Annotated in this window: 107 protein-coding genes (1 of these 107 only partly in view); 32 read left to right on the top strand and 75 right to left on the bottom strand. The window is 53.0% G+C overall.

Translation table 11 applies throughout. The features are described from left to right. Positions 1-77: 77 nt before the first annotated feature. The 3 genes from codY to ACFOUO_RS12705 all read right to left on the bottom strand — a co-directional run bounded on the left by codY (position 78) and on the right by ACFOUO_RS12705 (position 2,180). Positions 78-857 carry a GTP-sensing pleiotropic transcriptional regulator CodY gene (gene codY / locus ACFOUO_RS12715; protein ID WP_380705486.1) on the bottom strand — a complete coding sequence of 260 codons (780 nt, stop codon included), beginning with the start codon at positions 855-857 and terminating at the stop codon, positions 78-80. Between the two features lie 241 nt (positions 858-1,098). Continuing rightward, positions 1,099-1,593, bottom strand: a complete 495-nt coding sequence (lepB, locus tag ACFOUO_RS12710; RefSeq protein WP_380705485.1) for a signal peptidase I — start codon at positions 1,591-1,593, stop codon at positions 1,099-1,101. A gap of 44 nt (positions 1,594-1,637) precedes the next feature. After that, complete coding sequence (locus tag ACFOUO_RS12705) at positions 1,638-2,180, bottom strand: DUF402 domain-containing protein (RefSeq protein WP_380705484.1); 543 nt, start codon at positions 2,178-2,180, stop codon at positions 1,638-1,640. A 521-nt stretch (positions 2,181-2,701) separates the two neighbouring features. On the opposite strand from ACFOUO_RS12705, the gene proC reads away from it, so the two are divergent. Further along, complete coding sequence (gene proC / locus ACFOUO_RS12700; RefSeq protein WP_380705483.1) at positions 2,702-3,541, top strand: pyrroline-5-carboxylate reductase; 840 nt, start codon at positions 2,702-2,704, stop codon at positions 3,539-3,541. A 176-nt stretch (positions 3,542-3,717) separates the two neighbouring features. On the opposite strand, the gene ACFOUO_RS12695 is transcribed toward proC, so the two are convergent. The 3 genes from ACFOUO_RS12695 to ACFOUO_RS12685 form a co-directional block, all read right to left on the bottom strand. Next, on the bottom strand, positions 3,718-5,025 hold the full coding sequence (locus tag ACFOUO_RS12695; protein WP_380705482.1) for a S8 family peptidase: 1,308 nt from the start codon (positions 5,023-5,025) through the stop codon (positions 3,718-3,720). A gap of 179 nt (positions 5,026-5,204) precedes the next feature. Next, the gene (locus ACFOUO_RS12690; protein WP_380705481.1) at positions 5,205-5,651 is read right to left on the bottom strand and encodes a GNAT family N-acetyltransferase; all 447 of its coding nucleotides are present in this window, start codon (positions 5,649-5,651) and stop codon (positions 5,205-5,207) included. 229 nt (positions 5,652-5,880) lie between these two features. After that, positions 5,881-6,573 (bottom strand): hypothetical protein, encoded by a 693-nt coding sequence (locus ACFOUO_RS12685; protein ID WP_380705480.1) that lies wholly within the window; start codon positions 6,571-6,573, stop codon positions 5,881-5,883. A gap of 198 nt (positions 6,574-6,771) precedes the next feature. Between ACFOUO_RS12685 and ACFOUO_RS12680 the strand changes: the two genes are divergently transcribed. The 4 genes from ACFOUO_RS12680 (at position 6,772) to ACFOUO_RS12665 (ending at position 11,748) form a co-directional block, all read left to right on the top strand. After that, positions 6,772-7,005: a hypothetical protein gene (locus tag ACFOUO_RS12680; RefSeq protein ID WP_380705479.1), complete on the top strand. Its 234-nt coding sequence runs from the start codon at positions 6,772-6,774 to the stop codon at positions 7,003-7,005. 220 nt (positions 7,006-7,225) lie between these two features. Further along, positions 7,226-8,494, top strand: a complete 1,269-nt coding sequence (locus ACFOUO_RS12675) for a hemolysin family protein (protein ID WP_380705578.1) — start codon at positions 7,226-7,228, stop codon at positions 8,492-8,494. 163 nt (positions 8,495-8,657) lie between these two features. Further along, positions 8,658-9,608, top strand: coding sequence for a sporulation protein (locus ACFOUO_RS12670; protein WP_380705478.1), 951 nt, complete (start codon positions 8,658-8,660; stop codon positions 9,606-9,608). 64 nt (positions 9,609-9,672) lie between these two features. Beyond that, entirely contained in the window at positions 9,673-11,748 is a 2,076-nt protein-coding gene (locus ACFOUO_RS12665) for a molybdopterin-containing oxidoreductase family protein (protein ID WP_380705477.1), read from the top strand. A gap of 58 nt (positions 11,749-11,806) precedes the next feature. On the opposite strand, the gene ACFOUO_RS12660 is transcribed toward ACFOUO_RS12665, so the two are convergent. From ACFOUO_RS12660 to ACFOUO_RS12650, 3 genes are all read right to left on the bottom strand, one after another. Next, a complete protein-coding gene (locus tag ACFOUO_RS12660; protein WP_380705476.1) occupies positions 11,807-13,054 on the bottom strand; it encodes a VanW family protein in 1,248 nt (415 codons plus the stop codon). A gap of 87 nt (positions 13,055-13,141) precedes the next feature. Beyond that, a complete protein-coding gene (gene mutY / locus ACFOUO_RS12655; RefSeq protein ID WP_380705475.1) occupies positions 13,142-14,281 on the bottom strand; it encodes an A/G-specific adenine glycosylase in 1,140 nt (379 codons plus the stop codon). A gap of 21 nt (positions 14,282-14,302) precedes the next feature. Continuing rightward, complete coding sequence (locus ACFOUO_RS12650; protein ID WP_380705474.1) at positions 14,303-15,697, bottom strand: TolB family protein; 1,395 nt, start codon at positions 15,695-15,697, stop codon at positions 14,303-14,305. Between the two features lie 444 nt (positions 15,698-16,141). Between ACFOUO_RS12650 and ACFOUO_RS12645 the strand changes: the two genes are divergently transcribed. Then, positions 16,142-17,173, top strand: a complete 1,032-nt coding sequence (locus ACFOUO_RS12645; protein ID WP_380705473.1) for a mechanosensitive ion channel family protein — start codon at positions 16,142-16,144, stop codon at positions 17,171-17,173. Between the two features lie 66 nt (positions 17,174-17,239). On the opposite strand, the gene ACFOUO_RS12640 is transcribed toward ACFOUO_RS12645, so the two are convergent. After that, positions 17,240-17,386, bottom strand: coding sequence for a hypothetical protein (locus tag ACFOUO_RS12640; RefSeq protein ID WP_380705472.1), 147 nt, complete (start codon positions 17,384-17,386; stop codon positions 17,240-17,242). A 180-nt stretch (positions 17,387-17,566) separates the two neighbouring features. Between ACFOUO_RS12640 and ACFOUO_RS12635 the strand changes: the two genes are divergently transcribed. Continuing rightward, positions 17,567-17,788 (top strand): hypothetical protein, encoded by a 222-nt coding sequence (locus tag ACFOUO_RS12635; RefSeq protein WP_380705471.1) that lies wholly within the window; start codon positions 17,567-17,569, stop codon positions 17,786-17,788. A 14-nt stretch (positions 17,789-17,802) separates the two neighbouring features. On the opposite strand, the gene ACFOUO_RS12630 is transcribed toward ACFOUO_RS12635, so the two are convergent. After that, positions 17,803-18,699, bottom strand: a complete 897-nt coding sequence (locus ACFOUO_RS12630; RefSeq protein WP_380705470.1) for a DNA-3-methyladenine glycosylase family protein — start codon at positions 18,697-18,699, stop codon at positions 17,803-17,805. Positions 18,700-18,864: 165 nt separating this feature from the next. Beyond that, complete coding sequence (locus tag ACFOUO_RS12625; RefSeq protein ID WP_380705469.1) at positions 18,865-19,506, bottom strand: 3D domain-containing protein; 642 nt, start codon at positions 19,504-19,506, stop codon at positions 18,865-18,867. 303 nt (positions 19,507-19,809) lie between these two features. Here ACFOUO_RS12625 and sph point away from each other — a divergent pair, with 303 nt between their 5' ends. Then, on the top strand, positions 19,810-20,775 hold the full coding sequence (sph, locus tag ACFOUO_RS12620) for a sphingomyelin phosphodiesterase (protein ID WP_380705468.1): 966 nt from the start codon (positions 19,810-19,812) through the stop codon (positions 20,773-20,775). A gap of 60 nt (positions 20,776-20,835) precedes the next feature. On the opposite strand, the gene ACFOUO_RS12615 is transcribed toward sph, so the two are convergent. From ACFOUO_RS12615 to ACFOUO_RS12590, 6 genes are all read right to left on the bottom strand, one after another. Next, entirely contained in the window at positions 20,836-22,491 is a 1,656-nt protein-coding gene (locus ACFOUO_RS12615) for a hypothetical protein (RefSeq protein ID WP_380705467.1), read from the bottom strand. Then, positions 22,488-23,225, bottom strand: coding sequence for an ABC transporter ATP-binding protein (locus ACFOUO_RS12610; RefSeq protein WP_380705466.1), 738 nt, complete (start codon positions 23,223-23,225; stop codon positions 22,488-22,490). Before ACFOUO_RS12610 ends, ACFOUO_RS12615 begins: the two co-directional genes overlap by 4 nt. A gap of 307 nt (positions 23,226-23,532) precedes the next feature. Then, a complete protein-coding gene (yfbR, locus tag ACFOUO_RS12605) occupies positions 23,533-24,117 on the bottom strand; it encodes a 5'-deoxynucleotidase (RefSeq protein WP_380705465.1) in 585 nt (194 codons plus the stop codon). A 7-nt stretch (positions 24,118-24,124) separates the two neighbouring features. Continuing rightward, positions 24,125-25,393 (bottom strand): O-antigen ligase family protein, encoded by a 1,269-nt coding sequence (locus tag ACFOUO_RS12600; protein ID WP_380705577.1) that lies wholly within the window; start codon positions 25,391-25,393, stop codon positions 24,125-24,127. 118 nt (positions 25,394-25,511) lie between these two features. Beyond that, positions 25,512-26,708 carry an MGDG synthase family glycosyltransferase gene (locus ACFOUO_RS12595; RefSeq protein ID WP_380705464.1) on the bottom strand — a complete coding sequence of 399 codons (1,197 nt, stop codon included), beginning with the start codon at positions 26,706-26,708 and terminating at the stop codon, positions 25,512-25,514. 280 nt (positions 26,709-26,988) lie between these two features. Continuing rightward, entirely contained in the window at positions 26,989-27,951 is a 963-nt protein-coding gene (locus ACFOUO_RS12590; RefSeq protein ID WP_380705463.1) for an ABC transporter substrate-binding protein, read from the bottom strand. Between the two features lie 196 nt (positions 27,952-28,147). On the opposite strand from ACFOUO_RS12590, the gene ACFOUO_RS12585 reads away from it, so the two are divergent. Genes ACFOUO_RS12585 through ACFOUO_RS12570 form a run of 4 tightly spaced genes read left to right on the top strand, consistent with a single transcriptional unit; the run spans position 28,148 to position 31,876 of the window. Then, positions 28,148-29,197, top strand: a complete 1,050-nt coding sequence (locus ACFOUO_RS12585) for a FecCD family ABC transporter permease (RefSeq protein ID WP_380705462.1) — start codon at positions 28,148-28,150, stop codon at positions 29,195-29,197. Then, on the top strand, positions 29,194-30,234 hold the full coding sequence (locus ACFOUO_RS12580; RefSeq protein ID WP_380705461.1) for a FecCD family ABC transporter permease: 1,041 nt from the start codon (positions 29,194-29,196) through the stop codon (positions 30,232-30,234). Before ACFOUO_RS12585 ends, ACFOUO_RS12580 begins: the two co-directional genes overlap by 4 nt. A gap of 36 nt (positions 30,235-30,270) precedes the next feature. Further along, positions 30,271-31,095, top strand: a complete 825-nt coding sequence (locus ACFOUO_RS12575) for an ABC transporter ATP-binding protein (protein ID WP_380705460.1) — start codon at positions 30,271-30,273, stop codon at positions 31,093-31,095. A 7-nt stretch (positions 31,096-31,102) separates the two neighbouring features. After that, positions 31,103-31,876, top strand: a complete 774-nt coding sequence (locus ACFOUO_RS12570; protein WP_380705459.1) for a (2Fe-2S)-binding protein — start codon at positions 31,103-31,105, stop codon at positions 31,874-31,876. Positions 31,877-31,994: 118 nt separating this feature from the next. Here the strand turns inward: ACFOUO_RS12570 and ACFOUO_RS12565 are convergent, their stop codons facing one another. The 3 genes from ACFOUO_RS12565 to ACFOUO_RS12555 all read right to left on the bottom strand — a co-directional run bounded on the left by ACFOUO_RS12565 (position 31,995) and on the right by ACFOUO_RS12555 (position 34,073). Next, complete coding sequence (locus tag ACFOUO_RS12565) at positions 31,995-32,999, bottom strand: HPr family phosphocarrier protein (RefSeq protein ID WP_380705458.1); 1,005 nt, start codon at positions 32,997-32,999, stop codon at positions 31,995-31,997. A 107-nt stretch (positions 33,000-33,106) separates the two neighbouring features. After that, positions 33,107-33,514, bottom strand: a complete 408-nt coding sequence (locus ACFOUO_RS12560; RefSeq protein WP_380705457.1) for a DUF6114 domain-containing protein — start codon at positions 33,512-33,514, stop codon at positions 33,107-33,109. 16 nt (positions 33,515-33,530) lie between these two features. Further along, positions 33,531-34,073, bottom strand: coding sequence for a DUF6230 family protein (locus ACFOUO_RS12555; RefSeq protein WP_380705456.1), 543 nt, complete (start codon positions 34,071-34,073; stop codon positions 33,531-33,533). 388 nt (positions 34,074-34,461) lie between these two features. On the opposite strand from ACFOUO_RS12555, the gene tnpB reads away from it, so the two are divergent. The 3 genes from tnpB (at position 34,462) to ACFOUO_RS12540 (ending at position 37,557) form a co-directional block, all read left to right on the top strand. Then, on the top strand, positions 34,462-35,592 hold the full coding sequence (tnpB, locus tag ACFOUO_RS12550) for an IS200/IS605 family element RNA-guided endonuclease TnpB (RefSeq protein ID WP_380705455.1): 1,131 nt from the start codon (positions 34,462-34,464) through the stop codon (positions 35,590-35,592). A gap of 149 nt (positions 35,593-35,741) precedes the next feature. Further along, complete coding sequence (locus ACFOUO_RS12545; RefSeq protein WP_380705454.1) at positions 35,742-36,935, top strand: helix-turn-helix transcriptional regulator; 1,194 nt, start codon at positions 35,742-35,744, stop codon at positions 36,933-36,935. 253 nt (positions 36,936-37,188) lie between these two features. After that, positions 37,189-37,557, top strand: coding sequence for an IDEAL domain-containing protein (locus ACFOUO_RS12540; protein ID WP_380705453.1), 369 nt, complete (start codon positions 37,189-37,191; stop codon positions 37,555-37,557). Between the two features lie 67 nt (positions 37,558-37,624). Here ACFOUO_RS12540 and ACFOUO_RS12535 read toward each other — a convergent pair whose 3' ends face one another. The 13 genes from ACFOUO_RS12535 to bla form a co-directional block, all read right to left on the bottom strand. After that, entirely contained in the window at positions 37,625-38,656 is a 1,032-nt protein-coding gene (locus tag ACFOUO_RS12535) for an acyltransferase family protein (protein ID WP_380705452.1), read from the bottom strand. 108 nt (positions 38,657-38,764) lie between these two features. Continuing rightward, on the bottom strand, positions 38,765-38,962 hold the full coding sequence (locus ACFOUO_RS12530) for a YwbE family protein (protein WP_380705576.1): 198 nt from the start codon (positions 38,960-38,962) through the stop codon (positions 38,765-38,767). A 79-nt stretch (positions 38,963-39,041) separates the two neighbouring features. Beyond that, the gene (locus tag ACFOUO_RS12525; protein ID WP_380705451.1) at positions 39,042-40,658 is read right to left on the bottom strand and encodes an ABC-F family ATP-binding cassette domain-containing protein; all 1,617 of its coding nucleotides are present in this window, start codon (positions 40,656-40,658) and stop codon (positions 39,042-39,044) included. Between the two features lie 680 nt (positions 40,659-41,338). After that, positions 41,339-42,712 carry an ethanolamine permease gene (gene eat / locus ACFOUO_RS12520; RefSeq protein WP_380705450.1) on the bottom strand — a complete coding sequence of 458 codons (1,374 nt, stop codon included), beginning with the start codon at positions 42,710-42,712 and terminating at the stop codon, positions 41,339-41,341. Between the two features lie 21 nt (positions 42,713-42,733). After that, positions 42,734-43,501, bottom strand: a complete 768-nt coding sequence (locus ACFOUO_RS12515; RefSeq protein ID WP_380705449.1) for an SDR family NAD(P)-dependent oxidoreductase — start codon at positions 43,499-43,501, stop codon at positions 42,734-42,736. Positions 43,502-43,524: 23 nt separating this feature from the next. Next, complete coding sequence (locus ACFOUO_RS12510; RefSeq protein WP_380705448.1) at positions 43,525-44,925, bottom strand: glutamine synthetase family protein; 1,401 nt, start codon at positions 44,923-44,925, stop codon at positions 43,525-43,527. A gap of 32 nt (positions 44,926-44,957) precedes the next feature. Further along, a complete protein-coding gene (locus ACFOUO_RS12505) occupies positions 44,958-46,412 on the bottom strand; it encodes an NAD-dependent succinate-semialdehyde dehydrogenase (protein ID WP_380705447.1) in 1,455 nt (484 codons plus the stop codon). Between the two features lie 4 nt (positions 46,413-46,416). Next, positions 46,417-47,172: a gamma-glutamyl-gamma-aminobutyrate hydrolase family protein gene (locus tag ACFOUO_RS12500; protein ID WP_380705446.1), complete on the bottom strand. Its 756-nt coding sequence runs from the start codon at positions 47,170-47,172 to the stop codon at positions 46,417-46,419. 96 nt (positions 47,173-47,268) lie between these two features. Then, positions 47,269-47,853, bottom strand: coding sequence for an ANTAR domain-containing response regulator (locus tag ACFOUO_RS12495; RefSeq protein ID WP_380705445.1), 585 nt, complete (start codon positions 47,851-47,853; stop codon positions 47,269-47,271). Next, positions 47,819-49,267, bottom strand: coding sequence for a sensor histidine kinase (locus ACFOUO_RS12490; RefSeq protein WP_380705444.1), 1,449 nt, complete (start codon positions 49,265-49,267; stop codon positions 47,819-47,821). The genes ACFOUO_RS12495 and ACFOUO_RS12490 overlap by 35 nt, the downstream gene beginning before the upstream one ends. 181 nt (positions 49,268-49,448) lie before the next feature. Continuing rightward, positions 49,449-49,868 carry a DUF4395 domain-containing protein gene (locus ACFOUO_RS12485; protein WP_380705443.1) on the bottom strand — a complete coding sequence of 140 codons (420 nt, stop codon included), beginning with the start codon at positions 49,866-49,868 and terminating at the stop codon, positions 49,449-49,451. 29 nt (positions 49,869-49,897) lie between these two features. Next, positions 49,898-51,274 (bottom strand): 23S rRNA (uracil(1939)-C(5))-methyltransferase RlmD, encoded by a 1,377-nt coding sequence (gene rlmD, locus ACFOUO_RS12480; protein WP_380705442.1) that lies wholly within the window; start codon positions 51,272-51,274, stop codon positions 49,898-49,900. A gap of 338 nt (positions 51,275-51,612) precedes the next feature. Then, positions 51,613-52,407 carry a subclass B1 metallo-beta-lactamase gene (bla, locus tag ACFOUO_RS12475; RefSeq protein ID WP_380705441.1) on the bottom strand — a complete coding sequence of 265 codons (795 nt, stop codon included), beginning with the start codon at positions 52,405-52,407 and terminating at the stop codon, positions 51,613-51,615. A gap of 161 nt (positions 52,408-52,568) precedes the next feature. Between bla and ACFOUO_RS12470 the strand changes: the two genes are divergently transcribed. Further along, positions 52,569-53,252 carry an FHA domain-containing protein gene (locus ACFOUO_RS12470; protein WP_380705440.1) on the top strand — a complete coding sequence of 228 codons (684 nt, stop codon included), beginning with the start codon at positions 52,569-52,571 and terminating at the stop codon, positions 53,250-53,252. A 209-nt stretch (positions 53,253-53,461) separates the two neighbouring features. Here ACFOUO_RS12470 and ACFOUO_RS12465 read toward each other — a convergent pair whose 3' ends face one another. Then, positions 53,462-54,325, bottom strand: a complete 864-nt coding sequence (locus ACFOUO_RS12465) for a DUF6612 family protein (RefSeq protein ID WP_380705439.1) — start codon at positions 54,323-54,325, stop codon at positions 53,462-53,464. Between the two features lie 88 nt (positions 54,326-54,413). Further along, the gene (locus tag ACFOUO_RS12460) at positions 54,414-55,310 is read right to left on the bottom strand and encodes a YegS/Rv2252/BmrU family lipid kinase (RefSeq protein ID WP_380705438.1); all 897 of its coding nucleotides are present in this window, start codon (positions 55,308-55,310) and stop codon (positions 54,414-54,416) included. Between the two features lie 89 nt (positions 55,311-55,399). Between ACFOUO_RS12460 and ACFOUO_RS12455 the strand changes: the two genes are divergently transcribed. Beyond that, positions 55,400-55,912: a hypothetical protein gene (locus ACFOUO_RS12455; protein ID WP_380705437.1), complete on the top strand. Its 513-nt coding sequence runs from the start codon at positions 55,400-55,402 to the stop codon at positions 55,910-55,912. 312 nt (positions 55,913-56,224) lie between these two features. Here ACFOUO_RS12455 and ACFOUO_RS12450 read toward each other — a convergent pair whose 3' ends face one another. From ACFOUO_RS12450 to ACFOUO_RS12425, 6 genes are all read right to left on the bottom strand, one after another. Then, positions 56,225-56,500 (bottom strand): hypothetical protein, encoded by a 276-nt coding sequence (locus tag ACFOUO_RS12450; protein WP_380705436.1) that lies wholly within the window; start codon positions 56,498-56,500, stop codon positions 56,225-56,227. A gap of 122 nt (positions 56,501-56,622) precedes the next feature. Continuing rightward, a complete protein-coding gene (locus tag ACFOUO_RS12445) occupies positions 56,623-56,919 on the bottom strand; it encodes a hypothetical protein (RefSeq protein WP_380705435.1) in 297 nt (98 codons plus the stop codon). A gap of 43 nt (positions 56,920-56,962) precedes the next feature. Beyond that, positions 56,963-58,396 (bottom strand): Asp-tRNA(Asn)/Glu-tRNA(Gln) amidotransferase subunit GatB, encoded by a 1,434-nt coding sequence (gene gatB, locus ACFOUO_RS12440; RefSeq protein ID WP_380705434.1) that lies wholly within the window; start codon positions 58,394-58,396, stop codon positions 56,963-56,965. Continuing rightward, positions 58,393-59,850, bottom strand: coding sequence for an Asp-tRNA(Asn)/Glu-tRNA(Gln) amidotransferase subunit GatA (gatA, locus tag ACFOUO_RS12435; RefSeq protein ID WP_380705433.1), 1,458 nt, complete (start codon positions 59,848-59,850; stop codon positions 58,393-58,395). The genes gatB and gatA overlap by 4 nt, the downstream gene beginning before the upstream one ends. A gap of 12 nt (positions 59,851-59,862) precedes the next feature. After that, on the bottom strand, positions 59,863-60,153 hold the full coding sequence (gatC, locus tag ACFOUO_RS12430; protein WP_380705432.1) for an Asp-tRNA(Asn)/Glu-tRNA(Gln) amidotransferase subunit GatC: 291 nt from the start codon (positions 60,151-60,153) through the stop codon (positions 59,863-59,865). A 226-nt stretch (positions 60,154-60,379) separates the two neighbouring features. Continuing rightward, positions 60,380-61,609: an SGNH/GDSL hydrolase family protein gene (locus ACFOUO_RS12425; RefSeq protein ID WP_380705431.1), complete on the bottom strand. Its 1,230-nt coding sequence runs from the start codon at positions 61,607-61,609 to the stop codon at positions 60,380-60,382. A gap of 235 nt (positions 61,610-61,844) precedes the next feature. Between ACFOUO_RS12425 and ACFOUO_RS12420 the strand changes: the two genes are divergently transcribed. From ACFOUO_RS12420 to ACFOUO_RS12405, 4 genes are all read left to right on the top strand, one after another. Continuing rightward, positions 61,845-62,501 carry a DUF5819 family protein gene (locus tag ACFOUO_RS12420; RefSeq protein WP_380705430.1) on the top strand — a complete coding sequence of 219 codons (657 nt, stop codon included), beginning with the start codon at positions 61,845-61,847 and terminating at the stop codon, positions 62,499-62,501. Beyond that, positions 62,498-63,856 (top strand): DCC1-like thiol-disulfide oxidoreductase family protein, encoded by a 1,359-nt coding sequence (locus tag ACFOUO_RS12415; protein ID WP_380705429.1) that lies wholly within the window; start codon positions 62,498-62,500, stop codon positions 63,854-63,856. The genes ACFOUO_RS12420 and ACFOUO_RS12415 overlap by 4 nt, the downstream gene beginning before the upstream one ends. Before the next feature lie 290 nt (positions 63,857-64,146). Next, positions 64,147-65,067 (top strand): proline dehydrogenase family protein, encoded by a 921-nt coding sequence (locus tag ACFOUO_RS12410; protein ID WP_380705428.1) that lies wholly within the window; start codon positions 64,147-64,149, stop codon positions 65,065-65,067. 237 nt (positions 65,068-65,304) lie between these two features. Further along, complete coding sequence (locus ACFOUO_RS12405; protein WP_380705427.1) at positions 65,305-66,057, top strand: SDR family NAD(P)-dependent oxidoreductase; 753 nt, start codon at positions 65,305-65,307, stop codon at positions 66,055-66,057. Between the two features lie 69 nt (positions 66,058-66,126). On the opposite strand, the gene ACFOUO_RS12400 is transcribed toward ACFOUO_RS12405, so the two are convergent. From ACFOUO_RS12400 to ACFOUO_RS12355, 10 genes are all read right to left on the bottom strand, one after another. Next, on the bottom strand, positions 66,127-67,239 hold the full coding sequence (locus tag ACFOUO_RS12400; protein ID WP_380705426.1) for a hypothetical protein: 1,113 nt from the start codon (positions 67,237-67,239) through the stop codon (positions 66,127-66,129). Between the two features lie 247 nt (positions 67,240-67,486). Next, positions 67,487-67,804 (bottom strand): TM2 domain-containing protein, encoded by a 318-nt coding sequence (locus tag ACFOUO_RS12395; protein ID WP_380705425.1) that lies wholly within the window; start codon positions 67,802-67,804, stop codon positions 67,487-67,489. Between the two features lie 171 nt (positions 67,805-67,975). Beyond that, a complete protein-coding gene (locus tag ACFOUO_RS12390; protein WP_380705424.1) occupies positions 67,976-69,751 on the bottom strand; it encodes an acyl-CoA dehydrogenase family protein in 1,776 nt (591 codons plus the stop codon). Between the two features lie 39 nt (positions 69,752-69,790). Continuing rightward, positions 69,791-70,972: an acetyl-CoA C-acyltransferase gene (locus ACFOUO_RS12385; protein WP_380705423.1), complete on the bottom strand. Its 1,182-nt coding sequence runs from the start codon at positions 70,970-70,972 to the stop codon at positions 69,791-69,793. A 30-nt stretch (positions 70,973-71,002) separates the two neighbouring features. Then, on the bottom strand, positions 71,003-73,456 hold the full coding sequence (locus ACFOUO_RS12380) for a 3-hydroxyacyl-CoA dehydrogenase/enoyl-CoA hydratase family protein (protein ID WP_380705575.1): 2,454 nt from the start codon (positions 73,454-73,456) through the stop codon (positions 71,003-71,005). Between the two features lie 260 nt (positions 73,457-73,716). Beyond that, a complete protein-coding gene (locus tag ACFOUO_RS12375; protein WP_380705422.1) occupies positions 73,717-73,950 on the bottom strand; it encodes an indolepyruvate ferredoxin oxidoreductase subunit alpha in 234 nt (77 codons plus the stop codon). Between the two features lie 45 nt (positions 73,951-73,995). After that, complete coding sequence (locus tag ACFOUO_RS12370) at positions 73,996-74,229, bottom strand: hypothetical protein (RefSeq protein ID WP_380705420.1); 234 nt, start codon at positions 74,227-74,229, stop codon at positions 73,996-73,998. An 86-nt stretch (positions 74,230-74,315) separates the two neighbouring features. After that, positions 74,316-75,068 carry a class II aldolase/adducin family protein gene (locus ACFOUO_RS12365; RefSeq protein WP_380705419.1) on the bottom strand — a complete coding sequence of 251 codons (753 nt, stop codon included), beginning with the start codon at positions 75,066-75,068 and terminating at the stop codon, positions 74,316-74,318. Between the two features lie 129 nt (positions 75,069-75,197). Further along, positions 75,198-75,443: a hypothetical protein gene (locus ACFOUO_RS12360; protein WP_380705418.1), complete on the bottom strand. Its 246-nt coding sequence runs from the start codon at positions 75,441-75,443 to the stop codon at positions 75,198-75,200. Further along, positions 75,430-76,764: a tetratricopeptide repeat protein gene (locus ACFOUO_RS12355; RefSeq protein WP_380705416.1), complete on the bottom strand. Its 1,335-nt coding sequence runs from the start codon at positions 76,762-76,764 to the stop codon at positions 75,430-75,432. The genes ACFOUO_RS12360 and ACFOUO_RS12355 overlap by 14 nt, the downstream gene beginning before the upstream one ends. 448 nt (positions 76,765-77,212) lie before the next feature. Between ACFOUO_RS12355 and ACFOUO_RS12350 the strand changes: the two genes are divergently transcribed. Continuing rightward, complete coding sequence (locus tag ACFOUO_RS12350; protein ID WP_380705415.1) at positions 77,213-78,013, top strand: VLRF1 family aeRF1-type release factor; 801 nt, start codon at positions 77,213-77,215, stop codon at positions 78,011-78,013. A gap of 60 nt (positions 78,014-78,073) precedes the next feature. On the opposite strand, the gene rnz is transcribed toward ACFOUO_RS12350, so the two are convergent. The 9 genes from rnz to ACFOUO_RS12305 form a co-directional block, all read right to left on the bottom strand. Further along, entirely contained in the window at positions 78,074-78,997 is a 924-nt protein-coding gene (gene rnz, locus ACFOUO_RS12345) for a ribonuclease Z (protein WP_380705414.1), read from the bottom strand. Between the two features lie 113 nt (positions 78,998-79,110). Further along, positions 79,111-79,944 carry a methyltransferase domain-containing protein gene (locus tag ACFOUO_RS12340; RefSeq protein ID WP_380705413.1) on the bottom strand — a complete coding sequence of 278 codons (834 nt, stop codon included), beginning with the start codon at positions 79,942-79,944 and terminating at the stop codon, positions 79,111-79,113. Between the two features lie 62 nt (positions 79,945-80,006). Continuing rightward, positions 80,007-81,011 carry a biotin synthase BioB gene (bioB, locus tag ACFOUO_RS12335; protein ID WP_380705412.1) on the bottom strand — a complete coding sequence of 335 codons (1,005 nt, stop codon included), beginning with the start codon at positions 81,009-81,011 and terminating at the stop codon, positions 80,007-80,009. A 208-nt stretch (positions 81,012-81,219) separates the two neighbouring features. After that, positions 81,220-82,848 carry a helix-turn-helix domain-containing protein gene (locus tag ACFOUO_RS12330; protein ID WP_380705411.1) on the bottom strand — a complete coding sequence of 543 codons (1,629 nt, stop codon included), beginning with the start codon at positions 82,846-82,848 and terminating at the stop codon, positions 81,220-81,222. 541 nt (positions 82,849-83,389) lie between these two features. Next, positions 83,390-84,055 carry a molybdate ABC transporter permease subunit gene (modB, locus tag ACFOUO_RS12325; RefSeq protein WP_380705410.1) on the bottom strand — a complete coding sequence of 222 codons (666 nt, stop codon included), beginning with the start codon at positions 84,053-84,055 and terminating at the stop codon, positions 83,390-83,392. Beyond that, positions 84,052-84,843 (bottom strand): molybdate ABC transporter substrate-binding protein, encoded by a 792-nt coding sequence (gene modA / locus ACFOUO_RS12320; RefSeq protein WP_380705409.1) that lies wholly within the window; start codon positions 84,841-84,843, stop codon positions 84,052-84,054. Before modA ends, modB begins: the two co-directional genes overlap by 4 nt. 195 nt (positions 84,844-85,038) lie before the next feature. Then, positions 85,039-85,782: a YheC/YheD family protein gene (locus ACFOUO_RS12315; RefSeq protein WP_380705574.1), complete on the bottom strand. Its 744-nt coding sequence runs from the start codon at positions 85,780-85,782 to the stop codon at positions 85,039-85,041. Beyond that, positions 85,782-86,168 carry an aspartate 1-decarboxylase gene (locus tag ACFOUO_RS12310; RefSeq protein WP_380705408.1) on the bottom strand — a complete coding sequence of 129 codons (387 nt, stop codon included), beginning with the start codon at positions 86,166-86,168 and terminating at the stop codon, positions 85,782-85,784. The genes ACFOUO_RS12315 and ACFOUO_RS12310 overlap by 1 nt, the downstream gene beginning before the upstream one ends. Positions 86,169-86,343: 175 nt before the next feature. Further along, a complete protein-coding gene (locus ACFOUO_RS12305; RefSeq protein WP_380705407.1) occupies positions 86,344-87,168 on the bottom strand; it encodes a C40 family peptidase in 825 nt (274 codons plus the stop codon). A gap of 317 nt (positions 87,169-87,485) precedes the next feature. On the opposite strand from ACFOUO_RS12305, the gene ACFOUO_RS12300 reads away from it, so the two are divergent. From ACFOUO_RS12300 to ptsP, 4 genes are all read left to right on the top strand, one after another. Continuing rightward, positions 87,486-90,182, top strand: coding sequence for a sigma 54-interacting transcriptional regulator (locus ACFOUO_RS12300; protein ID WP_380705406.1), 2,697 nt, complete (start codon positions 87,486-87,488; stop codon positions 90,180-90,182). 222 nt (positions 90,183-90,404) lie between these two features. Beyond that, entirely contained in the window at positions 90,405-90,722 is a 318-nt protein-coding gene (locus ACFOUO_RS12295; protein ID WP_380705405.1) for a PTS sugar transporter subunit IIB, read from the top strand. Positions 90,723-90,985: 263 nt separating this feature from the next. Beyond that, a complete protein-coding gene (locus ACFOUO_RS12290; RefSeq protein WP_380705404.1) occupies positions 90,986-91,252 on the top strand; it encodes an HPr family phosphocarrier protein in 267 nt (88 codons plus the stop codon). A 26-nt stretch (positions 91,253-91,278) separates the two neighbouring features. After that, positions 91,279-93,000, top strand: a complete 1,722-nt coding sequence (gene ptsP / locus ACFOUO_RS12285; RefSeq protein WP_380705403.1) for a phosphoenolpyruvate--protein phosphotransferase — start codon at positions 91,279-91,281, stop codon at positions 92,998-93,000. Between the two features lie 58 nt (positions 93,001-93,058). Here the strand turns inward: ptsP and bioC are convergent, their stop codons facing one another. The 8 genes from bioC to ACFOUO_RS12245 all read right to left on the bottom strand — a co-directional run bounded on the left by bioC (position 93,059) and on the right by ACFOUO_RS12245 (position 99,450). Beyond that, positions 93,059-93,865, bottom strand: coding sequence for a malonyl-ACP O-methyltransferase BioC (gene bioC / locus ACFOUO_RS12280; protein ID WP_380705402.1), 807 nt, complete (start codon positions 93,863-93,865; stop codon positions 93,059-93,061). Continuing rightward, positions 93,858-94,592 carry an alpha/beta fold hydrolase gene (locus ACFOUO_RS12275; RefSeq protein ID WP_380705401.1) on the bottom strand — a complete coding sequence of 245 codons (735 nt, stop codon included), beginning with the start codon at positions 94,590-94,592 and terminating at the stop codon, positions 93,858-93,860. Before ACFOUO_RS12275 ends, bioC begins: the two co-directional genes overlap by 8 nt. Further along, complete coding sequence (bioF, locus tag ACFOUO_RS12270) at positions 94,589-95,773, bottom strand: 8-amino-7-oxononanoate synthase (RefSeq protein ID WP_380705400.1); 1,185 nt, start codon at positions 95,771-95,773, stop codon at positions 94,589-94,591. Before bioF ends, ACFOUO_RS12275 begins: the two co-directional genes overlap by 4 nt. Continuing rightward, positions 95,770-96,495 (bottom strand): dethiobiotin synthase, encoded by a 726-nt coding sequence (gene bioD / locus ACFOUO_RS12265; RefSeq protein ID WP_380705399.1) that lies wholly within the window; start codon positions 96,493-96,495, stop codon positions 95,770-95,772. The genes bioF and bioD overlap by 4 nt, the downstream gene beginning before the upstream one ends. After that, entirely contained in the window at positions 96,492-97,841 is a 1,350-nt protein-coding gene (gene bioA / locus ACFOUO_RS12260; protein WP_380705398.1) for an adenosylmethionine--8-amino-7-oxononanoate transaminase, read from the bottom strand. Before bioA ends, bioD begins: the two co-directional genes overlap by 4 nt. Before the next feature lie 210 nt (positions 97,842-98,051). Beyond that, a complete protein-coding gene (locus ACFOUO_RS12255; protein ID WP_380705397.1) occupies positions 98,052-98,306 on the bottom strand; it encodes a hypothetical protein in 255 nt (84 codons plus the stop codon). A gap of 117 nt (positions 98,307-98,423) precedes the next feature. Then, entirely contained in the window at positions 98,424-98,834 is a 411-nt protein-coding gene (gene speD / locus ACFOUO_RS12250) for an adenosylmethionine decarboxylase (protein WP_380705396.1), read from the bottom strand. 277 nt (positions 98,835-99,111) lie between these two features. Next, positions 99,112-99,450: a DUF2512 family protein gene (locus ACFOUO_RS12245; RefSeq protein ID WP_380705395.1), complete on the bottom strand. Its 339-nt coding sequence runs from the start codon at positions 99,448-99,450 to the stop codon at positions 99,112-99,114. Positions 99,451-99,572: 122 nt separating this feature from the next. Between ACFOUO_RS12245 and ACFOUO_RS12240 the strand changes: the two genes are divergently transcribed. Next, on the top strand, positions 99,573-99,917 hold the full coding sequence (locus tag ACFOUO_RS12240) for a L,D-transpeptidase (RefSeq protein ID WP_380705573.1): 345 nt from the start codon (positions 99,573-99,575) through the stop codon (positions 99,915-99,917). A 70-nt stretch (positions 99,918-99,987) separates the two neighbouring features. On the opposite strand, the gene ACFOUO_RS12235 is transcribed toward ACFOUO_RS12240, so the two are convergent. Continuing rightward, a complete protein-coding gene (locus ACFOUO_RS12235) occupies positions 99,988-100,374 on the bottom strand; it encodes a hypothetical protein (RefSeq protein WP_380705394.1) in 387 nt (128 codons plus the stop codon). Between the two features lies 1 nt (position 100,375). Continuing rightward, the gene (locus tag ACFOUO_RS12230) at positions 100,376-101,308 is read right to left on the bottom strand and encodes a hypothetical protein (protein ID WP_380705393.1); all 933 of its coding nucleotides are present in this window, start codon (positions 101,306-101,308) and stop codon (positions 100,376-100,378) included. Positions 101,309-101,447: 139 nt separating this feature from the next. Between ACFOUO_RS12230 and ACFOUO_RS12225 the strand changes: the two genes are divergently transcribed. Together ACFOUO_RS12225 and ACFOUO_RS12220 are read left to right on the top strand one after the other, a co-directional pair. Further along, positions 101,448-101,780 carry a DUF1811 family protein gene (locus ACFOUO_RS12225; RefSeq protein WP_380705392.1) on the top strand — a complete coding sequence of 111 codons (333 nt, stop codon included), beginning with the start codon at positions 101,448-101,450 and terminating at the stop codon, positions 101,778-101,780. After that, positions 101,777-102,499 (top strand): 5-formyltetrahydrofolate cyclo-ligase, encoded by a 723-nt coding sequence (locus tag ACFOUO_RS12220; protein ID WP_380705391.1) that lies wholly within the window; start codon positions 101,777-101,779, stop codon positions 102,497-102,499. The genes ACFOUO_RS12225 and ACFOUO_RS12220 overlap by 4 nt, the downstream gene beginning before the upstream one ends. Before the next feature lie 23 nt (positions 102,500-102,522). On the opposite strand, the gene ACFOUO_RS12215 is transcribed toward ACFOUO_RS12220, so the two are convergent. From ACFOUO_RS12215 to ACFOUO_RS12205, 3 genes are all read right to left on the bottom strand, one after another. Next, complete coding sequence (locus ACFOUO_RS12215; protein WP_380705572.1) at positions 102,523-103,047, bottom strand: GNAT family N-acetyltransferase; 525 nt, start codon at positions 103,045-103,047, stop codon at positions 102,523-102,525. 148 nt (positions 103,048-103,195) lie between these two features. Continuing rightward, positions 103,196-103,393, bottom strand: a complete 198-nt coding sequence (locus tag ACFOUO_RS12210) for a hypothetical protein (RefSeq protein WP_380705390.1) — start codon at positions 103,391-103,393, stop codon at positions 103,196-103,198. 103 nt (positions 103,394-103,496) lie between these two features. Then, positions 103,497-103,883, bottom strand: a complete 387-nt coding sequence (locus tag ACFOUO_RS12205) for a DoxX family protein (RefSeq protein WP_380705389.1) — start codon at positions 103,881-103,883, stop codon at positions 103,497-103,499. A 140-nt stretch (positions 103,884-104,023) separates the two neighbouring features. On the opposite strand from ACFOUO_RS12205, the gene ACFOUO_RS12200 reads away from it, so the two are divergent. The 3 genes from ACFOUO_RS12200 (at position 104,024) to ACFOUO_RS12190 (ending at position 105,454) form a co-directional block, all read left to right on the top strand. Beyond that, positions 104,024-104,359 (top strand): winged helix-turn-helix transcriptional regulator, encoded by a 336-nt coding sequence (locus ACFOUO_RS12200; RefSeq protein ID WP_380705388.1) that lies wholly within the window; start codon positions 104,024-104,026, stop codon positions 104,357-104,359. Between the two features lie 68 nt (positions 104,360-104,427). Next, the gene (locus ACFOUO_RS12195; RefSeq protein WP_380705387.1) at positions 104,428-105,114 is read left to right on the top strand and encodes a tetratricopeptide repeat protein; all 687 of its coding nucleotides are present in this window, start codon (positions 104,428-104,430) and stop codon (positions 105,112-105,114) included. Between the two features lie 166 nt (positions 105,115-105,280). Beyond that, the gene (locus tag ACFOUO_RS12190; RefSeq protein ID WP_380705386.1) at positions 105,281-105,454 is read left to right on the top strand and encodes a hypothetical protein; all 174 of its coding nucleotides are present in this window, start codon (positions 105,281-105,283) and stop codon (positions 105,452-105,454) included. A gap of 64 nt (positions 105,455-105,518) precedes the next feature. Here ACFOUO_RS12190 and ACFOUO_RS12185 read toward each other — a convergent pair whose 3' ends face one another. Beyond that, positions 105,519-106,051, bottom strand: the 3' portion of a protein-coding gene (locus ACFOUO_RS12185) for a 4-hydroxy-3-methylbut-2-enyl diphosphate reductase (protein ID WP_380705385.1). The gene runs 433 nt beyond the window's last position; only the last 533 of its 966 coding nucleotides appear in the window; its start codon lies off the right edge, out of view; the stop codon is at positions 105,519-105,521.

The following is a 106,051-nucleotide window of genomic DNA, read 5'->3' as shown; positions in this document are numbered from 1 at the left end:
TTTCCCAGTCTGTCCCTGAAAGCCCACACGACAAAAAAAGCGGCCGCCGGATGATCCGGCGGCCGCCTTCTTCCCCTTTAGCTACGGGCTTTTTCTAGAGCTGGCAAGAGCTTGTTGTTCAGGATTTTGATGTAGGTTCCTTTCATCCCGAGAGAGCGAGATTCTACGACCCCGGCACTTTCCAATTTCCGCAGGGCATTGACGATTACAGAACGGGTGATACCGACCCGGTCGGCAATTTTACTCGCTACCAGCAAGCCTTCATTCCCTTCCAATTCATTGAAAATATGCTCAGCAGCTTCCAACTCACTGTAGGAAAGGGAATTGATAGCCAGTTGGACAACAGCACGGCTGCGGGCTTCATCTTCAATCTTGCCCGCCCGTTCCCGAAGAATCTCCATGCCGACGACCGTGGCCCCATATTCAGCCAGTACCATATCGTCATCCACGAACTCCTCATTGATTCGGGAGAGAACCAGGGTTCCCAGGTGATCCCCGCCACCGACGACCGGCACTAGAGTGGTGTACCCATGTTTGAACATATCTTTCATCTCTACGGGGTAAGCCGTGTAGGGGCTGTCCACACTAACGTTGAATGTGGTCTTCTCCACTTCCATCAGAAGGGTGGCATACTCCTCTGGAAATTGGCGCTCTTTCAGATATTTTTGCATCCGCTCGTTTTCAATGTCATGGTTGGTTGCCAAACCGAGAATTTCCCCTTCCGGGCTCACCACGTAGATATTGGCTCCAATGACATCACTTAAAGCTTCAGCCACTTGGTCGAAATCAACCAGGTGATGACCGACATTTTTCTGTAAGATCCGTGAAATGCGGCGTGTTTTGTTTAAAAGATCCATATGGACAGGTCCTCCCTGAAAACTGTTTTTAAGATTCACTCGTTTCTTTATTCACAGTCAGCGCGGACGCCCCGTCCAAGCCAAGCACCGACGGAACCGCGTCCTTGCGCGAAACATTTATCGATTGGCGATGTGAAAGAATCGATCAGCCCCAACCTCTTCACTATTATGCGCTCGTATAAAAATCAGCGCAAAAGGTTTTTGTGAACAGTTTTTGACTTTTTTTATAATTTGGTTTCCATCAGAGAAAGGCAGCCAATGACGGTCTCCAGAGGATCAATTCCACTTTTCCTTCGAGAAGCCTATCGGGTACAAGACCGACGCTTTGGTAACGGCTGTCACGGCTGGCATACCGGTGGCGGTTATCTCCCATCACAAAAATGCGATTGGGTTTAACATCCACAGGCCCATAATTACCATCTTCAATTTCGGTGTCGATATAGGGCTCGTATACTACTTTACCGTTCCGGTAAAGTTCACCTTTCTTGATTTCGATCCGGTCTCCTGGCACCCCTACGACACGTTTCACTAAGTAACGCCCTTTATGAGAAGGATCCTTGAACGTAACCACATCCCCGCGTTCGGGTTCGTTCAATAAGAAATGAAATTTGTTAATCAACAATCGATCTCCGTTTTCAAGTGTCGGCTGCATAGATGTGCCGTTGACGACCGACAGCGCCATCCCGAACTGGTTGATCACCAATGCGAAGGAAACGGCCAACAAAAAGGTCCTCAACCAGGAAATAAACCTTGGTCTAGATTTGCTCATGTGTCATCACTTCACCCCATCAATTGTTTTTCATAAGAAAGATATCGATGATATCCTGCTTGGACAAATGCCGGAGTGAAAGGTTCCCTTCCAGCTCGGAAACGATCGTCCAACTCAGCGGCTGCTCTCTTCACTTCACGGATAACGTGCTGGGGGTAAGCCATACGCCGCCGATTTTCTTCGAATTCATTCCGGTCCAGCCACCGCGCCTTCCCTGTCTCGTCAACCGACAGATCTAGGTCATAGTCCGTATAAATGAGACGTTCTGCTTCCAGACGGCATGGAGAGGCGATGTTACAATACCAGCGGTACTTCTTCCTGAAATTGAACAATACTATCGTATTGAACCACTTGGTTCTATGAAACTGACAAATCGCCAAATTCCTAGAAATCCATTGCCGCCCGTCTGCTTCCGTCACACGGACATTCCGGTTGGCCAAGAGAAGAGGATCACCGCCCTCCAGAACAATGGACCTCTCCCAAGTGCGATGAAGCTTGCCATTGTGTTTATAACTCTCTATGCGGAGGATATCCCCTGTTTTGCACTCTTTCATTCGACCACCCGCCTTACACATTCTCATGTATTTCCAAATAAGGGAGTTTATAAAACATATTTTCAGAATTGATTCAGTGAATGGACTATTTTTTTCAATTAGGCTTTCACCGGATACATTCCCTACTTACCCGCCTCATGCCGAAGCAAACGGTGGAAAAATGTTCCCACCCTTGACATCCTTTTGCCATGGATTGCATAATAGTAAGAACTACAGACCGGATATGGACGGATGAAAACGCGATGACGGGGCTAGTAAGGCGGGCTTAACGGTCAGAGAGCGGCACCCGAGGGCTGGAAGGTGCCGTCCGGGATGTCCCCCCAACCCACCCCTGATGCGGACGGTGATAAATCGGACGGGAGTCTCCCCTTATCGAGAGCGAACGGTGGTTCCTCGCCGTTCCGCAAGCCGGGCACACTTTTGTGCCAAAAAAGGTGGTACCGCGGAAGAGACCCTCTTTCGTCCTTGTGACGAAAGAGGGTCTCTTTGCATGTAGTCGACCATTCAAAGGAGGATGCCTCATGAAACAGAGAAAACACTATTGCTTTATCGGGGCCGGCTCCATGGCCGAAGCGATCCTCGGCGGGCTGACCAAAAGCCGGCGAGCCGACGCTAATGGCATCCACGTCATCAACCGATGCGACCGGGATCGCCTGACCCAACTGAAAAATCATTACAGCATCCAATGCCCTGAAGAAAAAGAAAAGGCTGTGACGCGTGCCGAAACGATCATCCTGGCCGTCAAACCGAAGGACATGGCTGATGCCCTCGATCAATGGGGGGGCTTAATCCGTCCTGGCCAACGGGTGATCTCTGTAGCTGCCGGTATCTCCACCGCCTTTATTGAAGAGCGTATCGCTTCCGGAGTAGCCGTCATCCGAGCTATGCCCAATACTTCCAGCATGATCGGGCGGTCCGCAACCGCCATTTGCGGCGGCCGCCACGCCGCTAAATCCGACCTAGAAGAGGCTGTAGCCGATTTCTCCAGCATAGGTTCCACAGTGATCGTGGACGAAAAAGATATGGATACGGTGACCGGTCTCTCCGGCAGTGGACCCGCCTACATCTACTATTTTGTAGAAGCCTTGGAACAAGCCGGGGTAAGGGAAGGGCTATCCCACCAGGTTGCCCGCCAGCTCACCCTGCAGACCCTGGTCGGGGCTGCTCATATGCTACTGGAAACCGGAGAAGACCCGGCAGAGCTGCGCCGCAAAGTTACCTCTCCGGGGGGGACCACCATGGCCGCGATTGAAACCCTGGCCGACCACCATTTCCACCAGGCTCTTCAAAGCGCTGTCCACCGCGCTCGAAAACGTTCCGAAGAACTTGGACAAGTGTTTACCCCATCGGCGGCAAAGTAAAAAAACCTATGGGAAATAACCTACCGGCACCGGTATTCTACCGGTGCCGTATTGTTTCATGGGGTTTTTCCAAAAATCGTTCTTCGCCACAAAAATACCCCTTAAAAGTAGTCCCGTTCAGGGAATTTCCCTGTGTCTACTCAAAGGGGTGCTGTTATTTTTACGCCTGTTTTTGGTTAATTGCCTGGGGAACCGGCGGTAACCCCCTGAAAGGCGGCATACTCCTTCGCCAGGGCAACAGCAGCACGTACGTCGATATAGCCTGCCTGATCGCCGCGTAAGACCTGACTGGTATCCATTAGGATCGCTTTGACATCATTGGGGCTTAAAGCTGGGTTGGCCTCCAGCATGAGGGCGGCCACTCCAGCGCAGATCGGGGTGGCCATCGAGGTTCCGGACAAACTGATATAATGATCACCGACACGGTTCTCCGGCAATTGCTTCTCCAAAGGCGAACCGGGAACCGACAGGGAGACGATATTGGTCCCGGGGGCGTATATATCCGGCTTTACAAGAAAATCGAAGGTAGGGCCCCGGCTGGAATAAGGGGCTTTTTGATCGTCCTGCCGATCTTCCGTATTCTTATCGTCAGCGGAACCCACCGTGATGATCAGCGGATCGATCCCCGGCGTTCCAATCGTCATCGGATAAGGCCCCTCATTACCCGCTGCCGCACAGACAACGATCCCGCTGTGCCAAGCTTTTTCAACGGCCTGGCAGAGGGGATCATCCCGGTAAGATTCAAAGGCGGGGGCTCCCAAGGAGAGGGACAAGACACGAATCCCCAGTTCCTTGCGATGCCTGACACACCACTCCACACCCTGAATCACTGTAGACAGGCGGCCACTCCCTTCGGCATCGAGCACCTTCACTCCGACCAAATCCGCTTCCGGTGCGGGACTCGTGTAAAGTCCCTCGGAAAGGCCACCGTTCCCAGCGGCGTTCCCTGCACAATGAGACCCGTGTCCCTGGTCATCATAGGAGTCTTTCTCTTTGGCCACTAAATCGACGAATGCCTTGATTCGCATCGTTGGTTTCATCAGGTCGTCATGGGGATGGATCCCTGTGTCGACGACGGCGATCGTGACACCTTTCCCCGTTAGACCGTCTTTTACCTGGACATCCAAAGCACCGATGGATTTGGATGCCATATCCAAGAGGGCCTTCACTTCCCGGTCGTAATATATTTTGGCCACACCTTCATGCTTAACAAGGTTCTTGATCGTTGCCGGGCTGAGGGAGCCGTAAATCCCTCCCAGGAAAGCCAACTCCCCTTCCACCCGATCACAGGAGCCGTCTTGGCAGAACCGGATCGCCTCTTCTCGTCGTTCCTTTTCCGCCTGGTGGTTGAAGCGGACGATTACCGGCAGTGCGGCATTCTCCTCATCCGAGGTTTTTTTGCGAAGCATTCTTAATTCCTGAACCAGACCGGGATCCAAGAATCCTTCTGCCTGCTCAAACCAAACCCGCTCTTTCTTTCCCACAGGAAACCACCTCCTACTCTAGGTATTGGATGCCATTTCCGAATTTCCTCCCTTTTCTCAAAATTAAAAAATAAATAAAAAACCTCCGTACCCGGTCGGTGCGGAGCTGAGGATTATCGCCTCTGGATGGTATAGGGATAGGACCAGCTTGCTATCAGAATGAACGATTAGGCCAAGAATCAGCGGGCAACCTGTCCTATCAAATTCTTTAAGTTGAAAATCCAGTTTTCCCCCAGAACAGAAGAACGGATTCCCTGATACCCAAGATGGGTGTAAAAAGGGTACAACTTCTCCGTCCCTTCATCGATGACGGCTTGGGTACGGTTCACTCCTTTGTCGCGAAGCCGATTCTCCAACAGCTGGGTCAGGCCGCGCGCCACCCCTTTCCCCTGGTAAGCGGGGTGAACAGCTAGGCAATACAGGAATCCTGTATCCTTATCGATCGTTCCCATAATCGCTCCTACCACCCGGCCCTCATCCTCCGCCACCAAGACCAGGTCTCGGTCACAGACCAACTGCCGGGATAGAACTTGAAGCGTCTCTTCCTCCTTTTCCCGGGATGCGGTCATTTTCCAAATCGATGTGACGGCATGTACGTCGGATAATTGAAAAGAACGCAGATGCATCGATGAATCCTCCCAGCGACGGATGATTTCTTAAGTGTACAAGATGCTTTTCCTTCTTGGCAATTGTGATGAAACTGTGAAGAAAACGCTTACTACCGGTGGAAAAATCACCGTCCGCCTTTATTTGGCTCTATTCGTCATATCCTGCGAAGAGGGAATAACCCCTCTTTTTCCGGCTATTACTTTATATTGGAAAATCGCACACCAACATGATGGCCAACCTAGGCAGTTAGGATGGGGCGGGACGGGGGAGCCATTGACCTAAACGCCAGAACCAGGGAACCAGCATTAATAGGGCGAAAGCGGTTAGCCAGGGCATCATTCCCTCCAACCAGCGAACAGAAACGGCCGTCAACAAAACAAAACACCAGACAACAAAGGAATACCGCGCCATCCCACTGGGAATATGGTCACTCCGAAACATAATGGCCGTATAGATCAGCCCGCTGATTGCATAACAAGTACAGCTGAAAACTCCCCCCAGACGAAACAGGAGCCTTTCCCACATCAGGATGTAATCAGCCAATCCTGCTGTGGGTACAGCCAAGAACATCCGGGACAGCGTCGGCATCACCCACATTTGCATCAAGTCTTGCAAGATCCATCCAGCAGCACCGATAATCCAGATCATAAGAGCCATCTGTAGGATCGATCGATACTGAGCCTCCAGCATCCACACTAATACAAGAAAAACCCCTGTCATCATCACAGCCGACAGGATTTTAACTCCCCACGACCAATGAAAGACCGCCTCATTAGCCAAAATGGAACGCATCCGAACTCCAATGGGCCCGTACTCCGAACGGACCATAAAATACACCAGCGTCATCACCGCCATCAGGTTTGTGATAGCAGCAGCCCGTCCAAGCCAGGGAACCCAATGAAAAAGCCCACTTAAAGCCCCCCTTCCCCTCTCCTTCATAACCCCTCACTCCCTGTCTCTGCCTGAAACCCCGTTTTAGTGGAAAATATGCCGTTAGTCTATAGCCCTATGAATACCGCGAAAAAAGGCACCAGCGTTCCAACCAATCAGATTATTCCTCTTAGACCGTAATAACCAGCTTTGCCATAGCACCGGGTTTTAAACTTGCCCTATCGCCTTGAAATGGAGTCTTTTCGCATGGATGCTACGTGGAGAGCCCATACTGAGAGAGAGGTGATCCTAGTGTACAAAGGACGGAACCTGGAAGAACTGACTGCTGTCCCTCTCTCTGACTGGGAAATGGACGAACTAGCCTACCACCATGACGCCATGGCGCAAATGTCCCCCCTAATGAACGCGCAGGGTATCAGCCTGCACCACCAGCTGATCGAAGAAATCGAGCGCCGTGGAGGTCTACACGGCAAAGTTTGAACATGGGTCACTCCCCTCTGCCGTTGGCAGAGGGGAGTGGCAGTTTTTTATAACGGAAAGCACTACTTTTTTTTTCTGTGATTCTATACAATAGAGATTAAAACAGGTTCCCGGGAGGACGATCAAAACCATGTGAAAGTCCACGAACAGGCTTTCCCGGTCGACAACCCCGAAATGATTTTGACTTTTCTGAAAATTAGGAGGTCATGATGCATTGGACGTGGAGGACGTTCTAAGCTTACTCTTTCTAACGGGTTTGATGGTGATGCTGATTCTGTTAAACGGGTTTTGTGCGGCTTTGGATTCCTCCCTCACACGGACCAGATCCAACAAAATCCCCAAGCGAACAGCGGCTTTGCATAACCGATCATCCAATCGCGAAACCATTCGGTCGACCCTTCGACTGGGAGTCGTCCTCTCCTCCCTCTTCATCGGATGGATAGCCCAACCAGCAGTGGAAGGAGGGCTTTTCCCCTTCGTCTCCCCAGTCATTCCGAAGTGGGTACTCCATCCACTCGGTTTCGCTTTACTCTTTGGCATTCTCGCCTGGCCTCATCTGACGGCTCGTCATTCGGCGGCCGGATCAGGAGTTTTTGCCCGGTTTGAGGCTTCAATCTCCGGGGCCATAAGCCGGCTGTACAAGGAACCTCCGGAGAACTCCGGGCACCACAAAGAGGAAACCCACCAGTTGGAAGCCCACAACCAACGGAGTAACCATGTAGGTGTAGCTCCCTACTCTACCGAACACGTCTACCCCTTCGTCGACAGGCTGGGTAGAGAAATCATGGTTCCCCGAGTGGACATGGTTTGTCTATATACGGACAACACTTTTGAGGAAAACCAGGCCATCATCCGGCAACACCGTCACACCCGTTATCCACTCTGCGAAAAAGATAAGGATCGCATCCTCGGTGTTGTTCATATCCACGATATCTATGAGTACACCCAGACAGTGAGCCACCCTTCCTTTGTAACCATCGCCAGACCCGAAGTTTCGGTACCTGAGACGATGGAACTAACTCAGATCCTGCGAACGCTACAGGAAAAACGGGCCGGTATGGCGATCGTGGTAGACGAATACGGCGGCACTGCCGGTCTTGTTACGAAGGAGGATATCATGGAGGAAGTCTTCGGCGAAATCCAGGATGAATTTGATCAATCTCCTCCATTATTTTTACCGAAAGGAGAGGCTACCTCTATCCACCCCCGGGCCCTAATTGAGGAAGTCAATGATCATTTTGGGGTTAGCATCGACGACCCCGACAACGATACGATCGGAGGTTGGCTTTTCTCCTGCCTGGAGAAAGTACCGGAAAAGGGAGATCGCATTATCTTCGGAGGGCTGGAATTCATGGTGGTAAAAGCCCGTGACCGCTGGATCGACCGCGTTCTCGTCCGCCGGATCGATACCCTAGCTGACTCCCCCGTGGTAAAAGAAAAACGGGCTTCATCCTCTGCCGAAGAATGTATCCCTTCTTCCGTTTCCTAGGACGACTTTCGGAGGAATGCATCAGGGAGCACTCTCGCTTTTTTGTTCCTAGGCACAAGTGTGGATTTTTATCAACAAGTATGAAAGCTTGTCGACAAAACGTGTTTCCCTGGGGTAGATTCGGTAGTAGATTTGATAAAACATGACAAATGGAGGCTGGTCTGTGTTTAAAAACCTGATGGCCAAGTTGGGCAAAGGCGCAGCAAAAGTAGATCTCGTCCTGGAGCGGCAGAATTACCTGCCGGGAGATGAAGTGCGGGGGGAATTGGTGATCGAGGGCGGAACCATCGAACAAAAAATCAACCAGGTCGATGTGGATCTGACCATGATTGTTCAGGTAAAAGAACAAGAGATCAACCATACCATCGAGCGCTTCCCTTTCCACGAATCTTTTACCGTCCAGCCAGAAGCCCGAAAAACCCTTCCTTTTTCCTATGTATTACCCAAAGATCTCCCCCTCTCCGGCAACAAAGTGGCTTACTTCTTTACCACCCATCTGGACATCGCCTCCGGAGTGGATCACTCCGACCATGATTTCCTAAAAATACACCCTCCCCTGCGCTTACAAAAAGTCCTGGCTGCTCTTAGTGAGTTAGGGCTTCGTGAGAAACACGATTCCCGCTCGTTCAACGGGTACGCTCAGGAATTTGCACTCTTCCCCACCGCTTTCCTCCAAGGCCGGGCAGAGGAAGTGGAATTTGTCGCCGCTGTAGAAGAAGCGGGCATTCGACTGCTGCTGGAACTGGATCTCTTCTCCTGGGCAGGGGAACAGGAAGTCCGCCGGGAAATCTGGCTGGAAAATAAACAGCTCGACAATCCTGATGAGCTGACACAACTCCTAAAAGACGCCCTGTCTGAGATGGCAGAAAACCCCTCCTCTTTCCTTCAGCCCCGCCATTTTCAACATGGCGGCCATAAACACAGCGGCCTCTCCAAGGGGGGCGGGACGATTGGAGGCTTTGCCGCTGGTGCAATCGGTGGCCTGGTCTTGGCACAAATGATGGATGGAGTCGGCGAAGAAATCGCGGAAGCCGCTGACATCGACCTCCCGGAGATTGAAGATACCGGTGAATTCTTCGATGATGTCGGTGACTTTTTTGGCGGGGACGAATGATTTCCAATGAAAAAAGCCTCCTTATGAGGTTTTTTTCATTGGAATCAGAAAGGAGGGACCCTAGATGACCGTTGAAAAAACTATCGCCCGCTCGGTCTGCCCCTTGGATTGTCCGGACACCTGCGGCCTCCACGTTACTTTGGAAGGGGAACGGATCACCCGAGTGACTGGAGATCCGGACCACCCGGTCACCCGAGGGACCATCTGCCACAAGGTTCGTCATTTTCCTGCCAGAGTCCATCACCCTGATCGACTACTCTACCCCATGAAAAGAATCGGTCCCAAGGGAGAAGGACAATTCAAACGGATTACCTGGGAAGAGGCCCTCGAAGAGATCACCAGACGTTTCCAGGGAGCCGCACGCTCCCACGGGCCGGAATCCATCCTTCCGTACAGTTATTACGGCAACATGGGGATCGTCAACAACGGGAGTATGGATCGCCGTTTTTTTCATCGACTCGGTGCCACGCGCCTAAAGCGGACCATCTGCAATGTCGCAGGGAATGCCGGGTTTGAAATGACAATGGGCCTCAAAGGGGCCCTCGATCCCGAAGACACCATCCACAGCCGTTACGTTATTTTGTGGGGCGGTGATTTTGTCAGTACGAACATGCACCAGATGATGTTTCTCTCAGAAGCGCGCAAGCGGGGGGCACGGATCATTGCCGTCGATGTCCGGCGCAACCGTACAGCCCGCTGGGCAGATGAATTCATCCAGCTCTATCCTGGAACAGATGCTGCCCTCGCACTCGGCATGATGCATGTCATGGTCGAAGAGGGTCTGACTGACGATCCATTCATCCGTGAAAATACCATCGGATGGGAATCTTTCCGGGAACGGGTGCGGGAATATCCGCCTGAAGCCGTACAACGGGTAACCGGTGTATCGGCGGATACGATTCGCCGCCTCGCCCGGGAATACGCAGCCGCCGAGCCTTCCCTGATCCGGATTGGCAACGGCCTTCAGCATCATGATAACGGGGGTATGACCGTTCGAACCTTGGCCTGTTTACCGGCCCTTACCGGTCAATGGAAATATCGGGGAGGAGGTGCATTAAAGGAGAACGGGCTCTCTGCTGTCAACAAAGAGCGTCTAGAGAGGCCTGACCTGCTTCCGGATCCTTCGGTTCGATCCGTCAACATGATCCATCTCGGTGACGTACTCCTCGATGCGACTCCTCCAGTCACATGCCTGTTCGTCTATACAACCAATCCGGCGGCAGTCGCTCCCTCACAAGAGAAAGTGATCCGTGGGCTGTTGCGAGAGGATCTATTCACAGTCGTCCACGAGCTCTTTCTGACGGATACGGCCCGTTACGCAGACTTGGTACTACCAGCCACTAGCCACTTTGAAAACTTGGACCTCTACAAGTCCTACTGGCATCTCTACGTTCAGGTAGCCCGCCCTATCATCCAGCCCCCAGGAGAAGCCTGGTCCAACTACCGACTCTTCCGCACCCTGGCAGAACGGATGGGGTTTACTGATCCATGCTTTTCTGATGAGCCGGAGGAAATCATCCGTCAAGCCTTGACCCATCCGGATAATCCCTGTCTACAGGGGATAGATGTCGATGATCTGATGGAGAAGGGAATCGCCAAAGTAGATCTGTCCAGCTCCCCCCTCTTCCCGGAACGGCTTGCTCATCCTGGTGAAAAAATCGCTCTTTACAGCGAACGGATGAAGCGGGCGGGACTGGATCCGCTCCCCTCCTATCAGCCTCTGCCGGAAGGGAAAGATGCCACTGATCCCCTTGATGCTGCCCACCCGTTCATGCTGATCTCCCCTCCCAACCATCAATTCCTCAACACCAGTATGGGCAATCTCCCTCCATTGCGCCGGATGGAAGGTCAACCGCTCCTGGAAATTCATCCCTATGATGCCGCTGCTCTCGGGATCGAGGATGAAAACCCAGTCCGTGTCAAAAACGAACGGGGAAGTTGCCTCCTTACCGCCCGGGTGACAGAAGATGTCCTGCCAGGGGTGGTTGTCTCCACCGGCCTCTGGTGGCGGGACAACCACCTCGACGGTCATGGAGGGATTAACCGCCTCACACCGGATCGGGAAGCCGATCTCGGCGGAGGGGCCGTCTTCTTCTCCACAGCAGTCTCGGTGGAGAAAGAAGAAAAAGCGGACTGTTGAGGGAATCATAGCTATCTCCTACTACACAAAAAAGACCGCCATGAAAGGCGGCTTTTTCTCATTGAGGTAACACCATGTCCTCTACCTTCCTGGGTGCAGCCTGCACTGCGCGAGGATGATGGTACGTCCCCGGAACGGTGTAAAGATCGACACTAAGAGTTCCTCCGCCGATAGAGGTTCGGATCAGAACTGGTTTCCTCAGGTTGTTGCGGAAGCGGAAGTCCGGCCCATGCCAGGCTACGGTGGCGTCCCGTCTTTTCGGAACATAGGTGACTTCTTTACTGTGGGAGAAACGGGCGGTAATGGCCAGCCCCGCATTATCCACGCTGTTGAATAATGTGGAGGAGGTCTGGCAGATCCCGCCTCCTAACCCTTCACTGTATTCTCCTTTGACAATAATGATGGCTGACTTGTACCCCCGGGCGGCGGTTCGTTCCCCAACGGTTTTGTTAAAGGAGAACACTTCACCGGGATTGACCACTCGGTTATGAATCGCTTGGCTTGACAGCCGGAGATTCGTCGTACGGTTCGTGTTGCCCGGATTAAAATAAGTCGTGTAATGGCCGATGTGTTGACCATTTACCCGCTTCAAATCCTCTGTTGTGACTGTCGGGGCGTCGGAAACGAGAGGAATATAATGAATTCGGTTCACTTTTTTATCAATCCTGTCCGCCCACTTCTCCATTTCTTTCTCATCCAGCAGCCACCCCATCCGTTCTGGGCGTATCTTTCCGCCGAACCGGGCTGTACGGGCGTTTTGCGCTGGATCGTCCACCTCTTTCTTCACTTGTTTCACCCACGCTTTCCACTTTGCACGATCGAGAGTGGAAGGGTCTTTCCCGTTGTAACCCATCTTTCGCAAATCCGTCTTCCATTCATGCTCCCCGTGAACCAGGGTGATCTCCTGTGGCGCTGGTTTCGTGTCGACGGATTTAACCGCTTTCTGTTCCAGCTTTGATGCAGCATCGATCTCCTCGGACAATGCATACGCCACCCATAAGGTGAGAATGGTTGTAAGGCCCGCCAGGGTTACCAACGTTCCAACAGCTATCCGCTTTGCCCCTACACGGTCGAAAGGAATCCGGTTGACCAGGGGAATTCGTTGGAAGAATGGAATCAGCTTATCTCCCGCCTGCCCGAGCTTCCCTGAACTGATTCCTTCCTTCAGAAGGTTATCCTGTTTACCGCTGTCCGGCTCTGCTTCCATCTCCGCCTGTTTTGGCTCTTCCTCCCGGCTAAATTCCTCCCCGGAACGATGTGTTTGTTCCTTTTCTTCTTCGGAGGATGGATGTTTCTTCTCTTCCACGGGTTCTTCTCTCCCTCCGGCCTTGCCGGACAGATTGTCCGGTAAGGGTTCCCCTTATCTTCCTTCCTACTCCAAACCCGATTCTCCTCAAAAAAGACGACCCTGAATACCCTGGGAATCATTCTTCCGTTCCCGTACCATCGCGAAGGCTTTCCGATAGACATTGGGAAAAGCCAGGGCTTCTTGTTCCTCTTCACTGGCCCAGTACCAGCCCTCTGGGAGATTCCCGTCAGCCTGCTCCTTGATCTTACCTTCCACCAACGTCACCTGCCAGCGGCGATGGCTGAACACATGCTCCAGCTCTCCCAACACAGAACCCAGCTCAATGGAAATCCCCTTCCTGCACAGTTCCTCCCGCAGGAACTCACCGGGCGCGACCTCCCCTTTGCCGGCTTCTACGGTGGGTAACCCCCACATTCCTGCCAGAAGCCCTTCATTCGGACGACGTTGGAGCAAGACCTTGTCTCCCTGGCGAATCCATCCAAAAATCACCTGCAACGGGACGGGGGGTTTCGCTTTTTTCTTTACCGGAAGTTCTGCCTGGACACCCCATTCCCGTGCACGACATTCTTCCCGAACGGGACAGGTGTCACAGGAAGGGCTTGTCGGTGTACAAATGAGCGCTCCCAACTCCATCAGCGCCTGGTTGAAATCCCCCGCCCGTCCCTCCGGAATTACATGGAGGGCTAATTCCTCAAATTTCTTCCGGGTGGAAAGCTTGGCCACATCATCCTGCATGGCAAACCAGCGGGAAAAAACGCGCATGACATTGCCGTCCACGGCGGGCACTCGCCTATCAAAAGCGATGGAGAGAATAGCACCAGCAGTGTACGCACCCACCCCCTTTAACTGGGAGACCGCCTCTGGGTCAGAAGGCACCTTTCCTCCATAGGAAGCGGCCACTTCCTTGACTGCGGTATGTAGATTGCGGGCGCGGGAATAGTAACCAAGGCCTTCCCACGCTTTGATCACCTGTTCCTCTTCCGCTTCTGCCAACGCCTTCAGGGTGGGGAAGGCGTCCATGAATCGTTCGTAATACGGGATAACCGTATCCACACGGGTCTGCTGAAGCATGATCTCCGAGACCCAAATCCGGTAGGGGTCTTTATTTTTCCGCCAAGGGAGGTCTCGGCGATTCTCATCATACCAGGCCAACAGCTTATCCCGCACAGAAGCAACCCATTTCTGGTTAGGCACTGGAACGGGATCCTGTCTCTTACGGCTCAACACTCCGCCTCCTTTGTGGTTTCAATCTGGTTGGATTCGGGCGGTTTTTTTATCTCTAGGAAGGGCCACTAACCGTAGCTTTAGGCCTTTCTCCGTCTCTTCCATCACCAGCAACTTATCTCGCTGGGAAGAAAGGTAGAATCCCAACACCTCTGCCGATGTGTGGTATATTTCTTTCTCTTCCATCCCCTCCCCCACATATAAGATTTCATGGGTCTGCCCTAACCAAACTCCGCCGGGATCGTACCGGACGTATTCGCTTCGGTTCTTCTTCTCCTGGGGATACACGTCATATGAACGGGATTCCTGGGTCTGAAGATTGATTAACTTCAGTATTCCATTCACGGCATAAGAAAGATAGTTTCCATCTTCACTTAGTCTAAGGTTCTCGAGCCGCGTGGGCAACAGGTTTTGTTCCCCCTCGATATAATGAAACATCTTCCCGTCCATCACGTGGACCTGTTCATAATAAATCTTTTCGTTTTCCTGCCTGCCGGTTGGGAATGTCAGATAACGCCCGTTGGGATCCCAGACCGCCCGCTGTAGAATCCATTCTTTATCTCCCGCTCGGTAAAGGGTGCGCCCCCGGCTGGTTTCCACATTCCAAAGGCGCATTTCTTTGCCCTGGAGAACAGGCCCTTTGGCTCCTTTTTTCAAAGGGACAGACTGGCTCTGAGAGATGTAAGCGAGAACTTTCCCTTTTGGAGACCACACAGCGGAACCGCCCGATAGCCGGCGTATCATTCTTCCGTCTGATACCCGATAGATCCTGCAACCATCTGCGAGTAGGTAACGACCGTTCGGGGACCAGTCAATCTGAATATTCTGAGCCTCTTTATCCGCAATCCCCTTTTCCAAAAGCAAAGAACGTCCTTTATCCAGTTGATACAACTGAAGATTGAGAGCATTTTTCCCGCTATCGACATAGACAAAGGCATCTCCCTGGGGGGAGATGGAGAGAGGTTGCTGTACCAAGGGAAGAGAAACAAGGAGGGGACGCCTTCCCGATCCGGAATCAAGAAAGATGGATGGGGAATTACCTGTGTTATTCACAAACAGCCGTCTGTTTTTCCCTAAATGATAACTATGATGATTATCACCATAATGACGGGTCCAATCTTCCTTCTGCAGACGCCCTTTCTTCAAATCGAAGACAAAGTTCCCTCGCCTTCCTCCTGTCTTTCCCCTGAAATAAAACCGGTCATTTTCATAAAGATAAGGTACAACTTCGGAAAAGACCGCCTCCTGAAGCACTTCCGGTGTTTCGTCCCCTTCCCAGCTCCAAACGACCCAGAACAATCCGGCACATAAAAGGAGAAAAATTGTGCCGACCGTAAGCCATCGCTCAAAGCGTAAGCGAAGGAAAGAGAACTTTCGGAACGGATTATTTGATTGCTCTGCCTGTTTCTCCTGCATTCTGTGGATCCGCTCCTCACCTGAATCCCAGTGTGCCAAGAGGGATCGTTTCCTGTTCGCTAATTACCTTGACAGGAAACGGGCTTTTTTCCGAAATGGTTCTTTCCGAGGACACCAATGAAACGTGTTCGTTTATGGTTATGAAGCGATCATGGCAAAATACTCCTTTCCGTTCAGTGTACCAAAAAGAAAGAGGCTCTTTAAGAAACAATTTTTCTCCCTGTTACGGATTGGTGACATGGCGACTAGACACATTCCCCGTTAGATCGTCCCCTGCCCCTATGATATAATGTCATTTATCGGTTTTGCATCCAACCCCCATGGCTCCTGATTCCAAGTGAGGGTCTTATTTAACCCTGGGAATCAGCCGGATCCCAACGCCGGGCCGATCCAGGATGCCGCCCGTAAGCAGTGATCGATTAACAGCAAGAGGGTGAAGAAGGTATGAAGTGGTTGTCTGAGTTTGGCTTCAACGCCATCGTCTGGCTGACAGCGGCTGAATGGAACAAAGGTGTTCAGGATGTGCAAAAAAAGGCGGAGGAAATCGCCGAAAATCCCACACAGCAACTATGGGATCCACTGGTAGAGAAGTTCCTGGTCCCCCTCTTCCAGATTGGATTGATTGTCGCCCTTACCTATATCGCGCTCCGATATGTGGGCCAGTTGGTTGACCGGCTCCTTAACATGAGCCGTTTTCAGCAGAAACGGGGAGCAACACTGGGACGCCTGATCAAATCGACGGCACGATACGCCATTTATTTTATCGCTGCCATTACCATCCTGGAGAAAATCGGGATCAAGGTCACCCCCATCCTCGCCGGAGCGGGGATCATCGGCCTCGCTGTCGGCTTTGGGGCACAAAACCTAGTCAAAGACATTATCACCGGCTTTTTTATTATCTTTGATCAACAGATGGAAGTCGGTGACTACGTCCAGATCAACGGCAATATCGAAGGAACCGTAGAGGAGATTGGCCTTCGGGTCACCAAAGTACGGGAATTTAACCAGCGTCTTCACTACCTTTCCAACGGGGAAATCACCCGGGTCACCAACTACAACCGGGACAGGATGCGCCCCTTGCTGGGAGTTACCGTCCCCTACGAGGAAAGTCAAGAACGTGTGCAACAAGTATTGGATGAGATCTGCGAGGATCTTAGCCGTCGGTTCTCCCCTTATCTGATCGATCCTTTCTCCGTATTCGGCATCACCAACATCCAAAAGGACGGGGTGGAGTATACCCTGACGTCTGTCTGTACCCCTGAGGAGTACTGGATGATTGAGCGGGAAACTCGAAAGGCAATCGTCCGGAAGTTCTATGAAAATGGGATTGAGATCGCTTATCCCCGTCAAATCTTGGCGACCTCACCGGAGCTCCGCCACCTCCTTCCTGGACACAAGCCCTCCCACGGAGCTGATTCCACAGAAAAATCCTCCACCAGTTCTTACCCGAAAGGGGAACCCGGAGAAACAGACTAAATCAAAAAGCCCGGCGCTACCATCGGTAGGAGCCGGGCTTTTTTTTCGATGGGCCGGCAGCCCTTCCTATAAGAGTGACTCGACTACCAGGGCTGTCGCCACAGTGATCGCCACCGAGATGCCGCTCCAAAGAGCGACCCTCTTCAAGTCGTAAACCAGTACTTTAACCGGGTCCACCTCACGTACTTCTATCTTTTTTTTCTTTTTGCTCATGGGATTCCCTCCATTTTCAAACTCCGGTTCATTTTACAATTGGATGAAAATAACGTAACATAAATGTAAAGGTTCTGATTAGAAGCACACATCCTATCCCGAACTCATATTCTGCTATAAAGACAGATTCAGGAATGCATCCGAGCCAGAAAGGGAAAAAGCAGAGAAGAGGTGACAACCATGATTTTCAAAGGCGGAATGACCGTAATCCATCAGTCTTTCGGTACGCCCCGCGTCATTTACTCCTTGCGTGGGCAGTTGGAACGCCACGACATTACCAGTGAATTGAAAGTCCGCCGCAAGAATAATATCACCACTTATCAACTGCTCGTCCCCAAGAAAGATGCCTCACGAGCACTTGAACTTCTTAATAGTTACAAAAAAGAATTAGAAGAAGCCTGAGCCGGCGAAAACCTTTATTCCTTCGTTTCAGGTTGGCTCAGATAGTCCCACAAATAAAAGACCGCGTAACTGCTCCAGGGTGCCCAGGCACCGCCCAACTGACGAACTTCTTGTTCCGTCGGTTGGGCGTCTGTGTGATAAACCCTCCGAACAGCGTTTCTCAAACCGATGTCCGCCGCAGGTAGCAGATTCGGTCTACCCATCCCGAAAAGGAGGAGGCACTCGGCAGTCCAGCGTCCCACCCCCCGCAAAGGGAGGAGTCGTTCGACGACTTCTTCGTCGGGAAGGGAGAGGAGAGAGGTTAAGTCAAGGCTGCCGTCAACAATCTTCCGTGAAAGATCGATGACATACTCTGCTTTTCGTCGGTTAAACTGCAGCGCCTGCAAATCCGCATAATCCAATCGGGCCACCTGTTCCGGCGTGGGAAAAACGGGAAGCAACTCTCCCCGATAAGCCACTTCTTCCCCGGCGAGGTCGATCAGCCGCCGGATCAGGGTCGCAGCAAACGCCAGATTGAGCTGCTGCCCGATGATCGTTTTGATCAGGCATTCATAAAGATCGGGGTCCAGTACCATGTGAAGACCGTTTCGTTCCCGTACGAGAGCGGCTAACTCGGGGACTTGTTCCATCTGTACATAGAACGGTTCCAAGTTGACATCCAGAGAAAACATCCGGCGGAGGGTTTTTGTCAACGCCTCCTCCTCTGCCGGGGTGAGCACCTCCTCTACCTCAGCAAAAAGCGCCTCCCCCCTCCACCCCAACCCCACAACGATAGGGCGCCCCCCAACCCTCAGGGTTCGATATAAGCGCCCATCCCGCACCTGGTAGGCCGATTTTTCAAAGGAGACCAGCCGACGAGTGGTTGCTGCAAACGAATATACCCCTGCCGGTTTCAACTCTAGCCGTGTCACAAAGCCCATCCACCTTCCCGTGGGTTGCTTCAATCCATCCTCATTATACCATTTTTTACTCGTTATCAGATCACTTCCACTATAGAGAAACCCAAACAGCAGCCCCTCCGGAAAACGGGAGACTGCTAGCAATTTTCATACGAAGTACGAGCGAAAATCCACACCTTACTGGATCAGTTCCACCCTCATATCCTTTTTCACACCGAATTGCCTTGCTTGCTCCAGATCGCTTATGTAGACATCGATCCGTTTCCCCTTGATCGCACCTCCGGTATCTTGGGCCACCCGATAGCCGATCCCTTCAATGTAAACTCGGGAGCCGATGGGAATCACTTCTGGATCGACGGCGATCGTTACCCCGTCTGCCACCTTCGCTCCGCTGGAGGTGATCCCATAAGCCGAGTCACCCGGTTTTTTCCCTGTCGACTCCGGTCCCGCCGTATAAGCCGTCAACGTGAAATCGCCCATGGAACGGCCCCGAGCCATCGCTGGAACGGTCTCGCCGCGGGATACCTTTCCCCGGGTCCCCTTCCGTTCCTCTCCTGTCTGAACTGGGAGTTTCAACTTCTGGCCCACACGAATGAGAGAAGGATCCGTCAATCGGTTTAACTCGGCTAGGGTTTTGACATCCGTTCCGTTTTCCTTCGCGATACGGTAGGCGGTGTCCCCTTTTTCCACTGTCACCGTGCGGCTCTCATCCCTCGCTTCAGCCATCCCGGCCCAGTCCGATATCCAGCCCTGGGTACATGCGATCCCCATCAACCCTGTCGCACAAGCAGTAGCCATCATCCAACGCTTTACAGCCATGATGATCACCTCATAGAATGATAGATTCTTGCTATCCATCATGGCCGTTCCGGTTTATCGGCATACCTCTCTTCTCTATTTTGTCACAACTGACGAAAAGAGAAGGAATGTATTGATAGATACCAGGCATAGATAGATAAATAGTAGTCCCTTCGAATAAAATAACCTACAAAATAAAGCGTATGAACCCCGACTTTTTAACGATTCTGATACCCCTATCAGAATAAATTAATGGTTCCTTATACGAAATTAAACATTTTTTGGTCATAATAGACCCTATACCGACGGATAAGGAGGGTTCAAGTGAACCGAAAAAATATTTGGGGATGGGTTTTTGCTCTCGTATTGGGTTTAACAGCGATACTTCCCGCATCGGTTACAAATGCAGCAGAAGCGGAAGGACAAAGGGATTTTCGGTTGCTTACGTATAATGTCTACATGCTTTCCCACCATCTGTATCCCCGCTGGGGGCAAACAAAAAGGGCTGAACTGATTCAAGAAGCTGACTTCATCCAACAGAATGACCTGATTATCCTAAACGAAGCCTTTGATAATCCGGCTTCGAAGAAGTTGATGAACGGCCTGTCAGACCGATACCCCCATCAAACCCCAGTACTGGGAAGAAGTAAAAAGGGCTGGGATCAGACTCGGGGGCACTATTCCACCACCACCCCGGAAGATGGGGGGGTTGCCGTTGTCAGCAAGTACCCCATCACAGAGAAGATCCAGCATGTCTATAAAAACGGATGCGGAGCGGATTGGTTTTCCAACAAGGGATTTGTTTATGTGAAAGTGAAAAGAGGTAATCAATTTTTCCACGTCATCGGAACGCACATGCAATCCCAGGATAAAGGCTGTTTTCGCGGAAAAGCCGAATCCGTCCGCCGATCCCAGTTGCAGGAAATCCGTGATTTTATCCGTGACAAACAAATTCCTACCGATGAACCCCTTTTCATCGGCGGTGATTTCAATGTCATCAAGGACACAGACGAATACCGCGACATGTTAAACACCCTCCGTGTCGATGAGCCTCGCTTCACCGGCCACTCATCGACGTGGGATCCGGTTACCAATAGTATCGCCGGCTATAACTACCCGGAACTGCCACCGGAATTTTTGGATTATCTTTTCGTTTCGAAAGATCACGCCCCGATCAAAGGATGGAACAATCATGTCTGGAAATCCAAATCCCCCAAGTGGAAGGGGGGCCGGTACGAGTATGACGATTACTCAGATCACTATCCGGTTACAGGGTCAGGAAGCTTTTAACCCACACGCTTAAACAGTAAAAGCCGACCCCTCTCGCATGAGGGATCGGCTTTTTTGTCATTATCCTTCAATTCGCTGATAACGGAACCCAGCTGTCCGTTTGAGAGAGAACCACACCCCCATGTTCAGCCCCACCAGAACAAGGAGCCATAACACTTGAATGACCGTGAAGGAAAGTCCAGCACGAACTGCAAGCACATTGAACATGAGAACGACCAACGCTCCGCCGAAAAGCAGGAAGAGCCCCCATAGGCGATTAAACCCCCTCCGCATCGCCTCCTGGGGTATCTGCCAGTCGAGGATGGGAGAAATCAGGTCAAAGAGGATACCGCACAGATTTACAAAGGACGCCGCCAATATACTTGTGACGAGGGTCCACAACGTCACAACGGGAGCACCGAGTAGCCAAAGCTGCCCCGCCGACACAATCAGAGCACTGATCACCGTGAAAACCAGCGTAACCACCCACTTGGCCGCCAATTGTATCTGCCAGGAGACGGGAATCACTTTGGAAAGATAGAAAAATTCCCCTTCTCGGGAGATGGCGGAGAAAGCTATTCCATTCACTCCCCCCATCAGTACGACTACCCCAACCCCGGCCCAGACCGCCACAAGAGGAGAAACGTTCGCTGAAAAGGCAGCTCCCCATCCATTTCCTTCCCCTCCCAACAATGACGGCAGTAAAACCATGGCAGGAAACATCATCAGCGGAAACACGGCGTCCATGATAAAAACAGGCGTCCCCATCACCAGCTGCCACTCCCGAGCCAGCATTGTCCGGAACAACGAGCGCGAACGGAACACACGCCGACTGAGCGGATTTTTTTCCCGGCTTTGCTTCTTTCCTCCACTTGCAGTGAGTCCCCGGTAATAAAGGGACCCGCCTAACCACACAAAAATCACCGCAGCCAGTATTCCACCGGCGACGAAAAGGGAACCGAAACCCGCCCCCTCCTGAAAGGAGACCAGACTTTCCACTGCCCACTGCGACGGGGGAAACCAGGCAGCGATCATATCGGAAAGGCCACCGGGCTGGGTCAGCCATTCACCCGCAACCTCGGGATCCTTCCAGTCCCCTCTCGAATTGGCAGCAACCTGAAATCCAATGAGAACCAAAATGCCGCTCATGGAACCTAACACGCGCCACCAGCTCTGCTGCCCGCGAATATTGGTTACCCGCATTAGTACCAGCACGATCGCCCCGGAAAGTGCCAGGGGGAGAAGCGGCATCGCCATCAACATCGGCACTAACATCAGGTAATAGGGAAGACCTTCGCCTCCCAGCACGCCATACACGAGGAATCCCGTTAGAAAACACGGAAGCAGGCCGACCACCTGCCCGATCCAGATCCCTACCAAACGGGCTCCGAGCACCTGGCGTGGCGTGACGGGAAGAGGTAACAGGGCTTCCGCATCCCGAACAAAATAAAGTTGTCCGATCAGGTGGATGAAACCGAAAAACAAGACCCAGAGCTGACCACCAACAACCAAAGCCGTCAGCAAAGCCTCCGGCTGACCCACCCGGTCGAGGGCGAGATAAACGGCTGAATATATTTCGATCAGCACGAGCAAGAGGGGCACTAAGAACAGCAGAAAAAAGAGCGTCAACAGCGGCTCCCACAGCCGCTCCTGTTTCCGGATATAGCGATCACGGAGCACGGATAAAGCGAATTGCCCCCTTAGGATCACGCGCAATAAAGCCCACCACTGTTTCATGAGCCGGTCAACTCCAGAAAGTAAGCTTCCAGTGTTTCCCGGTCGGCCACCTGGTCACCGTCACCCCGTTTCAAATCCTCCACCCGACCGGTCGCCACCAGTTGTCCCTCTCTGAGGATCGCCACTCGATCACAGAGGCGCTCCGCTACCTCCAGCACATGGGTGGAGAAGAAAACCGTCTTCCCAGCCGTCGAGCGGCTCTTCATCTCTTCCTTCAGCCGGGCAGAGGCCCAGGGGTCCAGACCCACCATCGGTTCGTCCAATATCCAGACCGGAGGATCATGCAGCAGAGAGGCGATCACCCACGTTTTCTGCTTCATTCCGCGGGAATAATCCTGCATCAGCATGTCGACGGCCTCCTCCATCCCGAAACGGTGAAGCAACTTCGGCAAGCGCTCTTCCCGCTCCTCTTCTGCCACCCCGTAAACGTCCGCAATAAAGCGGAAATATTCCAGGCCAGTCAGGCGCATCACCGCCTCCGGATTGTCCGGCACATAACCGATGCGCCGCTTTCCATCGAGAGGATTTTCCCTCATGGAGACTCCGTCCACCTCTACTTCGCCTTCATCAGGCCGGATAATCCCGGTCAACATCTTAATCGTGGTCGTTTTCCCGGCTCCGTTGGGCCCCAGAAAACCGAAAATCTCCCCCGGTTCTACCTTTAACTGGAGTCCGTCAACCGCCGGCCTACCCACCTTACCGTAGCGTTTGCTTACATTCCCCAACCAAATCAAGACACCTTCTCCTCTCTCTGGTTTTTCATTATTTGATTAAAAAATAACAGACTTTCCGAGATGCATCATATCACAATTATTCTCCTTTAAACCTCTCTATTTATAAAAAGAATACTGGTACCCGATCCTAGAATAGAACAAACCCCCGTTTCCATTTAATTCCTTGGAACGGGGGTTTTCTAGGAAGGCTACTCAAAGGATTAAGTCCGGTTAATTCCCATCAAAACCATTTGATATTTGTCTTTTTAAGATTAACCGCGTAAGAAAAAAAAGCGCATTGCCTAGGAGCAAAATCAAGAAGCTCCTTTTAAGAAGAGATTTCATCGATGGTTTTGGAAAAGCTGTCGGCGAAATGTTTCAGGAAATAGGCCACCTCGGGCATATCGAGGGCATCGAGGCGCTGTTTCAGCTCTTCTCCGGCGACGGCGAATTCCCGGTTACCGGCAGAGATTTCGGTTAGACACTTAAGGTATCCGTCCAAGAGATCCGCCCCCTTCACCCAACGATGTAAGTCGGGATCGGAGGGCTGGATCAGGGGACGGTAATGCTCCCGCAGTTTCTCCGGAACCATCTCCGTTAACCGTTCTGCCGCCAGATTCTCGATCTCTCGGAAGCCCTTCAATATACGAGGGTTATGATGCTTGACCGGACTCGGGATATCCCCGGTGATCACCTCCGTCGCATCGTGAAACAGGGCCAAGGTGACCGCTTTGTCGACCGGGACCTCTTTCCCAAAGACCTCGGAAGCGATCGTGCAGAGGGCATGAGTGAGGAGAGCCACATGAAAGCTGTGTTCCGCCACGTTTTCCGAGACGACATTTCGCATCAGGCTCCACCGGTCGATAAGGCGCATCCGGTACAGATAAGCAAAAAAAGGATTCAAGGGTTCCACCTCGGTGTCAAAAATGGGGTCCCCTCTCCTTCGACTGCTCGACTCCGTTCTCCTTCCCGTTCTTACACCAAGGTGGGCGCAAGCAGCGCCGCTCGAACTGGGCGTTAATCACCATCACCGACGACATGAAAATCAGTCCGAGCTGGGGAGCGATGATTGGATAATCATACATCCCGTGACCCAACAAAGCGAAAATGATGGAGATCAACACCCCTGCCAACCGCTTCTCCTTCCGATCATTGGCTGTCTTCCGCCAGCGGCGGGCACGGGCGGTGGTGACCACGATGAGAGTGAGAAATAAGAACAGCCCAAAGATGCCGTACTCCGAAGCAATTCCCAGAAAAACATTATGCGCGTGAAACAGCAATTTTCCCGTCTTCACTTCAAAAAGCGAGCTAAAATGAAGAGGTAATACTCCAATCAACCAATTTTCGCGAAAGATTTCAAAGGAATTCTGCCAAACGAATTTACGAACGTGATAGGTGGCAAGAAGCGTATCCTCCCGCGGTATCAGGGTTTTGTTTGTGGCGATCACCATAGCGGCAGCCACCAAGCCCAGGAAGAAAGCCACCGCCCGTTTTCGTTTTCCGGTCATCCATACCTGGACCAGGAGGCCGAGCACCAGCCCAACCCAGGCACCCCGGGAACCTGTACACCAAATCGCCCCGCAATGGACGAAAAAGATGAAAAAGGCACCCGCCTTCTCCCATCGGTTACGCGCCAGGGAGGTAGCGTAGATGCTGAGGAGGGCAAGGCAGATCAGGAGTGCCGCTGCCAGATTGGAGTTTAGAGCAGGACCGATGCTACGAACACCCTCTGCCTGCATCGGATAAAAGCCCAAAAAATAAAAAAAGGCGGATCTTCCAATCGGCATCCAATCCACCCGTTGCAAGATGGTCACAATCGCAGGGTATAACCCGGCAATCCAAAACATGGTGTACAACTTTTGGTACCGAACCCATGTCCAATCCAGGCCCCGTTTCATCCATACAGAGAGGATCACATACAGGCCGAAAGAAAGAATCGGCACAACCGCAACAGGTAACCAGTCAAACAGAAGGTAGGGATTGAAAACCCAGCTCACCGTGCTGAGAACGACGAAGGCGAGGAAGATTCTTTCCGGCCATCCGAAAGGCTTCCATTTCCCTTTCAATAGATATGGGGAAATGATCCCCATCAGCAACAGGACAGCCGCCGGTAAAACTGGGGAAAACAGGATCGATATATATAAAAATTGAACCCATCTCTCCCTTAATTTCTCGTGACGCGAGTCCATATCCAACTTCAAAGACTCCCTTTACCGTAAAATAAACGCACGTTAGCATTATATCCATCTGTTGGAAAAAGAACAAGATCGATTCATCAACCGGGGAAATGGGTGTATTCGGGCGGGTTTATCGGGCAGTAGAGGGTTCCAATAGGTGAAGAACTGCGGATACGCTTCGGGAGGGATGGATCTTCCACCGCCATGTCAGCATCTGCTCGCGAACCCGGTCAAAACAGTGTTCGTCCGTTAGCAGACGATGGAACCACCCGTCCAGTTCTTCTTCATCGGAAACCCGTACCGCCAGACCTTGCTCTTCCATAAAGTGACTATTCTTCTCCTCATGTCCGGGGATCGAACCGAAGAGGAGAAGAGGCTTGCCTTTGGCGATAGCCTCTGTACAAGTCATACCGCCGGGTTTGGATAAGATGATATCTGCAGCATCCATCCAGTCCGCGATCTCTCTTGTAAAACCGGTGATATGGACATGGGGATGCTTTAACTCTTCACATTGGAGGAAGGATTCCCTCAGTTTTTCATTGTGCCCGGTACATACCACCAGCTGGAGATGATCCTTCCATTTAGCAGCTGTACGTACCATGTCACTGGTACGCCCCACACCGAGACCGCCCCCTAAAATCAATACCGTCGGCATCGGCTTCAGCCCCAGCCGAAGCCGGGTCTCCGTTTTGTCCTTTTCTTCCCAGAAGCGATTATCGGCAGGGATTCCCGTTACAGCAATTCGTCCGGGCTTTACCCCCATCCAGATCAACTGATCCTTCACCCCGTGGTGAGGAACCAGATAAAGATCCACCTCCGGATTAACCCAAGATCCATGGGCAGCAAAATCCGTTATAACCGTACACAGTAATAGAGGAGTCCCCTCCCGCTTGAGACGGGCGATCCCCGAACTGGCGAAGGGGTGGGTCGATACAACCAACCGGGGTTGGAAACGCTGGATATACTCCGAAAGGCTGGAATAAAGGGAATGGTACAAACACCATTCGATCCAACGGGGAAAAGAACGGCCATGGTGACGTCCGTACACTTTGCGCCACAGATTGGGGGCTTTCCGAATCATCCCCAAGTAGGAATATAATAAGGCTTGGTTCATCTGCGGGCGCAGTTCGCGACCCAATTCCACCATATGGACCCGAATGCCGGCGTCCGCTTCCCCAATTCCTCTTGCCAGCGCTTCGGCGGCTCGGGTGTGCCCTGCTCCGAAATTCTCCGACACAAGCAGGACGTCCTTATTATGGCCCACGACCGTCGCTGAGGCCCATCCCCGATCAGTTGGCAGACCGCCTGAGGGCATCACGCGATCCATCATACTTCCACCTCTCTTTTTCTCACCGGGCGACAGATTGACTCACCCCATGGAACGTTCGAAAACCCCGGGCGGTTTCAATTGTCCCTTATTATACCATACACATCCTCGCCATCGCTCATGCTGAGAGGGAAGCGGGATCCCCCTTTTTTTACACAAAAAAGGGACACCTGTCCGGTGTCCCCCTATGGATGAGAGGTCATCATGGTTAATGTCCACTCACCAAGCCAAGGGGCCTTGGGCTCGTTTCTCTAAGAGGAGAGTGCTCCGTCCCCGCCCTTCACTTCTTGGCCAGATGCTTCTCCAGATCATCCAGCATTCTGTTGGCTCCCTGGATACCCCCGGAGAGGTTCCAGTAGATATCGTTGACTTTGTAGACACGGTCCTTTTTCACTACGTCCAGCTTTTTGAAGAGGGGCTTGTTCATCCATTCCTTCTCCAATTTGGTTGCCTTGCCATCTCCAGCTTCCATAGTTAGGACAAACATCACATCGCCGTCCATATCGGGGATGCGCTCTTCCGTTACCTCACTGGAGTGCTCTTCTTTCTTCTGTACCTTGGGCCTGTCTAGGCCGGCTTCCTTCACAATCGCATCAGGGAATCCGTTGTGGTGGATTCGCACGACTCCCGGCAGGAAGCGGATGATCGAGACTTTCGTATCCAGTTTATCTCCCATTTTCTTCTTGAAGTCGGCGATCTTCTTATCCCAATTCTCCAACTGCTTGTCGGCTTCCTCTTCTTTATTCAAGGCTTTTGCATGCAGTTTGAAATTGTCTTTCCAGACGTGGCCCACTGTTTCAGTATAGACAGTTGGGGCGATCCCGGAAAGCTGCTTATAGATTTTTTCGTGGCGCACTTTGCTGCCGATAATCAGATCCGGCTTGAGCGCGGCGATCGCTTCCAGATTGGGCTGTACTTCTTCGCCTACCACCTTGACCCCTTTCATATCATCGGAAATAAAGTCATAGTAAGGATCACCAATCCAGGACTTCACGGCTCCCACTGGTTTGACTCCCAGAGCCAGGGTATTGTCGGTAGCATCGTTGGTCAGTGTAACAACCCGTTTCGGGGTACCTTTAATCTTGGTTTCACCCACGGCGTGCTTGACCACGCGCTCCTTTTCATTCTCCTTGTTTTCCGAAGATTTTTGATCTGCTGAATTCGCTCCGCAACCCGCTGTGATCAGCAGACCGAAGGCCAACATGGCGGCCATGATTCTTTTTTGTATACGACCCAATCTCATATCTGCATCCTCCCAATCTCTCGTTGATAATGATTTTCAGTACTGACATTATCGTAGACAGTCGAGTTGTTTCTGTCAAGAAATAAATTGAGAATGATTATCAGCTTATTGACGCCTCTACTGATAATGATTATCATACAAGGGAGAGCAAAAATGCATCCGGTCTGTATTCGCAGATGATATAGGAGATCGAGCCATGCCCCTTCAAGGAACCCTCCGCCCAGTGGGACTGTTCATCGGATTGGTGGCACTAGCCGCCTGTTTCGTCGGCAGTATTAAGCTCGGGCTGACTCACATCGACTGGTATACGATGATGGATGCCTGGCAGGCGTCAGACCCGACAAAAGAACAACTCGTGGTAAAAACTACCCGCCTCCCCCGGGCTCTCATTGCCGTTTGTGTGGGAGCAAGCCTAGGGATTGCCGGGGCGTTGATGCAGGCGCTAACCCGGAATCCCCTTGCCTCTCCCGGAATCTTTGGTATCAATGCCGGGGCCGCTTTTTTCGTGGTCATGGCATCCAGCTTTTTCTCTGTCCGCTCCTATGCATCCTTTACCTGGATCGCCTTTCTCGGTGCGGCTGTCAGCGGGCTGGTTGTTTACGGTTTAAGCACCCTGGGACGTGAAGGTTTGACACCGATCAAGTTGACATTGGCGGGAGCGGCGATAACCGCCTTTTTCAACACCCTGACCCAGGGGATCCTCGTTACCGATGAAAACGCTCTGGACGAGATCCTTTATTGGCTGTCCGGTTCCATCGTCGGTCGTAACCTGGAGACCCTGGTGAATGTTCTCCCTTTTTTCGCCATCGCATGGGTGGTCGCTCTTCTTTTGGGACGTTCCATCACGACCCTGACAATCGGTGAAGACGTGGCCAAAGGTCTTGGTCAACGGACAGCATGGGTAAAACTGACAGCGGCTCTTGCCGTCGTCCTACTGGCTGGGGGCAGCGTCGCTGTCGCCGGACCGATCGGACTGGTCGGGTTGGTAATCCCTCATCTCGCACGTTTCCTGGTGGGCTCTGATTACCGCTGGATCCTCCCTTACTGCGCTGTTCTAGGAGCAACCTTCTTGTTGCTGGCGGATATCGGTGCCCGGTACCTGATTATGCCGGGGGGGCCTGTGATGGCCTTTCTCTCCGATTTAGGGGCCCATGTCCTATCCGATGAAGTACCAGTCGGGGTCCTCACCGCCTTGATCGGAGCTCCTTTCTTTATCTATATCGCCCGAAGGAGCGTCTCAGAGTGATGAAGCATGTGACGATTCGATGCCAATCCCTTCCCATCTCCGCCCAGCTCAGCCTGCGGGCCCTCACTCTGATTCTCGCCCTGACCTGCCTGTGCGGAGCGTTGCTGATTATCAGCGTCGGGGTGGGCGAAATGACTATCCTTCCCCTGGACGCTGGGAAGGCCCTGATCGGAATTGGCAATCCGGCAGATGAAATGATTATCCAGACACTTCGCTTGCCCCGTGTCTTGACCGCCCTTCTGATAGGAATTGCCATGGCCCTTTCCGGATCTATCCTTCAGGGAGTGATGAGGAACCCACTCGCCTCCCCCGACGTGATCGGGATTACTGGGGGGGCTTCGGTAGCAGCCGTGGCCGCCCTCACCCTTTTCACCGGATCGGCGGCATCATGGCTTCCTGTCGCCGCACTTATCGGCGGCTCTTTGACCGCCCTGTTGATTTATTTTCTCGCGTGGAAGAAAGGGATCTCCCCCCTGCGCTTGGTATTGATCGGCGTGGGAATCAATGCGGCGGCCAACGGTCTAACGACCCTGCTGTTGATTCTAAGCCCCATCTACGCTACCAACCAGGCAATGGTCTGGCTTGCGGGAAGCGTCTACGCCAGCTCCTGGGAGACTGTCAACCTATTCCTGCCTTGGCTGATCCTATTCACGCTCCTGGCTCTTCTCTCCAGCCGCCATTTGAACGCCCAGCAGATGGGTGATGCGGTGGCAGCAGGGATCGGGCATGCGGTTCAGCGTCAACGACTTTTGCTGATTCTGATCAGCGTTGCCCTAGCCAGTTCCGCGGTGGCGGTTGCCGGCCCGATCGCTTTCGTCGGCCTGATGTCTCCGCACATCGCTCGATTGCTCACAGGACCGTCCTACGGACAACTGCTCCCCGTTGCTGGGTTGACCGGCGGTTTTCTGGTGATGGCTGCCGACCTGATCGCTCGTACTGCCTTCAGCCCCCTGGACCTGCCTGCCGGCCTGTTTACAGCGGCACTTGGGGCACCGTTTCTCATCCTTCTCCTGTACCGAAGCGGACGACAGTCTTAACTCCCTCGAATCTGAGGAAACCGGGAGGGTTCGCTCTTGAAACCGACTTTAGTAACTGACAACTTGACACTGGCATACGGTTCTTCCCCTGTCATCGAAGAACTGGATCTCATTATTCCTAAGGGACAGATCACGGTCTTGGTTGGTTCCAATGGATGCGGAAAATCCACCCTGCTCCGTTCGCTTGCCCGCCTTCTGAAGCCGCAGAGCGGTTCAGTGCTCCTCAACGGCCAGGATATCACCAGCCAATCCACCCGAAAAACCGCCCGTGAGTTGGCTATCCTGCCTCAGGGGCCTGTGGCGCCGGAAGGTCTGACGGTGATGCAACTGGCCAAACAGGGTCGGTATCCTCATCAGAACTGGCTGTCCCAGTGGTCCTCGGAAGATGAAGAGATGGTGGAGTGGGCCCTGGAGGTGACCGGGATGTCCTCCCTGAAGTACCGCCCAGTCGATTCCCTGTCAGGAGGACAACGACAACGGGCATGGATCGCCATGACTCTCGCCCAGGGAACGGATATCCTGCTCCTGGACGAACCAACGACTTACCTGGACCTGACCCATCAGATCGACGTGCTGGACCTTCTCTACGACCTCAACGCCGAGGAAGGTCGGACCATTATCATGGTGCTTCACGATCTCAACCTTGCCTGCCGCTATGCTCACCATATCGTGGCTATCAGTGGAGGCAAGATCTTCGCCCAAGGGCGCCCGGAAGAGATTATCTCGGAAGAGTTAGTGCGAAACGTCTTCCGGTTGAATTGCCAGGTAATCCCCGATCCTGTCTTTGGCACCCCGATGTGCGTTCCCCACGGCAAGGGACGTCTTCTTCGCAGCAACCGACTGACGGTCGCAGGAGGATGAGGAGAAAATGATACCTGCCCAGGACCGAAACGACAAGCAAAGAAGGGCTTCTCTCACCCGTCATCCAAAACCTTTTCTTACCCTGACGGCATCAGAGTTGACCGAACCAGATCGGCGGGATGAAGTACTCGCTGCCTGGGCCCGGCGTATTGGAACGGAAGAACTTCCTGTCGCCGCTTCCATGTTAGCCAAACGATATGCCGCCCGACTGCTTTCAACAAGTCTCCATGAAATCACGCGACTAAACCGCGCCCGCAATGATGCATCGGAAAACTTACAGCTTTCTTTTGGTGAAGGATGGGAAGTAACGCTGGAATGGATGGACGGGGCCATCCATTCTTGCCCGGAAGGGGACAGAGAAGTCTGGCGGGAACAGGCGGTACGTCGTCTCTTCTCCGATAATCTGGACCGGGTGCTGGGAAGCCTGTCCCACCATGTCCCAGCTTCGATCCTATGGGAGAGCGCACGTATCTATCTTCATCACTTTTACGAGACATGGAGCCGGGAGACTGACTCCCCGGCGGAGCAGGAGCGAATTATCCGAGACTTTCGCTATCTGACGGCTTCCGGGCTCTCCTTAACCGCTGACGGCCGAACCAACCCGCTTGCAGCCGATTTCCGCTGTGCTCCCCATCCCACCAAAGCGGATCAGGAACTGCGCCTCCGGCAGACCTGTTGCCTCTATCACCGCCTTCCAGGAGCAGCCCCCTGCATTAACTGCCCCCGTGTGCAAAAGCCTGCCTGCGACAGCGGCAAAGCCCTCCTTCGTTCCCGCCCCTGAACCGGATAATAAAACGGCGATAGAGACCGGGCTGACAGCCCGGCTTTTTCATTCTTTCAACCTCTAATTCTTGCATGTATAAGGGGCTACCTTTAGAAGGTAGCCCCTTTTTAATCCGTTATTTCTCACCAAACCACTCCGCTAACTCTTTAACAGCCTTTTCCGCATCCGTCCCTTCGGCGGTGATCTCCATTTCCGTTCCGGAAAAACGCTTCATTAGGAAGACACGCCCCCAATCCTTAGCATCGTACTCCTTTTTCCCCTGGATCAGGATCACACGAGAATCGTACTTTCTCGCCTTGCCGACGATCTCAAGGGCAGGAAAATAACGCTTGAGTACCACCCTTTCTTTTTGTGGGCCCGGTTGATCTGGCCCATCACCAGGAGGCGGCTCCTTGGGCTCCTTTTCCGGTAAATCACCTTTTTCGTCCGGCTCCTCCGGCCCTTTTGATGGCTCTTCCCCTGTGCTCCCTCCCGCCTTTTTGTCGGGCTTCTTCGTCGGCTTGCCTTGTTTGGCGTCCCCGTTCTGAGCCAGCATGTCGTTGATCGTGTCTTCCGCCTTCCCCTCACCCATGGAAGAAAACCCGCGTAAATCGATGAATAGACCTCCATCGGGAGGAGCCAGGGAGACCTCTTTCCCGGCCTCCAGATCCAACGCCGGCATCCGGGCCTTTTCGGCTTCCATCTTCTCAACACGGAGATATACATCGTGAAGGACGATGGCGGGCATCAAAGAACCGATCTGCATGGGTTTTTCAAATTGGATGAAATCTCCCGGTTTGATTTTGAATCCGATTGCGCTGACATTCACTGACAAGCCTTGGATGGATACGGGACCCGGGTCCTGGATGCCTAGATTCCACCTGCTACTGCTATTTCTGTAGGATCCGGCCATCTCCATCCCAGATAGGTTGGCTTGGCGGATTTTGAGGTTTAGAACCAACCCGTGGTTGCCCTTCCTCAGACCGAGAAGCAATCCTTTGGACTCAATCCGATCCGCCCGAATAATCAGGGCTTCCGGACCACTTTCCAAGGAGCCGACAGCGGTCGAGGATGGGACCATAGCGAACAACAAAACCATAGTCAAACAGACGATGATAACGACAAACCTTTTTTTCTTCAACGATCCTCCCCCGCTTCACCACCCCGTACGGGACAAAGGCGGGTTTGACTCCTGGGACAGGTCATCCTGGCTGATATCCCAGGGGATAAATAGTTTAACCGCTGCTCTCAGACCGCCCACTTCTCCCCTTCCGGATCTCTATCCTGAACATCACTGGAAGCTTCTTTTCTATCCCATGCAACACAGAGACTTCCCCCCACGATCCCTGCCAACATCCCGAGGATCAAACCGCCAAGGGCGCCGATCAGGGAAAGGAGAGCGAGTAAGATGCCGAAAACACCGAGCAAGCGGGTATACTGAGGCATCCACCAGCCGACGAATCCACAAGCGAGGAGCAGTCCCCCAAAGAGAATACCTGTGAAGGCGAAGTTGCCCGGAACGAAAGTCAACCAGTACAATTGAAGGGGAACATATAAAGTTATCAAACCGGAAAGAATCAGCAGGATCAGTCCCGCTTTGGGACGCGCTTGTCTCACGCTTTTCTTCGTGATTATTCTCTCGGTCCCTTCTCCCATCAACCCTCTCCTCCCCTCAATCCAGTTTCTTCAGTTCCAGCTTCATACCTGGTAGTGAGATGCTGTTGTTAAAGAGGTAATGCCCCCGCATTTTCGGGTTAGTCAATACCAAATCAGGTGCATCCATCCCAAATTTTTGGCGAAAATCGTTGGACGTCTTTTCTTTAATCGTCAGCTTTTTGAAGTCATGGTCCCCGGTTAGCTTGGACATGTCCAGAACCATACCTTTGGATATGACTTCCCCCGAGGCAGTCACCAAGATACGGACTTTCCCTTGCCCTGGCATATGGAGATCTTTATACAACCTTAACCCTCGGATCTTTGCATCCATCTGAGTCGCTACCTGGGGAACCGCCTTTTTTTCACTGGTCGGTCCCACTTTGGGCAGTAATTTAAAATCAGTGATGACGATCCGATCCGCCTCGATGCTAAAACCGCCGATACCAGCAATGGGTACTGCTGCTGCTACACCGCCAGCAAACAGTCCCGAAACGATAAGAGACAATACGGTCAATGAAATCGTCAGACAGGTCCAGAACCACTTTCTGCGATACGTCAATAGAGTCACCTCGCTTTTTTAGTCGGTAAGCGGTTACCAATGGTAACCCACTCCCATTCATAAGGAGACACAAACCCTAAATGGATCAGCGATGTTCCGCCAATAATGGAATCGTATTACAATTTCGAATGTTCCGGAACCCCATGATGGCGGGTGATGCCTCCCCCTTCATCATGGGGTTATGGGGACAATTCCAGCATTCGGGTTTGAAATATTATATCTTTGCGAGCGAGAAAGCCCCTAGCTTTAGATATGGGGATGAAAGCGAGCGTTAGACGAGGGAGGGGTTCTTTTTACCCCTCTCGCAAGTCTGACCGTATTAGCTGACGGCATATGGAAGAATAGGGTATCATGATGTTAGCTATATCTCTATGGGGAGGTGAAAACCGTGCACCAAGCATTTAAATTTCGCTTGTATCCCACCAAGGAACAAGCTACGCTAATTAACAAATCCATCGGATGTAGTCGATTTGTTTTCAACCAATTCTTAGCGAAATGGAATGAAGCCTACGACAACACAGGAAAAGGTCTTACCTATGCGACGTGTTCGGCTCAACTGACCCAGCTAAAAAAAGACATCGAATGGCTGAGAGAAGTGGATTCCACGTCACTCCAGAATACGTTGAAACACCTCGCTGATTCCTTCTCCCGCTTCTTCAAAAAGCAAAATGACCGTCCTCGATTTAAAAGCAAACGAAATCGGGTGCAATCCTACACGAGTCAGTGTAACCATCCGAAAAAGGGAAAGCCCACAGTGGAAGTCGTCGCTAATCGAATCAAACTCCCGAAGCTCGGATGGGTGAAGTTCGCTAAGTCCCGTGAAGTAGAAGGGCGTATCCTTTCCGCTACGATTCGCCGCAATCCTTCGGGTAAGTACTTTGTATCCATCCTATGTGAGCGAAAGACGAGTCCATATATTCCGGTGGAAAAGGGGAAAGCCGTTGGCGTGGATTTAGGACTGAAAGACTTTGCCATCTTGAGCGATGGTACAAAGGTCAAACCCTCTCGCTATTTTCGGCAGGTTGAAAAGAAACTGGCGCAGGCACAGCGGATCATGAGCCGACGAACGAAGGGCGGTGCCAACTGGTATAAGGCACGCATCAAAGTCGCTCGCATTCATGAGAAGATCACCCACGCACGCCATGACTTCCTACATAAGCTATCTTCGAAGCTGATTCACGAAAACCAAGTGATTAGCATTGAAGACTTAGCTGTAAAGAACATGGTGAAAAACCACAAGCTAGCCAAATCCATCGCCGATGCGTCCTGGTCGGAATTTGTGGCGATGCTCACCTACAAGGCCAAATGGGTTGGAAGAACCGTGGTGAAAGTAGGTAAACAGTTTCCTTCCAGCCAGCTGTGTTCCTCCTGTGGCTACCGAAACAAAGAGGTGAAGAATCTTAACCTTCGGGATTGGAGATGCCTTGCATGTCACCAGCATCATGACCGAGACATCAACGCGGCTCGCAATATCTTGCAAGAAGGACTTCGAGTACTTGCGGTCGGGCAGACCGTTTAAGCTTGGATATGATCCTGTCAGTAGACGGGAGCTCCCAAGAATCCCCTGCCTTCAGGCATGGGGAGTGTCAAACAATACGCTTATAAACAAAAAAACGGCACAGCAACAGGGAACTTATTGATTTTGGCGGGAATGAGAGGAGGATGAAGATGCAGACCCCCGGATTTCTGAATATACCGACGGTTGGGAATCGAGAATTGCAACTGATCGTGGATACCCTAGAACAAGGCGATAGAGAAGGATTAGCAAGCTGGAAGATCAAACTGGCCATGGTCTCCTTGCCGGAAGAAGAAAAACAAGCCATCCACGACCTTTTTCTGCTTCTATGGCGCAACCTGGGATTAGCGCCTGACCACTCCTCCCACCTGACGAACAAATTCCTCCGTTTAATCCGGCGGCGTCAGCCCTTCCTGGATTCCGGTCGGGTTATCCTAACCCTCGGGCTTTTTGAAGAAATTGTGATCGGCCTTCTTGATCACAGGCGAACCGAACTGGATGTTCTCACCGGTATCCGCTGGCTTCACTCCATGGTTTTGTCCCTCGCCTTCTCGCACTTCAGTGACCAGTGTAAAAGCAGGAAAGCGTTGCAAAACAACCCTCCCGGAGACGGCGAAAACCCTGTAACCCCCTCCCCGGAGGAGGCCATCATCACTCTTGATACGTTTCTATTAGAATCCCATTCCTTGGAGGAAATTCTGACCTTATCCGTCCGCCACATTGCGGATGCAACCGGCTTTAAACGAAGCGCCCTGTTTTGGTATTCCCCCGTGACACGGACCGTAGAAGGAATCCATTCCCATCAGGTCGACCTTTCCGAAGTGCGCCGGGTACGCACCTTCGAATCGAACATTCCGGGAATCACCTGGGCCGTCCAGGAGAGTCGCCCCCTGTATGTGGCGGACGCACGGCTCCACTTTCCCCTTCACTATGTGAAACAATTCCAGCTGGAATCACTGCTGGTGGCCCCTCTTCATAGAAAGCACAATCAGCCCTTTGGTTTTCTGCTTCTGGATCGGGGCGGAGAACGCTTCGTCCCCACAACCAGGGAGATCGATCTGCTTGAACAGCTCATCTCCAGGGTTTCCCTCACCCTCCGCACCCGATTGTACGAGAGTGTGACCTTGTCGTCCTCCGCCCCCCCTGTCTCCCCTTTGCTCACCCATCGGGAACAGGAAATCCTCCAAATGATCGCTTACGGATACTCCACCCGACACATCGGGGAAACCCTTCACCTCAGCGAACATACCGCTGCCGAATACGCTCAGGCTGCTCTCAGAAAGTTGAACGCCAAGAACCGCCCGGAAGCGGTAGCCAAAGGTCTGCGACTGGGCTTAATCAAGTAGGTCATCCTGGAAATCTCTCAGACGAGGATTAAAGGGAGAAAAAACCGGGAATGATAGTACTAGAATCAAAGGAAGAGGTTCCCACCAGCAGGAACTGGACAAAGGGGTTGACGTAAGAAGTTCCGCCCCCTATAATGACAGGAATACCGGATGGATCCGTTCGTTCCTATTATTTACACCCCCGCTGTTTATAAAAGAGATTCCAGTTGTCCGCAGAATCGACAAACCTCTTGCAGAAAAGGCGGTGTAGACCATGGAAACCTTGCTGAATCACCCGTTTCAAGTTGGCGATTGGGTGAAGGGCAAAACCGAAAACGATGAGCTGTTTCAAGGATATATTGAATCAATCGATTCCCAACAAGGCACCATCGCAGTGCGTGTTACCCAATCTGACAATACCAATATGGTCGGAAAGGTGACCCATAGCATCCCCGACCGGATCAAATATCTAGAAGACACTCCCCTTGACCAAGAGGGTCATTTCCTCAATTTCATCGATCTCGCTCTTACCACTAAGGATAAAAAATGGTTCATGAAATTGACTGATAAGCTAAACGACCTTCGCCAGCAAGAAGCGGAAGCCGATGAAAGCCTGGGTGAAAACACCCGAATTACCGGTTAAACTGCGGAGTTCCTCCATTCACAAAGACCCTCTCCCACCATGGGAGAGGGCCCTGCAAACCAGCCCGTCAACCGGTTACGGAGGCGGGTTTTTTTCTGTTTTGAAGCAAAAAGTTGAGCAATGGCTTCTCCACGATTAAGTACAAGAGACATCCGATTGCTGCAGCGAGGAAAGCCATAAGCATGGTTGTAGCCGCAGGGCTTATCATCCGGGTTAAACCCGCCTCGGTGTACCCCTGATAAAGGAGGGCCAGCACCGGATAATGGGTGAGAAACAGGGTGTAGGAGGCCCGGCCTAGGAAATTTATCCAGCCCGGAATCACTCGTTCCCTTCCGCTCTCCAGGAGAGCCAACCCAAAAAGAACCGTTGCTGCGGGGATTCCAAATTCGTATAGTTCGTCGATCGGGACCCACCCCTTCACCTTGTTGAACCAAGTGAGGACTAAACCAGCTAGCCCTGCCCCGACCAATACCTGGGGATAAGGGATTTCTATCTTTTTCACTAGGTAGGCGATGAAACCGCCAGCAAAGAAATACAGATGGTATTTGCTGAACACGAACGCCAGCACCGAATGGCCTTCGAAAATTCCGTGGGTAAAATGGATCAGGATGATCATGAACCACAGAGAAAGGAGGACCGTCCCCCGCCCTTTTCCCACCAAGAGGACCAAACCGAAAACAGCATAAAACAGTAAAAAGTAACTCAGTACCGAAGCCGGCGGGTTTACCCCATTGGAGATGGGCATGAGAAAAAAAGATCGGATGTAATCTGCGAGCTCCAGTTTTTCCCCAGTAAAAAAAGCGGCAAAGGGAACCATCGGGATAAAGATGTACCAGTAGGTAGGGTAAATGCGGAAAAGCCGATTCCGAAAAAAATGTCTAGCTGCGGCAAAATCTCCGATACGATGCTGATAGGTGTGAAAAAGGACAAATCCGCTCAAAATCAGAAAGTAATCCATCGCCCCTGATCGCACTGGGGTATCCCAGCCGAAGGGACCGGATTTCCAAAACTGAACCCCCATATGATGGGCATTGAAAAGGATCATGAGCAGACAAAAAAAGCCACGAGAAGCATGGAGCAGGTTCCATTTCTTTTTCATGGGTGGATTTTCCTCCGAAAAAGATTTCCTTTACCATTATGGCAAGGCTTTCCGTTTCATACAACGGGGGAACCCCTCTTTTTTTGTAAAAAGAATGATTTTTCCTGTTCAGGTTTCCAGGATTTCCTTCACTCGACCTACTTGACCATCTTCTAATCTCACTTTGATTCCATGGGGATGGGTCGAGGATTTCGTCAAGATATCTTTGACGACTCCCCGGGTCCGCTTCCCCGTTCGTTGATCCGCCTTTAACACGATATCTACTACCTGGCCAGGACGGATCGCATTCCGGCTTTTTCCGTCGATGATTGCCACCTCCTTCAGATTTCACGATAAAAAAAGACCGCCGCCACCCGGATACCCGACGGCAGGCAGTCGATCATTCTCAGGTGTACATACCCTGAACGCGCTCCTGAAGCGCCCCATCTTCTAGATATTCGTCATACGTGGTCATCTTGTCCACCAAGCCCGCCGGTGTGATCTCCATGATTCGGTTAGCAACAGTCTGGATCAACTGGTGGTCATGGGTGGTGAACAGGATGGTACCCGGGAACTCTTCCAACCCCTTGTTAAGAGCCGTGATCGCCTCCATGTCTAGGTGGTTGGTCGGCTCATCCAAAATTAGCACATTGGAGCCGGAGAGCATCATCCGAGACAACATGCAACGCACTTTTTCGCCTCCGGAGAGGACATGGGCCTTCTTCAACACCTCTTCACCGGAAAAGAGCATCCGACCGAGAAAACCACGGATGAAGGTTTCCGATTGATCCGAGGAAAACTGACGCAACCAGTCAACCAGACTCAGGTCGACACCATCGAAGTAAGCATTGTGGTCCTTGGGGAAATAGGACTGGCTGGTGGTGACCCCCCAATGATACTCCCCAGCGTCCGGCTCCAACTCTCCGACGAGAATCTGGAACAGAGTCGTCTTGGCAAGGCCGTCAGGACCGACGAAAGCCACTTTATCCCCCTTGTTGATAGTAAAAGAGAGATTGTCCAGCACCTTTTCCCCGTCCACCGTCTTGGAAAGCCCTTCTACTCGCAGGAGATCGTTGCCTGCTTCGCGTTCCGGCTCAAAATGGATAAAAGGATATCGCCGGGAGGAAGGTTGAATATCCTCCGGGGTCAGTTTTTCCAGCATTTTTTTACGGGAGGTCGCCTGCCGCGCCTTGGACTTATGCGCGCTGAAACGAGCAATAAACGTTTCCAGCTGTTTCCGCTTCTCTTCGACCTTTTTGTTCTTCTCTTTGGCCAGGGAGAGAGCTAATTGGCTCGATTCAAACCAGAAGTCGTAGTTGCCCACGTACAGTTTGATTTCGCCGTAATCGATATCCGCCATATGAGTACAAACCGTATTCAAGAAGTGGCGGTCGTGGGAGACCACAATCACCGTGTTCTCAAAGTTGAGCAGAAAATCTTCCAACCACCGAATGGCATGGATGTCCAGATGGTTGGTCGGCTCGTCGAGGAGTAGGATATCGGGCTGACCGAACAGGGCTTGGGCCAGGAGCACCTTAACCTTGTCGTTTCCGTCCAGATCCTTGAGCTTCCGGTGGTGAAGCGGCTCGGGAATTCCTAGGCCGGAGAGGAGCTGGGCCGCTTCGGGTTCGGCCTCCCACCCATTCAATTCGGCGAACTCCCCTTCCAGCTCAGCCGCCTTTACACCGTCTTCATCGGAAAAGTCCGGCTTAGCATAGAGAGCGTCCTTTTCCTTCATAATTTCATAGAGCCTCTCGTGGCCCATGATGACGGTCTCCAGCACTTCATGTTCCTCGTATTGAAAGTGATCCTGCTTCAACACCGCCAGCCGCTGGCCGGAGGTGATATTTACTTCTCCCTTGTTGGGCTCAATCTCCCCCGCCAAGATCTTTAAAAAGGTCGACTTCCCCGCCCCGTTAGCGCCGATCAGGCCGTAACAGTTGCCGGGAGTGAACTTGATATTCACATCTTCAAACAGCTTCCGCCCGCCATACCGCAGGCCGACACCTTGTACTGTAATCATAACAACATTCGTCCTCCAAACATGCTAAACTCCTCCTATTTTAACATGCAGAAGGAGGGTTGGGGGCCGTTCTTTGCAATATGTCCATTTTGGACAACTCTCTAAAACGGCATACGAAAAAGTCTGCCTGGCACTCAGCCTCAGACGGTTCCATAATGTGATGGAACCTGCCTTATTTTTTAGGACTAAAAAGTGAAAGTAACCGATCAATCAACCAGTAGACAAAGGCGATCACCGAAGAAACAATATAGAAATGAACGCTATTATAATACATTTCTACATGATTTAAATTAAAATCAAAAGCAAAAAACACCATAATGAACAAGGGGTAAATAAACACACCTAACCAATGTAACAAGTAAGAGAGAAATATGTTATTATTTGTCAACCTTTCTGCATGATATGAAACAACCCCTCCATATATCACAACAGATGGAAAAACGAACAGATTCAGATAGCTAAAAGGATTTCCTTGAATAATAATGATGATGAAACAAACAATACCTGTTACTAATTTTCTGGTGAATATATTCATCTCTCATCCCCTTGAAACTTCATTGCCGTTTCATAATACCTTATCACTCTCAATAAAATCTATGACCACTTTTGGACCATCGCATAAAAAAGCCGCTCCTTTATCTTAAGGAACGACTCTTTGATAGAAGAACCCGCGCTATTCTTCACCCTACCCCTCTCTCGCCCCCGGTTGATCCAAACTCCTCCGCCAGCGGGCGTAAGTGGGTACTTCCCCGTGCTCCGTAATAGACGATGACTAGGAGGAAGGTGCCGAGGATGACGGCGATGAGGGGAACATGGAAGCCCAGGATGGGCAAGCGGGTGGTGAGGACGGAGTAACGGATGACGCTGTAGAGCGATAACAGGCCCAGAGCAAGAGCGATGCCGGGGACAAGAGGATACGAAACCTTGAAGGGGCGCTCCAGATACGGCTCTTTTTTGCGTAAGACAAAGAGGGAGATCATACTCAAACAATACATCAAGACCGCACCAAAGACCGACAGGATGATGAGGGCATTAGCGAAGTCAGCGGAAGCGGCGCAGACGACCCCGATTAATCCGGGAACGATCAATCCCCAGTGGGGGACTTTATGCCGATTGAGACGAGAAAGGAAACGAGGCAAGTAGCCCGCTCGAGAAAGGGCGAAGGTCTGGCGGGAATAGCCGATGATGATGCCGTGCAAGCTGGCGATCAGTCCCGCCAATCCGATCACGGCCACTGTGGTCGGAAGGAAAGAACCGCTCCCGTAAACCCCTGTTAGAGCTTGGGGCAGCGGGTAGTCAGCAGGGGTGCCTTTTCCTCCGCCAAGACCGGCGGTGATGAAAAGGGTACCCCCGGTGCAGACGGCCAAGGTCAGGATCCCTGAGATAAAACCTTTGGGGATATCCTTTTTGGGGTTTTCCACTTCTTCCGCAGCCATCGCACCGCCTTCCACAGCCAGGTAAAACCAGACGGCGAAGGGGATGGCGGCCAACACCCCCGTCCATCCTCCCTTCATGGCATTCCCGTCTAGGATGTTGGCTAACTCCACCTTGGGCAGTCCGGCACCGAAATAGATGGCTAGCCCGACCAGAGCGAGGATGGTCGCCACCATCTCGATCAGGGCCGCTCCCTTGACTCCGATCAGGTTGATCAGGATGAAGAAGACAAAGACAATCACGGTTCCGTATAGGGTGGGGATGGAGGGAATGAGGAAGTGGATATAGGCGCCGGTGGAAACCGCAATGGCCGGTGGGGCAAAGACAAATTCAAACAGGACAGCTAGCCCCGTCAGATATCCCATAAAGGGGCCCATCGCTCTGCGGGCGTAGGCGGAAGGCCCACCCGCATGGGGAATCGATGTGGACAGCTCCGAGTAGCTAAAGATGAACGTCGTATAGAAAAGGGTAATGATCAGGGCGGCAATCGCCAGCCCGAGGGTCCCACCCTTCTCAAACCCGTAGTTCCAACCGAAATATTGTCCCGAGATGACCATCCCAACCGTAATCCCCCACAGATGAATCGGCTTCAGCGCTTTCCTCAACCCTTTGTTTTCCATCAGCCTTCCCCCACTTTCCATTTAAAAGTAGTTGCTGGTAATTCCCCCATCGATTTGGATAATCGCCCCGTTGGTCCAGTCCGCTTCATCAGAGGCCAAGTAAACGGCACAGTGGACGATATCCTCCGCCCTGCCGAAGCGACCGCTCGGCTGGCGGCTGAGTCGGAGTTGCCGTGCCTGTTCATCCTTTAACAGCCACTCGGTCATCAGGGGGGTCTCAATTGGCCCTGGGCAGATGGCATTGCTGCGAATCCCTTTCGGACGGAACTGAATTGCTAGGGACTTGGTTAGGGAGATGACCGCCCCCTTGGAGGCAGTGTAAGCGTCCTGGGGAACACTACATCCCATAGAGGCGACGAAAGAAGCGATGTTAATGATGGAACCCCGCTGCCTCTGGGCCATCTGGGGAATGACATACTTGCACATGAAGTAAATCCCCTTGACGTTGATGCTGAAGACCCGATCCCAAACTGCTTCATCGGTATCGATCACCGAATGGTCCTCCGCCGGCATAATACCTGCATTGTTGTAGAGAACCTCCGGTGGGCCGAAGGAATCGTAAGCCTTCTCCACCGCCTCTTTGACACTCTCCTCCTTGGAAACGTCACAAGCGAAGTACTCAGCAGACCCACCTGCTTCACGGATCTCCTCTGCCGTCTCCTTGCCGGAGGTCTCATCGATTTCCAGGACGGCCACTTTCGCTCCCTCCGCTGCGAACATCCGGGCGGCGGTTTTTCCCATGCCGCTCCCCGCCCCGGTAATTAGGCAGGCTTTTTCTTGTAGGCGCATACTTCTCCCTCCTCCTAATTTCATCAGCCCTGTTCGAAATACCGGGCCCTCTCCCAATTGGTTACAACCGTGTCATAAGCTTGTTGTTCCAGCTTTGCCGCATGTCCGTAATGATAGTGAACACTTTCTCCCAGCACCTTGTTCACGATTTCGCTCTCTTCCCAGCATTGGATCGCTTCATAGAGAGAGCCGGGAATCCGAGCGACCCCCTTTCCTTCGTAGGCGTTTCCCTTGAACTCCTCCGGCAGCTCCAGTTCCCGCTCGATTCCTTCCAACCCTGCCCCGATCATAGCCGCATAGGCAAGGTAAGGGTTGATGTCCGCTCCCGTGATCCGGTTCTCGAAGCGCAGGCTGTTTCCGCTGCCAACGATCCGATATCCAGCAGAACGGTTGTCCCGGCTCCAAACGATATGGACGGGGGCCCAGCTTTCATGGGCGAAACGCTTGTAGGAGTTGACATTGGGGGCGAAGAGAAGAGAGAAGTCCCGGGTATAAGCCATGACACCGGCCAGAAACTGACGCATCGTCTCTGACATGTTGAAAAGCTCATCCCCCGGCTGGTGGAAACGATTCTCCTCTCCCTCCAGGTCGCGGCAGCTGAGATGGATATGACCACTGGAGCCGGTCCAACGATGGTCCGGTTTTGCCATAAATGTGAGAGAATACCCTTCCTGGATACTGATTTCCTTCGCTCCGTGCTTAAACAGCACGTGCCGGTCCGCCGAAGAGAGAGCGTCAGCATACCCGATATTCACCTCGTGTTGGCCGATCCAGGCTTCCCCCTTGGAAGACTCAATGGGAATGCCGGATTCGATCATCCATTTGCGAAGTTTATAGTAGACTGGCTCATTCCGGGTCGCCTGAAGAAGGTTGTAGTCTTCGTTATAATGACCGGCAGCCCGGATCAATTCATACCCCTTCCCGTGGACCTCTTCGTAAGAATCTTTTAACAGATAAAACTCCAGCTCACTGGCCATAAAGGGACGGAGGCCCTTCTTCTCCGCCTGTTCGATCTGCCGCTTCAGTACACTGCGCGGGGCAATTTCAATCATCCTTCCGCTCTCTTCATCCACGGCATCCGCCAACACCAACGCTGTTTTCTCCAGCCAGGGGATCCGCCTTGCGGTATTCCAGTCGGGACGGGCCAGCCAGTCGCCGTATCCGCCATTCCAGTTCATCTCCTGGAAGCCTCCCGGGGTGTTCATCTCCATATCGGTTCCCAACAAATAATTACAGAAGTGAGTCCCGTGGTCGATGGCGCTCTCCAAGAAAAACTCCCCCGTCAGCCGCTTCCCCATCAGTCTTCCCTGCATGTCGCAGATCGCGATGATGACGGTGTCGATGTGTCCGTCGCGGATGAGCCCCTCCAGTTCTCCCTTGGACAGAAGGCCCTTTTTTTGTACGGTCGGCACAGCACGCTGCATATCGTATCTCTCCCTTCGCAAATAACGTCCCGTCAGTCCAGCATGGTGGAGATGAACTTCAATTCAAGAAATTCCTCCAACCCATAAAGACCGCCTTCTCGCCCCAGCCCGCTCTCCTTGATCCCGCCGAAAGGCGCCTGAGGGAAACTGAGCGAGGTGCCATTGACACCCACCATTCCAGCTTCCAATCCTTCAGTCAAACGGTGAATCCGTCCCCCGTCCCGGGTGAATAAATAGGCTGCCAATCCGTAGGGAGTCCCGTTGGCCCGCCGGACTGCTTCTTCTTCGATGCGAAAGGTGAGGATCGGGGCGACAGGGCCAAAGACCTCATCCCGCGTCAGATCCATCCGATCATCCACCTCGGTCAGAACGGTGGGTCGATAAAAATGCCCGTTGGAATACTCTCCTTCCAGCAAAGGTTCTCCGCCGTATCGGAGACGGGCTCCCTTGTTTACAGCATCATCCACCAAAGCTTGCACCTTGTGACAAGCCCTCTGATTGATCAGGGGGCCGACATGGCACTCCGTTTCCGTTCCCCTTCCCACCCGAAGAGCTTTCACCCTGGCGAGGATTCGTTCGGTCAGTTCTTCCCGAACCGGTTCCTGGACGAAGATAAGGTTGATGCCGTTGCACATCTGGCCACCGTTCTCAAATTTATTGGCGACGATTGCATCCGCTGCTCGATCCAGGTCCGCATCCTCGAAAACGAGGGCTGGAGCATTCCCGCCCAATTCCAGGGAAACCCGTTTCACATGCTCCGCCGCTTTTTTCATCAATTCCTTGCCGACACCCGTCGAGCCGGTGAACGAGATTTTTCTTACCCGGTAATCCCCTAACCAAGTATCACCAATGGAGGCCGCATCTCCCGTCACCAGATTGGCCGCCCCGTGAGGAAGATTGGTCTCCATCAGCAGCTCGAACAGCGCCGAAGCGATCAGGGGCGTCTCTTTGGCAGGCTTCAGCACCACCGTGCACCCCGCAGCTAACGCTGGTGCCGCTTTGCGGGTCACCATCGCGGCCGGGTAGTTCCAAGGAGTAATCAGCGCTGCCACTCCCACCGGTTGCCGAAGAACTGTCATCTGCTGGTTTTCCTTAGCAGGAGGAAGCACTTCCCCGCTGATCCGCTTCGCTTCCTCGCCGTACCACTCCACGAACTCCGCTGCGGTCTCCACTTCTCCTAGAGCCTCGGCAACGGGTTTTCCCTGCTCCTGGGACAACAGTTTTGCAAGCTCCGCTCGGTGATCTAGAATACGATTCGCCCAATCCTTCAAGACCTGGCCCCGTTCCCGAGGGAGCCGTCTCGACCACGCCGGAAATGCCTCCGAAGCCGTGTCCACTGCCTCCCGGGCCAGTTCCACCCCACCCCGGGGAACACACCCAATTACCCGCCCATCTGCAGGATCCGTCACTTCGATGGTCTCCGGGAGGGTCCGTTTTCGGCCCGCAACCCAGCAAACTCCTTCATGCGTCCATGATTTTCGTGTCATACCGTCATCCTCCCCGTTCCAATATCCGTGCGATTAACCAATGAAAAGGGATCATCCCCCGTTCGTTTTGTACAGCCATCGTCTCCGGATGCCATTGGATCGCCAATACCTGGGGATGATCAGGGTGACGCAGGCTCTCCACCACGCCGTCTTCGGCCACAGCCGCCACCTCCAGCCCCATTCCCACCTCCTTTACAACTTGATGATGATAGCTGTTCGTCTCGATTTCATCCGTCTGGAACCATTGTTTCAGCTCCTTTCCCTTCAGAGTGACCCGATGCGCCGGGTACCAGCGGGGCGCTCGATGGAACTGGTGGCAAAGAGACCCGCCGGGAATATCGGATACGTCCTTATACAGGGTCCCGCCAAAGGCAATGTTGAGAAGCTGCATACCACGGCAGACAGCCAGCACAGGCAGTCCTTGATCCATCGCCTCTCGAAGCAAAGCCAGTTCGAACTGATCCCGTTCCGGAACTAGGGTCCAGCAGCGCATATCGGGACGCTCTCCATACAAAGAAGGATCGATGTCCTCCCCGCCACTTAGGAGCAACCCGTCCAACTGGGCGATTATTCCTTTTGCCTCCCTCGGATCGAGGACGGGCAGTCCGATGGGAAGACCTCCCGCCTTTCCAACAGCCTGAATATAATCATGGCCGACGACATGGAAGCCTTGGCCCGGCAACCCCCGAAATGTTCCTCCATGTCCCTCCTCTCCCCGGACATGGTAACCGGTCAGACCGATCAACGGTTTTCGTTTCAATCCGCCCCCTCCTGTCTCCCTCGTTGCAAACAAAACGGCACCCTGAAATACGCAATGTATTTCTTCGGCGCCGTTGCCTCGTTCAGTATTTACTTATCAGGCCGATCCCTTGACGTCCCCTCCCAGGATTCGGCGGGACAGTTCTTCGATGGGAACCCTTTTTTCCATGCTCTCACACCGTAATGCATGATAGGCCTCTTCTTCTGACCAACCGTTCTGTTCCATCAACTTTCCTTTCGCCCGCTCCACCCGCTTGCGGGTCTCCAGCTTGGCCTCCAAGCCGGAGATTTCCCCCTGCAAATCATGGATACGTCGGGCTTGTCCGAGGGAAACCTCCACGGCAGGAATTAGTTGGGACTTACGGATTGGCTTTACAAGATAGCCGGTGACAAAGGATTGCTTCGCTTCTTCGATGAAATCCTTCTGGCTGTATGCCGTCAACAATAGGACTGGAATCCCGAGGGATCGGCTAATGATTCGGGCCGCCTTCAGGCCGTTCATCTTCGGCATCTTGATGTCCATAATTACCAAGTCAGGCCGAATGGTGTGAGCTAGTTCCAGGGCTTTGTCACCGTCCCCGGCTTCACCGGCTACTACGTACCCTGATTCTTTGAGCATCTCTCTCAGGTCCATCCGCAGAATGGATTCATCCTCCGCCAGTAGAATCCTGGGTTTGTTCATGGGACCCCTCCTCCAAGGGAATATACAGCATCGCCGTCGTGCCCTTTCCCTTCGAATGAAGCTTGAAAGCGCCAGCCAGATCATGCTCCGTCAAATTCCGTACAATTTGGAGACCGAGGCTTTCCGGAATCTCTCCTCGTTCCGGCAATCCCGAACCGTTATCCGCGATCCGGATAAGCACCCCTTCTCCCCTCTGCTTCACCGATACGGTAATTTCCCCGGATGATCGACTGCGGAAAGCATGTTCTACAGCATTCTGGATCAACTCGTTAGTGATCAGGGCCAGAGAGACCGCCTTCTCGGAGGGAAGAAGGGTGGACGGACCGCTGCATGTGAAGCGGATCTCCTGGTCAGCCGGTCCGTTAACAGCCAGCATACTCCCAATCTTCTCCACCATCTCCAAAAGCTCTACTTTCTCCAGACCCGTATCGGAAAAGATCTCGTGAACGGAGGCGATGCTGAGGATCCGATGAAGCCCTTCCCTTAAGACCGCCTCCGCTTCTGGAGGCACCCCCCGTCTCATCTGAAGCCGAAGCAGGCTGGCAATCATCTGGAGGTTGTTCTTTACCCGGTGGTGGATTTCTCGGATCACCGTCGACTTCACCATCAACTGCCGTTCTTTTTCCTTCAGCTCCGTCAGGTCGCGAATGGAAAGCAGTGTCCCAACCCGGCTGTGATCTCGATGAAGACCGACTCCCTTGATCGCATAGGCCTTCCCATCGAGATGCCGCTCCCCGTAAAAAACCTTATGGCCCTGATAGGGGACATCTTCCAGGAAGCAAAGCCTCTCGTCGATCTGCTCCCCAATCACTTCCCCGCAACCGCCCCATTCTGCCACCAGGTTGATCCCTTGTGAATTGGCATAAACCACCCGCCCATGGGGATCGACGAGGTACAGGGATTCCTGCACGATATCAGAAAAAAAAGATTTCTCCTCTGTCAGTTCCATCAAAGTGAGACTCAGTTGCTCCGTGGTATCGGTCAGCGCCTGAAGCTGCACCTCATTCATCAATTGATCGCTGATGTCCTGTTCCATGATCAGCGAACCAATGGTTTTTCCCGCGGCATTTTTAATGGGGACTACACTCTGTTTGGCTGACTTCCCTTCCTGGGTGATCGCCCGGTTACGAATCGCGGGCTCCCCGGTTCGATGCGCTAGGCTGACAGCCGGCTCATAGGATTCATAAGCAAACTGCCCAACCACCGACCCCTTATACAGCGAGCGAGCCGTACGCGGGCTGGCTTCCGCCACGACCACTGCATGGGGCCCCTCTCCCACCGGACAATCGATAAACACATTGGCCTGGGCCAAATCGGCAATAACGGGCAGGTGACGGGCCAAATCGGTGATCCGGGCGATATCTTCCTCCTCCAAACGGGTATGCTCCCGACAAATCGTCTCCGGGTTTTTCAATCGAACGGATCACCCCTTTTCGGCAAAAAGGTGCCCCCATGACGGTAAAGCCATCATTAGAGGCACCTTCGCCTAAAGTCTATTTACTTTACAACGTATTGTAACAGAGAACAGAGAGAGAAACAATACAATTGAACAAACTATCTGACAATGATAGCTACAAAAAGCCGCCCTCCGGCTTTTATCCAGCCCGGTTCCGCTGATACTTCCACTGAAGATAACGGTAGCGAAGGAAGCACCCCACACAAAATCCCAAGATGGCAATCAGGGCGGCAGTAGCCACAAGGATGGCGAAGGTGTAACCAAAAATCCTCCATCCTAGAGCGAAGCCGAGCAAGCTAAGGGCGAGACAGATGACGGCGATCATTTGGTTAAACCGCTGCTGGTCCGGGTCCTCCATGGGATATTGGGAGATCGGTTTCCGTAACAACGGTCGGGCGAGCAGAAAAAGGGGATTTTGCCTGAAGAATAGGCTCCAAAGTCCAAAGGCCAGTGGAATAGACAGGAGCCAATACTGTTTTAGGCTCAGGGCGAGCAAGACAGCGATCACCTGAAACCATTGATTCATTCGGACCAGAGGCAGGGGGATTCCGTTTTTCATGGGTTAGCCTCCTTGGATCGAAGTCGCTTTCAGGCGGGGTGAAAGACCGTTACGCACTCCACATGGTTTGTATGGGGGAACATGTCCACTGGCTGCACCTCTTCCGTCCGGTACCCCCGCTCCACGAGGAAAGCAGCGTCACGGGCAAGCGTGGCGGGATTGCAGGAGACATAGACAAGGCGGTCTGGGGACATATTTGTACAGGCTATTAAAAATTCTGGATCACATCCCTTACGCGGCGGGTCCACAACGATCACCTCGGGCCGGATCCCCTTCTCCGCCCAACGAGGCATGATCTCCTCCGCTTTACCCGCTTCAAAGGAAGCATGCTCAATCCCGTTGGCTTCCGCATTGACCCGGGCATCTTCCACCGCCTGGGGGATCGATTCGACACCGAGAACCTGAGCTGCATCCCTGGCCAAATAAAGGCCGATCGTACCGATTCCGCAATAGGCGTCAATGACGGTTTCCTTCCCTGTAAGAGCAGCGGCTTTTTTCACTTGGTCGTAAAGGATTTTCGTCTGGACGGGGTTCACTTGGAAAAAGGAATGGGGGGAGATGACAAAGCGGATGTCGCCGATGGTGTCAACAATCACCGGCTTCCCCCAAAGCACCCGGTTTTCCTGGCCCAGGACCACATTGCTCCGTTTCGTGTGGATATTCTGGACTATAGAGGTAAGACCCGGAATCTCCTCCCTCAGGCGGGTGACAAGGCGCTTGTGGCTCGGCAGATATGCACCATTAGTCACCAGTACGACCATCACTTCTCCGGTGTTCGTGCCTGTCCGTACCAGGACATGGCGAAGGACCCCCCTATGGCTTTTCTCGTCGTAAGGAGGGATGTCCAACTCTATGGCAAGTTTTTTCACTCGCTGAATGGTACGGTCGTTGGGCAGTTGCTGGATCATGCATTGATCAAATTCCACAATCTGGTGGGAACCGGCAGCATAAAAACCGGCAACCGTTCCTTCCCGCCCACGCCCAAAGGGGACTTGGGCCTTGTTGCGGTAGTACCAGGGTTCTTCCATCCCGAGAACGGGCAGAACTCGAACATGGTCCAAACCACCGAGGCGCTTGAAGGCATCCTCCACTTGCCGGCGTTTCCTGTCCAGTTGGGCGGGATAGGCCAGATGTTGCAACTGACAGCCCCCACATGCTTCAAAAACAGGGCAATGAGCCTCCACCCGGTCAGGGCTGGCTTTCAGGACTTCTTCGAGACCCGCGTGGGCGTAGGTCTTTTTCACCTTAGTCACCTTGACTCGGACCTTCTCCCCAGGAAGAGCGAGAGGGATAAAAACAGCGAATCCTCCCTCCGTCTTCCCCACACCGTCCCCTGTATGGCTGAGACCGGTGACGGTTAGTTCGAAGCTGTCTCCCGGTTGAACCGGGGGTTTCGGTTTAGCCATGTCCACATGCTCCTTCTAGGTCCAATCAAACCGGAAATGGATGCACTATGACGATCTTACAACAAGGGAGGGTGCCCATGCCACTTTTGTCGCCGCAATGGTAAATATATCCCCCAAGAATGGAAAATGTGGTAGAATTAAAGGCCTCTATCACTTAAGGGGCTGAAGACGAAGAAAACCCCCTGCCCCTAGCACGCGAATTTGGCGTCCTCGCTAGGTAGCAGGGGTCTCTCTTCGTTCTATACCTCTAGGACGGCGGTCTGATTCCTCCGATGGAACCCTCACCCTAACCGGTTCCCTTTAGGCGGGATCTAACACCGCGAGGAACGAACCATCCCTTAGTTTCGATTCTCCAGCAACTCCAGTGTATGAATCAACAAACCCTTGTCTCCCACGTTTCCGTGACCAGGGACCACCTGTTTCATCCTAGGGTAGCGGTTGAGAACATTTTGGATGGAACGGGACCACTCCTCCAAATTGGCATCATTCACATTGCCTAGATCCTTCGCTTCCAGTGACTTAATGAGACATCCGCCAAAGAGGATTTTATGTTGGGGAAGCCAAACGGTGATGTTGTCCTCGGAGTGCCCCTCCCCAGGATAATAGGTTTCTATAATCGTGTTTCCCACCTTGAACCGGGACTGCTCGTCCAGGATGGGGTTCGGTGTGGGATAACCCGCTTTTTCGGCCAGTTGAGCGGTGCGAGCGGTACTACGGACTTCGATGCCTTCTTTCAACAACGCGCGAATTCCCCCGACCCGATCTTCATGGGAGTGGGTGATCACCGCCACCGCAATCTTTTTACCGATGTGACGGCGAATCATATTCAGTAACTCTTTGGTAAGGTCATCGTCCCAGGAGGAATCGATCAGCACCAATCCTTTAGAAGAGGAGATAATCAAACCGTTGGTGGGTATGTTCGTCATCCCGCCAAAGTTACCACCATAGGTGGTGTATTCCCAGACGTCCCGGTTTAATCGAGCCAGCTCCACCGTCCCTTCCGGGTTGCTGATCGTCTTTCCCCCATATTTGTTTACGGCATGGGCCGCCTCAGATCTCGCACCCGGGAACAGCAATACGCCTCCCATCATCAAACACAGAAGCAGAATACCCCACCCTCTTGTCCGTTTCATCGGTTATCATCTCCTTTAAAGATAATCATCTGAATCTTAATCGATCCGCGCTTTCGCTTCTATGGCAGGGCTCTCACAAAAAAATGATAAGTCCATCACAAAACGACTGACCAAACGCTATAAAATCCGTTCAAACAGGTAGAAATGGAGGGAAACAAGTCGTGGAATCCGGTAAACGTCTCTATGTGGAAAAAGGAGCTCCTTTCCCGGCGGGGACCCCCATCGATCTGAAGCGAGAAACGACCAGAATCGGGAGAGATTACCCCGACGGGGATGCCGACCTCTCCTTCGCCAACGAATTCATCTCTCGTCAGCATGTCTCCATCCGCCTAGACGGAGAGAAGGCATGGATCATGGATCTTGGGAGTAAGCATGGCACGACCGTCGGCACAGAGGAACTCGTTCCCCATATCCCCCGGCGACTGAACAATTCCGATATCATTCGGCTCGCCAAAGGCGTGGTCGTTCTCCACTTCGCCTATGTGGTGCCGGATCATACCCTGGACCTCGACCCCGGATTCATGACTCAGGAGGAACCGCCGATCTTGCAACAGCTTTTCCTGGATCAGAAACGAAGAGTTTGCATCGTGTCCGGCAAGCCGGTTGCCCTGTCCGGAAAAGAGTGGAACCTCCTGGCGGCCCTCCATGATCATTCCAACACGTTCGTCTCCAACGATGAGATCATCCGTCGGGTCTGGCCCGAGCGGCAACCCTTCCCCGACGGCATGCCACCCGTGGGGCTCGTCGAAGTCAACTCTCTGGTGTACCGGGTACGTAAAAAAATCAAAAAGGCCGCTACCATCGTCAATGTGCGCGGAAAAGGATACTACTTAGAGCTCAAGTGAATGGAATGCCGCTACCGCCACCCGATGCGAACCACCGGCAACCGACTGACGGAAGAAGCGTCTGCAAACGATCACCTATAGCGGTGACCAACCCCTTTCCTAGTGGCCGTCAACGATGCCCGAAATAAAAAGCAATCCCTGCTCGATACAGAGATTGCTTTTTTTCGACCTTTTGCTGTACATGGAGAAATATGAGCCGCCTTTATTTCTTATCCTGTCGGGATCGTCTCTTCCTTTTCCGAGTCGGGATAGGTGCGGGCATTTTTTCGAATGTGCTCCGGGACGGTGATCTTCTTGGCTTCTCCCTGAAGGGTATGCGTCCATTCTTGGCGTGTTTTCACTTTTTCCTTACCCAAGTCGATGGTAAATTCTACAGCCTGTTCCACTTTACGAAGGCGGAACGTTTTTTTATCGATGTTGATGCGGATTTTCATCCGTTGCCCGGTAAAGGAGTATTCTTTGCGGGGAGGAATGGAGGCGTAGCGCATCGACCGGTCATCGATAAAGGGCTCCACCGCTTTCCCTGTTAAACCGACGGTCAATTTCGCTTCTTTTCCTTCACGGTCCACTCTATACACGTCTGCCGATTCCCCCACCTTTCTGAGCACCCACAATGGATCGGCATATACTTTCATCTTCTCCCCCAATCCGGATTGTTCTTTTTTGTACCAGCGGTTGCGGAAAAACAGAAACTCATCCTGATCCGTCACATACCAACGCTGGGGCTTCGTCTCGCTGATTAGCTCTCCTGCCACTGTCAGGCTGCCCTTCGCTTGAATGTTGACGGGATTTTCGGTAACAAGAATTCGTTGTTTCCAGTCCACCCGGGTGTTTTTATCCGGTTGTTTACGAAAACTGTACTGTTGGTGATTGAGACTTTCCCAGTGGTATCCTTTCATCTTTTCCATGGACGTCAGCGAGGTATCGATAATTTCCTGGGCGGACAAGCCGTCCATCTGTTTGGTCGGCTGTTTTTTTTTGCCCGCTTCCCCGCCCGTCGGTTCAGCACAACCCCCCAAGGGGACAGCGAAGAGAGCGATACACAATAACACTGATTGGAAGGATCTTTTCATGCGTATGTATCCCTTTCGTAAGTAAATAAAATATTTGCGTGAATCATTTAATTTGGGGAATTTTCAACAAGAAAACCCAGGAACCGGTTTACCTTCTTGCTTCCGGACAAAATACCTCCAAGTGCCCGGCCAGGACCTCCACGCGGCCGGAGAGATCCCCACCCCATTCCCCATCCAGATTGAGTTGCATCGGTTCCTCGGAGTAGACATCCAGGTGTTGAGTCTGGAAATAGAGGACGCGATCATCTTTCACATGCTCCCCCTTCAGGACCAGACCGACAAGCTGGATTAGATCGGGGAGTCCCCCTCTGCGGATCACCAGGACATCCAGACGTCCGTCGGAAACGTCGGCACTGGGGGCCAGCTTGTGAAATCCGCCGATAGAACGGCTATTAGCAACGATAAGAAGAAGGATCTCCTCTTCAATCGTCCGGTCGGAAGCTTCTAGCCGCACACGGAAGGGACGAAACAGCGTGCCCAGCTTCTCCAACCCTTTGGCGTAATAAGCCAGTTGACCGATAGCCGACTTAAGCCGACTGGGCGCTTTGTAGGTAACCTCCGTAAGGCTTCCTGCCCCTGCCACATTGACAAAGTAACGATTTTGTACCCGACCCACATCCATGGGGCAAACCACGCCCTGCCCGATGACATCACAGGCATCCAGGAGATCTTTAGGCAACCGGAGGGCCCGGGCCAAATCGTTACTAGTTCCGCATGGCAGAATCCCCAGACGGGGGCGTCGTTCTCCTGGAGCCAGGCCGTTGACTACCTCATGGATGGTGCCATCGCCACCTGCGGCCACCACCACCTCAAACCCTCGTTCAACCGCCTGACGTGCGGCCTCCGTCCCATCTCCCGGATACCGGGTGGAATGACAGGATGTCTCCAACCCATAAGCCTCCAGCCGCTCCAGGATGCGGGGAAGCTGGCGTTCCACCGCTTCCCGCCCCGCCGTCCGGTTGTAGATGATACGGGCACGCTTCATTGGTCTTCCTCCTTCTGTCTCACTTTCTCCTAACCGCTCGTCCTTGTGCATACATTGAGGAGAGGACTAACGGAAAGGGGGATCGGGTAATGATCGAAACCAACCCCGATCAATCTTCAGGACCGAACGGCGTCAGGCCGGATCCCGACCGGATTAACGACGTGCAAAAATCTATGACCTGCAGTCTGTACGCTGAATCGATGGTTTCCTCCATCGGTGCCCAGCTCACCATGCTTCCCGACATTCAAGATCTGGCCGGAATGGTAGAAGCCCAAGGAGAGTGTCCCTGTACCTGTTACTATAGACTGATTGCCAAGGGATGTTTGGAGCGTCTAGCTGCCCAAGACTGGCATGAAACCGTACTCTCCTCTTATGTACGGAGTCTCTACTTGGCACGGCATCATGACCGGCTGAAACGGGGGCATATGATGGAAGCCAAACGAGCGGCCCCGGCTACAGCCAAATCCGCCCTAGAAAATTGGATCCAATGGCTGGACAACGCTGAGGGCTATCTCCAGGAAGCGATGGTCCATTCCCAAAAGATGATCGGTTCCCGCAGTTGGGCACGTCTGTCATCGAAATCAAATGAAAAGCCACTTTGAGTGGCTTTTTTATATCCATCTTTCTTTATCCCTTATATCACACTCCGGACATGGCCGGAGAAAACAAGCGCCAAACCGAAGACCGAGGGCAACCACCGCTATCTAAACCCCCTGCAACGGAGTTCAATCCTTCATTCTCCACCACTGGCATCCTCGTTGTTATCCATGTTTTCAGACTAAGGTTACCACATGCGTTGGTTTATTCACAGTCCGCGGGTAAGTCACAGATTGAGTCTAGCACAATTTTCCCGATCCTACCAAGTTCGTTTGCCATGATTAGACAGAAAAGATCCGTCATGCGGATCCTTTACTTCAATACGGCTCGTACCAAGCGGGATTGCTGATAGAGGCGGACAAATTCAGGTTATAGCGGGAGCGGCCAAGCTGCTCCAAAACCTCCTCAAGTTCTTCAGATGCTCCCTTCTGTGCCATATAGGCTTCCACCTGGGCTTGTGCCTGATCCAACTGGCTGCCGGCCTGTTGGATGAGCTCCGAATCAGCCGTGTTCTGGGCCATACGGACAAACTCCGCTGCTTGCTTAGCCCCCTGTAAAACCTGTTCTACCTCGGTGTTTGCGAATTCATTCATCCTGATTCCCCCTGATCAATCATGCGGAGTGATAAATCCAACTCCCTTCACCTGTATTCTTTGACAATAACAGGCGTCTTATGCCGGAAAAGCCCGCCCTTGATACAGGGCGGGCTGATAAATCACTGGTGAAGACGGCGGCGAGCCTGCAAGGCAAAGTAGGCGAACAGAAGGCTGATCAGGCCGGCGATCACGTTGTTCTCCGCATAGAAAAACTGGATCATCGCATTCCCCAAGAGTAAGAACCCTAAGAGCAGATAAATCCCTCGAGGAAAGGGATTTCCCCGGAACTCAAAAAGGATGACGAAGAAATACAACGCGATCATAAAGTAGTGAACCGCAAAAGGCGGCTGATCCTGGAGATAAATCCCCCCCATCACCAGGAAAATTAGAACGATCGCCGTATAGAGTATTTGCATAACAACACCTCGTTTTCCCGGGACAGTCGGTATAAGCCTCCGATCAAAGACCGATCTCTTTTCGGATCAGTTCGTTGACCAGTTTCGGGTTTGCTTTTCCTTTGGTCGCTTTCATCACCTGGCCGACCAAAAAGCCCAACGCCCGGTCCTTTCCATTCTTCAGATCGGTCACCGACTGGGGATTGGCTGCAACGATCTCAGAGACAACCTCCTGAAGTTTCCCCTCATCGCTAATCTGGACCCAGCCTTTCTCTTCGACGATCCCTGCCGGATCTCCACCCTTTTCGATCAGCTCTTTGAATACCTTTTTCCCGATGCTGTTGCTGATCGTTCCTTTTTCGATCAGTCCGATCATGCCGGCAAGGGATTCGGCGGTGATAGCCGTCTCCTCCAGCTCCTTGCCCTGGGTGTTCAGATAACCCAACAACTCACCGGAAATCCAGTTGGCCGCTGCTTTCGACTCAGCTCCGGCGGCTGTGACTTGATCGAAGAAGTCCGCAGTTTTTTTCGTTGAAGTGAGTAAAGCGGCATCGTAGGAGGAAAGGCCGTATTGCTCCATGTACCGCTCTCTGCGGGCATCGGGCAATTCGGGAAGAGTGGTGCGGATCTTTTCCCGCCAGGATTCATCGATGTGGAGCTCGACCAAGTCGGGTTCCGGAAAATAGCGGTAGTCGTGGGCTTCTTCTTTCGAACGCATCACTTTGGTCTTATTTTCATTCTCCAACCACCGCATCGTTTGCTGCGTGATAGCCCCACCTTCGGAAAGCACTTTCCCCTGCCGCTCCTGCTCATACTCCAACGCCCGCTCTACGTTGCGGAAGGAGTTGAGATTTTTCATCTCCGTCTTGGTACCGAACTCACGCTGTCCTACCGGACGCAGACTAATGTTGGCGTCACATCGCAACGATCCTTCTTCCATCTTCACATCGGATACCCCGGTATACTGGAGAATCTGCTTTAGTTTCTCCAAGTAGGCACGGCCTTCTTCAGGGGAACGCATATCCGGTTCGGAAACGATCTCGATCAACGGTACCCCCACCCGGTTGTAGTCGACAAGGGAACCGTCCCCGTTTTCCGAGTGATTCAGCTTTCCTGCATCCTCTTCCAAGTGAACACGAGTGATCCCGATCCGTTTCTTTTCCCCGCCTACCTCAATTTCAATCCATCCATTCTCCCCAACCGGCTTGTCGTACTGGGAGATCTGGTACGCTTTCGGAAGATCGGGGTAGAAATAGTTTTTTCGGTCAAATTTGCTTGTTTCGGCGATCTCACAGTTAAGAGCGAGAGATGCCTTCACCGCAAACTCCACCGCTTGTTTGTTCAGCACTGGCAACACACCGGGGTGGCCGAGGCAGACCGGACAGGTATGCGTGTTAGGCGGGGCCCCGAATTCCGTGGAGCATCCGCAGAAGATCTTCGTCCGAGTGGAAAGTTCGGCATGGACTTCCAAACCGATAACCGTTTCGAATTGGCTCACGAGGCACCACCTCCTGTCATCGGTTCCGGGAGCCGCTCGCTATGAGCCTCAAAAGCGTGGGCGACTTTCAAAACGCCCGCTTCATCAAAAGGTTTGCCCACAATCTGAAGGCCAACCGGCAGACCCTGGGAGAGACCGCAAGGGACACTGACTGCCGGCAACCCAGCGAGGCTGACCGGCACCGTACAGATATCATTCATATACATGGTGAGAGGGTCCTTCGTGTTCTCCCCAAACGTAAAGGCTGTCGTCGGGGCGGTCGGACCTACCACCACGTCATAATCGGTGAAGATACTTTCGAAATCCCGCCGGATCAACGTGCGTACTTTTTGCGCCTTCAGATAATAAGCATCGTAATATCCGGAGGAGAGGGCATACGTGCCCAGCATGATCCGTCGCTTCACCTCATCCCCGAAACCGGCGCTCCGTGTGCGGTTGAACATGTCGATCAGGTTGTCTCCTTCAACGCGAACCCCATAGCGCACACCATCATACCGGGCTAAATTAGAGGAAGCTTCAGCAGGAGCCAACAGGTAATAAGTAGCCACTGCGTATTCCACGTGGGGAAGAGATACCTCATCCACGACGGCTCCCAGGCTTTCCAGGACCTTTAAGGCCTCTTTTACCTTCTCTTTGACGCCCTCTGCCACTCCTTTTTTAAGAAGCTCCTTCGGCACAGCCACTTTGAGGCCTTTGATATCCCCAGTAAGAGCAGATAGATAGTCCGGGACCCCGACATCCGCAGAAGTGGAATCCCGTTCGTCATAGCCGGAGATCGCCTGCATAACAGCCGCCGCATCCTCCACATTCCGGGTCAGTGGGCCAATTTGGTCGAGGGAGGAAGCGAAGGCGATCAAACCATACCGAGAAACCCGGCCATAGGTGGGTTTCAGACCGACAACACCGCAGAAAGCTGCTGGTTGACGGATGGATCCTCCGGTATCGGAGCCGAGGGCGAACTGCACCTGCCCTGAGGCAACAGCAGCCGCGGCCCCCCCGCTGGAGCCGCCGGGCACCCGTTCCAGATCCCACGGGTTAACCGCCCGATGAAACCCAGAGTTTTCATTGGAAGAACCCATCCCGAATTCATCCATATTCATCTTCCCAACCATGTTAGCTCCGGCCTCAGCCAATTTTTCCATCACTGCAGCATCGTAAACCGGGGTATAATCACCCAGGATCTTACTCCCAGCTGTGGTTCGTACACCACGGGTGCTGATATTATCCTTAATCCCCATCGGGATGGCGGTAAGCAAGCCAAGGTCTCCCGTCTGTGCATCCAATTGGTTGGCCCGCAACCGGGCTCCTTCTTCATCCAGCTGAAGGAACGCCCCCAGTTTTTCCTCCGTCTCCCGGATCCGGACCAGGGATGCGTCGAGGAGGTCGGATGCGGTAAGATCCTTGTTCTTCAACTTCTTATGTATCTCGTGGATCGGCTCTTTTAACAACGACATGGTCTTCCTCCTTTACTCCTCGAATACCGCGGGAACTCTAAACATCCCGTCTTTCTGATCCGGCGCATTGGTTAGCGCTTTTTCCCTTTCCAGGGAAGGCTTCTCCTCATCTTCCCGCAAAACGTTGGCCATGGGAAGCACATGGCTAGTGGGTTCTACATCCTCCGTATCCAATTCATTCAATTTATCAGCGAAACCCAGGATCTTATTCAATTGTCCGGTATACTGCTGTGCTTCCTCCTCGGTCAAATACAGGCGTGCCAATTTAGCGACATGTTCCACTTGTTCTTTGGAAATTGCCATCCCTTCCACCTCCGTCTCCTTGTTCTATGACAAACGGCAAAAACTTTGTCTTTGCCGCCATCCACTCGGTCGTTAATCCAATCCTTCCTCTGACAGTATAGCACAAACGTCCCCCCTCTTACCCCTGCCCCTGTGACAAGACCTTGGAAGCTTGTCAATCTTGGCGGTTCCATGAGAAAGCCGGCTGTCCCGTCTCGGAACAGCCGGCTTTTTTTGTATTTGTTGATTATTGGAACCAGTTCAGGTTGACCACATCGGCCATCGTTCGGTATCCCGCGTCACTCGGGTGAAGATGGTCCCCTGAATCATAAGCGGGGCGCAAGCGGTTAGGATCAGCGGGATCTCGAATCGCTCTCTCAAAGTCGATCACCCCGTCGGGAGCGCCGCTATTCCGGATCCACTCGTTCACCTGCCGCCGGGTAGCTTCCCCTTCCTTGGTATAGTAGGTAGCCCCCTTATACGGGAGAAGCGTACCGAGGTAAATACGGACGTCATTCTGATGAGCCATATCAATCAACTGCCGATAACCGCGAATGATGGATTGAGCGTCATAATTGTGGGGGGTATGCCCAATATCGTTGATTCCTTCGAGAAGGATCACATGGGAGACACCGGGCTGGTTGAGCACATCCTGCTCAAAGCGGTCGAGGGCCTTCGGTCCGTACACAGGGTCATCACGTAACACTTTGTTACCGGAAATACCGGCATTCAACACCGACAGAGGGATCCCCCTCGCCCGCAGCCGCTCCGACAGAAAGTCCGGATAGCGCCTGTTGGTATTCGTGGTAGAACCGACTCCGTCGGTGATTGAATCACCGATGGCGACCACCGCGTTTTCCGTCTCATCCACCGGGATTACATCGACTCCCGAGAGCCAAAACCAGGAAGTAATCGGGGTAACAAAGGACGTAGCATTCGTTTCCCGGCTATGATTGCCTGGAATCGATATATAGGAAGTCTGTTTAGCAACTCGGTGCCAGCTGACAGCCCCACTTGCCTTCGGTACATATAGGCTGACTGCCAAGTTCTCATCCCGAGACACCTTCATAGAGATGGGATCACTCTGGATTTCCTGCCCTACCGGTAACATCACCGATCGTTTTCCACTGAAGGTAACCTTGCGGGTGGTACCAGGGATCAAACTCGCCCCCTCACCAGCCACAGCGATTGTCACTTCCTTAAATGTTACCGGCTTTTCTCCATACGCGTTGGAGAGGCGAATCCTCACCTTATCTCCGTCCAGATGGGGGCGCAGGAGCAGACGAACCGTCTGATTCTCAACACCTACCTGAGCTGCACCGGAGGGATACTGATGGGCAGCGGCCCACGCCCCGACCCATGATTCCCTTTTGGGCTCATACCCTTCTACTTGCTCTCCAGGGATTAATCCGTTTACCAACCATCCGGCTAAAACCGCACCCAACAATAGCAGCGCCATCCGTTTCCATTTTTTCATCAGGCTTTCTCCGTTCTATATGGAATGAAAAGGGATCTCGCCAGCGCCCGACTTTCGCCTTCGGCGGTCTTTCGGCTTCCTGGCAACGTTCAGATTTTCCTCACGGGATATATTTTCGTCGATACAGGTTACAAAAAGCAACAGGAAAGGTTACAAAGAGGTTAATATTTCGTTAAAATCCGATGGTCTCTTGGGATATTTCCCGTCATCACCAAGAAAAAAAGGGTGTGATATGATGGAAGAAAATAATCCGGCCCGTCCGGCGGAGGTGATCAAGTCCGTGATTGCAAAGCGGTGGGCTCTCCGGTTATGGATCGTACTGTTAGCGGGTATCTTTGTCTTGCATTTCTCCCTGACCGCTTTTTATCTAACCCCCGACAATACACTGAAAGTTCGATGGTGGGAGCCTCTCAACCGTTACATGGACCCGTTATTCACCCAGAACTGGAAACTGTTCGCCCCCAATCCCGTCTCCCAGCACAAGGATTTGTGGGTGAAGATCCGCTATGTTCAACCAGACGGGAACCTGAGAGAAACTGGGTGGAAAAACATTACCCGACCGATTTTTCGGGAGAAGCAGACTGCCCGTATCTCTTCAGAAGGACGTGTCATCCGCTATTTCCATGCTGGTATGCGCTCTTTTGAAGAGAAAGACCCCCTTCAACAAAAGAAAGGGAAGTGGATGCTCATCCGGGCCGCCTCTACAGCCGTTGCCACCCGGTTTCCAGACAAAGAGATCCGGAAAGTGAAAGCACGTATCGTCACCAACACCTTCCCCCGGTTTAAAGAACGGCGACAACCGGATGACCGGGGCCCCCTCCAATTCCGGGAAACGGAATGGCGGGATTACGCCCCCGTTAAATCTCCTGCTGAAAAGGAGTGGCCCCGATGAACCGTGTGGAGCGCTTTCTCACAAGGGAACACATGCTTTTCGGCACTAGCCTGCTCCGTATTTCCATGGGTTTAGGAATTCTTTATTTTTTCTTCTATCATTACTCGGAGCGTCACCTTTTGTGGGGTGCGGGCGGCTTATGGCCGACGGATGCGTTCCTGGCGGGGGCCGAAGAACGCCATATTTTAACCTTGTTCCACCTGTCCGAGTCACCCTGGTTTTTTGAGGGAGTCTATCATATAGGGATCTTAGCCGCCCTCCTGTTTACCCTTGGATATCGGACGCGATGGACGACTTTCCTCACCTTTTTAGTGCTGTGGTCCTTTTATTACCGCAACCCTTTCGTAACCAACGGCGGGGAAAACATTCTTCGCCTGCAGCTCTTCTACCTCTTGTTCGCCAACGCGGGAGCGTACTTATCCCTGGACGCCCGTCGACAGGCTCGAAGAAGAACCGCCAAAGAACCCGGTCTTCGTCCCTTCTCCTCCGCCCTTCACAACTTTGCCGTAGCCGCCATCATCCTGCAATTGTTAATCATGTACTTCACTTCGGGTATCTATAAAGTGATGGGATCGATGTGGCAGAACGGAACGGCTGTCTATTATGCCATGCGGGTCCAGGACTACGTTTGGCCTGGGTTGAGTGAAAAGGTCTGGTCATCGGAACCCCTGGTGATTTTTCTCACCTATTCCTCCGTCCTCTTTCAGATCGCCTTTCCCTTCCTGCTCCTCAACCGATATACCAAGTATGCAGCTATCGGCGGGGCTTTTCTTTTCCACATCGGCGTCGGCCTCATGATGAATCTGGCGCTTTTCTCCTGGTATATGATCAGCTGTGAATGGATCCTGCTATCCGACCGGGACTACCGCTTCCTAGGCGACTGGTTCCGAAAAATCCGAGCAAAAGGAGGAAACCGTATGGGTAACATGCTCGCCAGACTAACGGAGCGCCCTTTTTTCAACCGCCATCGGATCACGGTCTATTACGACGGATGGTGTCCCTTCTGTACGCAAAGCGTCACCACCGCCCGCCGTCTGGACTGGTTTGATATGATCCGATTTGTCTCCTTCAGGGAACCCGGTGTGACGGAGCAATATGGACTCGACCCGGAACGTTTGAAAAAACGGCTCCACAGTACAAATGACGGTCGTCACTTCCGAGAGGGAATCGACGGCATTATCCAGATGGTTCAACGACTCCCCCTCATGTGGCCAATCCTGCCTGTCCTCTTACTTTCCCGATGGCTGGGACTCGGCCAGCGGGTTTATGACTGGATCGCCAGTCGACGCACCATTATCCCTGCCGGCGGTTGTGATGATCACTGCTCAATCAAGGATAGTCCCCGTTCCTCGTAGGAGATATCGATCCGACATCGCGCTGATATACGCCCGGGCCTTCGGCTTTCCGGGCGTTTTTTTATTGGGTCAGGCAGCCCTTCGGTGAGGGAAGGATGCCCCTTGAAAACAGGACAGCATACGATATAGGAGAGAAGGTGGGAGCCCTTCGTCTAAAAGTACAGAAAAGGGGGAGTAGGCCCAATTCAAGAAATCTCTATTGTATAATGAAAGCGAATGCACGAGCGAGACCCGTATAAGCCCTCATGGTTAACTTCGGCTATCACCCGAAGGAATGGGAGGAATAGATTATGTCATTGGCACGCAAAGCTGTCCTCACCGTTTCCTCCAACCCGGTGGTGACCAAGCTCGTCTCCAAATACGGAATGAGGCTGGGAGCTTCCCGCTTTGTCGCCGGAGAGAGCATGGATGACACCCTTCAAACGGTGAAAAGCCTGAATGCTGACAATCTTGCCGTCACCCTCGACCTCCTTGGAGAAAGCGTCCGCACCCGGGATGAAGCGCTAGCCGCTACTGCCGCCACCATCGAATCCTTTGAAACGATCCGGCGCGAAGGCGTCAATTCCAATATATCTGTAAAATTAACCCAACTGGGTTTAACCATCGATCCCGATTTTTGCTTGGCCAACATGGACCGAATCGCCGCCAAAGCAAAAGAGACGGGCAATTTCGTCCGCATCGACATGGAAGATTCCTCCCGTGTCGATGCCACGATCGACATCTTTACTACCCTCCTTGAAAAGTACAGCAAGAATCACATCGGGCTCGTCATCCAATCCTACCTCTACCGTTCTGAGGAAGACGTCGAGCAAATGGGGAAATTAGGGGCCAATCTCCGGATTGTCAAAGGAGCTTACAAGGAGCCTAAAGAGGTGGCTTACCCCGATAAACAGGACGTGGATAAGGCCTACATGAACCTAGTGGAGAAACACTTGAAAAACAGCTGCTACACTGCCATCGCCACTCATGATGTCGCCATCATCAACTGGACGAAACAGTTTGTCAAGGAGAACCATATCCCCTCCAACCGGTTCGAATTCCAGATGCTCTACGGTATTTGCGGCACGCTCCAGCGAGAACTGGCCCAAGACGGATACAAAGTTCGGATCTACACTCCCTATGGAAAATATTGGTACCCCTACTTCACCCGCCGTATTGCCGAACGTCCTGCCAACGCCCTGTTCGTTCTGCGAAGCTTTTTCCGCAAGTGACCAACACGAAGCCCGTCCTCCTAAAAAAAGGTTGACGGGCGTTGTTGAAAGTCTTGATATGTTCGGTTAACCACCCTCTGGGGAGCAGGCCCCGACGGTAGACTTGTAGAAGATAGAAAAGCCCCGGTATATTCCTCTCAGCATAAAGCAGAGCCGAAGGGACAGTACGTTCTACGCCGATAAACTCAACCAAACCTGGAACTAGACGTGAAAATCCTTCCACAGAGGTGATTCATCATGCCTGTCGCTCTCGTAACCGGCGCTTCCTCGGGAATTGGGGAAGCGTTTGTCCGGTTGCTAGCTGAAAAAAGCTATCACATCATCCTTGTCTCCCGCCGGGAAGAACGCCTACGCCTCCTGGCCGAAGGGGTTGAACAGATGGGCGGGACTGCCGAGGTTGTAGGAGTCGACCTCACCACGGAAGAGGGATTGACTCGTGTGAAGGAACATATCTCCTGGCATCCAGTGGACCTCCTTATCAACAATGCTGGCTTCGGCCTGTATGGTCCCACCTCCGAGACAGACCCGCAGAAGGAGCAGGAAATGATCCAACTCAATGTGAGAGTTCCCGTCGCCCTTACCCGGGCGGCTCTTCCCCAGATGATAGAACGGGGGTCCGGGCGGGTCCTGCAAGTAGCTTCCACCTCTTCTTTCCTACCTGTCCCCTATATGGCGGGCTACGGTGCCACGAAAGCCTTCATTCTTCATTATACAGAGGCCCTTCACGCAGAACTGAAAGGGAGCGGGATTACTGTCACCGCCCTCTGCCCCGGCAGCACCGAAAGCGAATTCGCCGAACGGGCGGGCTTTAAACAACAACACCCGATGCCCGCGGCAGAAGTGGCCCGGCAAGGGCTCCTCGCCTGTGAACAAGGCCGTCCGTTCGTCATCCCCGGAACCGCCAACTGGTTCACAGCTTCCCTCCCCCGTTTTCTCCCCCGTCCCTGGATGACCCGGTTGGTGGCCCACTTCTTCAACGATAGGACGTAATGAGATCCTTACTGCGGGCGCCTGGCTCAGTAAAGCAGGCGCTCGTAAAGTTTTTGGGACGGCAAACATTCACTCCTCCGCCAGAGCAAGGGTGACAGCCCCGGTCCTCGGTTCCACCTGAATCCAATAGTTCTGTCCCGACTCTTCCCAGCTGGCCTTCACCCGAGCTGTCAATTCATCAAACCAGGAGCGGTCCAGATAGCGTTCATCGGTAATCGTGTGGGTAGATTCATCATCCATCGTAATCTGGATCAGAGGATCCCAGGTTAAATCCGTCATCCGGGAATAAGGAATCGCCCGCTCATCATCTCCGAGGAAAACCAGCCGCTCCTTTTCCAAACGCAACTCACGGTACTGCTCTCCCTGTACCCAACGCCTTCCACCCCGAAGAGGGAGCAGACCCGTCCGTTCCGCAGCAGCAGCCACTTCCCTCGCTCCCTCTTCCTCAAAAGGAAAGTTGTACACCATCTCCTCCGTTTCCAGTCGGATCTCTTCTCCCCTTCGGTCCAACTGGACGTGAATCAAATTCCTCAGTGGAATCAAGGTCATCTTTCCCCAACGCCGGATCTGTACGTAGTCCTTCTTCACCTGCATTTCCCTACTCCATATCCCCACTACGACCCAAAAGAAAATCGCAAAGACCGCTAAAGCCAGCAATCCCAGACCCAATTCCAGCAGACGGTCAACCAGTGTATACGAGGTGAAAGCGGGATCGGTAAAGGCGATGATCAACCCTTTTTTCTCCACGGCCCAAACTTCTACGGTCTCTCGCTCTCCGATAGCATCGACCAGACGGTTTTTGTCATAGGGGAAATACGGAATGGTATACTTTCCACTTGTAGTCAGCAATTCTCCTTCCGCTAACCCCAGGGGTACAACATGCTCCCGAACCACATTCCCCTTATACTCGAGCAGATTTTGCGTCCCCATCCAGGCTGTTGCAGCCAGGAGTCCTAGGGTAAGGAGGAGATAAAAAAGAGGATGTTTTTTTCCCCAGTGGACCCTCCAAGCAAGGATTGCCACTGCGGGTAATCCCATGTAAAAGTAAGATTCCGCCAACCAAAAGGGGTAAAAACGGGTGGAATCCAAATATAGTTGGTAGACGACGATATACAAGAGGGCGACCACACAGGGGAAGGCCAAATAACCTGCCAGGTACCACCCCATCCAACGCCGCAGCATGGCCCCACCCCCAAGGAGTATTCTCCTCCTATTTTATAAAAAAACATATATTTTTTCAATATATTTTCCATACGATTTTATAATATCGCTTTTATAACCAAAAAACAAAGTGGATAGACCGGCGTCACCCCCTCCTTTACACTATAAACATTTATTTTTCATCATAAAGCAACATTTATTACCTTTTTTGTCGATGACAAAAAAACACCCTGGACAGGGTGCCCCTTTTAACCAAACGGAAAAGCCCTTAGTCTTTCCCCAGTTGTCGGACCCTGTTTGGAATCAGGCAGGCATCAATCAACCACCATAGAATAAATGGAGACATGACCAGCAAGGGAGACACCCCTAACCCTTTTAAAAAATAAAACACCAAGCCAAAGGAAAGGAAAAGAGGACCGATAAAGCCCATTGTCAGCCCAGACCGAGCCTGTCCAAGATAGAAACGATGAGCACCGAAAACCCCCAAGAACAACCAGAGGATATAAGCAGTTATCATCCGATCCCGAACGTTTAACTCCGGAGTTTGGTGAACGGGGGGATCGTCCTGTTTCCTGGATGAAACCATGGCTAACACTCCTTGTGCCGGAACAACCGGGGATAATGGACCGGCAGGCTATTTGCCTCTATCTTAACTCGCTTCTATGCCTAGAGGTGCCCCTTGCCCATGAAGATCTTTCGACAAAATGAACCAGGAAAAAGCCACGGGTTTTTCACCCGTGGCTTGGCAGTTGCAATGTTATACCACGTAACGTTCTTCTTCCAGAATCCGTGCAGCGATGCTCCGTTTTAGCTCAACTTCATTGATTGGCTCATACCGGGTCAGCTTTTTCAGGATGGAAAGTTGGGTACGGAGGGTATCCCCTTCTTCCATGGTGGAGAGGATCCGCTTGGCGTACCGCTCGATACGCGGGAAAGCTTCGTATACGTAGGCAGTGGTCAGTTCCACTTTGGCCTTCGCCTTCTCTTCCCCGACTTTCTCCACCGCTTTCTTAGTCCGGAGGAGGGCACTTTCCATCGCGAACACTTCGATAGCGATATCGGCGGCGTCATGCAGGATCTCTTGTTGTTTATCCAGCTCCATCTGATACTTCTCGACAGCCAGTCCGGCAGCCATCAGGAAGATTTTTTTGGCATGGGCGATCAGTTCTTCCTCTTTCTCCAGAAGAGCCGGTTCATCATCGGACAAGCTCGGCATCATCATCAGAAGCTCTTCCTGAAGGCCGGCAGTCTTCTCCATCAAGGGAAGCTCACCTTTCATAGCCTTCCGTAGGAGTGTCCCCGGGATCAGGAGGCGGTTAATTTCGTTGGTTCCTTCGAAGATTCGATTGATCCGGGAATCCCGGTACATGTTCTCAATTTCATATTCCTGCATGAAACCGTAACCGCCATGAATCTGAACACCCTCGTCCACTACATGATCCAGCACTTCAGAACCGAGTACTTTCGTGATGGAGCATTCAAGGGCATACTCAGCGATCGCTTTGGCTGCCGCAGCACCCTCGGCGTTCTCCAGGTGGGCCATCCCTTTTTCAAAGAAACCGCCTGTCCGGTAGATCGCACTTTCCAGAGCATAGGTTTTAGCAGCCATGGTAGCCAGTTTCTCTTGGATCAACGGAAACTTGGCAATCGGGGTTTTAAACTGTTTTCGCTCATTGGCATATTTGGCGGAAATCTCAATTGCCCGTTTGGCAGAGCCGACGCAGCCGACACCCAGTTTGTAACGACCGATGTTCAGGATGTTGAAAGCGATCTGGTGGCCTTTACCGATCTCAAACAGCACGTTTTCCACCGGAACTTTCGCTTCGTCCAGGATGAGGGTCCGAGTGGAGGAGCCTTTGATCCCCATCTTTTTCTCCTCCGGGCCCGTGGAGACACCAGGGAAATCTTTTTCTACGATGAAGGCGGTAAACTTCTCACCGTCAACCTTCGCATAGACGACAAACACGTCAGCAAAGGCGGAGTTGGTAATCCACTGTTTTTCACCGGTCAGGAGGTAATACTTCCCGTCTTCGGATAGTTTCGCCACCGTCTTAGCACCCAGGGCGTCGGAACCGGAACCCGGTTCGGTAAGAGCGTAAGCAGCGAAAGTTTCTCCGGAGGCTAGGCCCGGCAGATACTTTTTCTTTTGTTCGTCATTGCCGAAAAAGACGATGGGGAGGGTTCCAATCCCGACGTGGGCACCATGGCTGAGTCCGAAAGAACGGGCGACGGCGATCTTCTCCGTGATCAGAGAGGAACTGATTTTATCCAGCCCCAACCCGCCGTAATTCTCTGGTACATCGGCCCCAAGCAACCCCAGTTCGCCAGCTTCCTTCAACAGGCGCACCGAGTGGTCGAAGTTGTGCTGTTCAATCTCTTCCAGCACCGGCCACACTTTGTTCTTAGCGAATTCCTCCGTCGTCTTGCCGATCATCTTGTGCTCTTCGGTAAATTCCTCCGGGGTGAATACATCCTCAGGGGAGTGATCCTCAATGAGAAAACTTCCCCCTTTGACGATCGTTTGTTCAGCCATCTTGCCTTCCTCCTTTATGGTCATCCAATGTTCAGAGAATCATTGCACCATTTCCAGAACACCGGCGGCACCCATGCCGCCCCCCATACACATAGTGACAAGTCCGTATTTCCCGTTCCGCCGCTTCAATTCGTTCAAGGCAGTCACCGTCAGCTTGGCTCCAGAACAGCCTAAGGGGTGGCCAAGAGCGATCGCTCCACCATTCACATTGACGATATCCGGATTGATCTCCAATTCCCGGATCACCTGCAAAGCCTGGGAGGCGAAGGCTTCGTTCAACTCGACGAGATCAATCTGGTCCAGGGTAATCCCTGCCCGTTCCAGAGCCTTCGGCACGGCAACGATGGGACCGATTCCCATCACATCAGGGTCTACGCCACCGACGCAGAAGGAACGGAAAACGGCGAGCGGTTTCAACCCGAGATTCTCCGCCTTTTCTCGTGACATGACCATGACTCCCGCAGCACCGTCGCTGGTCTGAGAAGAATTGCCCGCAGTGACGGATCCTCCGACTCGGAAGGCGGGTCGCAGTTTACCCAGGGCATCCAGTGATGTATTCCCACGCGGCCCCTCATCGGTATCGAAGACGAATTCTTCCTCCTTTAATTTGCCGTCCTCTCCAACGTACCGATTCTTCACGGTAACGGGGACAATTTCATCCTTGAACCGACCTTCTTTGATAGCAGCGATGGCATTTCGATGGCTCCGCAGGGCAAACTGATCCTGATCTTCTCTGGAAACTCCATAACGGGCGGCCACCTCTTCCGCTGTATGCCCCATGGACATATAGAGCTCCGGCCCGTGATCCATTAGGTACGGATTGGGAGCGGGTTTGTTTCCACCCATTGGAACCAGGCTCATGCTCTCCACACCGCCGGCGATAACGACATCGGCAAACCCGCACATGATCTTTTCGGCAGCGATGGCGATCGTCTGCAAGCCGGAGGCGCAAAACCGGTTGACGGTCATTCCGGCAGCCGTAGTGGGGAGGCCCGCCCTGAGTGCGATCACTCGGGCGACATTCATTCCCTGTTCCCCTTCCGGGAACGAGCAGCCCATGACCACATCGTCGATTTCTTTGGGATCAAGCCCGGAAGTCCGTTTCATCAAGTCCTGGACGACAGCAGCGCCCAGCTCGTCGGGTCGAGTGTTTTTCAGTGTCCCCCGAGGTGCTTTCCCCACCGCTGTGCGGGCGGCAGCTACAATGACTGCTTCACGCATTTCTCCTCTCCTCCTTCGGTTGTTTTTTTATCAGTTGCGGAGGGGTTTGTTCTTCGTCAGCATGTGCTGCATCCGCATCTGGCTTTTCGGTTCACCCGCTAGGCTCAGGAAGGCTTCCCGTTCGATATCGAGGAGATATTGTTCGTCCACCAGGGCCCCTTCAGGCAGGTTGCCCCCGGCGAGGACATAAGCGAGTTTGGTAGCGATTTTATAATCGTGCTCACTGATGTATCCTGACTGCAACAGCCCGTAGGCACCCAGCTTCAGCGTATTGAATCCGGTCTCCCCTACCACAGGGATCTTCCTCGGTTCGGGAGCCCGATAGCCTGCGGCACCCAAGGCGAGCACTTGCTGTTTAGCATCGTAGAGAAGATGGTCCTGGTTCATGGTAATACCATCGATCCCATCCCGCAGGAACCGGTAGTCTTTCGCTTCAACGGCGCTCGTTGAAACTTTGGCCATGGCAATCGTTTCAAAGACCTTGTTGACCCGGTTCTGCAACCCGATGGAGTCCTTTGGATCGACACCTTCCGTCCAGCGCAGCAGCATTTCTTTGTTACCGCCGCCTCCAGGAATAAGGCCCACACCGGTCTCTACCAGCCCCATATAGGTCTCAGCCGAAGCCTGAATCCGGTCCGCCGGCAGAGATACTTCTACGCCACCGCCGAGAGCCATGTTGAATGGAGCTGCCACCACCGGTTTCCCGACTGCCCGCAATGCCCCCATCGCTTTCTGGAACTGACGGATCATCAAATCTAGTTCCGGCCAATTCTGATCCTGAGCTTCCATCAGAATCATCATCAGGTTGGCACCGACACAGAAGGTGGAACCCTGGTTACCGATCACAAGACCTCGCCAGTTCCGGGAAACTTCCTGCACCCCGGCATGGATCATCTGAATGATGTCGGCTGCAATCGCGTTTTTGGGAGAGTGGAATTCCAGACAGAGGACATCGTCTCCGATGTCGACCAGACTTGCACCCCGGTTGGATTTAATCACCTTGCCCTGCTCTTTCAGACGGGACAGGTGGATCTCCTTCGGGTGTTCGTCCACTTCCTGGAATTGACCGCCCAGATGGAAGGCTTTAACGCTTTCCGGAGATTTTTCATAAAAAGACCGGGCTCCGGAAGCAAGCAGTTCCTCCACCAACGGCGGAATGCTCTCCCCTTCTTCTTTCATCTTGGCGACGGATTTTTCAACCCCGATCGTATCCCACACTTCAAAAGGCCCGAGATCCCAGTTAAAGCCCCAGCGCATCGCTTTGTCCACACTCTCGATGTCGTCGGCAATCTCCGGAATGCGCGCCGCCGAATAGAGAAGCACTTTTTTGGTGATGAACCAGGCCAGACGTCCCGCCGCATCATCGGCATAAACGAGAGCCCGGAGCTGTTCCTTCATCGACTTGGCCCGCTTGGCCATCTCCAAAGAGGGAGCCTTCAGCTTCTTACGCGGGCGATATTCTTTGGTTTGCGGATCGAGGGAGTAGATCTCCGATCCTTTCTCCCCTTTCACCTTCTTGAAGAACCCTTGACCGCTCTTGGAGCCGAGCCATCCGTTGTCCACCATTTCTTGGAGAAGAGCAGGGACTTCAAAAGCTTTTTTCTCCTCAGGATCCTCCACATTTTCACGCACATTGTCGGAAACATGGATGAAGGTATCAAGACCTACGAGATCCAAGGTGCGGAAAGTCGCGCTTTTGGGGCGGCCCATGGCGCGTCCCGTCACCGCATCCACCTCATCAGGACCCAGGTTCTCCTCCAGCATCTTCCAGAAGGTCACGGCCAGGCCGTAAACACCGATGCGGTTGGCGATGAAATTGGGGGTATCCTTTGCGAGAACAACCCCTTTACCGAGCCGCCCCTCAGCAAACGCTTTCATTTCCTGGACGAGTTCATCCTTCGTATCCGCAGTCGGGATCAGCTCGAGGAGTTTCATATAACGTGGTGGATTAAAGAAATGGGTACCGAGGAAATGGGCCCGGAATTCTTCGGAACGTCCTTGGACCATATCATGGATGGAAATCCCCGAGGTATTGGAACTGATAATGGTCCCCGGGTTCCAAACCCCTTCGATCCGGGAGAAGAGATCCTGCTTGATTTTTAGGTTCTCTACCACCGCTTCAATCACCCAGTCCACTTCTGACAGTCGCTCCAGGTCATCCTCCAGGTTACCGATTTCGATCCGATCCATCATGCTCTTATGGAAAAGGGGGGCCGGCTTTTCTTTCAGGAGCCGCTCTCTCCCCATCCGGGCGAAACGGTTCCGCACTGCTGGGTCTTCCAGAGTAAGTCCCTTCACCTGTTCCTTCTCGTTGACTTCCCTCGGAACAATGTCCAAGAGCAGGGTGCGGATCCCCGCATTGGCCAGGTGGCCGGCAATTGCCGCCCCCATCACGCCCGCACCAATAACGGCCGCTTTCTTGATCTGAGCCAAAAAAGTTCCTCCTCTCCGATGGTCCGCCGAAATACATCCTGTTACAATCATGAATGAATGGTCATTCATTGCTGGGGTAGAAAAAAACCTCACCTGTCCGATCGGCAACTCTCTTCCCTTTGCCTGAACATAGAGAGGCTACTCCGCTTGGAAACCGGAGCCTGCGTTACCCTTTCAACTCTTATTATTGATCTGATGATCGTCTGCGTCAAGGGTTCTCGCTCAATTTTTTAGATTGGTCAGAAAAAAGGCGCGCACGTGCCCTCCTTTTCATTAACAAAGCGGGCACGATCTCGCGCCCGCTTGCCCGTTCACTTGAAAAAGTTGGCATTGATTTCGATGTATTTTTTCTCTTCTTCCGGCACCATATCCTCTTCGTAGATGGCTTCCACCGGGCAAACCGGTTCACAAGCCCCACACTCGATGCAAGTATCCGGATCGATGTAGTACATCACATCGTCTCCGTGTATGCAATCCACCGGGCATACTTCCACACATTCCGCCGCTAGTTCGTCTTTACAAGTCGAGGTGATGACAAAAGCCAAATAGAATGCCCCCTTTACAGGTTCTCGGTACATAAAAAAAGGTACCTATACTGATGTTATACCCATATCGCCCTGCTGTAAACGGTCACCCTCCATCGGTTTCCCTCTTTTCTCGCCTTCCCGGCCACAATAGAATGGCCAGAGAAGCAAGGAGTAGACCACCCCCCCTCCATCCTCAGCAGTCAGCCGTTCCCCCAATAGAACAACGGCCAACAAGGAAGCGGTCATTAGTTCCAGAAGAGCCGCGGTAGAAGCACGGGTCGCCGTTATTCGAGGCAAGCGTATAACCAGAGAAGGGGGTCACCTCCTTTATCAGAGGAAATAAGCGTATTCCTCTAACTATTTCTAGAGAGACAGCAACACCTTTATTCAAAAAACGGGATCTGCTCATCCTCGTGTTCTTCAGATTCCCCTCTTGCACGGGCGCGGAGTTCAGTGTGAATGATCTTTCCGCTGGGGGTCCGGGCCTGGGGCGTATATTCGGAACGAAGAAGCAGCAAGCGATCCAATTCTTCTCGGGTCAGTCTCCGTTCCGTACCAAGCATACGAGCAGTATGACGAATTTTGGCTGTCATCTCAACCGCCTCCATATGGTTCCAAGCTTGCATGAGGGTGCCCCCCAGGGTTACAGCCCCATGGTTCTCCAGGAGGACGGCATCGTGTTCTTTCAAGTAAGGACGGAGTTTCCCCATTAAGTCCTCGGAGCCTGGCACTCCGAAAGAAACGGTTGGAATCCCTCCAAGGCTGAGTACGATTTCCGGCAATACCGGATCCATCAAGGAGACACCCGCCACAGTGAAGGCTGTCGCCGTCGGTGGATGGGCCTGCACGACAGCCACCGTGTCAGGCCGTTCTCGGTAGATGCCCACATGCATACGAAACTCGTTGGAGGGCCTGCCCTTCCCTTCCATCACCTTTCCTTCCCCGTCGATAACGAGAATGTGTTCTTCCCTCATGCTGCCTTTGCTGACTCCGCTAGCCGTGATCAGGAATCGATCCTCCCCAATCCGAACACTGATATTACCACCCGTGGAGGCCACCAGCCCTTGACGGTGCATTCGTCGCCCCACCTCCAGGATGTCGACGATCATGGGGGCATGTCGTTTTCGGTATTCCATTGCGAAGTCCTCCTTTCCGGGATAGGGATGGATTAGACAAAAGGGAGGGTGATTTCCTGCCTCAAACCGAAGGAAATTCATGCAAATGAAAAAGAACCCGCCCGAAGGCCGGTTCTTTTCCTTTCCCGATCACGAGGGACCCGGTTCACTCCAGTTGGACGGGCCGGGCTCGCTCCAGTTGGACGGGCCGGGTTCACTCCAATTGGAAGGGCCCGGTTCGCTCCAGTTAGACGGGCCGGGCTCGCTCCAATTGGAAGGGCCCGGCTCGCTGTAACCCGTCTGGCCCGATCCTATCGCCTGTTCGGATACAGCCGTCCCCGTCAGTACAGCCAGAGCACAAATCATCATAACACTGCATCGTTTAATCCAGTTCATGATCGACATCCTCCTCAAATTTAAGAAATTCTTGTGCCTTGTACATATTCCTCATGCAGTTTTGAAATTCCTTCTCGTCTATTTCATCCCAGTATTGGGCTAAATGGTAAAGAACCCGATTTTCCAATTTCCTGTACCCATGCTTTCGGGCTAAATCCAATGCCCGTTGATAATGTAATAGGGATTTTTCCCTATCTCCTTCGGAATAGTGAATCTCACCCATGGTCAGCAACGATTTCACTAGATGGGGGGCGTCATTCAGGTTTTCTCCGTATTGGATGGACGTGCGTATCGTTTCCTTGGCTTCTTCTAATCTCCCCTGCTGGAAATACAGCCGACCAAGGCGGTTATACATGATGATCGAACGTTTTTGGTTGGTTACCCTTTTTTCGCAACTCAAGGCCGTTTTAAAAGCCTCTTCCGCTTTATCCCACTCTTTTCTGGCCATGTAGACCCCACCCAAAACCGTCCAACTAGAAAACATGGAATCATATTTTTCATTGATTCGTGCCAGCTTCAATCCTTCAACGGCATATTTCAGCGCATCCTCCAACATCCCCATACGGCGCGAAAATTCTGCCCGCAACCAATAAAAACCCAAGACACTATCGACTTGCTCCATAGAAGGGAGAAGCCCCCACATCTCCTGAACCAGCTTCATCCCTTCTGCAACCCGACCGAGGCGCTCCAAATAAACCCCTTTGTTACGATGGAGCAAGGGCCATAGATAGGTTCGCCCACCCTCGGGATTAAACGCATCGATCCCGCTGTCGGAAAACTGGATGGCCTTCACTAAATCATTTTGGTGATAGGAACAGAGGGCGATTTCCAAAAAACAGGCCGCCTCAATATTATCTCTCTGTGCAACACTGTTTTGCGTAGCCAACTGGATGCCTTTGTAAAAGGAACGCTCCGCTTTTCTCCAGTTTTTCAATTCCAAGTAACACTTTCCACAGTAATAATACCAATCAGGTGCCAGTGGATGTGGGTCGTCGAGATTGATCGCCTGTAGCTTGTCGAGAGCTTTTTGAAATTCACCGGCCCCCCACAGGGAATCCACTGCAAGAAACTGGAACTCCATGCCCTCGAGAGCCCGCTTCTCCCCCATGATCAGTTCAGGGAGCTTGTCCGTTTCAATGTTCATCTTCCCCAGAAGGTATTGGGTTTTCTCCGGGTTAACATGAGGAACACCGCGTTCAATGTTGCTGATCGTTGCTGGTGAGATATTCGAATCCGCCAGATCCTCCAGCCGTAATCCCCTCTCCTTTCTGAGCTTTCGGATAATTTCCCCGATCTCGTGGATATCGATGACTTTCCCCATCCCTCGCCCACCTTCCGTCCATTCGAATCTAGGTATATATTAACCGATTTTGTCGAAAATGGAAATGCCTATTTCAGTTAAAATATTGTATTTATATCATTGAATGGGATTCAACAAAAATAAGGTCTCCTTACTGTTGTAGGGAGACCGTGAACTTTATCGTGAAAATGAGGTTTTAAACCATGGGCCCAGGCTGCGATCGCTGTCGAAATCGGCCCCGCCGGACAGCGGTGTTCCATACAAGATGTTCCGGTTTTCCTCTTTTTTCAACACCATGACCGATCGATCCAAGGTATCGCTCTACTATGTATCAGGTGTTATCTTCTGGGCCGTAATTTTCCGTTTACCACCCGTTCCTAAGCGGAAATGGTCTTACTAAGGCCCCTTAGAATCAAAGTCAGTCGTTTCTGGCTATCCAAGTTGCCGGTTAAAAAAGGAGTGTGACAGAATGGCATTTGCAGACACACTGAACCAGCTGGAAGATGTCCAGGGAGAGGGACCCCGGAAAATCCTAAGCCTCTACCTGAACACGGATCGAAGTAGCCCGGAGCAACAGGCCGGAGAATGGAAAATCCGGTTAAAAAACGGATTAAAACGATTGGAGGAGGCAATCGGAAAAAGCGGAAGTCCTGACGAACAACAAGCTTTCTCCTCCCTGAAAAAACACGTGAACAAAGAAGTCCTCGAACGAGAACCTCAGATGGAGAAGGGCCTCCTTTTGTTTGCCAATCCAGACCGATCCGTCTGGCAAGTCCACATCCTTTCCGTTCCGGTGGAGACAGAGTTCCGCTGGGAGGAAAAGGCCGTATTGGAGCCCTTCTATGAGCTTACCAACCGCTATCCTCTGACAGGCATCATCCTGGTTCAAAATCAGAGTGTGCGGGTGATCGCCACCGAGATGGGAACAATCCTTTCCTCTGACCAATATGAATGGGATCCCGAAGCTGAGGATTGGAAAAAGCATGAGGGACCCCATAAGGCCGATGCTTCCATGGGTAGCGGAAACAATACCAAGCGGGACAAATACGATGATCGGTACCAGGCTATCCAACAACGTTGGTTGAAAAGCCTCGCTCCCCGCATCGACCGTTTCGCTAAACGTCATCATTGGCAACGTATCATTCTGACCGGCGAAAAGGGAGCGACCCGTGAGTTGGAAAACCACCTCCATCTCCAGGCGAATAAAATCCTGGATAAAAACCTCGCGAACCGCAAAGATCACGAAATCGTGGCCGCTCTCGCTTCATGAGGATTCGAGTACCGCAGGCGATTCGTCCTGCGGTTTTTTTGTGTTCGTGAAAGTTCTCGGTTACTGCCTCTCCACAGAGAAAACAGCCTGGTCATAGGCCATCACGGTTTTAGGAAAGATCCTCCTGGCCTGCTGAACGAGTTCCTGCGCTTCTTCCTTCGAATAGCGCGTACTGACATGGGTGAGAATCAGCCGTTTCACCCCGGCGTCCCGAGCGGTCTCAGCCGCTTGGATCGCCGTCGAATGGAAATGTTCCCGGGCCAGGTCCTCTCGACCGGCGGCATAGGTGGCTTCGTGAACGAGAAGATCCGTATCCCGGGCGAGCTCTACTCCACGGGACGTCGGTCGGGTGTCCCCGAAAAGAGCCAGTTTACGCCCCGGCAAGGAGGGGCCGAGATAGTCTCTTCCCTGCAAGATCCGGCCATCGGAAAGCGTGATGTTTCCCTCTTTTTTTAGCGTTGCAAAGTGAGGGCCAGGGGACACCCCTTCCCGGCGCAGTGCCTCCACCAACAGTTCACCCGGGTAATCCGGCTCCTCAATCCTGTAACCGAAAGAGGGGATCCCATGCTCCAACTCCCCGACAATCACACGGAAGCCTTTACACTCGAAGACGGTTCCTTCCTCCACCTTGACAAATTCTAGGGGATAACGAAGAAACGTCCGGCTGGCCGCTAGCGCCGCTTCCACGAAGTCACCCAAACCCTCAGGGCCGTAAAGCGTAAGAGGAGAAGTCACCCCCTGAAAGGAACGGCTGCCTAGGACGCCCGGCAGCCCGAAGATGTGATCGCCATGCAAATGAGTGATGAAAATCCGTTCCACCTTAGAAAGGCGCACCGGAGAATCGAGAATGCGGTGTTGCGTTCCTTCTCCACAATCGAAGAGCCAGGTAGTGCCCTTCGAGGCCGTAAGCCGAAGGGCAACCGAAGAAACGTTCCGCTCCCTGGAAGGAATGCCCGCTCCCGTGCCCAAAAAGATCAGTTCCATCGTGTTTGCCCCCTTCCGAAATTCTCCGGGCCTTTCATCCTCTTCAGAATAAAAACGGGGGATTGCCAGCTGCGGCTTTCGTCAGCATCGCTGTCCCCCTACTCCTTCTCTTCTTATTCCGAATCGGCACCTACCGCTTCCGGCTTGTGTCCGAAAACCTGGATCAACTGATAGGTGGCATAGATTCCCCCATCCCGGTTCCGGTAAGCTCGGTCATACCGTCTCATCACCTCGCTGGCCAGTTTCGGCTCAATCCCGACATCGTGATCGGAGTTGACCTCGTAACACACGCCCATCCGCCGGATAGCCTGTAAAAAATGATAACTATTGGGATAATCAATCCGATGCCAACAAACCTGAGAACTGGCGACCATGCCAGCAGATCGCAGGAACCCTTCCCACTCACCGGGATTCACCAAGGTCGCGTGTTCCCAAGGGAGAAGCAGGGACTCCGTCCGTTCTAAGTCCCGATGGATCTCACCCAGCTCCTGAAAGGTGTCCGGTCCAAAGGTGGACCCGATGAAAAAACCGCCGGGTTTTAGTGCAGCACCCATCCCTCGGAGAGAGGCTGCAGGCTGACTGAACCAATGGAGCACCGCGTTAGAAACCACCAGATCAAACTGATCCGGCCTCCAACTCCATTCCTCCACATCTTCCACGACAAACTGGATATCTCTAGCCCTTCCCGTCCGTTCCCGCGCTACCGCCACCATCCGGTCTGCGATATCCACCACGGTAAATCGGGCCTCGGGATAGCGTTCCGTCAACAGTTGGGTTAGATATCCTGTTCCACAACCGATCTCCAGTATTTCTTTCGGCTCGACCTCTTTGTCCTCCAGGATCTGCATAATCCGGTGAGCCATCCGCCTTTGGGCCACGGCCACCTGGTCATATTCGGAAGCAAGCCGGTTGAATTGCCGGGCGATACGCTCTTTTTCCCCATTCACGTCCATCCCGCTCCTTCACCCGATCCCTTAGGGTTCCCTCCATACGGCCGCAGTTGAAAAGGTTAACCGGCAAATTCCTCGATTTCAAAGCCAAGATCTCGGATCATTTGGTGATCCTGATCCGCCACTTGACCTTCTGTCGTCAGGTAATCCCCGACAAAAAGTGCATTGGCTGGATAGAGAGCAAGGGGTTGCAACGAACCGAGGTTCACCTCACGCCCTCCGGAAATCCGAATTTCCTTGGGCGGGCAGACAAAGCGGAACAAGGCTAACACCCTCAGACAACGGCGGGGGTCCAGTTCATCCATCCCTTCCAGTGGGGTGCCCGGAATAGCATGAAGAAAATTGACCGGGATAGAATCAGCATCGAGCCTTCGAAGTTCATAGGCCATCTCCATAATCTGCTCGTCACTCTCTCCCATCCCTACGATACACCCTGAACAAGGAGAGATCCCCGCCTTTTTCACTTTCTCCACCGTTCCCACACGATCTTCATAGGTGTGGGATGTGGTGATGTTTGTATGATGGCTAGCACTGGTGTTCAGATTGTGGTTGTAGCGATCGACGCCGGCATCTTTCAGACGGCGAGCCTGTTCCTCCTTCAGAATCCCCAGGCAGGCGCAAATTTTCATCCCCAGTTCCTGCTTAATTTCGCGCACCGCCGAACACACTTCTTCCACCTCCCGGTCTGTTGGTCCCCGACCGCTAGCCACGATGCAATAAGTGCCTGCCTTCCGTTCCATCGCTTCTCGTGCTCCCGCTACCAGTACATCCTTTTTGAGTAGCGTATATTTTTCGATGGGGGCGTCGGAGACGATCGACTGCGAACAATAGCCGCAATTCTCCGGGCACAGACCGCTCTTGGCATTGAAGATCATGTTCAATTTCACTTTTTTCCCGAAAAAGTGATACCGAACCCGAAAAGCTGCCTGGAGCAAAGAGAGTAACTCATGATCGTCACTTCGAAGAACGGCAAGCCCTTCTTCTGTTGAAATCGTTTCGCCCTTCAGCACTTTATCCGCCAGTACTTCCCAGGGATTGGTCCGTGATTGAACCCCTTGGATCATGTTTTCTCCTCCATCCTACCATTTCGTTGCTTAAAACCCTATACGAACTTCAGAACCTTTCAAAAAATAATCCTCCTGTTTCGTCAACCTAGTTTTATATTCAGTTGACAAAAGGCGTTTTGAGTATATCACGGTTGGAAAACCTCGTCAAAACACACCAAAAAGGGAATGCCAAAAAGGGCATTCCCTTGAGCATCGATCCTATTTGTTACTGGCTTCCCTGATCGCTTTTGATGATATGAATGGTTTTGGTGGATTTAACAGCCTGGCCGTTAATCATCACTTCAACATTACTGGGTGAACCGATGGTCACCCACAGATCCTTGGTGACACTTTTGCTGTGTTTAAAGGAGAACTCTTCCCCCGGCTTCAGCGTGACATCTTTTAAATACCCACCGTCAGGATTTCGGCTCTCCCGGATCTGCACCCAACTTTTATCCGAGGCCTTGAAATCAAAGGCGACGGCGTCCAGTTCGCTCAGTTTGTACTCACTAACTGTGGCCCCCTGGCTGACTGACAACAGACGGGCAGTTCCACCGCTCTGATCATCCATCGACGTGGCAGTAGCTCCGTCTTCTGAATTGGAAGAGGTATTCTTTTTGTTACTTTTAGCCGGTTCCTCCATGAAAGAGCTAGCCGCCCAAACCGTCATGGGAATCAAGATGATAACCAAAGCAACAGCAATGGCGATGCGGCCTAATGGGGTCTTAGGGAAGGCAAACCCTTTTCCGGCATTAATGACTTTTCTTGCCCGTTGCCGCCGGGACCCTGAACGTGACATGACCCCGCTCTCGGAAGCAGTGGGAAGGAGAGCAGGAAGATTCGATGAGGAAGGATCTCCCCGACGGGAAGAGGCGATTCCCTCTTCTTTACCGTAGACGGTGTTCGGGCCGGTCTGTCCGTCGTACCACGAAGTCGGGTATTCCTCCGACTGTGCCTGTCCCCTAGGCGGGAGAGTTTGTGACTCGGATACAAATCCGTCGGTTAGCCCCTCCCCGTTCCGGGGCGGCAGGGAAGGGTTGAATCTACCGGTCCCTTGTTCATCAAGCCCTTCCTGCCCCGCTTGCTGCCAACCACTTTCAACAGAATCGCGATGGTCCGTGCCGGTTTGAGAAAAGACCTCCCCTTCCCCGGACCGGGGGGGAAACGTGTCACCTACCTGTGGATGGAGACCGCTTCCTAGCTCAGGTCGCTCCATGCTACCTGTGGCTTCGCCTTCTGGGAAATTTTCTTCCCGCTTTTCCTCCGACTTTTTATTGAAAGCCGGCATTTTCAACGACTGGGTCAATTCAGAGACCGACCACTTTTTCGTTTTGGAGGAGCGGGAACGTGAGGGAGTTTCCTCTCCTTCAAGAGCAAGAGTGGCAGCTGGTTCTACGCTTTCCGTTTCCTCCGGTTCCTCCCTCATGTTATGGAAAGGATCGTAATTTCCATCTGGAGAAGGTTGGGGAGAGGGCATCGTCTGAAACCGTCCCGAGCCCGCAGAAGGTGATTCACCCGGTTCTGGCCCACGTAACGCTTGGAAGGACGAGGTCTGCTGCGTCGGCTTGAAAGTCCCCGTGTGCTGTAACCCGCTACCCGATGAATCTCCTTCGTCTTCTCCCTCCTTATGGGGGCGATAGTGTTTTAAAAGATATGTCGGCTCCAATCCCACCTTTTTTGCATACGTACGGATATAGGACCGGACGTAGAAAGGGCTGGAAATCCTATTAAAATCCCCGCTTTCCAACGCCTTCAAAGAAACACTGTCGATCTGCGTCTTATCCTGCAATTCTTCGATCGACCATCCTGCCGCTTCACGGGCTTGTCTGAGTTGATTTCCGATCTCAACCCACATTAGCGCCACCTCCGCTGATTGGTACCCGTGCTGATGAGCAAAACACCGTTAGAGCGGTTTCCCCACCTGATTCAATCTGATAGGCTAAAAGAAAAATCGTTGAACTATATCATGCCATATATCGATCGGCCCGCCTGATAAGCGGGATCGGTTCATGTTACACTATTCGTAACTGGGTAAAGGCGGACTGAATCCACGGATGTTCACCGCCGAAAGGCGGCTCCCTGTACGGACTATCAGTTTTTCTTCCAAAACAAAGTCCGGTTCGTCATAGAAAGGAGAGTCTCCCCATTGAGGTATCATAAAATATTCCGCTTAAACAATCAAGCCACCCCTGGCTGAAGGAGGGTATGTCTTGAAGCGACTCGGTGCCAATATCTATATGATCATCCTGCTATGCTTGTTTATCCTCTTGCTCCTATTTGGCGGAAGTCGATTTTTGTTTTAATCTCCAGCGTCCATGGGGAGAACAGTAAAACCCTTCGTGATTCCTGCGGACAAGCTGTCCACAACCGGATAACCAAAGCGGGAGCCTGTTCTCTCAATTCCCACGGGCCAGGCGTCCACCCAATGCGAGAAGGAGAAAGGAAATGCTAATGATCGTTCCGGCCCAGGCCGCAGCTAAAACCCAGTTCCCGGCATCAACCGCTAGATAGATTGCTGTCGGCACAGTCTGGGTCCTTCCTGGAATATTGCCGGCCACCATCAATGTCGCGCCGAATTCCCCCAGGCCTCGGGCAAGCCCAAGGATCGCCGCTGTAACCAAGGACCGCCAGGCGAGCGGAAGGGTGACGAAACGGAACACCTGCCATTCTCCTGCTCCCATCGTACGGGCTGCCTCCTCCAGTTCGCCCTCTACCCCTTCCAGCCCCGTCTTTACTGTCTGGTAGATGAGGGGAAAGGAAACGACCCCGGCAGCAATAACCGCCGCCCACCAAGTAAAAACAGGGGATTGGGAAAATATCGTCTCCAACATTCTTCCGGTCACACTCTCCCGACCCAGCACGAGTAAGAGGAGAAAGCCGATTACCGTCGGTGGAAGAACCAGCGGCAGCATCATGAGAGTTTCCAGAAGCGTCTTCCCTCGGAACCGGCGCCCCGCCATCCACCAAGCAGTAACAGCCGCCACCGAAAACGCAAAAGCCCCGGCAGTCAAGGCGACACGCAGAGAAAGCAGGACAGGGGACCAAAATTCTTCGTATGTCATGACGACGGTTGGGCCGCTATCCCTCTAAAACCGTGCTTTCGCCACACCGCGACCGCTTCGTCTCCCTTCAACCAACGGTAAAAGGAAGAAGCTTGTTTCACGTTGTCTGAACCTTTTAACACTGCCCCTGGATAACGAATGGGCGGATGGCTTCCCCTAGGTGCTTTACTCACTGCTTTCACTCTCTCCTCTCCCTTGGCATCCGTCCGGTAAACCAGACCAGCGTCCACGTTTCCTGAAGCGGTAAAAGCAAGAACCTGCCGCACGTTGGAAGCGAAAACGATCCGGGAAAGAAGCTTCCCCCAACGGCCGTCCTTCTCAAGGGCGGCTTTTGCATACTGGCCGGCTGGTACTGTCTCCGGCTGTCCCACAGCCAACTTACCGATCCGTTCCGGTGTCAGATCGGTCCAGCTCTGAACCTTTTCGCCCCCGTTCCTCGGGACCACCAGTACCAGCTCGTTGGTTAAGATGTCGCTTCGAGCTCCTGGGAGAAGCTTGCCGGATTGTTCCAGTTCATCCATCTCTCGTTCACCGGCTGATAAGAAGACATCCGCCGGAGCCCCTTGCCGGATCTGCTGTTTCAGCTTCCCAGAGGAGGCGAAGCTAGGTAAAATATCTACATGAGGATGGGTAGTTTCGTATCGCTTTTCCAACTCCTTGACCGCATCGGTCAGGCTCGACGCAGCTAGCAGGTGGATCTCCTGCTTGTCCGGCTCTGGGGCTGCACATCCCGTCAGCCAAAGGAAAGCAAGAAGGCAGGAAACCGTGCTCCGAACATTCCTCCGCAAACCCACCCCTCCTATACAGCTTCCTATTTCAATCTTATCCTTTCTTCTATCTTATCATTAAGAAGGGACTGGGAAAACGGACCGGGGGCATAACAGTCCGATCGGCTAAAAGTGGAATAGGCAGGAAGACTTATGATGACCGATAAACAAACAACCCTCCACTTGTGGAAGGGTTATCGAGACATTCCCATTCAATTATCCATATCCTCGGGGAAAACTGATAATCCGACGGTACATGCTCTTATCCTTCAACTTGAGGAAAAGGGACAAGGCCGGTTTGGGATTGGCTTCGATGATCCACACCTTCCCTTTCCGATCCACCCCCATATCGAAACCGGCGATCAGGCTCCGAGGAGAAAATCGACCTAAGCGCTGGGCTGCACGGAGAGCCGTATCACATAGATCCCGCACGGCCCGGTTCGGTGAGATTCCCTTTGCCGACGATAACGTAATAGCCCGGTGTACGGGTAAAACCTTTCCCCCACTACGCGCGATGTTTGTCACGATATATCCTTGCCCCGCCACTTTTGCGAGATGACCGGTTACCTGCCAAGGGCTCCCTTTTTTCCTCTGCACCATCACCCGGATATCAACCGGGCATCCTCCCACTTCAATGAGAGAAATCCTTTGCTGGACCAGGTATAGCGTTCGGTGTTGCATTCCCTGTTTGATGCGGGTGAGGGCTGCTTTTTGGTTGATAAAAACCTGTCTCCGAGGACCAAAACGGACTTCCAACCGGCCATCCCCCAGTGCAGTTACCTGGATGACGCCATACCCTCCGGTTCCTCCGGAAGGTTTTAAAATAACAGACCGATAGCGCTCCAAAAGTCCCCACAGGTTTTCTTCATTGAACCATCGGGTCTCCGGCAACGCGGGGGCCAATGCCGCATCTCCCATCAGAGTGCGATGAACCCCCATTTTATATCCTTTTTTCCCCATCACGCATCCCATTCCTTCTCTTGGAGATCCACCTCTTTCAAACCGACGATCTGATTTTCTTCGTTGACTAAAACCACTCTAGGCCGCAACCCCGATAGTTGGGACTCATCCACCAAAGCCATACTCAGGATGACCACCAGATCGCCCGGCTTAAACAAATGGGCCGGTGGACCGTTGAGCGCCACTTTCCCGGGATCCGGAACAGGAATCGCGTAGGTTCTCCATAGAGCGGCGTTTCTTAAGCTGGTCACCTGAACCATCTCATAAGGGCGGATGGCAGCCGCTTTCATTAATTCCCGATCCATGCAGATGCTCCCCTCATAATCGAGGTCGGATTCGGTCACGGTGGCCCGGTGGATCTTCCCCTTGCACATCCAGCGTATCATCGATCCATCCTTCCTCCCCTCTACTCCTATTTCCCCAACCAACAGGCGTGTCGCCCTTAGTGTATGCCCCCGACTTCCCTTTGGTCTGGGTTCACGGAGGAGAGAAAACAGAAAAACCCTCCGTCCCAGAAGGGAAGGAGGGTTTGGTTTGGACTTCTTTCACTTTTCACCTTGTTTAGGGCTGGACACGCGTCGCTTTCACGAAGCCCCAGTCCAACCAGCGGTCGCTCATGTCATCGTAGCGAACACCGCCCGGACCCCAAGTGTGAAGGAGTTTACCGTTACCGGCATAGATCCCTACGTGTTCGATTCCCAAGTGCTCACGCCCCTTCAGCTTGAAGAAGACGAGGTCCCCTTTCTTCATTTGACTGCGGGGAACTTCCGTGCCTACTTCAGCCTGAGGCTCAGCAGTTCGGGGCAATTTCACTCCATTTTGTCCGAAGACATATTGGGTAAAGGAAGAACAGTCGAAGGTGTTGGTTTGTCCAGATTTAGCTCCAAATTTATAAGGGGTGCCAAGGTATTTTTCACCGGTGGCGATGATCCGGTCACCGAAGTCAGAAGACTGATCGGCAGCAGGAGTCGATTGCTGACTACCGGCGGAAGACTGATCGGCAGCAGGAGTCGATTGCTGACTACCGGCAGAAGACTGATCGGCAGCAGGAGTCGATTGCTGGCTACCGGCAGAAGACTGATCGGCAGCAGGAGCCGATTGTTGACTACCGGCAGAAGACTGATCGGCAGCAGGAGCTGATTGTTGACTACCGGCAGAAGACTGGTTATCAGCAGAAGCTGTTTGTTGAGCACCCTTAGAAGGCAAGTTGGATTTCTGAATTTTTTGCATCGCTAGAACTTTGGCGAAAATATCCTGGACCATCTGATTGGCATTCAACTGATTGGATGCCGCATGTGCGGAACCAGCCAGAGGAGAGGCGGTTCCTACCAAAGCAAAGGCAGCAGCAAAAACAACCACTTTCTTCAAAATATTGGTTTTAAACATCGAATCCTCCCTTTTATAGTTGGTCTTGTTAAAACCCATCACCAACATGCATGGTAACATAGATTTGGAGGCGGCCAAGGTTACAGTTTCAGGAAATTCATCCGTTCACTGTTCTTTTCTGCTTTTAGTCCATCTGACAAAAAATAAGCATAACCCTCTATCTTATGGGGTTTATCCCGCTTTCTCTCTTTTCATTCGAACTCCATAACTTCCAACACTTGATATAAATTAGGTGATAATTACCTATACGAATACATCCAACCCCTCCCCATTTGTGTGCAAAGTGTGTATGATGAAGAGAAACGGAGGGATTGATCGTGACACAACTCGACCGAGTGGAAGAGGTGCTTCACTCTTTGACTAGGGATCACCCCCTGGGCGTGACGGCCCAGGAAACCGCCGACCGTCTCGGACTTAACCGTTCCACTGTCAGCCGCTACCTCAACACATTGACCCGGCAGGGCCGCGCGGTCAAAAAGCCCGGCCGGCCCGTCTGTTATCTTCCTGCCATCCGTCGCCCGCTTCGCGATGAACCATCCATTATCCACCCCGAGGAACCCGTTCCGGAGGAGGAGTTTCCTTCAGTGGCCGGAGGAAGCCTGGGTCCCATCCTCCAGGAGGCGATGGCTGCCGTGATGTACCCTCCGAACGGACTTCCTCTCCTGCTTCATGGAGAAACCGGTGTCGGCAAGAGCCACCTCGCCCAAACCCTGTTCCGCCTGGCCTGTAAGCAGGGGCGGCTGACCTCCGACGCCCCCCGCATTTCCTTCAATTGTGCTGAATATGCCCATAACCCGGATCTGTTGATGGGACAACTCTTCGGCGTGAAAAAAGGTGCCTACACCGGAGCGTCCTCAGACAGGCCCGGCCTCGTTGAACGGGCGGCGGGAGGCATGCTTTTTCTCGATGAAATCCACCGCCTCCCTCCCGCCGGTCAGGAAATGCTCTTTCACCTGATGGATCGGGGGCGTTACCGGAGGCTAGGTGAGACAGAAGCAGAGCGTACAGTTTCTCTCATCCTGATTGGCGCGACGACGGAAGATCCGAAATCGGCACTCCTTCCAACCCTTCTCCGGCGGTTCGCCGTCCGGCTCGCCCTGCCTCCCCTGCGGGAGCGGACCTCGGAAGAGCGGGAAAGTCTTCTCCGTCTCTTTCTCCATCGGGAATCCAAGGCGATGGGCACCGCTTTATCCATCACTCCTGAATGCCGCAGAGCATTTCTTACTTACGAATGCCCAGGAAATACCGGCCAGTTGAAAAGCGACATCCAGACAGCATGTGCTCGAGCCTTTCTGCGACGGCTCCATCGTCGTGAGGAGGAGGTCACTCTTCTACGGGAAGATCTGCCTGATACCGCAGCCGCTGCCCTTCGTGAATACCAAACCCCAGAAGAGACCAAACCTGGCCCGAACTCCTATCCCAGCCCCGAAATATCCCGGCCTTCCAACCTCTATGAAACCCTGATCCGCCGGGAGCGTGAACTGGACGAACGCGGCTTTAGCCCCTATGAAAAAATCCGCCAACTCCAAGAGGAGCTGGCCCGAGAAACGGAAAAGCCCTATAAGCCCTGGAAGGAAGAGGACCGGCTAATCGATGATTCCCTGATGAAGCTGATTCGGGAAACAATAGCGGAAACCACTCCCCCGCTCCAGGGGCAGGCGGCTCCCCATCTGTTAGCCGCCCTCGGCCTTCACCTTCAGGCACTCATAAAAGGAGATCGCTCCCCAGACCATCCCCCTCTTCCTTTGGCGGATAAACTCCCGTCCGCCAGCCGTCAGGCAGCTTGTCTTTTAGCGGATCGGGTCAAAAAGCGCTTCTCCATCACCTTATCCGATGGAGAAGTCGATCTGATCGCTCTCCTTCTCTCCCCCCGTAATTCGGCTCCCGCTTTCGGAGAAGAGGCTCCAGTTTCCGTTCTGGTGGCAGCCCACGGTGAATCCGCCGCCCGTTCCATGGCAGAGGTTGCCAACGCTCTCCTGGGGGAAGAGCGGGTCCATTCCGTGGATATGCCCCTTACTCATCCCCCCGATGCCGCCTTCAAGCGCATCCGGGAAAAAGTGTCTGGAGTGAATAGAGGAAGCGGAGTGCTGATGCTGACGGATATTGGGTCTCTCACAACCATTGGGGAAGCGGTCAGCCGCGAAACGGGAATTCCCATTGAAACCTTGTCTGATGTCAGCTTATCCATGGTCATCGATGCCGGACGCAAATCCCTGCTTCCTGGCCGCTCTCTCGCCTCTTTGACGGAAGCTGTCCGCAGAAGCAGCCGACCGGAGAAGGAAAAGGAACAGGGTTTACCGGACTCCCATCGCGTGATCGCTACCGTCTGTCTAACAGGCGAGGGAGCAGCCCTCACCCTGGAAAACTGGATCCGGGAGCGTATCCTTCCCGCCCATCCCGATGTCCGAGTACGTTCCGTCAGCCTGGAACCAGGAAACAGCCCCTCCCCTCTGTTAGAACATTTAGCCGATCGGTATCGGTTAGTTGCAGTCATAGGAACGGTCGCCCCTCAACTGAACGGGATCCCCTTTATCCCTGCCTGGGAACTCCTTCAACCTGAGGGGCCGGCCCGTCTCGAAAGGCTGTTGGAGACCACGCGTCCCGATCCCTCTCCGGAGGAAGAAACGCCTCAGCCCATCCAAGTCGGAGAGATTACATCCCTAGCCGAAGCCGGACTGTCTGAAACCGCTGTCCACCTCAACCCACGCCTTTTTTGCCGTATAATGGAGGAAGCTATGACCGAAGAACGCCCCTTTCTGTCTCTCGATCCGGACCGTGAACTCGGACTGTGGATCCACCTTGGCCTCCAGATCGATCAGATATTGCAAGAAAGGATTACGGGAGAAAACCACATCCGCGAAACCCCTTCTGGAAAAATCAAGGAAGGAGACTCACGTCACCGTGAGGCCTGGTACCGAATTCTTGATCGCCTCTCAGAGCGGCTTTCCTTCGTCTTTCCACCAGAGATAGCTGCGGAATTGGCCTGCCTCTCCCATACCCCCCAGAACTGTTAAGGAGGTAAAAACATCTCCCTACCGTGCAAATAGGTGTGCAAAAGCGTTCACCAAGAAATTTAAACCCCCGTCATCAAAGGCGGGGGTTTAAATTGGCATGGAATTTGCTTTAATATATGGATCGGTGGTTCTCATCTTTCATAATCGGAAAGAACCGCGCATGAGTGGAAGCCTGTCGGTACAAAGTATGAAAGACTTTTATCTCTCGGAAGGAGGCATGGGATGAAGGAACGGCCACTCCGACTTCTCATCCTGTGCAGTTTGGGAACTTCTTCTTTTTTCCTGTCCCGCAGAATTCAAGCCTGCGCTTTCGAAAGAGGAATTCTGCTTCAGATCGAGCCAGCCTCTGTCTCTGCGCCCAGGAAGAAAGCGCTTGATTATGACCTGGTTCTACTGGAGCCCCACGTCCACCACTTTCAGACAGAATTAGAGAAAACGATCACCGACATCCCTATCGTTCCAGTGGATCCCCGGGCTTTCGCCCGCATGGATGGCTGTGCCGTACTGAACCAGGCATTGAAAGCCCTTTACTGCTCTTGATTTCCTTTTTGACTCCATGTCTGGGAAGTTTCAGTGTTTTCCACTTGATTTTTCTCTTCCCTTTCTTTTTACAATGGAGTTTGTAGGAAGGACCGCCTCATGGCCGCAGAAAGAGTGCGGTCTTCTCTCCTCACCTGCCGTAAAAGGGTGATACGGAAGTTTCCCCTTGTACAAAGGGGTTCGTCCTCGTTGATACGAAAGACGCGCCCCAAAAAATCTGCGGAAATCCATAAAAATCCTATTGCACAAATGGAGGAATCGCCATGACACACGAAGAGACATTGACCATACAAAATGAAACTGGACTGCACGCCCGTCCAGCTGCCCTTCTCGTCAAAGGAGCCGGCCAGTTCCAAAGTCAGATCCAACTGGTTAAAGGGGATAAACAAGCCGACGCCAAAAGTCTGCTCGGTGTGATGTCCCTGTCCGTCCGAAAAGGCGATGAATTAGTTATCCGTGCTGAAGGGGACGACGCAGCCGATGCAGCCCGTTCTCTGCGTCAACTGATCGAAAACGGATTGGGCGAATAAATCACCTCATGGAAGGAAGGGGTACTATGACCGCCGAACGTTATCACGGAGTGGGAGCCGCACCCGGTCTGTCCATCGGACAGGTCGTCTGGTGGCGGAAGGAAAGCCCGAAAGTAGAAACGCAAACGGTTTCCGATCCCGACGGGGAGATAAAACGCTTTGAAGAAGTGGTGCAACAGGCCAAAGCCCAGATCCAACAGCTACGCCAAACCACGGCTGAGCGAATCGGCGAGGAAGAGGCAGCCATTTTTGACGCCCACCTCTCCTTCATGGAGGATCCTGCCTACATTGGGGAAATGAAAAACCGTATCCGCAACCAAAAAAAGAATGCGGAAGCGGTTTGTCGGGACGTAACCGATGAAATGTCCCAGATGCTGGCTTCTCTTCCCGACGAATATATGCAAGCCCGTGCGGATGACATCCGGGATGTGGGTACTCGCATCCTCCTCCTCTTATCCGGAGTCCAGCCCTTTGATCCCTCCATGCTGAAACCTGGCAGCATTATCGTTGCCGAGGAACTGGCCCCTTCGGATACAGCTCAGTTTCCTCCCGGCGTAGCAGGGATGGTAACCGCCCGTGGCTCCAAAACCGCCCATGCCGCCATTATGGCCAGGACCCTGGGTATCCCCGCCGTTCTCGGTCTGGGTAAAACCCTTGAGGAGCTCGCTGACGGAGACACCCTGATCGTAGATGGAGAAGCGGGCTCCCTTATCAAAAACCCGGATCCCCAGACGGAAAAAGAAGCCCGTTCCGAAATGGAACGACAGCAGAAACTGCGGGAAGACGCTCTGAAAAAAGCGGATGAAGATGCCTTTACTGCCGATGGTCGACGGATCCAGGTCTTTGCGAATATCGGCAGCCTGAACGATCTGGAAGCCGCCGTTCACAACGGGGCTGAAGGGGTTGGCCTCTTCCGTACCGAATTCCTCTACTTGGAAAACGACCAATGGCCGACGGAGGAAGAACAGTACGGCGCCTACCGTAAAGTTCTGGAAGCTTTTGGTGACAAGCCTGTCGTCATCCGGACGCTGGATATCGGCGGGGACAAAGACCTCCCTTACGCCGAACTTCCCAAAGAGGAAAATCCCTTCCTCGGTCACCGGGCGATCCGTTTCTGCCTGGCTAACCCGGATATCTTCAAGGTCCAACTGAAAGCCTTGTTGCGGGCGGGTGTTCACGGGGACCTGTGGGTAATGTTCCCCATGGTGGAGAACCTCTCCGAAGTACGGGAAGCAAAAGCGCTTCTCGATGAGTGCCGACAGGAACTGCAACAAAACGGTGTGGAAACAGCCTCTTCCCTTAAAGTCGGAATCATGGTGGAAATTCCCGCCGCCGCCGTCAACGCCGACCTCCTGGCCAAGGAAGTCGACTTCATGAGTATCGGAACCAACGATCTGACCCAGTATACCCTGGCCGCCGACCGGGGTAACGAGCTGGTGGCCCCCCTCTACGATGCGGCCCATCCAGCCGTACTCCGCCTGGTGAAGAAAACCTGCGATGCCGCTCATGAAGCAGGGATCATCGCAGGTATGTGCGGAGAACTGGCCGGTGATCCCAAGATGACCGAGGTTCTCGTAGGCTTGGGCCTTCATGAGCTCTCCATGAGCGCCGGGACGATCCCCGAGGTGAAAGAAGAGGTTCGCAACGTGCAGACGGATAATGCCCGTACCCTAGCCGAACGCACCTTGGTTCAGGAAAGCCCGGAAGCGGTCCGACAACTGGCAACGAAAGAGCCCCTCAAGTCCTGATAGAAACCCCAAAAAGCCCCTTGCACATAGTGCAAGGGGCTTTTACAGGCTCTTGCCATCATACGCGTTTTCCCCATACCCAGACCGCCTCATAGGTAGCATATACACCGGAACCGGCGCGGAAACGTTGGTCATATCGATCCATCACCTCAGAGAGGATCCGACCAGCCATGACGGGGGAAACCCCACCTTCACTATGGTTGGCCCCCATCCCTCTGACGGAACGGAGAAATCCGCGGCAATCTCCGTAGGTGAATCGATAGGGGTGCGCATGGGAACCCCCAGCGACCAATCCTGCCTCCCGTAATAGGCGCTCCCAGTGTTCTTTCCCCCGCAGGGTTAAGCCGTGCCTGGATGGAGAGATCCCCCACGCTTCCTCCACCTCGCGAAAGAGCGTGTGCAACTCTCCAAAGGTGCCCGGCCCGAAGGTGGAAACGGCAGCCAATCCGCCCGGTTCCAAAGCTTCGGCCAAGTGGCGGAGGGTGGTTTCGGGCCGTGCAAACCACTGTACCGTTGCATTGGAGATGATCAGATCAAAAGAACCTTTCTCTGCCCAATTCACCTCTTCCGCATCGCCCACCAAGAACGTCACCCCGGAATATTCACCCACACGGGCCCGTGCCGCCTCCACCATGCCCGGGGCCATGTCCACAGCCAACAGCTCCGCACTGGCAAACATCCTTCGTAACGCCTCTGTCAGAAAACCGGTTCCGCACCCGATTTCAAGGATGCGTCGGACTTTACCCGCAGCAGGGCGAACAGCCTCCAGCAATTCCAGGCCCATTTTCCGCTGGATCGCGGCGTTCTGATCATAAGTGGCCGAGGAGCGGCTGAAACGGCGCATCACCCCTGTCTTATCAATCATTGGAATAAACGCGCCTTTCCAGCCATTCCCGAAACCGATCCTCTTGTGTCCAAAACGGCAAGTGACCGGCCTCTTCCCAGAGGGTGATTTCGGCCCGGGGCAGCACCTTTTGTAGCTGAATGGCGGATGCGGGCGGGCAGATGGTATCCGCTGTACCGCTTAATAGATACACTGCCGCTTCCGTTCGCTCTTTCTCGCGATCCAGTCGGTAATCTCTGAGATAAGCCAGCCCGGCACGGAGAGAGTCAACAGACGGCGGTCTTCCTTCCCTGCAAGTACGCTTCCACCGTTCGGGTTCCTTCTGGTGCCGTTCCTCCGTTGAAAACATTCGCCGGTCAAAATCCTCCAACACCCCTTCCACATCCGTCTGTAAACGACTCTCCATTCGGAGAAGCACCCGAGGGTTCCAGCCGTAGGGGTATTCCTCGGATTTCACGAATTGGCCGCAGGCTCCGATCAGATAGAGGGAGTGAATTGAGCTGACGGGCCTTCCCGCCAGCTTCAAGGCTGCCATGGCTCCCATGGACCACCCGATAATCCGGATGGGTGCCGGTAGACCTTCTAAGGCTCGTTCCACCTGTGTTTCAATCGACTCCGTATCCTCGCAACCCTGGAAATCGATCATCCGGTGAACCCCTTCCGGAAAAAGCGTGCCAGGGAGCTTTCCCCACACCCGACAATCTGCTGACCAGCCGGGAACCCATAGAAAAGATCCTGCTTCCTTCACGCGATCACCCCCAGTTCACGACCTGTCTCTGTGATGGCCTCGAGGGCCTGCTCCAGATCCTCGCAGCGGTGATTGGCCATCAGGGAAAACCGGATCCGGGCGGTACCCTTAGGCACCGTGGGTGGGCGAATACCCACTGCCAGTACCCCCCGATCAGCCAACCGTTGGCTGAAGCGGAGGGATGCCCGGTTTTCTCCCACCATGACGGGGATGATCTGGGAAGCAGAGGGCCCGGTATCGAATCCCGCCCGTTGCAGTTCGTTTCTAAACCACCTGCTCTTTTCCCGCAAGGACTGGCGGAGGTCCTCCCCCTGACGAACCAACTGGAGAGACGCCGCGATTCCCGCCGTCACCGCCGGCGGTAACGCAGTGGTATAGATCCAGCTGCGGCTTGTGTTGACTAGATAGCGAATCCAGTTTTCCCTGCCCGCCACATAGGCTCCGTAGACACCAAATGCCTTGCTGAATGTTCCCATGTGAAGGTCGACCCGATCCCCTAGACCCAGCTGATGAACTACGCCTTTCCCCTCGGGGCCGAACACGCCTCCCCCGTGAGCATCGTCCACCATCAGGGCTGCTCCGAATCGCTCCTTCAATTCTAGGAGATCCGCCAGAGGAGCGATATCACCATCCATGCTGAACACCGTATCGGTGACGATCAATTTTTTTCGGAAACCCTGGCGGTCCGCTTTCTGCAATAATGTTTCCAGATGGTCAGCATCCCCGTGGCGGTAACGGAAGCAGCGGGCTCCGCTCAACCGGATGCCATCAACAATACTCGCATGGTTGAGCCGGTCACTGAAGACGGCGTCCTCCCTGCCGAGAAGCGCCGACAGAACTCCCAGGTTGGCGGCATACCCGCTTCCGAAAATGAGTGCTGCTTCTGTCCCTTTATAGGTGGCCAGCTCCTTTTCCAGCATTTTCGTGCCTTCGTCAGTGCCGGTAATTAGGCGGGAGGCGGTTGCTCCCGCCCCTGAATACGCTCCTTTTCCTTCAGCTTGGACGATCTTCGTGTTGCCTGCCAGCCCCAAGTAGTTGTTGGAGGAAAAATTGATCAGAGAAGCTCCTTCTCGTTCCAAAACCGGGAAAGCGGCATTCGATACAGGTCTTCTCTCTCTTAGAAGCCCCTGACCGTCAAGATCATGCAGGCGGCGGCGAATGTCCCGATCCCAATCAGTCATCCTCCCATCCCCTTTCCCTCAAGGAGACCAGCCAGCCGAGCCACGTCAACGTGCCTTCTGATCGCATCCTTCAGTTGATAGCTATCCGGCTCTCCATCCAACCACGGGATCGTCCCGAACACCGGAACCCCGGCGACAGCTTCGATCAGCTCCGGATTATAAGGGATATCCGGCGCTTTTTCCTCCTTGCGTAAGCCGTTAAGGATGACACCTACCGGCTCCAGTCCCCAACGCCGGATAGCCATCGCGGTCAAAGCGGTGTGGTTGACCGTACCAAGATTGGGACGAGCTACAATCAAGACCGGCCAGCCGATATCCGCCGCCAGGTCGGCGATCGTCCAATCGATCCCCAGTGGAACCATCCAGCCTCCCGCCCCTTCTACCAGGACCGCATCGTAACGTTGGGACAGCGAAGTCAGCCGTTCCAAAAGATGATGTTTGTCGATCGTTTCCCCGGCCAACCGAGCCGCCAGGCCCGGAGCGACCGGGAGCGACCAGCTATAGGGGACCATCTTATGGATCGGGTCCTTGGCCCCTGTCCAATGCTTGAGAATCATTCCGTCTCCTTCGGGATCCTCCCGCCGGTGTCCGCTTTGGGCCGGCTTCATCACCCCGATTGAATACCCCCGCTCACGCAAAGCGAGAGCCAGTCCAGCCGTCACCCATGTCTTTCCGACACCGGTATCAGTGGCGGTGATAAAGAACCCCCGCCCCCGGATCACGGGCCGGTCACCTCTCGGATCGCCTGATGGAGAATGTCAATCATCGCCTTCAAGTCCTCCCGCGTGACCACCAGCGGGGGAAGGAAGGTAATCACGTGGCCCAGGGGTCGGGTCATCAATCCAAGTTCCCGAGCTCGGCGGCACACCCGTACCCCCATCGCTTCTTCCCAGCTGTAAGGCTCCTTCGTCTGCCGGTCCTTCACTAACTCGATCCCGATCATCAGGCCCAACCGCCGAACTTCTCCCACATGGGGGAGAACCGCTATCTTTTCCAACCTTTCTTTGGTGAACCGGCTCATCTCCTGGACGTGGCCCACCCGATCCTCCTGTTCATAGAGATCCAGGCTGGCTAGGGCAGCGGCACACCCTAACTGGTTACCCGTATAGGAATGGCCGTGGAAAAACGTTTTCGCCTCTTGGTGGTCACCGAAGAAGGCATCATAGATCTCATCGGAGGCCAGGGTAGCCGCAACGGGCAGATAACCACCGGTCAGCTTTTTCCCGAGACAGAGAATATCTGGCTGTACTCCCTCATGGTCGCAAGCGAACATTTCACCGGTGCGCCCAAAACCCGTCGCCACCTCATCGGCGATCAACAGGACCTCATGCTTACGACAGAGCCTCTCCACTTCCTTCAGATATCCCGGCGGCATCATAATCAGGCCGCCTGCCCCCTGCACCATCGGCTCCACGAAGAGGCCGGCAATCTGTTCCCCTTTCTCCTCCAGCCGCTCACGCAACTCCTGGAGACACGCTTCCCGGCACTCCTCCAAGGTGCCTGGATAACGGTAGGGATAGGGATATGACACCTTTTCCCCGGAAAAAAGCAACCGGTCGAAAGCCGAGTGAAAAAGGTCGATCCCTCCGACACTGACGGCACCCACCGTGTCCCCGTGGTAGGCGTTGGCCATGCTGAGGAAGACCTGTTTCTCCTCCCGCCCCCGGCGTTTCCAGTAGAGATAAGCCATCTTAAGGGCTACCTCTACAGCGGTCGCCCCGCTATCGGAGTAAAACACCTTGGCCACCCGCTCCGGAGTTATCTTCACCAATCGCTCTGCTAACAGGAGAGCAGGTACATTGGCTGAACCGAGCAACGTAGAATGGGCGATTTTCCCCAATTGGTCGATGATCGCCTCGTTGATCTCCTTACGGTTGTGGCCATGGGGGTTCAGCCAGACAGACGCATTCCCGTCGTAGAACTCCCGGCCTTTGACATCGATCAGCTTCACCCCTTCCCCCCGTTCAATGATCACGGGTTCATCCCGGAAATATTCTTTCATCTGGGTGAAGGGATTCCACAGATACCGCCGGTTTTTTTCAAGCAATTCCTCGTAGGATAAGGTCATCGATTTCTCCACTCCAATCGTCAACCTATTATAATTTTTAGTTTACAATTGGACTATAGCACTTCCCCTGGGGGCCCGTCCACCACAATCACCCGTCTTCCTCTCGATTACCAGTTGCAAGCCGCCGCCAACTCAAAAAAAAGAACCCCTCCTCGGAGAGCGGGATCTGGGCCACTGAATGTAATGCACCGAAACGATAGCGAACCAGCTTTATAGCGACTTCTTCCGATTCTTCCGCCCCCTTGAATGGCCGGATCTTTTCCGCTCTTCCCGCCCCCGGCGGCGATATTCTCCCCATGCTGTTAAACCGATGGATGGAAGCAATAGAAAAAAAGAGACGAGGGACAGACGATAGAAGAAAATCCCCCCCTCTCCTGGTAGAACGATGGAAAGCCCCAGACAGAGGGCAGCCAACCCACCAGCCAAGCTTCCCGTCTTTATAACCCATCGAATCAATAAGCCCACCGGTTTTTCACCTCCGATTCGCGTTCCAAGCATTGAATTCGACTGTTTCTTCCTTTTTCCTCTTTCATTTTCCTGCAATTAAAAACGCCTCCTGTAAGGAGGCGTGAGAGGCTAGGTTCAGATGACTTTCTTCACCGGTTGCATAGCCAGTTCAGGTTCAACAACCTCGATGGAACCGTCACCGCGCCGCATCACCTTTTCAAAGGCCTGGGTCGGTTTCAGGATCTCCATCATGTACTGGATGGCAACCATCGGATCCACCTCATAGCCGCAGGTATAGCAATCCAGGGCTGCAAACCCCTTTTCCGGATACGTATGAATCGAGAGATGACTTTCCGAAAGGAGCACGAGAACGGTGGCTCCTTGCGGTTCAAAGGACTTAGATTGAGACGAAAGGACTGTCGCCCCGCATTTTTCCGCGGCAACCTTCATGTGTTTCTCCAGCTTTGCGGCGTCGTTGAGCAGATCAAAATCAACGCCCCAAGCATCCATGGCTACATGTCGTCCGAAAGTCGAGTATTCCTCCATCTTTCGGCCCCCTTCCTAGGAAATATTTGGTGTTGGCCAATATTCCGCTAGGATCTGCTCGTTCACCACGGGGGAAGGTTAGTCCTCAGAGGTCCCAACCCTTTAAGTGAATCTTGGATCCTTCTAGCGCAATTTCACAAATAATAACGTATCACACTTCAAAAGGGCTTGCAAGTTCCAATTTCCTGTATGGAATGATTGATGGATCCCAGTCAACCCGAGCGAACTTTCATATATCCGATGTCTGCTTCTCCTTGCTGACACCTTGTCTCTTCACTTAGTAAATCTCTGTCTTCAGAATATCTTTATGCATCCGATATTCGATAGCCCCCAGCACTCCGCCCAATAACAGTGCCGTCCAAATGCGAACGACAGATCCGGGGAAGAGAAACTGGCCCCCCCAAATGACCCCTGCCATAAATACTCCACCAGAGAGAGAAGATTTCAGATTACCAAGCCGAGGGAGCACCCACTGATCCGCAAAGTGACCCACCGTAGCCAAAAAGAGGACGATTCCCATCGGAGCGAGCATCTGGGAATACCGAATCCCCCCGATGAGGAGATGGGCCGCATGAAGAACCGTTGCGTAAATGACCACTTTCAAAAGCCAGTTCACGGAACTCTCTCCTTTCGTTACCGGTGAGATTAGTATATCCTCCTGTCAGGAGTTCCCATCAGAGGGGCAAAACACCCTTTTTTTCATAGGATGAGGAAAGGAGGTGTTTTGCAGTGCCATTTATCATCGTCGATCTGTCCGACCGCCGTCTTTCACTCGTGGAAGGAAACCGGGTAATGAAAAGCTATCCCGTCGGCATTGGCAAAGTGCTTACCCAGACACCTGTCGGCACCTATACCATAGTTAATAAAGTTCCCTATCCTTACAGTCGGCCCGGCGGCAAACTCAGCCCTTATGGCACCCTATGGATGGGATTATCACGCCCAGGGTACGGAATTCATGGCACAAACAAACCCGCTTCTATCGGAAAGCGGGTCTCCAAAGGGTGTATCCGTATGTACAACCGAGATGTGGAAGATTTAAGCCGCCACGTGGGAATCGGTACCCGAGTGATCATTCGTCCGTGATCGGCTCTGAATCTGACAAAGTAAACCACGGGCCTCCCTGGAAAACTTCGTTTTCTTTTTCTTGCCCGTTTTACCAGCCAGCACGGGGGTGCTGTTTGAGGGAGATTCCGCGTAAAAGGAGCATCGGTGTATCTTCCTCTGCTTCCCCCAACGGCTGGGTCGTCACTAGAATGGAAAATTCCTCTCGTGCTCGATCATCTTGGAGTAACAACCCTCCGTGGTCTTTGGCAAAGGCGACGGCCCGTTCCGTTCCGTCCGAAAGGCGGAAACAGAAGAGATAAGCATCCGCTCTTCGATCATACATCCAGACATAACGGTACCCTTCCGTGGACTTCCTGACGATTTCTTCCCATTCCGGTACATGCAGGATCAACACATTCTCCCTAGAGAGTTCCGCCCATCCCCCATCTTCGGGGATGGCCGCTTCTCTCACCTGGGGTACATACCGTTCAGCCATGTTATTCCCCTTTCCATTTTACCCGCGAACACGCCTCCGCCACCTGCAAGAGAAGGGGCGCAACACAGGTTAGATCCCATTCTTTCTGATACCGCCCGACCGTCTCCGCTCCCCGACCGAGGAGTAAAAGGGGGACTGTGTTTTGCGTGTGAGTCCTTACACGGAAATCCTCACTGTTTCCGTGGTCACTCACCAAAATCACGGTATCCTCTTCTTTTTTCCCATCGAGTACAGCCCCCAGGAAACGGTCATAAGTCCGGATCACCCACTCGATCAACTCATGGTCCCGGCGATGCCCTGCCAGATCGCTGAGGAAATATTCATGCACCGTCAGGTCGTGTTGCCGAGCTAGGCCAAGCAGGTGACGGGCCGCTTCCTCCGGCTGGATCTCTTTCACCTCGGGCCGCATCTTTGCCAATGTCCGGCGGGTCAAATCGTGATAGACCGCTCTCCCCGTCAGCAGATCTTCCAGCGTCAATAACTTCCCCTCACCGCTTTTTGCGGCTGCAGTGGAGACGGAGATCCACCCCCGGCGGGTCTTCGGCCGTTCGAAATATTCCGGAGTATAACTGTTTGCAAAAGCGGCAGTAAGCCCCCGACTAGAAAAATGATGATACAAGTTATCCCTCTCCACCCACTCCCGTAAACGGCGAAAAGGAAGCCCGCTCTGATGGGTTCCCATCGCAGCCGGGGCATTGCGGCCGGTAAAGATCGTCGCCTGACCCGTGGCGCTTTGGGGAATACCCTCCACTCCCAGACAGGCGTCGGCGGCCAACAAGGTGACATGGGGAGCGGGGGACCCTGCCGCCCGTCGAACGAGAGAGGAACCGCCCAGGATACCCTCCAGCCGAGGAGTGGGAACCGTATACCACGGGTTGTAATCCGCTTCCTCCCCCAAACCCACTCCATCGATGAACAACAGAATAACAGACATCAGGCGTTCTCCCTCCCCGTCGCAATATCAAGCCGGCAAGTCCATTGTATCACAGCTTCCCCCCGTTCCCCGCTGCCATAAACCGTCACAGGCAATCTGGTATAATACGTGTGCAAACCGAAATCGGGAGGTATATCTCATGCATCAATACAGCCGGATGAGCCGGGAGGATCTCCTCGAAGAAATCTGTCGGCTTGAAACGGAAGAGAGCCGAGCCCGCCGCTCATCCATGCCTGGAGAAGTAGCGGTGATCCGACAAAAAATCAACTTCGCCAAGTCCTATTTAACCGATCCCGCCACCATCCGACCGGGTTATCTCTACCAGGTAGAAGGAGAGTCGCATCTCTTCAGAGTCGAATACTTGAACGGTGTGATGGCCTGGGGAACCTACGAGGATATGCGGATCCGGGAAGCGATCCCGATCGGGCTCCTGACCCCCGCCGAAGATTCCCCTGGGAGGGACCAAGAATGACCAAGAGAAAGAAGCAGGTGATCCGAGAGCGGGTGTGGGCCCGAATGGAGAAGGAAAGAGTAGGCCGGTTCCCTTTCCCTTTACAGGGGCGCATCCCTAATTTCAAAGGGGCTGAACGGGCCTCAGACCAAGTTGCACAAATGGAAATCTACCGGAATGCAAAAACGGTCAAGGTGAACCCGGATTCCCCACAATTACCTTTGCGAGCCCAAGTGCTCCGGGACGGAAAAACGCTCCTCGTCCCCACCCCTCGTCTGAAAGCCGGCTTCATCCAGGTACTGCCGGAGTCGGTCCCTTCAGGGGAAGAGCGGAAAGCCGCCAGCCTCTCCCACATCCATCGATATGGCAGGGAACTCCCTTTGAAGGAGTTGCCCCGGATTGACCTGATCGTGATCGGTTCCGTCGCCGTCAACCGGGACGGCCGTCGAGTGGGAAAGGGTGAAGGTTATGCCGATAGGGAATACGCCATCATCCAGGAATTGGGCAATCCACCCGTCCCGGTCATCTCCACCGTTCATCCTCTCCAGTTATTAGAAGAGGAAATCCCCATCCAGTCCTTCGACCTGACGGTGGATTGGATCGCCACGGAGGACAACGTATTCGAAACGAAGAGTCCTTTTCCCAAACCCACAGGAATCGATTGGGAGCGAGTAACAGAAAAAGAACGGCGAGAGATGCCTGTCCTCACGGAGATCGAGGCCCTTGTGCGCCGGTCATAATCCAGCGATCAGAATTTTTAGGCTTATTGCGCTAAATCCAACACCATCCACTCCAGATCGATGTAAGTATCGCCCCACTTCAACACCCGCGGCTCGACTCCCACGGATTTAAATCCCACGGCTTGGTATAAGTTACGGGCCTTATGATTTGTGCTCCTCACTTTGAGACGGAGCATCTCCAGCCCCTTCATTCCCCGGGAAGTGTTGATGATCTCTTGTAACATGGACTTGGCAATGCCTGCTCCCCGGTAAGAAGGATCCACGTGCACACCCCAGATATACGCATGGTGGGCACTCATCATCCGGTTACCGCGAGAGAATCCGAGGGTCCCCACTAATTGCCCTTCGGAAAAAGCACCCATGACGAATTGGTCCGGCTGGCTCCATCCGGTATGGAACCGTTCCGCCAGTATTTCCAAGGAGTTCTCCTCTCCCCATTCATCAGCCATCATCCCTACGTCTTCCGGGGCCGTCCGACAGCCTTGAAGCATGAAGTTACGAAACCATACCGCATCCATCGGCTTCAGTTTCCGAAATTCGACTCTCATACCATTCAACGGTCTTCCCTCCGCCTTCTCCCGGTTTTAAAACGATCCATACCCGGAAATCCAAGTAGAAAACCCATTACTGATTTCAATCCGAGAGAGGACGGCCTCCGGTCGGGGGCCGTCCTCTCCTTTAAAATCGTTTATCCGATTAGGGTGTCCCTTTGTTTACCGCTTCCGATAGAGCAGCTACTTTTCCCTTCTGAATTTTAACCATTTGGCTCAGTTCTTCGAAAAGTATTCGATTCGTTTCCAGGCGGATGTCGTCCTTCATCTGCTGCCGCAACTCTTCTAGCCTGTTGATCTCCGCAACCAGTTCCAGCTTCAGATTTTCCTTTGAGTTGAGCATCGGATGCTCCTTTAAAAAATCAGGTATTTGCTCTATTGTACTATCTGAAGGGCGCTGGATCAATGAAGGAAAAATCTTTTTCCAGTAGAGAGTGGCTACCTTTTCAAAACAACGTATAGGCACCGGGACCTGTCATAGCGACAGCTAGGGCTACCGCGATAAGCAGGACATTGTATTCCATCCCGCCTTCTGTCACCCAGAATCCGTTTTTACCATGAACCTTGAAAATGGCCACCAGCATGGTTACGATGATCAGCGCCGATCCGACAGCTGTCCAAACCCCAGCGGCAAAAAGCAGCCCCCCGACAAGCTCGCTGAGCCCGGCTAAGGCCACCATCGGCACTCCCGGTTTTATGCCGATTGATTCGAAAAAGTCTGCCGTTCCTTTCACTCCGTGACCACCGAACCAACCGAAAAGTTTTTGTACAGCATGGCCAGCCATGGTTAGACCCGCCACCAATCGAAGGATAAGCAATCCAAGATCCAACATCCTTATCATCCTTTCTGTTGGGAGTAATCCGGACATGGAACGGACAAAATGTTAGGTACTAACTTTACACTTGTACGATAAACATCCCAGCTTACTTTTGTCAAGTACTTATGGTAAGATAAAATTAGGAGATGGTCGCAATGGCAAAACATCCAAATCAAAAACTATGCCCGAAGTTCGAGTTTGCCTTCCAGCTTTTGGGCAAACGTTGGACGGGTTTAATTATTCGCGTCCTGCTGGATGGACCCAAGCGGTTTAAAGAAATTTCGGCGGTAATTCCCGGTATGAGTGACAAGATGCTTGCCGAACGCTTTAAAGAACTGGAGAATGCAGGAATCTTAACCCGCAATATCTATCCCGAAACCCCAGTTCGAATCGAATATGAATTGACAGAAAAAGGGAAGGCGTTGAAACCGGCTATGGACCAGGTACAAAACTGGGCGGAGGAATGGCTGGATCACTCACCTGATATGTAAGTGCGGTTCGGCCTATTCCTCCCGAAATGAAATGTCGGGGATTTTGCAATGGATTTGGAGGTCTATTCGTGGGCAAGTTCTTTATCTTTTGGGTTTTATGGCTCTTAACAGGAAATCCACTGGTGTCCTTGTTGTTACTCCTCCTGATTGTCTACTTGCTGGATCGACGATTTACGGGTTTTTTCCCCAGTGCAACGAGACCTCTAAAACGAAACCGTCGCATCCGTAGACTCAGACAATCCCTCAGCCACAATCCTCACAATACATCGGACAAACGGGAGCTGGCACACCTTTTACTAGAGAAAAAGAAATATAAAGAAGCCCTCCCATGGCTGGATGAAGTCTTGAAAACCGTGCCGGATTCAGCGGCAAGCCGAGCAGACAAAGGCCTCGCCCTCCTCAAACTCGGCAGGTTGGAAGAAGGGGAGAAACTCCTTCTAGAAGCCTTAAAGATGGAATCCCGGGTCTACTATGGAGAACCCTATCTTCGGCTAGGTGAGGCCTTTAGCAAACAAAACCGGGAAAAAGCCCTCACCTATATGGAAAAATTTAAGGAGATGAACACTTCCTCCTCTGAGGCCTACTTCCGTCTCGGTGTTCTTTACCACCAATTCGGTCGAATTGAAGACGCCCGCCAGGCTTTCGGGGAAGCCATTGAAATCTACCGCGCCCTTCCCAAATACAAAAAACGAACGGAGCGCCCCTGGGCCCTTCGTTCCAGCATCCGGCTGGGATTGCTCCCCTCCAAAAAGTGAGAACAAACGCATCCCCCATCAGCGAAAAAGACCCTAGCTAGGGTCTTTGTTCTTTTCAAGTGATTTCGTCCCGATTACAGCGAACACACGATGCGGCACCTTTTCCACCCGCGATGGATTATGTTGGGACTGTTTAGACAATACTAGACTGGAGGAGGTGCAGTCTATGTATTACGTGATTTTGGATTCGGAGAAATATCCCCCGTCTATCCTCCACGAAGACCAATACTTTGAGTGGTACAACCCCATGAAAAAGGACCACCGGGTGGAGTTCCGGGGATCGATGAACCAATGCTATACCTACATGGCTAAGCGTGAGAGCCTTCCTGAGGGGATTTGACAGAATCTTTCCAAGAAGTCCCCACAAGAAAAACCGTGCTCGAAAAAGCACGGTTTCATTCTTCTTATTTGGCTTCTTTCGCCTTGTTCCGCTTCTTCCGGACAGGCGGCAGGAGCTTGTCTTTTTTTACGGTACGAACCGGATCCCACGTGGAAGGGTCGTTTTCGTCAAACTGCTCCAGAAACTTGATCACTTCCCGGGTGATCGGTGTCGGGGTGGAAGCACCCGCCGTAACCCCGACATAACTTTTTCCCTTCAGCCATTCGACGTCGACCTCCGTCACGTCGCTCACCCGGTGGGCTTCAACCCCGGCAATGTCCTGGGATACCTGGGCCAGCCGCTGGGAGTTGTTGCTCCGGGGATCCCCGACAACGATGACCATCTCCGTCTTACCCGCCTGTTCGGCGACCGCTTCCTGCCGTTCCTGGGTGGCCAGGCAGATTTCATTGACGATCTCCGCTTTGGGATACTTTTCTTTCACCTTTTTCATCAACTTTCGCGTATCCCATTGACTCATGGTCGTTTGGTTGGTGATCAGAATTTTGTCGGCCTGGACCTCCATCGCATCCACGTCGGCTTCCACCTCGACGAGGTGAA

It is taken from the genome of Salinithrix halophila, from assembly GCF_042650125.1.
GTDB lineage: Bacteria > Bacillota > Bacilli > Thermoactinomycetales > DSM-45169 > Salinithrix > Salinithrix halophila.
This window is presented reverse-complemented; position numbering and strand designations above follow the sequence as displayed.

Excerpts from the sequence above, each read along its gene's own strand:
- codY (WP_380705486.1), bottom strand. The coding sequence starts at position 857 with ATGGATCTTTTAAACAAAACACGCCGCATTTCACGGATCTTACAGAAA.
- ACFOUO_RS12705 (WP_380705484.1), bottom strand. The coding sequence starts at position 2,180 with ATGAAAGAGTGCAAAACAGGGGATATCCTCCGCATAGAGAGTTATAAA.
- proC (WP_380705483.1), top strand. The coding sequence starts at position 2,702 with ATGAAACAGAGAAAACACTATTGCTTTATCGGGGCCGGCTCCATGGCC.
- ACFOUO_RS12690 (WP_380705481.1), bottom strand. The coding sequence starts at position 5,651 with ATGCATCTGCGTTCTTTTCAATTATCCGACGTACATGCCGTCACATCG.
- ACFOUO_RS12685 (WP_380705480.1), bottom strand. The coding sequence starts at position 6,573 with ATGAAGGAGAGGGGAAGGGGGGCTTTAAGTGGGCTTTTTCATTGGGTT.
- ACFOUO_RS12680 (WP_380705479.1), top strand. The coding sequence starts at position 6,772 with ATGGATGCTACGTGGAGAGCCCATACTGAGAGAGAGGTGATCCTAGTG.
- ACFOUO_RS12665 (WP_380705477.1), top strand. The coding sequence starts at position 9,673 with ATGACCGTTGAAAAAACTATCGCCCGCTCGGTCTGCCCCTTGGATTGT.
- ACFOUO_RS12650 (WP_380705474.1), bottom strand. The coding sequence starts at position 15,697 with ATGCAGGAGAAACAGGCAGAGCAATCAAATAATCCGTTCCGAAAGTTC.
- ACFOUO_RS12645 (WP_380705473.1), top strand. The coding sequence starts at position 16,142 with ATGAAGTGGTTGTCTGAGTTTGGCTTCAACGCCATCGTCTGGCTGACA.
- ACFOUO_RS12640 (WP_380705472.1), bottom strand. The coding sequence starts at position 17,386 with ATGAGCAAAAAGAAAAAAAAGATAGAAGTACGTGAGGTGGACCCGGTT.
- ACFOUO_RS12635 (WP_380705471.1), top strand. The coding sequence starts at position 17,567 with ATGATTTTCAAAGGCGGAATGACCGTAATCCATCAGTCTTTCGGTACG.
- ACFOUO_RS12625 (WP_380705469.1), bottom strand. The coding sequence starts at position 19,506 with ATGGCTGTAAAGCGTTGGATGATGGCTACTGCTTGTGCGACAGGGTTG.
- ACFOUO_RS12615 (WP_380705467.1), bottom strand. The coding sequence starts at position 22,491 with ATGAAACAGTGGTGGGCTTTATTGCGCGTGATCCTAAGGGGGCAATTC.
- ACFOUO_RS12600 (WP_380705577.1), bottom strand. The coding sequence starts at position 25,393 with ATGGACTCGCGTCACGAGAAATTAAGGGAGAGATGGGTTCAATTTTTA.
- ACFOUO_RS12595 (WP_380705464.1), bottom strand. The coding sequence starts at position 26,708 with ATGGATCGCGTGATGCCCTCAGGCGGTCTGCCAACTGATCGGGGATGG.
- ACFOUO_RS12590 (WP_380705463.1), bottom strand. The coding sequence starts at position 27,951 with ATGAGATTGGGTCGTATACAAAAAAGAATCATGGCCGCCATGTTGGCC.
- ACFOUO_RS12585 (WP_380705462.1), top strand. The coding sequence starts at position 28,148 with ATGCCCCTTCAAGGAACCCTCCGCCCAGTGGGACTGTTCATCGGATTG.
- ACFOUO_RS12570 (WP_380705459.1), top strand. The coding sequence starts at position 31,103 with ATGATACCTGCCCAGGACCGAAACGACAAGCAAAGAAGGGCTTCTCTC.
- ACFOUO_RS12560 (WP_380705457.1), bottom strand. The coding sequence starts at position 33,514 with ATGGGAGAAGGGACCGAGAGAATAATCACGAAGAAAAGCGTGAGACAA.
- ACFOUO_RS12545 (WP_380705454.1), top strand. The coding sequence starts at position 35,742 with ATGCAGACCCCCGGATTTCTGAATATACCGACGGTTGGGAATCGAGAA.
- ACFOUO_RS12540 (WP_380705453.1), top strand. The coding sequence starts at position 37,189 with ATGGAAACCTTGCTGAATCACCCGTTTCAAGTTGGCGATTGGGTGAAG.
- ACFOUO_RS12535 (WP_380705452.1), bottom strand. The coding sequence starts at position 38,656 with ATGAAAAAGAAATGGAACCTGCTCCATGCTTCTCGTGGCTTTTTTTGT.
- ACFOUO_RS12525 (WP_380705451.1), bottom strand. The coding sequence starts at position 40,658 with ATGATTACAGTACAAGGTGTCGGCCTGCGGTATGGCGGGCGGAAGCTG.
- eat (WP_380705450.1), bottom strand. The coding sequence starts at position 42,712 with ATGGAAAACAAAGGGTTGAGGAAAGCGCTGAAGCCGATTCATCTGTGG.
- ACFOUO_RS12515 (WP_380705449.1), bottom strand. The coding sequence starts at position 43,501 with ATGCGCCTACAAGAAAAAGCCTGCCTAATTACCGGGGCGGGGAGCGGC.
- ACFOUO_RS12510 (WP_380705448.1), bottom strand. The coding sequence starts at position 44,925 with ATGCAGCGTGCTGTGCCGACCGTACAAAAAAAGGGCCTTCTGTCCAAG.
- ACFOUO_RS12505 (WP_380705447.1), bottom strand. The coding sequence starts at position 46,412 with ATGACACGAAAATCATGGACGCATGAAGGAGTTTGCTGGGTTGCGGGC.
- ACFOUO_RS12495 (WP_380705445.1), bottom strand. The coding sequence starts at position 47,853 with ATGAACAAACCCAGGATTCTACTGGCGGAGGATGAATCCATTCTGCGG.
- ACFOUO_RS12485 (WP_380705443.1), bottom strand. The coding sequence starts at position 49,868 with ATGAAAAACGGAATCCCCCTGCCTCTGGTCCGAATGAATCAATGGTTT.
- rlmD (WP_380705442.1), bottom strand. The coding sequence starts at position 51,274 with ATGGCTAAACCGAAACCCCCGGTTCAACCGGGAGACAGCTTCGAACTA.
- bla (WP_380705441.1), bottom strand. The coding sequence starts at position 52,407 with ATGAAACGGACAAGAGGGTGGGGTATTCTGCTTCTGTGTTTGATGATG.
- ACFOUO_RS12465 (WP_380705439.1), bottom strand. The coding sequence starts at position 54,325 with ATGAAAAGATCCTTCCAATCAGTGTTATTGTGTATCGCTCTCTTCGCT.
- ACFOUO_RS12460 (WP_380705438.1), bottom strand. The coding sequence starts at position 55,310 with ATGAAGCGTGCCCGTATCATCTACAACCGGACGGCGGGGCGGGAAGCG.
- ACFOUO_RS12455 (WP_380705437.1), top strand. The coding sequence starts at position 55,400 with ATGATCGAAACCAACCCCGATCAATCTTCAGGACCGAACGGCGTCAGG.
- ACFOUO_RS12450 (WP_380705436.1), bottom strand. The coding sequence starts at position 56,500 with ATGAATGAATTCGCAAACACCGAGGTAGAACAGGTTTTACAGGGGGCT.
- ACFOUO_RS12445 (WP_380705435.1), bottom strand. The coding sequence starts at position 56,919 with ATGCAAATACTCTATACGGCGATCGTTCTAATTTTCCTGGTGATGGGG.
- gatA (WP_380705433.1), bottom strand. The coding sequence starts at position 59,850 with ATGTCGTTGTTAAAAGAGCCGATCCACGAGATACATAAGAAGTTGAAG.
- gatC (WP_380705432.1), bottom strand. The coding sequence starts at position 60,153 with ATGGCAATTTCCAAAGAACAAGTGGAACATGTCGCTAAATTGGCACGC.
- ACFOUO_RS12425 (WP_380705431.1), bottom strand. The coding sequence starts at position 61,609 with ATGAAAAAATGGAAACGGATGGCGCTGCTATTGTTGGGTGCGGTTTTA.
- ACFOUO_RS12420 (WP_380705430.1), top strand. The coding sequence starts at position 61,845 with ATGGAAGAAAATAATCCGGCCCGTCCGGCGGAGGTGATCAAGTCCGTG.
- ACFOUO_RS12415 (WP_380705429.1), top strand. The coding sequence starts at position 62,498 with ATGAACCGTGTGGAGCGCTTTCTCACAAGGGAACACATGCTTTTCGGC.
- ACFOUO_RS12410 (WP_380705428.1), top strand. The coding sequence starts at position 64,147 with ATGTCATTGGCACGCAAAGCTGTCCTCACCGTTTCCTCCAACCCGGTG.
- ACFOUO_RS12405 (WP_380705427.1), top strand. The coding sequence starts at position 65,305 with ATGCCTGTCGCTCTCGTAACCGGCGCTTCCTCGGGAATTGGGGAAGCG.
- ACFOUO_RS12400 (WP_380705426.1), bottom strand. The coding sequence starts at position 67,239 with ATGCTGCGGCGTTGGATGGGGTGGTACCTGGCAGGTTATTTGGCCTTC.
- ACFOUO_RS12395 (WP_380705425.1), bottom strand. The coding sequence starts at position 67,804 with ATGGTTTCATCCAGGAAACAGGACGATCCCCCCGTTCACCAAACTCCG.
- ACFOUO_RS12390 (WP_380705424.1), bottom strand. The coding sequence starts at position 69,751 with ATGGCTGAACAAACGATCGTCAAAGGGGGAAGTTTTCTCATTGAGGAT.
- ACFOUO_RS12385 (WP_380705423.1), bottom strand. The coding sequence starts at position 70,972 with ATGCGTGAAGCAGTCATTGTAGCTGCCGCCCGCACAGCGGTGGGGAAA.
- ACFOUO_RS12380 (WP_380705575.1), bottom strand. The coding sequence starts at position 73,456 with ATGATTGTAACAGGATGTATTTCGGCGGACCATCGGAGAGGAGGAACT.
- ACFOUO_RS12365 (WP_380705419.1), bottom strand. The coding sequence starts at position 75,068 with ATGGAATACCGAAAACGACATGCCCCCATGATCGTCGACATCCTGGAG.
- ACFOUO_RS12360 (WP_380705418.1), bottom strand. The coding sequence starts at position 75,443 with ATGAACTGGATTAAACGATGCAGTGTTATGATGATTTGTGCTCTGGCT.
- ACFOUO_RS12355 (WP_380705416.1), bottom strand. The coding sequence starts at position 76,764 with ATGGGGAAAGTCATCGATATCCACGAGATCGGGGAAATTATCCGAAAG.
- ACFOUO_RS12350 (WP_380705415.1), top strand. The coding sequence starts at position 77,213 with ATGGCATTTGCAGACACACTGAACCAGCTGGAAGATGTCCAGGGAGAG.
- rnz (WP_380705414.1), bottom strand. The coding sequence starts at position 78,997 with ATGGAACTGATCTTTTTGGGCACGGGAGCGGGCATTCCTTCCAGGGAG.
- bioB (WP_380705412.1), bottom strand. The coding sequence starts at position 81,011 with ATGATCCAAGGGGTTCAATCACGGACCAATCCCTGGGAAGTACTGGCG.
- ACFOUO_RS12330 (WP_380705411.1), bottom strand. The coding sequence starts at position 82,848 with ATGTGGGTTGAGATCGGAAATCAACTCAGACAAGCCCGTGAAGCGGCA.
- modB (WP_380705410.1), bottom strand. The coding sequence starts at position 84,055 with ATGACATACGAAGAATTTTGGTCCCCTGTCCTGCTTTCTCTGCGTGTC.
- ACFOUO_RS12315 (WP_380705574.1), bottom strand. The coding sequence starts at position 85,782 with ATGGGGAAAAAAGGATATAAAATGGGGGTTCATCGCACTCTGATGGGA.
- ACFOUO_RS12310 (WP_380705408.1), bottom strand. The coding sequence starts at position 86,168 with ATGATACGCTGGATGTGCAAGGGGAAGATCCACCGGGCCACCGTGACC.
- ACFOUO_RS12305 (WP_380705407.1), bottom strand. The coding sequence starts at position 87,168 with ATGTTTAAAACCAATATTTTGAAGAAAGTGGTTGTTTTTGCTGCTGCC.
- ACFOUO_RS12295 (WP_380705405.1), top strand. The coding sequence starts at position 90,405 with ATGAAGGAACGGCCACTCCGACTTCTCATCCTGTGCAGTTTGGGAACT.
- ACFOUO_RS12290 (WP_380705404.1), top strand. The coding sequence starts at position 90,986 with ATGACACACGAAGAGACATTGACCATACAAAATGAAACTGGACTGCAC.
- ptsP (WP_380705403.1), top strand. The coding sequence starts at position 91,279 with ATGACCGCCGAACGTTATCACGGAGTGGGAGCCGCACCCGGTCTGTCC.
- bioC (WP_380705402.1), bottom strand. The coding sequence starts at position 93,865 with ATGATTGATAAGACAGGGGTGATGCGCCGTTTCAGCCGCTCCTCGGCC.
- bioF (WP_380705400.1), bottom strand. The coding sequence starts at position 95,773 with ATGACTGATTGGGATCGGGACATTCGCCGCCGCCTGCATGATCTTGAC.
- bioA (WP_380705398.1), bottom strand. The coding sequence starts at position 97,841 with ATGACCTTATCCTACGAGGAATTGCTTGAAAAAAACCGGCGGTATCTG.
- speD (WP_380705396.1), bottom strand. The coding sequence starts at position 98,834 with ATGGAGGAATACTCGACTTTCGGACGACATGTAGCCATGGATGCTTGG.
- ACFOUO_RS12235 (WP_380705394.1), bottom strand. The coding sequence starts at position 100,374 with ATGGCTGAACGGTATGTACCCCAGGTGAGAGAAGCGGCCATCCCCGAA.
- ACFOUO_RS12230 (WP_380705393.1), bottom strand. The coding sequence starts at position 101,308 with ATGTCTGTTATTCTGTTGTTCATCGATGGAGTGGGTTTGGGGGAGGAA.
- ACFOUO_RS12225 (WP_380705392.1), top strand. The coding sequence starts at position 101,448 with ATGCATCAATACAGCCGGATGAGCCGGGAGGATCTCCTCGAAGAAATC.
- ACFOUO_RS12220 (WP_380705391.1), top strand. The coding sequence starts at position 101,777 with ATGACCAAGAGAAAGAAGCAGGTGATCCGAGAGCGGGTGTGGGCCCGA.
- ACFOUO_RS12215 (WP_380705572.1), bottom strand. The coding sequence starts at position 103,047 with ATGAGAGTCGAATTTCGGAAACTGAAGCCGATGGATGCGGTATGGTTT.
- ACFOUO_RS12210 (WP_380705390.1), bottom strand. The coding sequence starts at position 103,393 with ATGCTCAACTCAAAGGAAAATCTGAAGCTGGAACTGGTTGCGGAGATC.
- ACFOUO_RS12205 (WP_380705389.1), bottom strand. The coding sequence starts at position 103,883 with ATGTTGGATCTTGGATTGCTTATCCTTCGATTGGTGGCGGGTCTAACC.
- ACFOUO_RS12200 (WP_380705388.1), top strand. The coding sequence starts at position 104,024 with ATGGCAAAACATCCAAATCAAAAACTATGCCCGAAGTTCGAGTTTGCC.
- ACFOUO_RS12190 (WP_380705386.1), top strand. The coding sequence starts at position 105,281 with ATGTATTACGTGATTTTGGATTCGGAGAAATATCCCCCGTCTATCCTC.